Raw genomic sequence first — 110,800 nt, 5'->3', positions numbered from 1 at the left:
GCTGGGAATGCTGACCGGCGGCGGCTTTGCTTTGGCCAATGAGCTGAAGCAGGAGCAGGGCAAGCGGATTTTCCTCGACATGAAGTTGTTTGACATCGGCGCGACTGTGGAAGCGGCGGTGCGCGGCATTGCGCAATATGATCTGGATTTTCTAACCGTGCATGGCGATCCGCAGGTGGTGCGGGCGGCGGCAGAGGGGCGGGCCGGGACCGGATTGAAGATTTTGGCGGTGACGATTTTGACATCGCTGGACCGCAGCGATCTGGATGCGAATCTGATCCGGGCGGGAGATATTCGTGAGATCACGATTGAACGCGCGGCGCGGGCGTTGGAGGCTGGGGCGGATGGGGTGATTGCCTCGCCTCAGGAAGCCGCGGCGATCCGGGCCTTGCCGCAGGCTGTGGGCAAGTTGATCGTAACGCCGGGGGTGCGGCCTGCGGGGGCGTCTTTGGGCGATCAGAAGCGGGTGGCCACACCACGCCAAGCGATTGCGGATGGGGTGGATCATATCGTGGTCGGGCGTCCGGTGTGGCAGGCGGCGGACCCAGCAGCGGCGGCGCGGGCGATTGTGGCCGAGATGACGTCACTGTAGGCGCGGGGGCCTAATCGGTGAATTGTGCGGGTTAGAGCCTTTTGTGCTGCGATGCTTGATTGGGCGAGCGGGGTTTCACACCCTGCACTCCCGTCGAATATTTTCGCCAAGATGAAAGCAGATTTTATATAAGTTTTAGTGAGTGAACTCGGCACCAGAACCCCAAAGTTGTGCGACGCGTGCGTCACGACCACAGGACTCGCGATAGAATTTGTAAGCGTTGCGCTTTTCTTTCGGGCCGCGACGCGTCAGCACAAGATCGGTGCTTTTGTAGTAGTCTTGGTGGTACGCCTCGGCGGGCCAAAAGGTTTTTGCGGTAAGAACCGGGGTGACGATGATTTGGCCGAGAGCGATTTGCGCTTTGGCAATTTCAGCCTTGGCGATCTGCTTTTCGGCGGTGTTAGAGACGAAAATGGCGGACCTGTAGGCTTTGCCACGGTCACAGAATTGCCCCCCCGCATCGACCACGTCGGTGGAGTGCAGGAATTTGTCGATCACTTCGGAATAGCTGATTTTGGCGTCGTCAAAGGTGATCTTCACCGCCTCGTAATGGCCTTCGTGGGCGTCATAAGTTGGGTTTTGCGAGTTGCCGCCAGTGTAGCCAGAGATGACATCTTTCACGCCCGGCACGCTTTCAAAGTTCGATTCGACGCACCAAAAGCAACCGCCTGCCAAAATGGCGGTTTGCGTCTTGGCTTGGGCGGCACTGGCCAACAGGATCAGGACGAGGGCGAGGCGGATCATTTGGGGCTCCAATTCTTTGCGTCAGGTTGAGGCTTGCCTACGATCCAAGCAATTCACCCATCCGTGAGCTCACGCCATGGTGATGGCCCCCTTGGCCTTTCAGCAGCGGCGCAATAGCTTAGCGCGCAAACAGGAGATCGCCATGACCGACCACGTTTCCACCCATCAGGCCGAGGAAGACGCCCGCAACGAGGATATTCTGATCTATGTGAACGGGCGCATCGTGCCGAAAGCACAGGCGATGGTGTCAGTTTATGACTCGGGCTTCATGTTGGGCGATGGTGTTTGGGAGGGCATCCGGCTGTATAGCGGGCGCTGGACCTTTTTGGACGAGCATGTCGAACGGCTGTTTGAGGCGGCGAAGGCAATCGATCTGGATATCGGCATGACCCCGGAACAGGTGATTTCTGCCGTGTTAGAGACGCAAAGGGCCAATGGTATGGTCACTGACGCCCACGCGCGGTTGATGCTGACGCGGGGGGTGAAGACACGACCGTTCCAGCACCCGAAGCTAAGCCAGCGCGGGCCGACGATGGTGATTATCATGGAACATTCGCGGCAGAAATTACCCCGTCCGATCCGGCTGGCGACGGTGCCGCACATGCGGGGCTTGCCGATGACGCAAGACCCGAAGCTGAACTCTCATTCCAAGCTGAACTGCATTCTCGCCTGCATTGCGGCGGAAAAAGCCGGAGCAGATGAGGCGCTGATGCTGGATGTGCATGGCTTTGTGAACACCACCAACGCTTGCAACTTTTTTATCGTAAGGAAGGGGGCGGTTTGGACTTCGACCGGGGATTATTGCATGAATGGCATTACCCGCCAGAAGGTGATTGATCTGTGCCGGGCCAACGACATTCCGGTATTTGAGCGCAATTTCAGCCTTGTAGACACGTATTCGGCGGATGAGTCATTTCTGACCGGGACGTTTGGCGCGCAAACTCCGGTCGGGTCTATTGACGGGCGGGTGATCGGATCTGGGCAAATCGGGCCGATGACGGAACGGCTTCGCGGGCTTTACACGGCGATGGTGGGGGCATGACCGGGGCCGCAAAACGCATTGCGATGTGGTCTGGGCCGCGCAATCTATCGACCGCGATGATGTACAGCTTTGCGGCGCGCGGCGATTGCACGGTTTGGGACGAGCCGTTCTACTCGGCCTATTTGGAATACACTGGGATTGAACATCCGATGCGCGACGAGATCATTGCGGCGCATGAGCCTGACCCTGACGTGGTGGCCTCGATCTGCAAAGGCCCGGTGCCGGGGGGAAATGCGGTGTTTTACCAAAAGCAGATGACCCTGCACATGATCCCACAGTTTGATCGGCGCTGGATGCGGTCTTGCACGAATGTGTTTCTGATCCGGCATCCGGCGCGGGTCGTGGCGAGTTACGCCAAAAAACGCGAGGGCACGACGCAGGCGGATATCGGCTTTGTGCAGCAGGCGGAGTTGTTTGACGAGGTGGCTGCCTGGTCGAACAGCACTCCGGTGGTGATCGACAGCGACGATATTCGCGCCAAGCCCGAGGTGATGCTGCGCAAGCTGTGTGCGGCGATTGAGGTGCCGTTTACCCGCAAAATGCTGCACTGGCCTGCGGGGGGAAATGAGGCCGATGGCGCTTGGGCACCGCATTGGTATGCTGCGGTGCATCGCAGCACCGGGTTCGAAGGGGCCGAAGGGCCGCTACCAAATTTGGGCGGCGCCTATGCCGATTTGGCCGCCGAGGCACTGCCGTATTACAAGAGGTTGGCGGCGCATCGGATTTGACGCGCCGCATTTGGCTTTACTTCGCAACCCGTGCATTGCGGCTGGCGATCAGACGCAGGCGCAGGGCGTTCAGACGGATGAAGCCTTCGGCGTCTTTCTGATCATAGGCGCCTGCATCTTCTTCAAAGGTCACATGTTTTTCGGAATACAGGCTGTAATCTGACCAGCGCGCGACGGTGCGGGCCGAGCCTTTGTACAGCTTCACCCGGACGGTGCCAGTGACGTATTCTTGGGTCTTGTCGATCAGCGCCTGCATGGCTTCGCGCTCGGGCGAGAACCAGAAGCCATTGTAGATCAGCTCTGCATAGCGCGGCATAATACTGTCTTTCAGATGGCCCGCGCCGGAATCCAGGGTGATCTGTTCGATGCCACGGTGGGCTTCCAGCAGGATGGTGCCGCCAGGGGTCTCGTAAAGACCACGTGATTTCATCCCGACGAAACGGTTTTCCACCAGATCGAGCAGCCCGACGCCATGCTTGCCGCCGATGTCGTTCAGGCGCGCGAGGATGGTGGCGGGGGAGAGCGTTTCGCCGTTGATCGAGACGGCGTCGCCCGCTTCAAAGCCGATTTCAACATATTCTGGGGTGTCAGGAGCTTTTTCCACCGGGGTCACGCGCTGATAGACAAACTCGGGGGCTTCTACGGCTGGGTCCTCCAGCACTTTGCCTTCGGACGAGGTGTGCAGCAGGTTGGCATCAACCGAGAACGGCGCTTCGCCACGCTTGTCTTTGGCGATTGGAATTTGGTTGGCTTCGGCGAATTCCAGCAGTTTGGTGCGGCTGGTCAGATCCCACAGACGCCACGGCGCGATGACCTTGATGGCGGGGTCGAGGGCAGCGGCGGAAAGTTCAAACCGCACTTGGTCGTTGCCCTTACCTGTGGCGCCATGTGCGACGGCATCGGCGCCGGTTTCATGCGCGATGCGGACAAGGTGCTGCGAGATCAGCGGGCGGGCGATAGAGGTGCCAAGCAGATAGAGGCCCTCATACAAAGCGTTGGCCCGGAACATCGGGAAGACGAAATCGCGCACGAATTCTTCGCGCACGTCGACGACATGAATATTCTCGGGCTTGATGCCCATCAGAATGGCCTTTTGCCGCGCTGGTTCCAACTCTTCGCCCTGCCCCAGATCGGCGGTGAAGGTGATCACCTCGCAACCATACTCGGTTTGCAGCCATTTCAGGATGATCGAGGTATCCAGACCGCCGGAATAGGCGAGGACGACTTTCTTCGGGGCAAGCTTGGCTGTCATTGGGGAACTCCGCTGCGGGTTTCGCCCGCGATTATCGGGAAATGACGGGGAGGGCAAGGCAGGGCGGTTGACAGGGCGGGATTGGGGTGAATCATGGCGGCATTGGTTTAATGTCTGGAGGGCAATATGAAAGGCGTGCAGATTTTTTCGCATTCGCTGCGGCAAGTGATGGATAACCTTGGCCCGGCCTTGAAGATTTCAGGGGCTTTGTATCTGGTGCAGGTGGGGATCACGATGGCGCTGGGCGCGGCTATGGCCTCGACAGGTATGGGGATGATGGGCGGCGGTATGGGGCTGGGCGTGGTTCTGGTGCTGGTTGTGTCGCTGATCACGGGGATCTGGATTGCGGTGGCTTGGCATCGCTATGTCCTGCTGGGCGAGGTTCCCGCGGGTTATGTGCCCCCGTTTATGGGTGAGCGGATGGGGCAATACTTCATCAAATCGCTGCTGATCGGGCTGCTGCTGCTGGTGCTTGGGATGATCTTGGGCATGGTGGTTGGGACGCTGTTTGGACGTTTGATGATGGGCGGGCCGCTTGTCGCCATGCTGCTGATCGCCGTGATGGTGCAGGTGCCGATGATTTTCCTTGGCCTGCGGCTGGCGGCGGCGCTGCCGGGCACGGCATTAGGGCAAAACCCACCATTGATGGCGGGTTGGGAAGCGACGAAAGGCGAATGGCGGCCCTTGCTGCAACTGGCAGTGATCATGGCGCTGGCGATTTGGGTGGTGAACCTGATCAGTTGGTCGGTGTTTGGCGGCTATGGGGTGATGGCGCAGTTGTGGCAACTGATCGCGGGCTGGCCTGTCACCATGGTCGGGTTGTCAATTTTGACCACGCTATACGGCCATTACATTGAAAAGCGCCCACTGGTCTGACTTGCTTTTCGACCTCCAGCGGGCGTAATCGGGGATATGAGTGATTTTTCTGATGCCGCCCGCCAATCCACCCGCGCCCTGCGCGAGCTGTTTCCGCGCACGCCGTTGCAGCGCAATGACTATCTGTCACGGCGCTATGGAGCCGAGATTTGGCTGAAACGCGAAGATCTATCCCCGGTGCGCAGCTATAAATTGCGCGGGGCGTTCACCGCGATGCGCAAAGTGCGGGCAAACAATCCGGGGCAGACGGCGTTTGTTTGTGCAAGCGCAGGCAATCATGCGCAGGGCGTGGCGTTTGCCTGCAAACATTTCGGCGTGAAGGGCACGATTTTCATGCCGGTGACAACACCGCAGCAAAAGATCGACAAAACCCGGACGTTTGGCGGTGACGCGGTGCGGATCGTGCTGACCGGGGATTATTTTGACCAGACTCTGACTGCGAGCCAGAAGTTCTGCGCCGAACAGGGCGCGCATTTCCTGTCGCCGTTTGATGATGAGGACGTGATCGAAGGCCAAGCTTCGGTCGCAGTGGAAATGCTGGAACAATTGGGCCGCGCGCCCGATCTGGTTATTCTGCCAGTGGGTGGCGGCGGTCTGGCCTCGGGCGTGACGCGGTTTTTGCGGGTGGAGGCGCCGCAAAGCCAGTTTCGTTTTGTTGAGCCTGTTGGCGGTGCCAGCCTGACGGCGGCGCTGGCTGCGGCAGAGCCTGTGAAACTGAAGTCGATCAACAGTTTTGTTGATGGCGCGGCGGTGGCGCGGTTGGGCGATAAGACCTTTGCGGCGTTGGCTTGGGTGAAACCGTCCGAGGTGCTGCTGGCCCCCGAGGACCGGATTTGCGTCACTATGTTAGAGATGCTGAACGTCGAGGGCATCGTGTTGGAACCTGCAGGCGCGCTTTCGGTGGATGTGTTGCAGGATTTGAGCGCAGAGATTGCCGGGAAATGCGTGGTTTGCGTCACCTCAGGCGGGAATTTTGACTTTGAGCGGCTGCCGGAAGTCAAAGAACGGGCGCAACGCTATTCCGGCGTGAAGAAATATTTCATCCTGCGGATGCCGCAGCGCCCCGGTGCGTTGAAAGAGTTCCTCGGCATGCTTGGGCCAGAGGATGACATCGCGCGGTTTGAATATCTGAAGAAATCGGCGCGCAACTTTGGCTCGGTTCTGATCGGGATTGAAACCAGCCAAGCCTCGAACTTCAAATCCCTATTCGATCAGTTGGACGCCGCCGCCTTCACCTACCGCGACATCACCAATGATGAAATTCTCGCCGAGTTTCTGATCTAAGCGGCATTCGCCTTTTGCCCCGCGACAAGCGCCTTTTTAGATGCTTGATAGCTGCTGCACACCTGCGTCAGATCCATGCCCGCATCACCAGCTGCCGCGCGCCGCTCGCCATCCTGACAAAACGCGGCGAATTGCGCGAAGCCTAGGTTCAGCGCGGCACCTTTCAAAAAATGCAGATCAGCCTCCAGCGCCTTGGTGCCGACGGTCGCGGAAAGCCGCCCGATCACCTCATCGGCTTCTTCCAGAAACATCACGACCACTTCGGCGAAATCATCTTTGCCGATCTCTGACCGAAGCTCATTCACCCTATCCCATGCAATCACCGCACACCTGCCTTTCACCACCCCATAGCGGCAGATTGCACGCGATCTCTTAACAATGGGTAAGTGCTTACGCCCCAGATAGGCACAGTTTTAAGTTTCACTTGCCGTTAAGAGCTTGCGTGCAGACAGGGGAAAACCTGTGATGAGGCCCGTGTTGTGAAATCCGCCTATTTTCCGCAAACCAACCCCGTCCGCAGGCCCAGCGCCTTTGCGCAGCGCCCGGTTTTGGTGGTGGATGACAGCAAGGCGCAGCGCAAAATCCTGCAAGTGCAGCTGACGCGCTGGGGCTATCAGGTGACCGAAGCGGCTTCGGGGGATGAAGCTTTGACTTTGTGCAGGGCGCAGGATTTCGACATCGTGCTGTCGGATTGGATGATGCCGGGCATGACGGGTCTGGAGTTTTGCAAGGCTTTCCGGACCCTTCCGCGCGAAGGCTATGGCTATTTCATCCTGCTGACCTCAAAATCCGAAAAGACCGAAATCGCCGATGGGTTGGAGAATGGTGCCGATGATTTCCTGACCAAACCTGTCAGCGCGGATGAGTTGCGCGCCCGGTTGCGGGCGGGCGAGCGGATTTTGGGGATGCAGGATGAGCTGGTGAAAAAAAACCGGCTGATTGGCAGCACCCTGCAGGAATTACAAAAGCTATATGATTCGCTTGACCGTGACCTGATCGAAGCGCGCAAGCTGCAACAGACTTTGGTGCGCGACCGTTTGCGGGATTTTGGTGCGGGGCGGGCGGCGCTGATGCTGCATCCCTCGGGGCATGTTGGTGGCGATCTGGTGGGCAGCTTTGCCGTCGATGCCGCCAGAATCGTAGTGTATTCGGTGGATGTATCGGGGCATGGCGTCGCCTCGGCGATGATGACGGCGCGGCTGGCGGGGCTTTTGTCAGGCGCGTCGCCAGATCAGAATATCGCGCTGAAGGTGGAGGCGGATGGTAGGCGTGATGCTTGGCCGCCAGCGATTGTGGCTGCCAGGCTGAACCGGATGATGCTGGAGGAGTTGCAGGTCGATCAGTATTTTACGCTGGGTTATGCCGAGATCAATTTGGAAACTGGACTGGCGACGCTGGTGCAGGCGGGCCATCCGCATCCATTGTTGCTACGTGCGGGTGGCGAGATTGAGACGCTGGGCGATGGCGGCCTGCCGATTGGTTTGATTGAGGGCGCAGAGTATCCGCAGACCCGCTTTGCCTTGGCGCCGGGGGACCGGCTGTTTCTGGTCTCGGATGGCGTCACCGAATGTCCGAACCCAGCAGGAGAGGAGTTGGGCAATGACGGTCTGATCAAAATGCTACTTCATAACAGCAGGTTGCACAGCCAAGATCTATTGGAAGCCTTGCTGTGGGACCTGAACACTTTCGCCGGGGGCGCCGTGTTTCCCGATGATGTGTCCGGATTGATTTTTGATTATCTTGGCCCCCAGCCAGATTCCATCTGACGCAAAGCCCTCGCCAACATCGCGCGATCCCCCGGATTGCCCAACAGGCGCAAACCCGCTTCAGGCTGCATCCAGATCGCCTGATGACCGGGTTCCGTCGGTGGGCCGATGCGCAACACCGGGCGCGCCAAATAGACAGTGCAGATCTTTTCTGCCCAGAGATCGTATTCCGGCATGAAGGTGAAGCGGCGAAAAGCACCCAGCCGCCGGATACCCGCGATATGATAGCCGGTTTCCTCCATCACCTCGCGATGCAAGGCGGCAATCGGATGCTCGCCCTTGTCGATACCGCCGCCGGGCAGTTGATACTCCGGCTCTGGCTCGGCCTGAAACGTGGTTAAGATCGCGCCCCGATCCCACAGAACCGCGTAAACCCCCGGTCTACGAGTGTAGCTGCGGCCCGCTTGCGGGCTTGCTCCATAGCGTTTGATCATGCTTGCCCCTTGGGTGTGCGGTTGCTCTGCCTATATAGGCGCGGTATGCCAAGCTTGGCACGTTTAGGAAACCCCATGACCTCCCCTTTGCAAATCGCTTGGGACGACACCGTCCTGCCCTTTCAACTTGACCGCTCGGATATCCGGGGCCGCGTCGCGCGGCTGGATGGTGCGCTCGACAATGTGCTGAAGCAGCACAATTATCCCCCGGTGATCGAGGCTTTGGTCGCCGAAGCCGCCGTGCTGACCGCGCTGATCGGACAATCCGTGAAGCTGCGCTGGAAGCTCAGCCTGCAAATTCGCGGCAAAGGCCCGGCGCGGTTGATCGCGACCGATTACTATGGCCCGAGCGCCGAAGGCGAGCCCGCGCGCATCCGCGCTTACGCAAGCTATGATACGGAACGGCTGGATCTGGAGGCCGAACCGTTCAGCCAGATCGGCGAGGGCTATTTCGCGGTGATGATTGATCAGGGCCAAGATATGCAACCCTATCAAGGCTTTACCCCGATTGCGGGCAAGTCTTTGTCGGATTGTGCGCAGACCTATTTCGCGCAGTCTGAACAAATTCCCACCCGATTCGCGCTGACCTTCGGCAAAAATCAAGTGCCCGGCGAGTCCGCACGTTGGCGGGCGGGCGGCGTGATGCTGCAGCACATGCCGCCTGTGGGTGGTTCGATTGCGGCAGAAGCGGGTTCGGGTGAGGGCGGTTTGCTCAGCCATGTCGATATTTTGGCCGGGGACGAAGCTGAAAATTGGATCCGCGCCAATGCGCTACTGGATACGGTCGAGGAAATCGAACTGATCGGTCCGACTGTCGCTCCAACTGACTTGCTGGTGCGGCTGTTCCACGAGGAAGAGCCGCGGGTGTTTGACGCGCAGGTGGTGCATTTCGGTTGTTCTTGCGCGCCCGATAAGGTGGTGCAAGCGATGTCGATCTATTCGGCGAAAGACATCAAACACATGACCACGCCCGAGGGTGTGGTGACCGCAGATTGCCAGTTTTGCGGCAAGCATTACGAGTTCGACCCGAAAACCCTTGGGTTTGACGCAGTGAAAGCGCCGGGTGATGCGGGATGAGATTGCCCGCCTGAAAGATGCGCTCGCCCGTCCTGCGGGCGAGTCTTCCGACTTTGACCTGAACCCGGTGTTGCTGCCCGACAGCCGAGTTTTGCGTGCGGCGGCAGTGCTGGTTGCGGTTTGGTTGCGGCCAGAGGGGGCGCGGCTGATCCTGACCAAGCGGTCTTCGCATCTGAAACACCATCCGGGGCAGATCGCGTTTCCGGGCGGCAAGGTGGATGCGGGCGATAGCGGGCCCGAGGCGGCAGCTTTGCGCGAGGCTTGGGAGGAGATCGGTCTGCCATCGGATCGAGTCGAGGTTTTGGGCCGCCTGCCCAGCCATGAAACTGTGACCAATTACATGATCACGCCGATTTTGGGTCTTGTTAGAGACGATTTTATCTCTGTGCCCCAGGCGGGTGAGGTGGATGAGGTGTTCACCGTGCCGCTGTGGCATGTGCTCGACCGCGGCCAGTTTGTCATTGAGGGTCGGGTGTGGAACGGCCAGCCGCGCCGCTATTTTACGGTGCCCTACGGACCCTATTACATCTGGGGTGCCACAGCGCGGATTTTGCGCAATCTGGCCGAGATGGCGTCATGAAAATTTCCGACGATTGGATCGGCCATCCCGGTACGCAGGCGCTTTGCAAAGTATTGGCGCAGGCGGGATGTCAGGCGCTGTTTGTCGGTGGTTGCGTCCGCAATTCTTTGCTGGGCGTTCCCGTCGCCGATATTGATATTGCGACGAATGCGCGACCTGAAATCGTCTCTAACCTTGCTGAAACTGCTGGATTTCGGGTTGTACCGACAGGGATTGAACACGGCACCGTAACGGTGATCGCGCAGGGACTTGCGCATGAGGTCACGACGTTTCGCCGCGATGTGGAAACCGACGGGCGACGTGCGGTGGTGGCGTTCTCTTCCGATGTCGTCGAGGATGCGGCGCGGCGCGATTTCACCATGAATGCGCTTTATGCGCGGGCGGATGGCTCGGTTTTGGACCCTTTGGGCGGTCTGCCTGATCTGATCGCGCGGCGGGTGCGCTTTGTTGGTGAACCGCAAGCGCGGATTCGCGAAGATTACCTGCGCATCCTGCGGTTTTTCCGGTTTTACGCAGTTTATGGCGACCCGGAGGGCGGTATTGATGCAGAGGGACTCGCCGCTTGTGCGGGAAATGCTGATGGTATTAACGGCCTCTCGCGCGAACGGGTTGGGGCCGAGATGCGCAAACTGCTCGGCGCGCGTGACCCTGCGCCTGCGATAGCGGCGATGGCGCAGACCGGGATCTTGGCGAAGGTATTGCCCGGCTCGGATGCCAAAGCGCTCTGCATTTTGGTGCATCTGGAGGGCGATGAGCCCCCGCGTTGGCAGCGACGCTTGGCGATTTTGGGTGGGGCTGATCCGGGAAGGGCTTTGCGGTTATCTCGGACAGAAATAGGCTCTAATGCTGCTGTTAGGGCCGAAATTGGCTCACCGCTGACCTCGGCGGCTTTGGGGTGGAAACTTGGGGCTGAGGCCGCCAGCGATGTGCTTCTGTGCCGCGCGGCTTTGTTTGAAACGCATCTCCCAAGAAACTGGCAAGCCGAGATCGCGCGGGGGGTAGCAAGCACCATCCCCGTGACTGCCGCTGACCTGATGCCCGCGCTGCGGGGCCGCGCTTTGGGCAAAAAGCTGCATGAAATACAGGCGCGCTGGCTTGCCTCTGACCTTTATCTGCGCAAGTCTGACCTGCTGGCGTAAGGTTTCCTTCGCCCCCCTGAGGCGCTATATGCCAAGGGCAACGCGCGAGATCATCATGTTTAAGTTCTTTGAGGGTCTTGTTGACCCCTATGCTGCCTACGACCAAACCGACACGCCTCCGCGCAAGCTGTGGCCGTTTCTGCGCGACTATGTGCGGCCATTTAAGGGGGTTTTCGCGGTAACGGCGTTGGTGGCGACGGCAAATTCGGCGTTTGACGTGGGGCTGATTTGGTATGTCGGGCGACTGGTGGATATGCTCGCCAATGGAAATCCTGTTCAGGTCTGGGCGGATCATGGTAACGAGATTATCCTTGTTGCGCTTGCAGTTCTGATCTTGCGACCCCTGATTGGCGGCACCGGAGTGGCGCTGCTGCACAATACGATTCTGCCGAATTTTGGCACGATGATGCGCTGGCGGGCGCATCGGCATGTGCTGCGGCAACCCGTGGGCTGGTTTGAAAGCGATTTTGCGGGCCGGATCGCCAACCGGATCATGCAGGCACCTCCGGCGGCGGGCGAGGCGGTGTTTCAGACCTTTGACGCTGTGGCTTTTGCTTCGACGACACTGGTGGGGGCTGCGATCATGCTTGCCGGGGCGGACGTGCGGTTGCTGTTGCCGTTGGTGCTTTGGTTTGTAGGTTATGTCGCGCTGATGCGGTGGACAATTCGGCGGGCGGGGCCAGCCTCGACGGCGTCGAGCGAGGCGCGCTCGGCGGTGACCGGGCGGGTGGTGGATGCCTATGCCAACATCCATTCAGTGAAGCTATTCGCCCATCACAATCTGGAGGAAAACTACGGACGCGAGGCGATTGAGCGCGCGCGGCAGACGTTTTTCACCGAAATGCGCGTGGTCACCAAGATGGATATTATCCTGACCGGGTTGAACGGCTTGCTGATTGTGGCTGTGACGGCTTGGGCAATGTGGCTTTGGTATCATAGCCTTGCGAGCGTCGGTACGGTGGCGGCTGCGGTGACTTTGGTGCTGCGATTGAACAACATGACCTATTGGATCATGTGGGCGACGACCAATCTGGTGCAGAACCTTGGCACCGTGCAAGAGGGGATGCAGACCATCACGCAGCCGATCGCTTTGGTGGATCAACCGGGGGCGGCTGCCTTGCAGTTCATACAGGGCCGCGTGCAAATTGAAGGCGTTTCGCATCATTACGGGCGCGGTTCGGGTGGATTGCAGTCGATTTCGCTGGATGTGGCGCCGGGGGAAAAGATTGGCGTTGTCGGGCGCTCGGGTGCGGGAAAATCGACCCTAGTTAAGCTGATGCTGCGGTTTTATGATGCCGAAGCGGGTCGGATTTTGATTGATGGACAGGATATCGCGCGGGTCACCCAAGATTCGGTGCGCAAGCGAATTGGAATGGTTAGTCAGGACAGCAGTTTGCTGCACCGCTCGGTGCGTGAAAATATCCTATATGGGCGGCCAGAGGCCACTGAGGCGCAGATGGTTGCGGCGGCACGCCAAGCCGATGCGCATCAGTTTATTCTAACGTTGCAAGATCCTGAGGGACGCGTGGGTTATGACGCCCATGTCGGCGAGCGCGGCGTGAAGCTGTCCGGTGGGCAGCGGCAACGGGTGGCTTTGGCGCGGGTGATCCTGAAGGATGCGCCGATTCTGATCTTGGATGAGGCGACGAGCGCCTTGGATTCAGAGGCGGAGGCGGCGATTCAAGAGGCACTGTTTGGCGTGATGCAGGGCAAAACCGTGATCGCGATTGCGCATAGGCTGTCAACGATTGCGGCGATGGACCGGATTGTGGTGCTGGAAGACGGCCGCATCGCCGAACAGGGCAGCCATGCGGAACTTTTAAAGGCGAACCGGCTTTACGCTCGGTTCTGGGCGCGTCAATCGGGCGGGTTCATTGGGCTGGAGACGGATACATGAGACTTTTCCCCACAATCAAACCGTTCCGCCCGGCCTCCACCAACCCGCCCGCGACGACTTGGAAATTCTTCCTGTGGGCTGTGCAGGGCGCTTGGCCGGGGATCATTTGGGCAACGTTTTGGTCGGCCTGTTCAGGGTCGATGGAAGCGATTTCAGCGACGCTTTTGGGCGATGTGATTGATGTGGCCAATACCGCCAATCCGGCAACGGTGTTTAGCGATCATATGTGGCTGTTCGTGGGATTTGCGGGGCTTTACCTGATCGCGCGCCCGATGATTTTCGGCCTAACCACGCATGCGGCTTCGATCATCGTCGAACCTAACCTGTTTCCGCTGATCCTGTCGCGGATGCATCGCTGGACTTTGGGGCAGGCCGTTACGTTTTTCGACAATGATTTCGCCGGGCGGATCGCACAAAAGCAGATGCAGGTGGCGCGGGCGGCGACAGATGTGGTGTCGGGCAGTATCGAAACCATGGCGTTCTCGCTGGCCTCGGTGGTGGGCTCGGTGGCGCTGCTGAGCACGATCAACGGTTGGGTTGCCCTGCTGCTGGTCGGATGGATCGCCGCTTATATCCTGTTTATCAAGGGATTCTTGAAGAAAGTGCGAGGGGCTTCGGCCTCGCGAGCGGCGGCGCGGGCGATGGTGACCGGGCAGATTGTCGACACCGTCACAAATATGAAAACCGTTAAGTTGTTCGCACATTCGCGGCATGAAGATGGCGTCGCGTTGGAGGCGATGAACGCGTTCCGCGACAAGGCGATTGAGTATGGCATTATTTCCAGCTGGTTCCGGCTTTCTCTGATGGCTTTGGCAGGTGTGCTTCCGGTGCTGCTGGTGGGCGCGACAGTTTATCTGTGGACTTTGGGTGGTGCCACGGCGGGCGATATTGCGGCGGCGGGGGCGATTGCGTTTCGTTTGGCGCAGATGACGGGCTGGGTGTCATTCAGTTTGATGTCGGTGTTTGGCAATTTGGGTGAGGTCGAAGATGGCGTGAAGACGCTGACGCCGCCCTATACTTTGAACGATGCGCCGGGCGCTGCCGAGATGCCGCGTGTACGGGGCGAAGTGCGGTTGGAGCATGTGACCTTCGCCTATGGGCGCAAAACCGAGGATGGCCGCGGGGGCGTCGATGATCTAAACCTGACGATCAAGGCGGGGGAAAAGATCGGCATTGTTGGGGCTTCAGGTGCGGGGAAATCGACCCTCGTAGCGCTGCTTTTGCGGCTTTATGATGCCGAAAAAGGCCGGGTTTTGATTGATGGCATTGATGTGCGGAGCGTGACACAGGAAAGCTTGCGCCGTCAGATCGGCATGGTTACGCAGGAAACCGCGATGTTCAACCGCACGGCGCGCGAGAACATCATGTATGGCAACCCGGACGCGACGGAAGAAATGATGATCGCTGCCGCCAAGCAGGCAGAAGCGCATGACTTTATCCTGAACCTGCGCGATTTTGCCGGGCGTAAGGGATATGACGCCTATTTGGGTGAGCGCGGGGTGAAGCTTTCCGGCGGGCAGCGGCAGCGGATTGCGCTGGCGCGCGCGTTCCTGAAAGACGCGCCGATTCTGGTGCTGGACGAAGCGACCAGCGCCTTGGATTCCGAAGTTGAGGCCAGCATCCAGACCGCCTTGACTCAAGTGATGCGTGGCAAAACCGTGCTGGCGATTGCCCACCGCTTGTCGACGATTGCCGAGATGGACCGGATTGTGGTGCTTGACGCGGGCCGCGTTGTGGAACAGGGCAGCCATGCGGAACTGCTGGCGCAAGGCGGGTTATACGCGCGCTATTGGAATCGCCAATCTGGCGGCTTCATCGGCATCGAAGAAAAGGAAGCGGCAGAGTGAAAGTAACCATCGACCGGCTGGGCCACCTTGGCGACGGGATCGCGCAGGGGCCATTGGGCGCTATTTTTGTGCCCGGAATGTTGCCGGGCGAAGAAGTCGAAGGCGAGTTGCAAGGCGATCAGCTGGCGGATTTCCGCATCGTGACGCCTTCCGTCAACCGGGTGAAACCGCCGTGTTCACACGCGAAAACCTGTGGTGGATGCATGATGCAGCATGCCTCGGATGCGTTTGTTGCCGACTGGAAGTTGGGCATTGTGAAGGGCGCTTTGGCTGGGCAAGGTCTGGAGGCCGAGTTCAGGCCGATCATCACCTCACCGCCGAAATCGCGGCGTCGCGCGACGATTGCGGCGCGGCGCACCAAGACCGGTGCACTGATGGGGTTTCATGCCCGCGCCTCTGACATGGTGGTCGAAGTGCCAAACTGCCAATTGCTGCATCCCGATTTGATCGCGACGTTTCCGGGGTTGCAGGCGCTGGTGAAGCTGGGCGGTAGTCGCACGGCTGAGGTTTCATTAACGGTCACGCGCTCGCTGTCGGGCGCCGATGTGATGGTGGTGGGCGGCAAGCCTTTGGACGGGCAGTTGCAGTTGGAACTGGCGCGAGTGACCGAGACCTACGGCTTTGCGCGGCTGACGTGGAATGGCGATACGGTGGCGCTGCGCACAGCACCCATGCAGCGGTTTGGCCGCGCTTTGGTATCCCCACCGCCGGGTGCGTTCTTGCAGGCAACCGTTGAGGGCGAGCAAGCATTGCTGCGCACAGTGGCTTTGGCGATTGGCTCGGCGAAGAAGGTCGTTGATCTGTTTGCAGGGGTCGGCACCTTCGCTTTGCCACTGGCCGAACGCGCCGAGGTGCATGCGGTAGAGGGTGAGGCTGCGATGACAGCGGCGCTGGCAAAGGCCGCCAATAACACCGAGGGTCTGAAGCGCGTCACGGTGGAAACCCGCGATCTGTTCCGCCGCCCGCTGGAAGATGATGAGTTTAAGGGCGTTGAGGCGGTGGTGATTGACCCGCCGCGTGCGGGGGCCGACGCGCAGATGGCGGTGCTGGCGCGCAGCAAGGTTCCGGTGATCGCATCCGTGTCCTGCAACCCGATCAGTTTTGCCCGTGACGCTAAGGTCTTGATTGCAGGCGGTTATGATCTGGATTGGGTGCAAGTGGTTGATCAATTCCGCTGGTCTGCGCATGTGGAACTGGTGGCAAAGTTCAGCCGCCCCTAGATCCTTGCCGCTTTCGTTGAAACAACTGTGATCGGCTGTGCCGTTTCGCAGACTAGGCAACCTGCGGTTTTTTCGCTATCTCGCAGGAAAATATAATAACGGACGGGCAGTCGATGCGGGTTTTGCGGATTCTACTGGTGGTTTTGGCTGGCCTGGCGTTGACCGCGTGCTCGTCAAAGTTCAAGACATATAACGGGCCAGAGATCACCTCGGTGCAGGTGCAAAAAGCCAATCGTAAGATGTATTTGCTTCATAACAGCAAGGTCATCAAGGCCTATGACATCGGTTTGGGTGGGGTTCCTGTCGGTGCGAAGGAATATGAGGGTGATCTCAAAACGCCCGAGGGCATCTATTACATCACCCATCGCAACCCTAACTCGACCTACCACCTGTCGCTGGGCATCAGCTATCCCAACAATGAGGACCGCGCCAATGCCGTGTTGCTGGGCAAGCCGCCGGGTGGCGATATTATGATCCACGGTGGGCCGCCGCGCAAAGCCAATGGCAAGCCACGCAAGGTGTCCAGCCGGGATTGGACGGCAGGTTGCATCGCGCTGACCGACGAGGAAATTGAGCGTGTTTACGCTATGATCAATCCGGGCACGCCGATTGTGATCCTACCGTAATCGATAAAACGACGGCCGCGCTTGCCGCCGTTTTGGTCCGATTTGGTGTGGATCAGCCGCCTATAACCAGAGTCCACCAGATCTTGCCCGATTGCTCTTGGAACCAAGCAAAGCCAATTTCGCGCGCTTTGGGGTTCAGGATAACATCGCGGGTATCGGCTTCGCCCATCCAAGCGGAGAGCGTTTCCAACTCGGTCTGATAGGTCTCGGAAATCGTCTCGCCCAAGAACTGCCCGGTGTAACCAACCCGTTGCACCCGCAGCAGCGGCGACGAGCCGTCCGAGCCGAAATGCCACGGCCGATTCTGCACCGCCATATCGCGGGAATGGGTCAGGGCAGCGGCATTCAGCGCAGCATTGAACGCCAGTGGTTGTGCGCCTTTCGCCGAGCGTAAAGCATTCACCGAATCAAGCAAATGAAACGGGATTTTCACGGCCTCAGCGTTGTTGATGCGATAGACCCGTGGAGCGGCGGCACCGCTGGCATCCACTGGGGGGGCCGAACTCATGCCGCACGAAGCGACCAGCAAGGCTGCACCGCCTGCGACTAGGGCTGTCCGTCTGTTCATCTGTATTTCACCTGATACGGGCTGCTTCTGGCCCTTTGTTTGCTTGTGCTTAGCGAAGTCCGTGCCGGGTTTCAAATCCAACGCGGCGAATTTGTGTTAAACTTGGCGTTAGTCCGCCAACTGACGTGTGTTTGATTTGCGGCGCAGGCTGCAAAGCAGTAAAAGCCGCTTAAAGTAGCCCGATTTGCAGATTTCCGAGCAGATGACCAATGGAGAAGAGCGCATGACCGCCGAACGCCCCAAGACGCTGAACCGTCGCCTGTTTGTGGGCAGTGCTGCAGCGCTGATGTCAGCCGCGGCTTTGCCCGCTGCGGCACAGTTGGCCAATTCCACCGAACCAGACACGGCGCTGGCCGGCCCCGTACGCAACAACATTTCGGCCTTCCGCATGTTGGATTGGCGCGACCACTTCGACAACACCCGTAATGGCGTGATCCTTGCGGACTTGAACTCGCGCGCGCTGCATTACTGGTCGGAAGATCAAAGCGTCTACAAACTTTACCCGACCTCGGTGCCTCTGAACGATGAGTTGACACGGCGCGGTCGCACGGATGTCATTCAAAAGGTTGAGAATCCTCGATGGATTCCGACTCAGTCGATGCTGGCTGCGCATCCCGATTGGCCGAAAGTGATCGAGGGCGGTTCGCCAGACAACCCGCTTGGCGTGCGCGCGCTGTATCTTGGCTGGCCTGCCTATCGCATCCACGGCACACATGACACACGCAAGATCGGGCGCAGGTCGTCGAGCGGCTGCGTTGGTCTGTACAACGAGCATATTCTGGAGCTGTACGCTCTGGTGAAGGTCGGCACACAGGTTCTGTTGCTTTAACATCACGCGAACATCATTAGGCCGATTTCAAACCGCTGCACTGGCCTTTCAGCCAGAGCGGCGGCTTTCGTTGCCTTTGAAACCAAAGTGTTTTCGGTCCGACTGCCTGTATGCACTGTCAACGTTGCAAGGTGTTGCTAAATTGACGACAACCTGACGCGCTTTGGCGCTGATTTTGGAGCAACATTGCAATTTCGATGAGAGCCGGGTTAGAGAGCAGGTACGAGGAATATTCTTGGGTGCGTGCCGTCGCCTCTGCGAATTGGCGGTATGCAGAAAACTGGAGATAGACATGAAAAAAATCGCTCTCGCTGCCGCTTTGTCGGTTGCTGCTACCACCGCTTTCGCTGGCGGCGTTGTTGAACCCGTAATGGAACCAGAAGTTGTTGCAGCTGCAACCACTTCTTCCTCGGGCGGCATCCTGATCCCGCTGCTGCTGCTCGTTATTGTGGCTGCTGCAGTTTCGTCCAACTAATCCTTGGATCGAATTTAGGAAGGGCGGCAGAGCAATCTGCCGTCCTTTTCTGTTTTGCGGTCTGAATCGAGCGGGACCCGCTGTGACCTACATTAATTTTTAGAATTTCTCGCTTGAAATGAACATTCACCAAGAACTGATTGATTGCTAAGGCGCTCGTCGTTAGAGTTTTAGTACGGATGCACAGATTTTGTTCAGGCCATGCAAAGCGCTGCGGTTTTGTAGCGAAGGTGTTGTGACCAGGATCGGCGGAGCAACCGTGTGGTGCCTTTAGTTAGTGGTTTTTTAAGAATGCTCTGGTCGCGCAAACCCGCGCGGATTTGACGTTTATTGGAGATACCGATGAAAAAGATTGCTCTGGCTGCCGCTTTGTCGCTGGCCACCACCTCGGCCTATGCCGGCGGTGTGGTCGAACCGGTGATGGAGCCGGAAGTTGTTGCCGCACAAACCACGTCCTCGTCCGGCGGGGTCATCATTCCGCTGTTGTTGCTGGTGCTGGTCATCGCGGCTGTGGCGTCGAGTAGCGGTAGCGACGCATTACCGCCAGTATAGTAATAGCTTAGCTTGTCGACCAGCGGTACCGCAGCAACCAGCGTCTGCAAGACGCTGGTTGCTCTGTTCTAGTGGAAATAGCAAACAACCTAAATCCAGCCGGCGAGGTTTTCCTCAATCACCTGCACCAGTGCGCTGATGTGGGCGGCTTCGTCGTTTAGGCATGGGATATAGGTGAACACCTCACCGCCCGCATGTTCGAAAGACTCGCGGATCTCGCCATTGATTTCCTCAAGCGTCTCGATGCAATCGGCTGAGAATGCCGGGGCCATCACCGCGATGCGCTTTTTGCCCTGTTTGGCCAGTTCGGCGACATGCTTGACGGTGTAGGGCTTCAGCCATTCCTCGCGGCCAAACACCGATTGGAACGTCACATCAATCGTGCCCTTGTCCCAACCCAAACGCTCGCGCAGCAGGCGTGAAGTTTTGGCGCATTGGCAATGGTAGGGGTCGCCCTCCATCAGATAGCGGATCGGCATGCCGTGGTAGCTGGTGACCAGCACATCGGGCTTGTGATCAAGCCCTGCATATGCCCGCTCCACCGACTGCGCCAGCGCCTCGATATAGGCGGAGTGGTCGAAGTATTCCGGCACCGTGCGCGCGGCAGGCTGGCGTTTTTCGCGCATCAAAGCCGCAAAAAACGCGTCGTTGGCGGTGGCTGAAGTGGCCCCGGCATAGTGCGGGTACAGCGGAAAGAACAAAATCTTCTCGCAGCCCGCTGCAACCATCGCCTTGACCTTTGATTCGGTCGATGGATTGCCGTAACGCATTGCGAAATCCACCACGATACTGCTGCCATGCTTGGCCACCACAGCCGCAGCAATCGCCGCCGTCTGCGCCTTGGTAATGGTCAGCAGCGGGCTTTCATTCTTCTCGTGGTTCCAGATCAGCTTGTAATTCGCCCCTGATGTGAAGGGCCGCTTGGTCAGGATGATCAGTTGCAGCAGGGGCTGCCACTTCCAATCCGGGATATCGACGACGCGCTTATCCGATAGAAATTCCGACAGATAGCGCCGCATTGACCAGTAGTCATAGCCGTCCGGCGTGCCCAGATTGGCCAGCAGGATCCCGATCTTGGCCTGTTTCACCGGGGGGTGATCGGTGGGGGCATGGGCAAGGCGTCCGGTTCCGGGGGCGATGTCGGTCATGTTGGCTCCTAAAGCTTATCCCGAAATAACGTGGCTGCGGGTGGCGTCAACCGTTCTTGACTGCGGCCTTTAGCGCGTCTTCCAACCGCGACGTGGCTGATCCGGGCCGCAGCGGCTTTTGCTGGCCGTCATGCGGGGCCCATCCGGTCAGGCAGATGATCTCAAACGTCGCCGGGATCAGGCCTTCGGGCGTCGCATAGGTCTGCGTGTAAATCTGCGCGGCGCGGGTCAGCACCGCGCGTCGGGTGGGGTGCTTCAGCCGTGCAGCCAGCGCGTTGCCCTCACCCATCGCGCGCAGGTCCCTCATCAGGTGAAAGGCGTCGCGGTAGAACACGGTCTTAGTGAAGCTGTCGGCCACCGGCAACGCAAAGCCCGCACGTTGTAGCAAGCCACCCAAATCGCGGATCTCGCCCATCGGCAGCACGCGGGGCGAAAGCCCGCCTGTGGTTTCCGCCTCAGCCTGCGCCAGACAAGCGCGGAGTTCATGCAGGGTTTGGCCGCCAAACAGCAGCCCAAGGAACAAGCCATCCGGGCGCAGGGCGCGGCGGCATTGCACCAGTTGCCCGACCGGATCGTTTGCCCAATGCAGGGTGAGGGCGTTGATCACCAGATCCTGCGCCTCGGTTTGCAGGTTTAGCACCTCATCATCGGCAATCGACGGAAAATCTGGCCACAAATGCGGAAAAGAGGTCACGACGAGCGGGTTTGTAAACGACCTGTTAACTTCGCTCAGACGATCCTGCACCTCAAGCACCGCTTCTTCCTGCAAGAAGAAAGCACTCGCGCGAGCGCGGTGCAGGGCAAGGGCTTTGCGGTCTGTCAAAGTCATGGGCAAGGTTGGGGTCATGGGGCGCGACCATAGGGGGAAGGCATGGGATTGCAAGCCGCGCTGCATCTGATCTACCCGCCGCAGTGCCTGACCTGCGATGCGCGGGTGACAACCGATTTCGGCCTCTGTGGGGCCTGCTGGCGCGAGACGCCGTTTATCACCGGGCTGGTATGCGATCTCTGTGGCGTGCCCTTGCCGGGCGAAGACACGGGCAAGCCCGAGCATTGCGACGATTGCCTGACAATCGCACGGCCATGGTCGCAGGGACGCGCGGCGATGCTGTACAAGGACAATGCGCGGCGGATCGTGCTGGCGCTGAAGCATGGCGATCGCTTGGATTTGGCGCGGCCTGCGTCAAACTGGCTGCACCGGGTGGCGGAACCGATGATCAAACCGGGAATGATCGTGGTCCCTATTCCGCTGCATTGGCTGCGGCTGATCAAGCGGCGCTACAATCAGGCGGCTTTGCTGTCGGCGGCAGTGGCCAAGCTGGCGGCGCTCGATCATTGCCCCGATCTGCTGATTCGCCGCCGATACACCGGCAGCCAAGAGGGCCGCAACCGCGATGGCCGTTTTGCCAATATGGCGGATGCTTTAACGCTGCATCCAAGGCGGGCGAACCGGGTTGAGGGCCGCCATGTGCTGCTGATTGACGATGTGATGACCTCGGGGGCGACCTTTGCCGCCGCCGCAGAGGCTTGCATTGTAGGTGGCGCAACAGGGATTTCTGTTCTGACCCTAGCCCGCGTTGCGAAGGATACCTAAATCCTTATAGTCACATCTGACTCTAAGGATTTGCTCATGAAAACCGTTGAGATTTATACCACCCAGACCTGCCCCTATTGCATCGCCGCAAAAGGCTTGCTGAAGAAAAAGGGCGTGGCTTACAAAGAAATCGACGTGGGCGCTGACCCTGCGTTGCGCCAAGCGATGACCGAACGCGCGGGCCGTCGGTCTGTGCCGCAGATTTTCATTGGCGGCAGCCATGTTGGCGGCTGCGATGATCTGCACGCGCTGGATCATGCCGGCAAACTAGATCTGATGTTGGCCTGATGCGCGCGGGCTTGGTGCAACTGACAGTCGGCGATGATCCGGTTGCCAATTTGGCGGTAACGCAGGTGCGGATTGCCGAGGCGGTGGCAGGCGGCGCTGGCTTTGTGCTGACGCCGGAATGTACCAATCTGTTGTCGTCCAACCGCACCCATCAGCGCAGCCTGATGCGGCATGAGGATCAGGATCAAACCCTCGCCGCCCTGCGCGATCAGGCGGCCAAGGCGGGGATTTGGCTGCTGATCGGGTCTTTGGGCGTGCTCACCCAAGATGCCGATGGGCGCTTTGCCAATCGGTCGTTTCTGATCGCGCCCACAGGTGACATCGCCGCGCGCTACGACAAAATCCACATGTTCGACGTGAACGTGTCGGAGACTGAGGTTTATCGCGAATCAGCGGGCTATCGCCCTGGCACCAAGGCAGTGGTGGCCGAGACACCTTTCGCCAAAATTGGCATGACCGTCTGCTATGATGTTCGGTTCCCGCATCTGTATCGGCGTCTGGCGCAGGCGGGCGCGCAGATCATAACGGTGCCTGCCGCGTTCAACCACATCACCGGGGCTGCACATTGGCACACTATACTAAGAGCCCGCGCTATTGAGACGGGATGCTTCATCCTTGCCCCAGCGCAAACAGGTTTCCATCCTGAAACCAACGGTAAAGGCCGCAACACCTACGGTCATTCACTGGCGGTTGCGCCTTGGGGCGAAATCCTTACCGATGCGGGCACCGAGCCCGGCGTCACTTTTGTTGACCTCGATTTAGACGCAGTGACAAAAGCCCGTGCCCGCGTCCCCTCCCTCTTCCATGACCGGGAGTTTACCGGGCCATGACCGACTCGCGCACCGACGAGATCGCCGTGGCGCTGTTTGGCGAGCTGTTCATGGCCGATCAACTGGCGCGCAACCGCATCTCGAAGGCGCTGCCGAAAGGCATGCAGCTGTCGCATTTCTCGGTGCTGAACCATCTCGCCCGGCTGAATGAGGAGCGTACCCCGGCGCAACTGGCGCGTGCCTTTCACGTTACGCGCGGGGCGATGACCAACACCCTCGCCAAGCTGGAATGGGCGGGGCATGTCCATATTCGCCCTGATTGGGATGATGCGCGGCAGAAGTTTGTCGCCATCAGCCCTTCGGGTCGGTCAGCCCGCGATGCCGCTGTCGCCTCGGTTTCACCGCTAATTGCAGAAGTTGTCACCGCCTTGGGAGCCGATAAGGTCCGTGCGGTGTTACCCGTATTGCGCGAATTGCGCGTGCGGCTAGAAGGCGAAGACTGATGCGGTTGCGACTGCTGCCCCCCAATGTCAACGCAGCGATTCTGCGGTATTATCGCCGCACCGAACAGGCCGAACTGGACCTGATCGCGGCAGGCGTGGCCTTTTACGCCTTTCTGGCGATCTTTCCGGCGGCGGCAGCGATCATCGCGATTTGGGGGTTTATTTCCAATCCTTCGGTGATCCGCGACGAGATCGAACTGCTGCGCGGCTTTCTTCCGCAGGATGCCTATTCGCTGATCTTCGGTCAGGTTGAGGCTTTGCTGGCGGTGCCTGCTGGCAATCTGGGCCTGACCACACTGATATCCACAGCACTTGCGCTGTGGTCGGCGCGGGCGGGGGTGGCGGCGCTGATCCGCGGCCTGAACGCGATCCATCATCTGCCAAACCGCTCGGGCCATTGGCACCAGTTGCGCGCGATTGTGCTGACCTTTGTGCTGGTCGGGCTGGTACTGTCTGCCTTGGTGATGGCGGTGATCCTGCCGGTGGTGGTGACCTATCTGCCCAGTGCCATTCCCAGCTCGATGCTGGCGGATTCCAACCTGCTGCTGGGCATTGTGGCCGCCGTGCTGGCCGTGGGGCTGGCTTACCGTTTGGGGCCAAACTACACCAGCACCAAGCCGCCGCTGCTGTCGTGGGGCCTGCTGGTGGCGGTGATCCTGTGGGTGATCGCGACGCGCGGCTTCACCCTGTATCTGGCGAATTTCGCGTCTTACAACCGGGTTTACGGCTCCATCGGTGCTGTGGTGGTGCTGCTGATGTGGCTGTACGTCAGCGCCTATGCGGTGCTGCTGGGGGCGGCGGTGGATGCCGAACGCAATCGCAACCGCCGCCCGTATCAGTAGTCTTTCTCCAGTACGATGCCCAAACCGGTATCACCGTCCGATCCTGACTTGGCCCGCAGCGTGACCGATTTGCTCACATCCAAGTTCAGGTTGATCTCAGACTGACCATTCTGATCTACGGTGACTTCGGAATAGATGTTCTTGGTCAGATACTTACCGGCAGTTACCGAGGCCCCACCCGCCGCATCGGTCTTCACATCCAGATTGTCCAACCCAAAACCCTCACGCAGTTTAGAGACAATTCCCTGCCCGCCGCGCCCTGCCAAAGTCGCCACCGCATTCGCCAGTTGCAGCGCCTGAAATGCCGAGAGGTTCTCCAGCCCCTGCCCGAACAGCAGTTGTGCCAAAACTTCTTCTTGCGGCAGTTCCGGGGTTGAGGTGAAGGTCACCACCGGATCGGTCGCCGGACCCTCAATCGTCACCCCGCTGATGATGCCGTCATTTTGGGTATCGGCGGTGATATAGATATAGGGCACCAGATCGCCCTGCATCTGCAACACCGCCTCGGACAGATCAAGACGCTTGCCCAAAAGCTCCAACCGCCCCCGGATCAGCTCGAACGCGCCCGAGGGCACCACGGCATTGGTGCTGCCAAGCAGGCGCAATTCGCCGCCCATCTCAACATCCAAACCCCGGCCCCGGATGAACAGGCTGGGGGCCGACACCGTGATGTCCAAGCCATAACCCGGGCCACTGCCGCCTGCGCCGCCGTCTTTGCCCGTCGCGATCAGCCCCGCCCGTGCGCGCGTGGCCCGCACGGGTCTCGGCTCGTTCTTATGCTCCAACCCTGGCAAACCGCCCGCGCCACCGAACCCTGTCGAGGGCACGCGCAACTCGGTTTCAGACAGCGCAATACGACCCGCGATCATCGCACCGCCCATCAGTGGGCCTTTCAGCGTGACACCACCGTTCAGCGTGGTCTCATAGAGGTCCGGGTCACGCAATGTCACCTGACGCAACTCCACCGCCAGATCGCCTGTGTACGGCGCGCTGAGGCCCGCAGTGCCGTTCACCGTCAAGCTGCCACCAGACGAGACAGCCGTGGTCACATCAATCGCAGCCTGCCCGCGCACCAAATTGGCCCGCGCGGTGATGTCTTGCAGGGCAAAGCCCAAGCTGGGGTCAGCCAGACGCCCGCCCGACAGCGTCACCGGGCCAGACAAAGACTGTAACCCCAACGGGCCATTCAGCCGCAGATCAAACCCCATCTGCCCCGAAATCGCCCTCGGCTGGATGAAGGCATTGACCAGCGCTGCCTGCGCCGTGCCCTTGATCGCAAGATCAGCCGAGCCGAACCCCGGCGCGATTTTACCCGTGACCGTTGCATCAATCTGCCCCGGTCCCATGCCTTGCAAGTTCAGCGTCACGCCTGAGGCATCCTGCACTGCGGTGCCTGTCACTGACAATGCACCCGGAAACTCGGGCACGATCAGCGCAAGGTTCTTCAACCGCGCCGTCAGATCAACCGTCTGCTTGTCGCCTGCCACACTGCCCGAGGCTTGCGCCTCCAGTTGCGGATTGGACAGCGTGGCGCTGTCCACCTGAAGGGTGCCGCCTTTCAGCGACAACACCAACCCCACAACAGAGTTGCCCGCGAGCAGTTTATCCGCCTGCGGATTGCCAATCGCCAAGCCGCGGCCATTGGCATCAAACGTCAGCTTCCCAGCTTCCAAAGTGCCAGTCAGACGCGCCTCACCGCCCAGCGCGCCGCGATATTGCCCGCCCAAACTGCCCAAGTCGCGGAACAACAGGTTGGCGGTGATGTCGCTACCCGCGCTTGCCAAACTGCCCGAAGCTTTCATCTTCAACGACGATGCCTGCACCGACAGATCGCGCAACGTGGTGCCCTCGGGGGTCCGCAGGACAGAGGCCGTCACTGTCGCCTGCCCGCGCAGCAGATTGTCCAACTCGGTCACACCCGCCTGCATATCTGTACCCGTGGCACTGCCCGTCAGATCGAAAGCGCCGGTGATCGGGCTGCCATTGCCGCTGACCGACACTTCTGCCGCGCCCGCCAGATTGCGCCCCGCCAAGCCCGACAGCCGTGAAAGGTCTTCCATCTTGGCGCTCGCCTTGCCGGTGCTCGCGAAAGCATCCCCCAGCCCCTCGATCTTGCCATTCAACAGCGCGGAGTAATCTTCTCCGGTCAGGCTCATCCGTTGCACGGTTACGCTGCCATCGCCTTCGCGCCAATAGGCCGAGGCATCGCCCCAGACCACCGAACCCAGCGCGCGGCCAAGGTTCAGATCGGTCGGCTCTAGGCCTTCGGCGGTGTACTTGAAATTGCCGCCGACCTGCCGCGCGCCCGCCAGCCTTGCAATACGGCCCGAGCCGGAAAGCGACAAGCTGCTGGTGCGAAAATCGGCTCTGTCAAAGCCCAAAATCGCGATAGTGGCGTTCCAACCTTCGTCTTGTGTGGCGTCGTAGCCCATGACGATATCGGCGGAAGTGACCTTTACTGGAAGATCCGTCGTTAGCGGCAACAGCACCGGGCTGCCATCCGGGGCGGCGATCTTTCCGGTCAGATCAAACTTCTGCGGCAAACCGTCTGAGGCCAACGACAGCGAGCCTTGCAGCGCCAGCGCTTTGGCCTTCACCGTCAGGCTATCCAGCGCCAAGCGACCATCCGGCCAACGTTTGCCAGCCGTGGTCAGGCGGACCGAATTTCCAAAGAACTCGGCGTAAGACGGCAGGAACAACGGGGCCAGGTCGCCCGCAAGACTGGTCGAAAATGCTGTCGCACCATCTTTTTGACCCGTCAGGGTGATCTTGCCCGCCAACCGATCGACGCCATCGGTGGTTAGCGCGACATCGGCGGCGAAATCGGAAACCGGGCCAGCACCCTTTACATTCAACGCCACCGAAGGCGCGCCGGGCAGCCGCAACTTGACCGAAGCAATGCCACCCGCCGCTTCTTGCGCCGCCAGATCAATCGACAACTGTTGCGTCGCATTGGTGTAAGATGCGGTCAGCGACACCTTACCCGCTGGCCCCGCATCGGTGCGTTCCAACACCAGACTGCCCTTACCCTCGCCGCCTGACAAAGACATCGAGGCGTCCAGCGTAGCCTCCAGCCCGGTGCCCAGCACACTCGGCCCCAGCACGATATGCTTGGCGGCGATCTGGCCAATCTCAATCGACACTGGAAGCTCGGGCAGCGCGAATGTCCCCGCTTCGGGCGATGGCGCGCCAGACCCGACGACAGGCAGCCGTTCCAGCACGATCTCTCCTGCGGTCAACTCATTCACCACCACTTCGCCCGACAACAGCGAAGATCGGCTCCAGTCCAACGTCACATCGCGCAAGGTCAGCCAGACGCCATTGTCGTCGGCAATGGTCAATTCGGTCAGGCTGGCTTGTGATGACAACGCCCCGGCAAAGCCCGTCACCACCACTTTGCGGCCCGCACCGGATAGGCTCTCTTCCAGAAACGCGGTCAGATAATCACGGTCATCGGTCTGCGCGTGACCCATAATCGGCAGCACAGCCAAGCAACTGGCAAGGAATAATTTACGCATCAGAACGCCTGCCCCAAACCAACGTAAATTTGTACCCCGCCGCCCGTATCGCCCCCAACTGGCCCAGCAATATCCAGCCGGATTGGCCCGACCGGAGTCGCATAGCGCACCCCGATGCCCGCGCCCGCGTGCCAATTGCCGAAATCGCTGAAAAACTCATTTGCGTCGATCCGGCCCATATCGACAAAGCCCACCACACCGATGGAATCCGTCACCTTCATCCGCGCCTCAAACGAGCCGCCGATAAAGGTCTTGCCACCGGTCTGAAACGTCGCCCCCAACCCGTCGCGCAGTAGATTGACACCCAGCGACTGATAGGGCTGGCCGCGCACCGTGCCACCGCCACCCGAGTAGAACAAATAATCTCGCGGCGTGCCCAACAGACTTGAGCCGAATACCGCCCCCGCCTGCACCCGCCCTGCCAGCACCAGCCGCTTTGCCTCGCCCAACGCCCGATAGCCACGCAGATCAAACGTCGCCCGCACGCCGCTGTCGGTATTGCCAAAGCCTAAGAATGGCTTCACCTCGCCCGTGACATAAAAGTTCCGCGTTGCATCGGTTTTGCTGTCACGCCGATCCCAAATCACACTTATGGGCAACGACACCGCGCGATAGGTGGATTGCCCCATTGGATCGGTGATACGGGCGTAGTCATACGACACCCCCGCTTTTCCCGACAGCTGTTCTGTCACCACCTGGCTCAGCGTCACGGTCGCGCTAAACAAATCCGCGTCGTAATCGGCCTCGTTCATCCGGCCATAGCTAAAAGCAACACCCGCCGTGGTATCAGGGCTAAACGTAGCCGGACGCTCCAACGAGACGCCGAGCCTGTAATCTGCCCCGCCCACTGCTGATCCGATATTGGTGACATCGCCGCTGATCTTCAGCCGCTCACCGCCGCCAAACAGGTTGCGATGCAGCCAAGCCGCGTTCAACGTCGCACCCTCATTGCTGCTTAACTCGGCGCCAAATGTGTAGCGGCGCTTCTTATCTTCGACCAAGGTTGCGGTGATCCCGAGCAAATCTGGCGAGGTGATCGCATCATCCTCGACCAGAGTTACCGATTTGAACACGCCAGTGCGGCGCAGTCGCGACGCAACACGCTCTAACTCAGCCGGCGAATAGGCACGGCCTTCTGGCAGACCCGCAATCGCCCGCACGCGTGCCAGCCGCATCCGGTCTGCACCTTTGATCGTCAGTCGCCCAAAGCGCAGGGCAGGGCCTGGATCAAGGACCACATCCGCCGCAAGCGTGGCCTTGGCATGATCCGCCGTCAGCTTTTGGCTGGAAACCTCGGCCTTGGCATAAGCGCGGTCGCGCCAGCCATTCACCCCTGCCGTCACCGCCTCAAGGATCACCCCACTTTCGGCGGTCTTTCCCACGGCAAAGCCCTGGGGCAGTTCGGTGCGTTTGGCCAAGGGAGCGATCCGCGCTTGGCTGAAAGCAAATTCCGGTCCCGGCTCGACCACAACCTTGATGGCCGAGATCGACCCCGGTGCGTCCAAGGGCGCGATATTCGCGGCCTCGGCCCCATCGACGTAAACGTGAATCACCGCCGAATAATACCCCCGCGCGTAAAGTGCGTTCAGCAGGCCGGCATATTCCGCCCGTGCATCGGTGAAAATATCCTGCGCCAGCGTGTCACCAGCCTTTTCCGAGGCGAGCAGAATCGACGCCGCACGCAGTTCTTTTTCCAAGGCTTTCGGCGCGCCCGGCACTGTAAACTCAAGCCGATCAAGCGCTTGCCCGGCCGACCCTGCCATCAAGCTCAGCGCCAAAGCCCCCGCGACGATGCGCGGCGTTTTCTTGAACTGAACGCTATACATGGCTACTCCAACCAAACGCATCCACACTATGCCGTGATCAACACCAAAGGGCAACGCTGCCCCCGATCACGTTTTCTACGCAAAGTCGCCGCGTCGCGCCCTTGACGCCAGAGCCGTTTCGCCCGAACTGTTAGCGCAAACCAAACAGAGGGCTCGCCATGTATACCGCCGCTGAAAACCGCTATGATTCCATGCCATACCGCCGTTGTGGCAAGTCTGGCCTGAAGCTGCCCGCGATCTCATTTGGGCTTTGGCACAACTTCGGCCATGACACCCCGCACGCCACCAAACGGGCGATGTGCCACACCGCGTTTGATCTGGGGATCACGCATTTCGATCTGGCCAACAACTACGGCCCACCAGCCGGCTCGGCTGAGGAAGCCTTCGGCGACATCCTGAAAACCGATTTCAAACCCTACCGCGATGAGATGATCATCTCGTCGAAAGCGGGCTATGACATGTGGGGCGGTCCTTACGGTGAATGGGGCTCGCGCAAATATCTGATCGCGTCTTGCGACCAAAGCCTGAAGCGGATGGGGCTGGATTACGTCGATATCTTTTATTCGCACCGCTTTGATCCAGACACGCCGCTGGAAGAAACCATGATGGCGCTGGATCATATCGTGCGTTCCGGTCGCGCGCTGTATGTCGGGATTTCCAGCTACAACACTCAGCGCACGCGTGAGGCTCACGCCATTTTGAAAGAATTGGGCACCCCCTGCCTGATCCATCAGCCCAGCTATAATATGCTGAACCGCTGGGTCGAAACCGATGGGCTGAAAGACGCGCTGCACGAACTTGGCATGGGATCGATCGCCTTCGTGCCGCTGGCGCAAGGCTTGCTGACCAACAAATACCTCAACGGCATCCCCGAAGGCAGCCGCGCCGCGCAGGACAAGTCTTTGCACCCCTCCGTGGTGGAAAAGGCGATTGAATCGGTGAAAAAGCTGAACGGAATGGCGCAAGCGCGAGGCCAGACCCTTGCGCAGATGGCGATTGCTTGGGTTCTGCGCGGTGACGGTATCACCTCGGCGTTGATCGGTGCCTCCAAACCCTCGCAGATCGTCGATTGCGTCGGGGCGATCAACAACCTTGATTTCACCTCCGCCGAGCTCGCGGCCATCGACGCGATTTCGGAGGAGAAGTCCATCAACCTCTGGGCAAAATCCTCCGAGTGATTTGAGTGTTCGAAAACATAAGCGGGCCGCAATCCAGCATTGCGGCCTCAAAACCGTGCACCCATACGACGCCACAACATGCTGAATTAAGGAAGGCCCCGCGCTGGGATCTTCCATTCTTCAACTTAAAGCTATGCGATAATTCAGAAAGTGGTGCCGCTGAAGAGACTCGAACTCCCGACCCCATCATTACGAATGACGTGCTCTACCAGCTGAGCTACAGCGGCACTTTCCAATGGCCTCTCGTATGGCGCGGCCAAAACGAAGTCAACCCCCACCACGCCGTTCAATTTGCACTCCGCGCCACGGCGGCAAGGTCGATGATCTCGGGCTCAGCCACCACATCTGGCTCCGCAGGCACCACCAGGGGGGCAGCCACCAGCAGCGGCAACAGCTCGGCCCCGGTGACGCTCGGCCCGTTCACCTCGACCGGCTCGCGCCAGCTGAGCGTGTCAAAGCCGCCGCAATTCTCACAGATCGGCTGCCACAGGCTGTGGATCGCTTGGCATTTATCGCAGCACCATTGCGGGCCGCGCGGCGCGGTCAGCGCCTTAGACAGCCAGCCCCGCACCACCGCATCATCGCTGCCCTCGCCACGCTCAATCGCGGCCATGATCGCCAAGGCGCGCTGCGTCGGGTGCCGGGTGATCAGATCGCCCAGCGCGCGGCGCGCTTCAGGAAATTCTTCGGCAGTGATATTCAACTCTGCCAACAGCAGCCGGGTTTCATCGCTTTCAGGATGGATCGCCGTCAGGGCGCGGAAGCGTTTCAAGCGTTGCTGCGGCACCTCATCCGGTTCAATTTCGGCAAAGGCGGCGGCGATTTCGGGATGCGGCAGCATTTCCCATGCTTTTTTCAGCACGCGAGTCGCGGATTTCTTGTCACCCTTGTCGGTCAAGCCCCGCCCCGCCATCACCGCCGCCGGGATCAGATCAGGCGACTTGCGGTTGGCCTCAATCGCTGCTTCGCGCGCCTCGACCGTCGCGGTTTCGTCCATCACCCCGCGCGCCTCTTGCAGGGCCAGCACGGCATCGCGACGGCGATAAACATCCTTCGGCAAAACTCCGCCTTTCAGCTTGGCCCCCAAAGTCACCCGCGCGCCCTTCCAATCTGCTTTCTCGGATTGCAATTTCAGCAAAATATCCTGCGTCTCGGCGTGTTTGGGCTTCAGCGCGAACGCCTTCTCGGCCAAAGCCAGCGCGGTATCGGTATCGCCTTCCGCCAGCTTTTGCTTCATCAGCCCGCGAATTCCGACAAAGCGCGAGGAATCACTGGCCAGCAGCGTCTTGTAGGCCTCTGTCGCGCGCTTGGTATCGCCCGCAGCTTCCGCAGCCTGTGCCACCAGCAGCGTGGTCAACTCTGGTCGTTCCAAAAACTTCGCTGCCCTTTGCGCCCGCATCAAAGCCAAGCGCCCCTCGCCCGCCGCCAGCGCCATCAAGCCATCGTTCAGAGCCTGATAGCCTTTGCGTTCGCGGTTGCGGTCGAAATAGCGCGAGATGGCAGTTTCATCGCCATTCAGAAACCGCAGGGTCGCCACGACGAAACCCACCAGCTTCATCAGCCCCCAAAGCGCCACCACCAACAGAAGCAACAAGATCGCGGTTTGCAGCGGGCCTAGGGTAAACTCCCAGCCGCCCATGGAAATCCGCACGCCTTCTTCGCTGTGCAGCAGCATATCCGCGCCGTAGGTCAGGCCCGCAATCGCGGCGATGAACAGCAGAACCTTGATCAATGACCAGATCATCGCGCGCTCCTATTGCATCGCTGCGGCAAGGCCCGCAACCGCCGCGACCGCCGCCTGCCGCTTCTGCGCCTTCGCCTGCCAATCGGTCAAAGCCGCCTGCGCTTCTGGCGGCAGCGCTGCAATTTCCGTCAGCGCAGCAGCGACATCGCCCGCAGCCAGCGCCGCCTCGGCTCGCGACAAGATCGCATCGGGATCGTTGCCCTCATGCGGCATCAAAGACCGCGCGCCCGTCTGGGTGCGCAGGAAATTCGCCACCCGGTCCGACCAGCTTTCGCCCATATTCGCCCGCAAGGCAGCCTCTAATGCCGCCCGCGAGGCAGCAGGGAAGGCATCTTGCAGCGCCGCCAAGGTCGGAACCCCTGTTTGCGCATTTTCCACCAATACCGCAGGCACATCGCCCAAGGCGGGCAAAGCCGAAGCATAGGCCGAGCCGCTGTCCAACGCCGCCTGCACCCGACCCAAAGCCGCGCGGGCCTCAGACGCTTTCGCCATGGCCTCTGCATCAGCTTTGATCTGTGCGGCGGTGTCTTCGGCCTGCTTCAACACCGCATCCGCCGCCGCTTTCTGCGCTGCAAGGGCTGCTGCCGAAGGTGCGGCGGCACTGACCGGCATGGCTTCAATACCGGTCAACCGCTGTTCCAAAGCCGCAATCTGCTGCTGAAGCGGTGCAATATCCGGCGCGGCATGATCCGCCAGCGCCGCCACCCGCGCCTCCAGATCAGCGTCAGGTCCAGCGACGGGCCGCGCCTCAAGTGCAGCAATCTGGGATTTCAAAGTCTCGGTTTCCACCTGCTGTGCCGTCAAAGCCGCCTGCAACGCCGAAGTATCCTGCACCGGCCAACCACCCGGTACATATTGCGCAAGGCCAAACCCCGCACCCGCAGCAATCACCCCGCCCAAAATCGGTGCGAACCAGCCGGCTTTGCGGACCGGCGCAGGCGCCTCCCGGATCGGCTCCGACGCGATCACTGGGGGGGCCTCAAGCTCGCTCATTTCTGTGTCAGGCATCGCAAACCTCGCTTTTGCGCTTTGGGCCATCGCGTTGCGGCCGCAGTTGGTGTGAAGTTAGGCCGAGGCCCGCAGTGGTTCAAGAAGTCATCCAAGCCCCGCGCAACGCTTGAACCGCCTGCAGCATGGCCGGACTGTCTGGGCGGGTGGCGATCTCGGTATAAACGGTGGGAAAATCAAAGGCTTCCGCCACCGCAGGGCTCAGCGCCGCCAGCCAGATCGGCGCTTTTGCCGCAACACGCCGCAGTTCCGCAGCCAACAGTCGGGCAGAGCGCGGCGAGAAAATCGGCAGGATTACTGGGCGCGGATCTTGCAGCACAGCGCGGGCTCCATCAGTTAGGCTTTGGGAAATCTGCCGGTAGATGATCTGCGAAACAGTCTCTATTCCTGCCAAAATCAGCCTTTGCTCCAGATCTCCCACGCTGTCCTGCCCCCGCAGCAACAGCAAACGCCCAACCGGAGCGGCAGCGAGAATATACGCCAGCAGATTATTGACAGCACCTGCAGCCGAGCTTGCGTCAAACCCCGCGGCCCGCGCCGCCTCTGCCGTGCGATTGCCCACACAGAACGCCCGATTCGGCAGCGCGGTCCCAGCAGCGGAAATCCGCCTGGCAGCTTCCACCCCAGTCTCAGAAGTCAGCACAATGGCGGTAAAATCACCCGATGGCAGCATAGGTGACAAAAACTCGGGTCGCATCAAAGGCGAAATCAGCGCACCTCCGATCTGATCCGCAAACCTTTGGCTCTGCGCCAAAGGCCGGGTCAGCAGGATGGTGGGGTGGGATTGTCTGGTCATGCCCTTGGTGTTACCTGCGATAGGGCAAGCAATCAACGGCGGACCATGACAGGACCTCTTACCTTTCTGGGCATCGAGTCCAGCTGCGACGACACCGCCGCAGCCGTGATCCGTCATGTGCCCGGGCAACTGCCGCAGATTTTATCCTCTGTCGTCGAAGGCCAAACCGCCCTGCACGCGGCGTTCGGCGGCGTTGTGCCCGAAATCGCTGCCCGCGCCCATGCCGAACGGTTGGATCATTGCGTCGAACAGGCCCTGGCCGAAAGTGGCATCGCTTTGGCGGGGCTGGATGGCATTGCGGTGACAGCAGGGCCGGGGTTGATCGGCGGCGTGCTGTCCGGGGTGATGCTGGCGAAGGGGCTTTCGCTGGCAACTGGCTTGCCGATGGTGGGGGTGAATCACCTCGCAGGTCATGCCTTGACGCCGCGACTGACCGATCAACTGGCGTTTCCCTATCTGATGCTGCTGGTGTCGGGCGGGCATTGCCAGTTCCTGATCGTACATTCTGCTGAACGCTTTCAACGGCTTGGCGGTACGATTGATGACGCACCCGGCGAGGCCTTTGACAAAACCGCCAAGCTTTTGGGCCTGCCGCAGCCGGGCGGCCCCGCCGTGCAAGCCGAAGCAGTTTTGGGGGACCCAAAGCGCTTCACCTTCCCGCGCCCGCTGCTGGATCGCCCCGGCTGTGATATGTCGTTCTCAGGCCTGAAAACCGCCTTACTGCGTGCCCGCGATGCGGTGATTGCTGAAAAGGGCGGGCTGACCGTACAAGACCGCCGTGATCTCTGCGCCGGGTTTCAGGTCGCCGTGGCAGAGGTTCTGGCCGAGAAAACCCGCCGCGCGTTGGCGATCTACGCCGAGCTTTCTCCCCTTGAGCCTGCGCTCGCCGTTGCCGGCGGTGTGGCGGCGAATACAGCTATTCGGGCACGGTTAGAGATTGTTTGTGCGCAAGCCGATACCCGTTTTCTCGCCCCACCCTTGCAGCTTTGCACCGACAATGCCGCGATGATTGCCTGGGCAGGGATAGAGCGGTTTCGTGCCGGGGCAGTAGACGGCATGGATCTGGTCGCCCGCCCGCGCTGGCCACTGGATGCTTCGGCGGCCCCAATGATTGGCTCGGGCAAGAAGGGTGCCAAAGCATGATCGGCATTGTCGGCGCGGGCGCGTTTGGCACCGCCTTGGCGGTGGCCTTGGGCCGCGAGGGTCGCGACGTGCGGCTCTGGGCGCGCGACACAAAGCATATTGCAGAAATCGCCCGTTCTGGCGCCAATGAGGCACGGCTGCCGGGGGTTAAGCTGCCCAAAACAGTTTCTGTAACTGCTGAAATAGCGGATATGACAGGTGCTGAGGTGATTCTTCTTTCGCTGCCGATGCAGGTCCTGCGCGCGTTTCTTCTGGCCAACCCCAACTTGAACGGCCTGCCCTTGGTGGCCTGCTGCAAGGGGATTGACCTGACCACCCTCAAAGGCCCCACAGCGCTGATCGAGGCGACTTGCCCTGACTCGCTTTTCGCCATTCTCACCGGCCCCAGCTTCGCCGCCGATATCGCGCGCGGTCTGCCGACAGCTTTGACGCTGGCCTGCGCTGAAGGTGAGGCGCTGCAACATCTGCTGTCTACGCCAAGCTTGCGGATTTATCGCACCACGGATGTGATCGGCGCGGAACTTGGTGGTGCTTTGAAAAACGTCATCGCCATTGCTGCCGGAATCGTGATGGGCGCAGGGCTTGGCGATTCCGCCCGCGCGGCCTTGATGACGCGCGGCTATGCCGAGATGACCCGACTTGCGCTGGCCTTGGGCGGTCGGGCGGAAACCCTGGCAGGGTTGTCAGGCTTTGGTGATCTGGTGCTGACCTGCACCTCGGCGCAATCGCGAAACTTCCGCTTCGGTCAGGCTTTGGGGGCGGGGCAGGCGTTCGATGTGGGCATCACCGTCGAAGGCGCTGCGACGGCAAAAGCTGTGGCTACCATGTCCAAAACCATGCAAATTGATATGCCGATCACCCATATGATCGCCGCCCTGATCGACCAACAGATCACCTTGCCGCAGGCCATCTCTGCCCTGCTGTCCCGCCCTTTGAAACAGGAGTAGCCCATGCGCGTCGCCCTTATCTGCACAGACAAACCCGGCCATCTGCAAACCCGTCTTGATAATCGCACTGCGCATCTGGCGCATATCGGAGCCTCGGGCGTGGTGGAAATGGCCGGGCCGTTTCTGAACGAAGGCGCGATGACGGGCAGCCTTGTGGTGCTGAATGTCGAAACCTTGGCCGAAGCGCAGGCGTGGGCTGCGGCTGACCCCTATGCGATTGCCGGGTTGTTTGAGAGCGTGATGATCAGCGAATGGAAGAAGGTCATCGGCTGATGGGCTACTGGCTGTTCAAATCTGAACCCGACACCTGGGGCTGGCCGGATCAGGTCGCGCGGGGTGCCGCTGGCGAGGAATGGCATGGCGTGCGCAATTATCAGGCGCGGAACAACATGCGGGCGATGAAGCTCGGCGATCAGGGCTTTTTCTACCATTCCAACATCGGCAAAGAGATTGTTGGGATCGTTGAAGTCAGCCGGGAATCACAGCCCGACAGTACCACCGATGACTTGCGCTGGGATTGTGTGTGTTTGCGGGCGGTGCGGCCCTTGCTGCGGCCTGTCACGCTGGAAGTCTGCAAGGTGCAGCTGGGGCTGGAGCAGATGGTGTTGATCCACAACTCGCGCCTATCGGTGCAGCCGGTCACGGCGCAAGAATGGCAGATCATCTGTGATCTGGGCGGTTTGGGCTGAAGCTGATTGGAAACGGGGGGTCCATTACCCCTAAAGGACCCCCCATCCACCCCACGTGCTCCCTCAGCACCACACGTGTTCTGTAAAGGTCCTAGGCTACTGCCTGTTCATCAAAGCTATGCAAAACAGCCAAGTCGCGCAATTGGCAAGTGCTTGGGAATTATCTCAAATCGGAATAATCAGGCCTTCGGCTCTGGCAAGAAGAACGCGGCCAGTCCAAGCAGCGGCAAATAGGCGCAAATCTTGTAAACGGCTACAATCCCCCACGCATCAGCCAACACGCCAAGCCCCGCCGCACCAAACGCTGCGATTCCGAACGCAAGACCGAACAGCAAGCCCGCCACCATGCCAGTGCTTTGCGGCATCAGATCTTGCGCATAGACCACCATCGCCGGGAACGCCGAAGCCAGCATCAACCCCGCCAGCGCCGCGACCAGCACGGTTGGCACCAAGGGCAACCACGGCATTGCCAAGGTCAACGGCAGAATTCCCAAGATCGACCACAGAATGACTTTGCGCCGCCCAATCTTGTCGCCCACCGGGCCGCCAATGATCGTGCCCGCCGCCACCGCCGCAAGGAAGATAAACAAGCAGATCTGCGACTGCCCGACGCTGAGGCCGAACCGCTCGATCAGATAGAAGGTGTAGTAGTTCGACAGCGACACCGAATAGAGGAATTTCGAGGTCATCAGCACGATCAGAATGAACATCCCCAGTCGCACGGTGGCTTTCGGCACCGCCACCGCCGCGCGCGCCCTGCTGCGCCGCGCCAAGGCACGTCCGGCGCCCACTTCCGTATACCAGCGCCCTACCAAACACAGCAGCACCATGCCCAAAATCGCAACCCCGGCGAACCATTCAATCGAGACCTGACCACGCTGCATCACCACAAAGGCCGCCGCCAGCGGACCCAAAGCAGAGCCTGCGTTACCGCCGACCTGAAACAGAGATTGTGCGAATCCGGGACGCATCCCCGCCGCCAACCTGGCAATCCGCGATGCCTCGGGGTGGAAGATCGACGAGCCCAGACCAATCATCGCCACCGATCCCAGCACCGCCGCAAAAGTCTGCGCATTGGCCAGCAGCACAAGACCTATCCCGGTCGAGGCCATGCCGGCCGCCAAGGCATAGGGCAAGGGCCGTTTGTCGGTGTAAAGCCCTATCAGCGGTTGCAGGATCGAAGCGGTGCCCTGAAACACCAAGGTGATCAAACCGATCTGCGCAAACGACAGCGCCAGATTCTCCTTCAGCAGTGGATAGGCTGCCGGAATCAAAGATTGCATCAGATCGTTGAGAAGATGCCCCAAGGCGACGGCCAGAATGATCGGCACGACCGTTGCATCAGCCGTTTGCGAAGCATGTGGTGCGGTCGACATTGGAAACCTTTCGCAGAAAGCCCCGCACCATCGCGCGGCGTTCTGGAAATGGCAATGTCTGGCGCAGGCCTATCGCGGCCCACAGATTATTTTGCGTAGACGCTTTCTTTGCCGAAATGCTTGGTCAGCATGTAATAGACCACGGCGCGATACTTGTTGCGCTCGGCGCGGCCATAGGTGTCGATCGCCGCGTTGATCGCTTCCATCAGGGCGGGGCTGTCGGCCAGACCCAGCTTTTTGACGAGGAAATTGTTTTTCACCGTCTCAAGCTCGGACTTGTCCGAACCCGCAACGGTCTCGCTGTCAGCATTGTAGATTGCCGGACCGCAACCGATGGTCACTTTGGTCAGCAGATCCATATCCGGGTTGATCTTGCACTTGGTTTTCAGATCTTCGGCATATTTGGCGATCAGATCGTCACGCTTGCTCATTCTTTTATCCCTCGTTTGTCAAACCGATAAAGCTGCCGTTTGGGGCAGGGTGGACTCACACTAAACGATGGAGGAATTCGCACAAAGGGAAATATAGCCGCAGGTTCCCCCCTTTTGGCGGGCATCATCTGAGGCCGTGCAGCAATCAGACAGACCCAAGGTTTGCCTTGGGTCTGTCTGATTTGAAGCCGTTTATGATTGCCTGAAACGTGTCCGCTGTACGCAACATTTTCTTCCCAGCTGGGAGTGCCTTGTGCCTTAGACGCGTTTCTTCGCAAATTTCCACAACATGTTGTGGTTAAGTGCTGATTAGTAGCGGTAATGCTCGGCCTTGAACGGGCCTTCCACTTTGACGCCAATGTAATCCGCCTGATCCTTGCGAAGTTCGGTCAGCTTGACGCCAATTTTCTTCAGGTGCAGGCGCGCGACTTTCTCATCCAGCTCTTTCGGCAGAATGTAGACGCCCGGCGCATAGTCAGCGCCCTTGGTCCAGAGTTCAATTTGCGCCAGAACCTGGTTGGTGAACGAAGCCGACATCACGAAAGACGGATGTCCCGTGGCATTGCCAAGGTTCAACAGACGGCCTTCGGACAGCAGGATGATGCGATTGCCCGAGGGCATTTCGATCATATCGACCTGCTCTTTGATGTTGGTCCACTTGTGGTTTTTCAGCGCAGCGACCTGAATTTCGTTGTCGAAATGGCCGATGTTGCCAACAATCGCCATGTCCTTCATCTCGCGGATATGCTCGATGCGGATCACGTCTTTATTGCCAGTGGTGGTGATGAAGATATCCGCGTTGGCGACTTCATCTTCCAACAGGGTCACTTCATAGCCATCCATCGCAGCTTGCAGCGCGCAAATCGGATCGACTTCGGTGACTTTGACGCGGGCGCCCGCACCACGCAGGGACGCCGCCGAGCCTTTACCCACATCGCCGTAACCACACACAACGGCCACCTTACCGGCCATCATGGTGTCGGTCGCACGACGGATGCCGTCTACCAGCGATTCCTTGCAGCCGTATTTGTTGTCGAATTTCGACTTGGTGACCGAGTCGTTGACGTTGATTGCCGGGAAGGGCAGCTGACCCTTTTTGTGCAGATCATACAGGCGATGCACGCCGGTGGTGGTTTCTTCGGAAACGCCTTTGATCGCGGCTTTGGTTTTGGCGAACCAACCCGGGCTTTGCTTCATCCGCTTCTGGATTTGTAGCTTGATGACTTCTTCTTCTTCGGACTGCGGCACGGACAGCACGTCTTCGCCTGCCTCCATCCGTGCGCCGAACAGCACATACAGCGTCGCATCGCCGCCATCGTCGAGGATCATGTTCGCGCCTTCGGGGAACATGAACGAGCGGTCAAGGTAATCCCAATGCTCGGTCAGGCTCTGGCCTTTGATCGCAAAAACCGGGACACCGGCCTCGGCGATGGCGGCAGCCGCGTGATCTTGGGTCGAGAAGATGTTGCACGAGGCCCAGCGCACATCAGCGCCAAGGACGGTCAGCGTTTCGATCAAGGCAGCGGTCTGGATCGTCATGTGCAACGAGCCCACAATCCGCGCGCCTTTCAGCGGCTTGGTGGTGCCGAATTCTTCACGGCAAGCCATCAGGCCCGGCATTTCGGTTTCGGCAATGACCAATTCTTTGCGGCCAAACGCTGCGAGGCCAATATCCTTAACGATGTAATCTTTCGCCATCTGGCGCACTCCTTGATCCTGTGGTTGTCGGGCAGATAGCATTTACAGGGCCTCTCGACAACTCGCACCGTGAATGGCAGGAAAAAGCCGACAAGGGGGCAGCATGAAACAACCACGCGCATGGCAACGGATGCTGTCTGGCCGCAGGCTTGACCTGCTGGACCCAACACCTGTGGATATCGAAATCGCCGATATCGCACATGGGCTGGCGTTTGTGGCGCGGTGGAACGGTCAGACGCGGGGGGATTTCGCCTATTCGGTGGCGGAACATTCGCTGCTGGTTGAGCAAATTTATGCGCGGCAGAACCCGGCCAATCCACGCTGGCAGTTGGCTGCGTTGCTGCATGATGCGCCGGAATATGTGATTGGCGATATGATCAGCCCGGTGAAATCTGCGGTAGGGCCAAGCTATACCGAGTTGGATTTGCGGCTGACAGCAGCGGTACATCTGCGCTTTGGCTTGCCAGCGGTGCTGCCGGTGGTGGTGAAAAAGGCGATCAAGGCGGCGGATAAAATCTCGGCCTGGCTAGAGGCGGTGCAGATCGCGGGGTTTTCGGAACCGGAGGCGGACAAGCTGTTTGGTCGGCCTGATACGGCTTTGTTGCGTGGGCTAGAGATAAAACTGCGTCCGCCCGCACAGGTGCGGGCGGATTATGTCGCGCGGCATTTGGATCTGCTGGCGGCCCTCAATATCTAGACCTGATCGCTGGTTTGCTTGATCCAACGGGTTTCCGCAAGACGGCTGGGAAAGCGATCGCGCGGCGTTGGCGTTGGGCTGGTGCGCAGGGCGATCAGCAGGGCATCTGCGAGAATGTTTAACATGACTTGCTCCTATTTTCTTGTCATCATAGCTTGTTTATAACGCGCTTAGGTGTCCTCACCGAGTCAGCGATTTTTCCAAATTGTTAGATTGGCTATCATGTCCGTTGACTGGAAAAGCTTCCCCTCCCTCACCGCTTTGCGGGCGTTTGAGGCTGCGGCGCGGCTGCAAAACTTCTCACGCGCTGCCCGCGATTTGAACGTCACCCATGCCGCCATCGCCCAGCAGGTGCGCGCGCTTGAGGCTGATCTGGGGCGAGAACTGATCTATCGTCAGGGCCGGGGGCTGGCGCTGACCGCCGAGGGCGCAAAGCTGGCGCAGGCCTTGACCGATGGCTTTCACGGTATCGAGGTGGCGGTGAATGATTTGCGCGGCGCCGATCCCAACGCGCCGCTGCGGGTGACGCTGACCCCGGCTTTCGCCGCGCAATGGCTGATACCGCGTCTAGGGGCGTTCTGGAAGGCGCATCCCGAAATCGGTTTGTCGCTACACCCTGAACAGCGTGTGGTAGATTTGCGCCGCGACGGCCTTGATCTGGCGATCCGCTTTGGTGATGGAAAATGGCCGGGTGTCGAGGCCGAGTTTCTGACTTCAGCGCAGTACATCATCGTCGCAGCGCCGTCGCTGTTACGGGGACGTGAAAATCTGACCACTGCAGAAATGTCGGCAATGCCTTGGGTGATTGAACCGGATTGGCCCGAAGCTTTGATTTGGCTGCGCAGTTTCGGGCTGCAACCCGATGCGATGAACATCACCTATATTCCAACCGAAGAATTGGCGCTTTCGGCCGCACGGCAAGGCTTGGGCCTGCATGTTGAGGCGGCGGCGTTGATGGAGAAAGATCTGGCAAGCGGTGATCTGATCGCGGTGGGAAAGATTAAAGACGAAAGCCTTGCTTATTATTTGGTCACAAGGCCGGGTCCAAAACGGGCGGAATTGAAAACCTTCATGAAATGGCTGAAGGCCGCCATTTAGGCGACCTTCAGTTTTAACCTAAAAATGATCAAATCGACATTTCGTCCGGCTGTTTGCCCGCAGCCAACGCCGCTGCAAACCACCGTGGCTTGCGGCCACGACCAGACCAAGTGTCAGACGAATCGGCCGGATTGGCGTATTTCGCAACAGCCGGAGAGCGTTTGCGGGTAACCGTCAGTCCGGTCAGTTCGGCCAGAGAAAAGCCCTTCGCACGTGCGAATTCTTCAATCTCTGCAAGAGCTTCTTTCTTTTTGCGGTCTTCAAACGACGCAATAGACTTAGCCACTTGCGATTGCAAATCTTTCAACTCTTTAAGCGACAGGCCGTTGATATCAATGATCACGTAAGCATCCTTTCAGGATATAGACGCCGCCTTTTAGGCTGAAAGGATTTTTATTTCAAGCATTCGCTTATTTTGGGCTGCGTTTGGCCAGAATTCGCTGCAAAGTCCGCCGATGCATCGAAAGCCTGCGCGCGGTTTCCGAGACATTGCGGTCGCACATCTCATAGACCCGCTGAATATGTTCCCAGCGCACCCGATCCGCCGACATTGGATTTTCCGGTGGCCCCGGCATTGCAGCGCCCTTGGCGAGCAGCGCCTGCATCACGTCGTTGGCGTCGGCGGGTTTCGAGAGATAATCCGTTGCACCAATTTTAACCGCAGCCACTGCGGTGGCAATCGCGCCATATCCGGTCAACACCACGATCCGGCAATCCGGGCGGCGCTCGCGCAGGGTTTCCACCACATCCAGCCCGTTGCCATCCTCAAGCCGCAGGTCGATCACCGCATAGGCCGGAGGCCGCGCCAGCGCAATCGCCCGCCCTGCCGCCACGCTGCCCGCAGTTTCTGGCACAAACCCGCGCTTTTCCATCGCTTTGGCGAGACGCTTGACGAAAACCTCATCATCATCGACCAGCAGCAAGCTGCGATCCGGTCCCAGTTCTGCGCCAAGATCATCTGCCATGAAATCCCCCGTTCATTCCTTTGCTAACTTAGGCCGCTATAGGCTTATCGTCAAACGCGGCCTAGCTTTTCTCAATGAAGCAAGCCGCACGGGTGGCGATTTGTTCAGCGGTATCATCACGGGTGAAGAAATCGGCAAAGCCGCTGCCGGGCAGCATCAGATAGGTGAAGGTCGAATGATCCATCATGTAATATTGATCGCCGGTGTCCTGCTTTTTGAAATAGGTCTTGTAGGCACGTGACGCCGCTTGCACTTGCTCAAGCGTGCCGGTCAGGCCGATCATGTCGGGATGCAGGTTTGCGGTGAAATCCTTCAACACCGCAGGCGTGTCACGTTCCGGGTCAATCGAGATGAAAACCGGGGTTACGTCCAGACCCTTGGCTTTCAGCAAATCCACCGCCTCGGCATTGCGCGCGCCATCCAGCGGGCAGACATCCGGGCAAAAGCTGTAACCAAAGTATACCAGCGCGGGTTTCGCCAGCACCTCTTTATCCGTCACTGTCTTGCCGTTTGCATCGACCAAAGTGAACGGTCCGCCAATCGCGCCACCGCCACCCGCCACGACCGAAGCGCGGCAATCGGCAAAAGGATCATTCGCATTCCGCTGCAACGCCACAAAATAGGTGCCGGCCAACAGCCCTGCCACCGCCACAACCGCCAATCCGGCATAGATTTTCAGCATCCCGCTCTCCTCATTGCGCATTGATCCGCGCCGAACCAGCCTTTATCAATCGCAAAGCCGCCGTAAAGGCCAGCCCCCACCAAGGCATCCGATGTCAAACCAACGTGACATAACCGCCCAATCCGCGCAGTTCCGGCCCGAGCGGGCGGATTGGTTGCGCTTGCGCACATTGATCTTGCAGCGCTGGATGGCCAGCTTTGGTCAGCTGACGGCGCTTTTGGTGGCAACGCGCTATTATGGCATGCAACTGCCATTGGGCTTGTGCTTTCTGGCGGTTGGGCTGGCGGTGATTGCCAATCTGATCGCGCTGTTTATTTTCCCGCAAAACAAGCGGCTGACCGAGCTTGAGGCGATGCTGACGCTGCTGTTCGACTTGGCCCAGCTGTGCTTTCTGCTGTTCCTGACGGGCGGGCTGACCAACCCGTTCGCGCTGCTGGTGCTGGCACCGGTGACAGTTTCCGCGAGCGCGTTGGAACTGCGCAGCACCTTGATCCTCGGCGTGCTCGCGGCGGCCTTTGTTACCTTTATCGGCCTGATCAACATACCCTTGCGGCTGGCCGATGGCACAATGTTCGCCACCCCCGGACTGTTCAGCTTTGGGTTCTGGCTGTCTTTGCTGATCGGCATCGCCTTTCTTGGTCTGTATTCGCGTCGGGTGGCGACCGAGATGCATTCGATGTCGGACGCGCTTTTGGCGACGCAAATGGCCTTGGCGCGGGAACAAAAGCTGACCGACCTTGGCGGTGTCGTCGCCGCTGCCGCGCATGAGTTGGGAACGCCCTTGGCCACCATCAAGCTGATCAGCTCTGAGATGATGGATGAGCTGAAGGATCAGCCTGATCTGGCCGAAGACGCCCGGTTGATCCACGAACAGGCCAACCGCTGCCGCGATATCCTGCGTTCGATGGGCAAGGCCGGAAAGGATGATTTGCTGCTGCGACAGGCCCCGCTGGAAGTCGTGCTGCAAGAGGCCGCCGAACCGCATATGGCGCGCGGCATTAAGGTGATGTTCACCATCGCAGGCACAGGCGCGCCGCCCGTGGTGCTGCGCCGCCCCGAATTGATCCACGGCCTGCGCAATCTGGTGCAGAATGCGGTGGATTTCGCCCGCAGTACGGTCTGGGTCGATGCGCAATACACCCCCGATCGCATCCTGCTGCGCATCATCGACGACGGAGAAGGCTTTCCGCCGCAAGTGCTGGGCCGGATCGGCGACCCCTTCGTGCGGGCGCGCCGCGACGAGCAAGATCTGGCGCGGCGCCCGGAATATGAGGGCATGGGGCTGGGCCTGTTCATTGCCAAGACCCTTCTGGAACGCACCGGGGCCGAATTGTCTTTCGCCAACGCAGCCGACCCATTCCTGTCGCCAGAAGAACGCCCGGCGCGATCAGGCGCGATTGTGGAAGTGACTTGGAAGGCGGCCGATATTCTCGCCGGAACAGTGGGGGCGTTGGGTGAAAACCAGCGCTTTGCGGGCTAGCCCCACAAAAGCCCGGTGCCTTACTACATCCTTAACCACCTGTTAACGATATACTCTTTAGGTTGATTGAGGCATGGCACCCTCCCATTAAGATGAGGCTTTCGGATGATATTTCCGCTTATTCTCGCCGTGGTTGCGGCTTCGCTGACAGCGGCCTGTATTGGGATGCTGGCGCTGTGGCTGCTGCCCGCCCGCGAGTTTCCGGTGCAAGCCAGCATCTTCGCAGATGCCGGCAGTGAGACGCTGTTTCTGTTTGATGGCGAGATCATGGTCGACAGCACCGCCAATGCCCGCGCGCTTTTGGCAACCAGCCCGATGAAGGGACCCCCTTGGGGCCGCCTGATGGCCTTCCTCACCGCGCGATTTGAGAATTTAGAGACGCAGTTGCAGGGGCTGCAAAACGACGGTGCGATTGAACTGCCTTCGGTGGGCAATGCCACGCCCTTGATCCTGAGGGCAGAACATGCGGGCGGCTTGACCAAGCTGACGCTGATTGATGCCAGCAAAGACGGTCATATTGCGGGCGGTGATGCGATTGCACAGCGCGCGATGTTGGATGAACTGGCGCTGCTGCGGGACACCGTTGCGACCGCGCCTGTGCTGTTGTGGCGCGAAAATGCGGCGGGGGATGTGGTCTGGGCCAACGGGCCCTATTTGTTGCAGGCCTGTGCGGTTTTGGATGAGGACAAAGAACTGGGCTGGCCGCTGCCGCGGCTGTTCAGCCGGGCGGCCGCAAAATCTGGCAAGGATCAGCGGCAAAGCCTGTTGGCTGTGGGTAAGCCCTTGCTCTGGTTCGATATCTCTAGCCGATCGGAAGCTGGTGGCGATCTGATGTTTGCGATTCCCGCAGATGCAGCGGTGCAGGCCGAAGCTGCTTTGCGCGATTTCATGCAAACCCTGACCAAGACCTTTGCGCAACTGCCGATCGGCCTTGCGATCTTTGACCGCCAGCGCAAATTGCAACTGTTCAATCCCGCCATGATGGATCTAACCCAACTGCCCGCGGATTTCCTGTCACTGCGCCCTTCGCTGCTGGCGGTGCTGGACGCGATGCGCGATCGCAAAATGCTGCCCGAGCCAAAAGACTACCGCGATTGGTGCCGGCAGATTGTCGAGATCGAAAAGGCTGCTGCCACCGGGCTTTATGAGGAAACCTGGAGCCTGCCAGATGGCCAAACCTATCGGGTGGTCGGGCGACCGCATCCGAACGGGGCTTTAGCGCTGCTGATCGAAGATATTTCGTCGGAAATGCTGCGTACCCGCCGCTACCGCGCCGATCTGGAGCTTGGGCAGTCGGTGATTGACCATATGGATGAAGCGATTGCGGTGTTTTCGCAATCGGGGCAGTTGGTGATGTCGAACAAAAGCTATACCGCGCTTTGGGGTCATGATCCGGCGGAAACTTTGGCAGACGACACCGTCCGCACCCTGTCGGCATATTGGCGCGTGCAATCAGCGCCTAGTGCCATCTGGGCCGAAGTCGAAGAATACGTCGCCACCGTCGGGGATCGTGACAGCTGGCGCGGCGAGGTGCGGCTGCTGGATGGCCGTCTGATCGGATGCCGATTCGCGCCCTTGGCAGGCGGCTCGACACTGGCAACCTTCAGGTCAATGCCGCCCGTCGAATCAGTCCAGACAAGGTTGGCCGAAGGTGCGGGCCTGCGGCGCGCCTGAACTTCGCGACTTGCAGCGGCGGGCGGGCAGGGTAGACTTGCGGCATGAGAAAGCCGCATTCCGTTACCGCCTTTCTGCCCTCCGAGGAGGACACCGCCGATCTTGGCGGCTGGCTGGCTGTGCGGCTGGTTGCGGGGGATGCTGTGCTGCTGGAAGGCCCGATTGGTGCTGGCAAAAGCCACTTCGCCCGCGCCTTGATCCGCGCACGCTTGGGGCGGATGGAGGACGTGCCCTCGCCGACCTTCACCCTCGTGCAGACCTACCTCGCCGATGTCGAAATCTGGCACGCCGACCTTTATCGGTTGTCGCATCCAGATGAGGCCGCCGAACTGGGGCTGGAAGACGCGTTTTCACAAGCGATTTGTCTGGTTGAATGGCCGGACCGTCTGGGTCGCCTGATGCCCGCCGATGCCATTCGGATTGCGCTGTCAGCCAGCGGCGAGGGCCGCAATGTCACGCTGGCCGCACCGAACCATCCCGATCTGCTGGCAGAGTTTGCGCGGCGTTGGCAGAAATGAACGACCGCGCCGCTTTATCGCAAGCCTTTCTCGCCAAAGCTGGCTGGGGCGCAGCCAGCCGCCAGTTTCTGGCCGGCGACGCTTCGGATCGCAGCTATGATCGGCTTCGGCAGGGCCTAAATACCGCCGTGCTGATGGATGCGCCGCCGGGCAAGGGCGACGATCCGGCGACATTTCTGGCGATTGCGCAGCATCTCTCGGCCATCGGCCTCTCTGCGCCAAGCTGCTACGCGCAGGATCTGAAAAACGGCTTTCTGCTGTTGGAAGATTTGGGCGACACCATCTATGCCACACTACTGAAAACTGCTCCGGTGCTTGAAAACAGTCTCTATACTGCGGCAACCAAGGTTCTTGCACATCTGCAATGCCATCCACCCGCCGCCAACCTCGCCAATCTGACCGCGCAGGACTGGGCCGAGGCAGCTTGCTTTGCCCTCGATTGGTATAGCTTCGCAATCACCGGCGACCGCACCGACCCTGCCGATTTCCGCAACGCCCTCACCGACGCCCTATCGCGCCACGCCGACGGCCCACGCGTGATGATCCTGCGCGATTATCACGCCGAAAATCTGCTTTGGCTGCCAGATCGGCCCGGCCTCGCCCGCGTCGGCGTGCTGGATTTCCAACTCGCCCAACTTGGCCAGCCCGGCTACGATCTCGTCTCATTGCTGCAAGATGCGCGCCGGAATGTTTCACGTGAAACCGAGGCCGGGATGATCTGCGCATTCTGCAATCAAACCGGCATTTCCACCACAAGTTTCCGCCCCGCCTATGCCACGCTTGGCGCACAGCGCGCTCTGCGCATCCTTGGCATTTTCGCCCGCCTCTGCCTGCACAGCGGCAAACCCAACTACCTGTCGCTGATCCCTCGGGTCTGGCACTACCTGCAACGCAACCTCTCCGTGCCTGAACTCGCCCCGCTCGCCAAAATCTGCGCCCAACTGCTGCCCGAGCCAACCCCCGAAGTCCTTGCCCGAATAGGTGCCCAATGCAGCCATTTCCGTTAATGCTTTTCGCCGCAGGCTTCGGTGCTCGCATGGGTGCCCTGACCGCCAATAAACCGAAACCGCTGATCGAGGCCGCTGGGAAGCCGCTGATCGACCACGCCTTGGCTGTTGCCGATGCCGCGGAGATCAAAAAAATCGTGGTAAACCTGCACTACCTTGGCGACCAGATTGCCGACCACCTGAAAAACCGCAACATCCTCTGGTCGTGGGAACAAGGTCAGATCCTCGAAACCGGCGGCGGTCTGAAGGCCGCTCTGCCGCTGTTGGGCGATGGCCCGGTGCTGACCCTGAACACCGATGCGGTGTGGAGCGGCCAAAACCCGCTCACCCAACTGCTGAATGCTTGGGACCCCGCTAAAATGGATGCGCTGCTGCTGCTGCTGCCCGCCGAAGCCGCCCTCGGCCACAGCGGCAAAGGCGACTTCCAGCTTGATCCCCATGGCCGCATCTCCCGCGCGAACGGCGTCAGCGCCCCGATCTATCTGGGTGCGCAAATCCTGAAGACCCAAGGGCTTTCCGCCATATCAGAACCTGTTTTTAGCCTGAATCGCCTCTGGGATATCGCCATCGGAAACGGCCGCGCCTACGGGCTGATCCATCACGGCGGCTGGTGCGACGTGGGCCGCCCCGAAGGCATCGCGCTGGCTGAGTCCTTGCATGTTTAGCCCAGACACAACCCGCATTTTCGCCCTGCCCCCCGGCACCGATTTCCCCGCCGAACTGGTCGCGGGCCTGATCGAACGCATGGCCGCCCAGCAGCCAGAAGCCATGGCGCGCGTCACGATCTACCTCAACACCGCCCGCATGGCGCGCCGCGTCCGCGACCTGTTCGCGACCCATGGCGCGCGCTTCTTGCCACGCCTGCTTCTACTCAGCGACATCGCAAGTGACCCCAGCCTCGACCTTTCCCCCGCCATTCCGCCGCTGCGCCGCCGCCTGCAAATGGCCAAACTCATCGCCAAACTGCTCGACGCGCAGCCTGACCTCGCTCCGCGCTCGGCACTCTACGATCTCGCCGACAGCCTCGCCAATCTGATGGATGAGATGCAGGGCGAAGGCGTTCCGGCCGAGGCCATCGCCGCCCTCGATGTCTCAACCCATTCCAAACACTGGGAAAGAACCCAAACCTTCCTGCGGATCATAGCCCCACTGTTCAGCGATGCCGCCGATGCCGAATCGCGCCAACGCCTTGCCGTGCAGCAACTTGCCCAGCGCTGGCAAAGCGCCCCGCCGCAAGACCCGGTGCTGATCGCGGGCTCCACTGGCTCGCGTGGCACCACCGCCCTGCTGATGCAAGAGGTCGCAGCCCTGCCACAAGGGGCGCTGATCCTGCCAGGCTTTGATTTTGATACGCCCGCCAGCGTCTGGCAGGTGATGGATGACGCCCTCACCGCCGAGGATCACCCGCAATATCGCTTCCGCCACCTGACAAACCTTTTGCACATCCTGCCCAGCAGTATCAAACCCTGGCGAGACACAATCCCGCCAGACCCCAACCGCAACCGTTTGATTTCGCTGTCCCTCCGCCCCGCGCCGGTCACCGATCAATGGCTGGTCGAGGGGCCAGCCCTGCCCGACCTCCCCCGCGCCACTGAAAACCTCACCCTGATCGAAGCCGCCTCGCCGCGCGCCGAGGCGCTGGCCATCGCGATGATCCTGCGCGAAGCCGCCGAAGCTGGCACCAAGGCCGCGCTGATCACCCCCGACCGCAACCTAAGCCGCCAAGTCACCGCAGCCCTCGACCGTTGGGCGATCCTGCCTGATGATTCTGCGGGCCGCCCCTTGGCGCTCTCGGCCCCCGGCCGTTTCCTGCGCCACACCGCCGCTTTGCTCGGCCAAAGGCTGACCGCCGACAGCCTGCTCACGATTCTGAAACACCCGCTGACTGCCTCCGGCACCGCACGCGGTCCACATTTGCTGCTGACCCGCTATCTCGAACTCAAACTGCGCAAAACTGGCCCCGCCTTCCCCACTGGCCCGGATCTTTTGGAATGGGCCGCCCCGCGGACCGATAACGCCCTACCTTGGGCGCAATTTCTCGCCGATACCCTGCAAAACCTCGACCAAGTCCCCCACCGCCCGCTGACCGATCACGTCACCCAACATCGCGCCCTGTCCGAAGCCTTGGCGCGCGGCCTTGATCCCTCCGGCAGCGGTGATCTCTGGAACAAAACCGCCGGCATCGAGGCCTTGGCCCTGATGGAAAATCTTTCCGCCGAAGCACCGCACGGCGGCACTTTCTCTGCCGCCGAATATCGCGATCTGCTCGAAGCCCTCATCAACAAAGGCGAAGTGCGCGAACCCGTGCAAGCCCATCCCAACATCATGATCTGGGGCACCCTAGAGGCCCGCGTCCAGGGTGCTGATCTGGTGATCCTGGGCGGTCTCAACGACGGCATCTGGCCAAAATTGCCCGAACCGGACCCCTGGCTCAACCGCTCAATGCGCAAAAAAGCGGCTCTACTTTTGCCAGAACGTCAAATCGGCCTCTCTGCCCACGATTACCAACAAGCCATCGCCGCCCCCCGCGTGATCCTGTCCCGCGCGGTCCGCAATGCCGAAGCTGAAACTGTGCCCAGCCGCTGGCTGAACCGCCTGATGAACCTGATGGACGGCCTGCCGCAGCAAAATGGCAAGCAGGCTCTGGCCGAAATGCGCGCGCGCGGCACCCAATGGCTTACGCTTGCCCGCGCCCTAGAACAGCCCACCGCCGCACAGCAAGCCGACCCCCGGCTACAGCCCGCCAAACGCCCCGCCCCGCAGCCACCCATCGCCGCGCGCCCGCCGAAACTGTCGCTCACCAATATCGAGCGCCTGATCCGCGACCCTTACGCGATCTACGCCCGCTACATCCTGCGCCTCAACCCGCTCGACCCGCTACACCAAACCCCCGACGCCCGCGATCGCGGCATCATCGTGCATGAGGTGCTGGAACGTTTCGTCAAGACTCGCCCCGCAACAGAAACCCGCGCCGAGGCCCGCGCCCGCCTGCTGACCCTCGCCCGCGATGTCCTTGCGCAAGAATCCCCCTTTCCGGCCGCCCGCGCTTTGTGGCTGGCCAAACTCGACCGCGCCGCCGACCATTTCCTGACCCAAGACGCCAAGCACAGCGGCACCCCGCTTGCGCTTGAAACCAAAGGGGCCCTCAAACTCGACCCGCTCGATTTCACCCTGTTCGGCACCCCCGACCGCATCGACCGCCTTCCCGACGGCACCCTGCATCTGATTGATTACAAAACCGGCACCGCCCCCAAAGCCGCCCAGCAAAAGCAATACGCCAAGCAACTTCTGCTCGCCGCGGTCATGGCCGACCGCGGCGGTTTCGCCGATCTCGGGCCGTCTGACGTGGCGAAAATCAGCTACATCGGTCTGGGCAGCAGCGAAGACGTGGTGGAAACCGACATCACCGAGGCCCTGCTGACCGAACATTGGGAAAAACTGCTGCACCTGATCTCGCGCTACCTGCGGCGCACAACCGGCTACACCGCCCGCCGTGCCCTGTTCGAAGTCCGCCACGCCGGCGATTACGACCACTTGTCGCGCTTTGGCGAATGGGAAATGTCCGACCGCGCCGCACCCGAACCGGTAGGAGAACCAGAATGACCCGCAACGACGCTTCCGAGCGCCAAGTTCAAGCCTCTAACCCCACCGATACCGTCTGGCTTTCCGCCAACGCTGGCTCCGGCAAAACGCGCGTGTTGACAGATCGCGTCGCCCGCCTGCTGCTGCGCGGCGTCGAGCCCCAGCACATCCTGTGCCTCACTTACACCAAAGCCGCCGCGACCGAGATGCAGAACCGGCTGTTCCGCCGCTTGGGTGAATGGGCGATGAAACCCGACGCCGACCTGCACCGCGCCCTTGCCGATCTGGGCGACGCCACCCGCCACGCCCCCGGCGCGCTGGCCAAAGCCCGGCAGTTGTTCGCCCGCGCGATTGAGACCCCGGGCGGGTTGCGGATCCAGACCATCCACAGCTTCTGCGCCACCCTGCTGCGCCGCTTCCCCCTTGAGGCTGGCGTTTCGCCGCAATTCACCGAACTGGATGACCGCGCCGCCCGGCTGCTGCGCGAAAACATCATCGAAGAAATGGCCGAGTTTCGCGCACCAGAATTGATGGCCGAAGTCGCGCGCGCCTACACAGGCGAAGACTTTACCGCGCTGATGGAGCAAGTCTCAGCCAAACGCGCAGGCTTCGCCAAAGCGCTAAGCGAAGCGCAATCCCGCGATTTGTTCAATGTTCCCAACGCGGAAACCACGCAAACCCTGCTCGCCGACGTGCTGCTCGGCATTGAATCCGACCTCATCGCTAACATCCTGCCCGCCCTGCAAAACGGCGGCCCCACCGACAGCAAAACCGCCGCCAAACTCGCGGCGCTCGACCTGTCCGCCCCCAGCCTCGCCACCCTTAGCACGCTTGAGAACACCCTGCTCTACGGTGGCACCGCCAAGGCCCCTTACGGTGCAAAAATCGGCGCGCTGCCCACCAAGCCCACGCAGAAACTGATCGGCAACCACCTGCCGCAACTCGACGCCTTGATGCTCCGCGTTGAAACCGCCCGCCCCCGCCGCATCGCCCTGCAAGCCGCCCAAAAGACCGCCATCCTGCACCGCTTTGCCGCCGCCTTCCTGCCGCTTTATGAGTCCGCCAAAGCGGCCAGAGGCTTCCTCGATTTCGACGATCTGATCACCCGCGCCAAGGCCCTGCTGACCGACCCCTCCGTCGCCGCATGGGTGCTGTTCCGTCTTGACGGCGGCATCGACCATATCCTTGTCGACGAAGCGCAAGACACCAGCCCCGATCAATGGCGCGTCATCGAACTCTTGTCCGCCGAATTTACCGCCGGGCTTGGAACCCGCGATGAAACCCGCACCCTGTTCGTCGTCGGCGATAAAAAGCAGTCGATCTACTCCTTCCAGGGCGCGGATGTCGCCGCCTTTGATGAAAAGCAGACCGATTTCCAAACCAAATTCCACGCCGCCCAAAAGAACTTCGTTCGCCTCGATCTCGAATATTCCTTCCGCTCGTCCACCGCGATCTTGCGTGTGGTGGATGAAACCTTCGCCGACCGCTTCCCAAAAGCCATGGGCTCATCTGTCCATCACCTCGCCTTCAAATCCGATTTGCCTGGCCGGGTAGACCTTTGGCCACTGCTGGAAAAATCCGAAGACCCCAAGGATGAAAATTGGGAAGACCCCGTCGATCTGATCACTGACACCCATCACACCGCCCGTCTGGCCGAGAAAATTGCCAGCTATATCAAAGCGCTGATCGACGCGGGCACGCAAATTCCCACCGATGACGGCCCGCGCCCGCTGCACGCAGGAGATGTGCTGATCCTCGTGCAGCGCCGCTCTGCCCTGTTCTCGGAAATCATCCGCGCCTGCAAAAAAGCCAATCTCCCCATCGCGGGCGCAGACCGCCTGAAACTCGGCGCCGAACTCGCGGTCAAAGACCTCGCCGCCCTGCTCTCCTTCCTCGCCACGCCCGAAGATGATCTGTCGCTTGCGGCCCTCCTCCGCTCCCCGCTTTGTGGTTGGACAGAGGCCGAACTTTACGCCCTCGCTCAGCCCCGCAAAGGCTATCTGTGGGAAACCCTGCGTGACACCACCACCCACCCCGAAAGCCTCGCCATGCTGCACGATCTGCGCAACAATGCCGACTTCCTGCGCCCCTACGATCTGATCGAGCGCGCCCTGACCCGCCACGATGGTCGCCGCCGCCTGCTGACCCGGCTTGGCCCCGAAGCGGAAGATGGCATTGACGAATTTCTGTCCCAGGCCCTCGCCTTTGAGCGCAACGAAATCCCAAGCCTGACTGGGTTTCTGATCTGGCTTGAAACCGATGACATCGAGGTCAAGCGCCAGATGGACAGCGAAGGCCACCGCATCCGTGTGATGACCGTCCACGGCGCGAAGGGTCTGGAAGCGCCCTTGGTTATCCTGCCCGACACTTGCGACCGCAATCCGCAAGACCGAGATGAGATTTATGCGTTGGAAAACGGCATCCCCGTCTGGAAAACCCCCTCTGACGAAAGCCCGCCGCCGATTGCGACCGCCCGAACCCTGCGCAAAGACAAAGGCGAGGAAGAAAGCCTGCGCCTGCTTTATGTTGCCCTCACCCGCGCCCGCACCTGGTTGATCGTCTGCGGCGCGGGCGAAGCGAAGAAGGACGGCGCATGGTATAAGCTAATCCAGCAAGGCATGCAGGCCGCAGGATTTGAGGCCATCGCCGACGGCGCGTTGCGTCATGGCTTCGGCAACTGGCCCGGTCCGGTTGAAAAACAGTCTCTAACTGTGCCGGAATCACGAGAACTCCCGATCTGGGCAACCGAACCCGCCGCCGCGCCCGACCGCCCTGCACAACCGCTCTCGCCGTCTGATCTCGGCGGCGCAAAGGTCATGCCGGGCGAGGTTGATGGGTCTGGCGAAGACGCCGCCAAAGCCCGAGGCACCGCTTTGCATCTGTTGCTTGAACACCTGCCCAATGCCCGCCGCGCCGATTGGCCAAATTTCAGCGCCGCGCTAATCCCCGACCCTGCCGAACGTGCAGCCCTTTTGGCCGAAGCCGCAGCCGTGCTCACCGCCCATCCCCAGATCTTCGCCGCTGAAGCCCTATCAGAAGTCACCTTCATCGCCAGTCTCAACGGCCAGCCCATGCTAGGCACCATCGACCGCCTGCTGATCGCCCGCGACCATATCCTCGCCGTCGATTTCAAATCCAACCACCGCACGCCCGCAACCGCTGCGCAAACTCCCGAAGGTATCCTGCGCCAAATGGCCGCCTATGCCGAAGCTTTACGCCAAATCTACCCCAACCACCGCATCGACACCGCGATCCTGTGGACCCGCACCGCCACCCTGATGCCGCTGCCCCCCGATATTGTGCGGGCAGCTCTGCAACGCACCACTATGCCTTGACGCGCGTGACCGCCGTGCCTAGGTTTGATGCCTGACATTTCCCCTAGGAGATCCCATCATGGGTGCCAATACCGTCGCTGTAACCGACGCCACTTTCGACGCCGAAGTTCGTAAATCCGCGATCCCGGTTGTCGTCGATTTCTGGGCCGAATGGTGCGGCCCGTGCCGTCAAATCGGCCCAGCTTTAGAAGAACTCGCCGCTGAATACGCGGGCCGCGTCAAGATCGTGAAGATCAACGTCGATGAGAACCCCGACAGCCCCGCCGCCCTCGGCGTGCGCGGTATTCCGGCGCTGTTCCTGTTCAAAAACGGCGAAATCTTCTCAAATAAAACTGGGGCAGCCCCGAAAGCCGCCCTTGCCAACTGGATCGCCACCGCGCTCTGAGCGCTGCAAAAATCGGATCAAAGGCTCCCCGCGGGGAGCCTTTTTTCACAGCGGCCAGCCATGCGCCCGCAGCCGCGCTGCGATCTGCATCTCGCGCCCGTCACCCGACGCAGCCAAGGCCTGCCGCTTAAAAAACCAGTGCAGATACGACGCATAGGGCTGCGGCCGATGCACCGCCGCAAACGCCCCCGCCACCCCCAACCGCGCCACCGACGCCGCGATATGGTGAAAATCAATCCGCGCAAACAGCACCGCTGGCTTGTCGGCAAAGAACCCGGTCAGCGCCATCGACGAATTCTGCGTCACCACATAATCGCAACCCACCAACACAGTCAGCGAGCCCTGAGACAGCTCAAACCGCTCAATCCCCCGCAGCGCGTCCAACTCCGCCTCGGAATAAACCTCGCGCGGATGCAGTGTCGCCACGATCCGCCGCTCTGGGTCCGCCGCCAAGGTCGCCCGGATCATCTCAATCGGCGACGCCGCTTGAAAATGCCGCCGCTGCAACAATTTCCCCTGCAACGGCATGAAAATGTAACCACCCCGCGCGAAGGTCAGACCGCCAAACAACCGCTCTCGCCAATAGCGTTGAAACCACGCCTGCCCCGGGGTCGCAAAAAAAGGCAGCCCCGCCACCTGCCAATCCCAGCGATCATTCGTCGCCTCAATCCGGTAGAATTTCTCAAGGTAACAGCGTCTTAGACTGAAACAAAATGGCCCCTCCACCGCGCGATTGTAGACAAGGTGATAGCCATCGCCCGCAATTTCGGCGTCTTGCCCAGCGTATCGAACCTCCCAGCCTGCCGACCTGACCACGCGCACCACAGCGCCAAAAATCCCGTCCCCCGCCTCGGCGCGGGCGCGCTTGTCGCCGTCCAGATAAAAACTCAGCATCCGTTCCATCGCACCAAACTAGGCACTTTTCCCCGGCCCCGCCAGCCACCCGCTTGCACGCAGCGCCGCGCCCTTCCATATAAAGCTGATCAGATGGAGCGCAAAATGGCCGAAGACAAATTCCCCGGTTGGCATGGCACCACCATTCTCGCCGTCCGTCGCGGCGGTGAGGTTGTGGTGGCGGGCGATGGCCAAGTCTCATTGGGCAATACCGTGATCAAGGGCACCGCCCGTAAGGTCCGCCGCCTGTCACCCGGCGGCCACGATGTGGTCGCAGGCTTTGCCGGATCGACCGCTGATGCCTTTACCCTGCTGGAACGGCTCGAGAAAAAGCTCGAATCCGCCCCCGGCCAGCTTGCCCGCGCTTGCGTTGATCTGGCGAAAGACTGGCGGATGGATAAATACCTGCGCAATCTTGAGGCCATGCTGATCGTCACCGACGGCCGCGATCTTTACGTCATCACCGGGGCTGGCGATGTGCTGGAACCCGAGCATGACGTTGCAGCCATTGGCTCCGGCGGCAACTTCGCCCTCGCCGCCGCACGGGGCTTGATGACCACCGATTTGCCCGCAGAAGATGTCGCCCGCCGGGCTATGGCGATTGCTGCCGAGATTTGTGTGTTCACCAACGGCAACTTGACCGTAGAACGGATTTCCAAATGACCAACCTGACCCCCCGTGAGATCGTCTCGGAGCTTGACCGCCACATCATCGGCCAAAGCGACGCCAAGCGCGCCGTGGCTGTGGCTTTGCGCAACCGTTGGCGTTGCCGCAATCTGCCGGATGACATTCGGGATGAGGTCTATCCGAAGAATATCCTGATGATCGGCCCAACCGGGGTGGGCAAAACCGAGATCGCCCGCCGTCTGGCCAAACTGGCAAAAGCCCCGTTTCTGAAGGTTGAGGCCACCAAGTTCACCGAGGTCGGTTATGTTGGGCGCGATGTCGAAAGCATCATCCGCGATCTGGTCGATGCCGCGATGATCGACACTCGGGCGCGGATGCGGGAGGATGTTGCCGCGAAGGCCAAGCAGGCGGCAGAAGAGCGGGTGGTTGAGGCTTTGGCGGGCAAAGACGCGCGCGAGCAAACCCGAGAGATGTTTCGCGGCAAGCTGCGGCGCGGGGAATTGGACGCCACAGTGATTGAGTTAGAGATCGCCTACACCGCCCCTGCGATGCCGATGATGGGCGGGCAGGGCATGGAAATGCAGATGCAGGGCCTGCAAGATCTGTTCAAATCGTTCGGCGGGCGGACCACGCGCAAGAAAGTCACGGTGGCCGAGAGCTATGATCTGCTGATCGGGCAAGAGGCCGATAAACTGCTGGATGATGAGGCCGTAAAGACGGCGGCGCTGGCGGCGGTGCAGGAAAACGGCATCGTGTTTCTGGATGAAATTGACAAAATCTGCGCGCGGGCGGATGCGCGGGGGGCGGATATTTCTCGGGAAGGCGTGCAACGCGATCTGTTGCCGCTGATTGAGGGCACCACGGTTTCCACCAAATATGGCCCGGTAAAAACCGATCATATCCTGTTCATCGCGAGCGGCGCGTTTCATGTCGCCAAGCCTTCAGATTTGCTGCCGGAACTACAGGGGCGGCTGCCGATCCGGGTGGAGTTGGCCCCACTGACCGAGGGCGACTTTGTCCGCATCTTAACCGAGACCGACAACGCGCTGACCCGGCAATATGCGGCGCTGATGGGGACCGAAGATGTCGCGGTTTCTTTCACCGTGGATGGGATCGCGGCGCTGGCGCGGATTGCGGCTGAGGTCAACAAATCCATCGAAAACATTGGCGCGCGCCGGCTTTATACGGTGATGGAGCGGGTGTTTGAGGAGTTGTCTTTCACCGCCCCGGACCGAGCTGGTGAGGCAGTTGTGGTGGATGCCGCTTTCGTCGAGAAAAACCTTGGCGCGCTGGCGCGGTCGGCTGACATCTCACGCTATGTTTTGTAACCGCCACGCGTGGACTGGGGTGTGACCTGTTTGACTTTAAAGGGTTAGGGGGGTGTCCTTCACCCTTTCTTCATTTTTGAAGTGGCTTCATCTTGACCTAAATGCTCAGATTGCAAAGTGCCAACAAATCATCGACGAAACTATCCAACACATTGAAAAGTTCAAGCATTGCCCGCGCGCCACGCGTGGACAGCTCGTATTCCGAGCCTGCAACATAACGTCACTTGACCCACGCCCCTAAACCCCGAAACTTGTTAGAAAAAGGCGTGCAATGACCCGATTTCTGCTAATGCTGTCCCTGACCCTCACTTTGGCCTGCTCTCCGCGCGGCCATGTCACGCTTGACGCGCAAGCAGCCTCTGTCGGGCAGGTCGAGAAGATTTTTATCGGCACGACCCGCAAGCAGGATCAGGATGGATCCTTCGGCACCTACCGATCCGAGCAACTTAACTTCGCCCGTTATGATGTCTCCGTCCCGCCAGATCGCAAGCTGGGCGAAATCAACTGGCCGCCCCGGCACGGCCGCGTCAACCCGGCGAAGCATTTCCTGACCACCGATCAGATTGTCTATCAAAATGACGTGCCCTTCCGCAAAGACCTGAAAGCACAGCTGGCGGCGCATGGCGGCGAGGCGGTGATTTTCGTGCACGGCTACAACAACAACTTCTCGGAAGGGGTCTACCGGGTCGCGCAGTTTGCGCATGATCTGAAGCTGCCGGGGGCGGTGGTACATTATGCGTGGCCTTCGGCGGCGGAGCCATTGGGCTATGCTTATGACCGCGATTCCGCGCTGTTTGCGCGGGATGGCTTGGAAAGCTTGATGCATGAGGTGGCGGCGGCCGGGGCGAAGCGGATCTTGATCGTGGCACATTCGATGGGGGCCGGGTTGACGATGGAGGCGCTGCGGCAGGCGGCGATCCGGGGCGATAAGAAGACGCTGGGGCTGATTGGCGGGGTGATCTTTATCTCGCCGGATATCGACGTCGATGTGTTCAAAATCAGCGCCAATGTGATGGGGACGCTGCCGCAGCCGTTCGTAATCTTTGGCTCGGACCGTGATAAATATCTGCGGTTGTCGGCGCTGCTGACCGGGCAGGATGAACGCTTGGGATCGCTGAAGGATGTGTCGCGGGTGGCGGATTTGAAGGTGACGTTCATGGATGTGGCAGCGTTCTCGAAAGGCTCGGGGCATTTTGTGGTTGGGGATTCGGCGGCTTTGATCGCGCTTTTGGATCGGTTGGGGGACGTTTCCAACGCGTTCGAAGCGGACCGGAGGGCGCGGGTTGGATTGCTGCCAGGGGTGGTTTTGTCAGTTCAAAATGCGACTCAGATTGTGCTGCGGCCTGTGGCGACTGTGGCTTCGGATTTGACGCGGTAGCGGCGGTCCCGCGTTGGGACCAATTCTACATGATTTAAAATCAATGCGTTACGAAGCTGATTTAACAGCTTGTTAACGTTTTAGCGCCTGCGCAGATAGATGTAATACGCGCCAGAGCCACCGTGTTTTAGGTGGGCTTCCGAGATTTGCAGCACCGCAGCACCTAAGGGTGGCAGACGCAGCCAGTGTGGGACTTGATGGCGCAGAGCGCCCATGCGTTGCGGGATGGGGCCCACGTCATGGCCGCGTTTGCCTTTTCCGGTGATCACCAGCACCAAGCGCATCCCGGCGGATTGGGCGTTGAGGATGAAACGGATCAGTTCGGGGTGGGCTTCAGAAAGCGTCATGCCGTGCAGGTCGATACGGGCCTCGGGCGACAGTTTGCCACGGGTCATTTTGCCGTGGGTTTTGGCATCCATCTGTAAGGGAGCTGCGGTGAGGCTTTCTGCGAGGGAGGGCAGAATGTCGTGACCGGGTTTGCTGCGCGATTTTTCGCCCAAGCGGAACAGGGGCAGGCGCGGCATCGCCGGGGCTGCGGTTTGCGTCGGTTTTGGTTTCGGCTCGGCGGGTTTCAGGAAAACGTGGCCCATCGGGTGCATCGGCTTGGCGGTGCGGGCGACGGCTTGCCAAATTTCTTGCTCATCGGGGTGCAGAGTGCGGCGGCGCATTAGAGCGTGTCGCGCTGAAGAGCATGCGATCGAAGCGCCGAACGCGTTTGAAGGTCAAACGCTGGCTCGGCGCTTGGATTGACTACGTGTTTGAATGTGAAACGCGACAAGTTCCTAGCCTTCCGGCAGCATGGCATAAGCACGGTCAATGGGCAGCAGCAGGATCATGCGGCCGCTGTCTTTGATCGTGCCAGCGGCATCGCCCGCGCCGTCGCCCGTGCCGAAGAAGATATCGGCGCGCTGGGGGCCTTTGATGGCACCGCCGGTGTCTTGGGCGATCATCAGGCTGTGAATGGGATTATCGCCGGATTTCTCAATCCAGACCGGGACGCCAAGCGGGGTAAAGGCAGGGTCGATGGCGACGGAGCGCATCGGGGTGATGCTGCGGCCCATGGCACCGATCGGGCCTTTGTCAGACGGTAGGTCGGCGATTTTGCGGAAAAAGATATAGGACGGGTTTACCGACAGCAGGGCGGTGCCTGCGGTGGGGTTGGAGCGGACATAGAGTTTAATGTCTTGCGCCGAAACCTGATCGGGGGTGCGCATGCCGCGCGCGATCATTTCCTTGCCGACCGAGCGATAGGCGTGGCCGTTGCGGCCTGCGTAGCCGACACGGATGACATGGCCGTTGGTCATTTTGATCCGGCCAGAGCCTTGGATTTGCAGGAAGAAAACCTCTACCGGGTCTTCGAGCCATGCGATCTCTAAGCCACGGCCCCGGAGTGCGCCGCTTTCAATGGTGGCCCGGTCGTAGTAAGCTTGACCGTCTTGCAACTCGGGCGGGCGGGCGTAAATCGGGTAGGCGAAGCGCGGGGTGCGGGTGTAGGAGCCGTTGAGTTCGGGCTCGTAATAGCCGGTGAACAGCGCAGGGGGTTGGCCGATCAGCACGGGTTTGAACATCAGCTCGAAAAACGCTTTGGCGGAGGCGTCGGAACTGCCCGCAACGGCGGCGAGGTGGCAAATCGGCCGCCAATCGGGGGCATCAAGTATATCGCAGGTCTCTTGGAACGCGGTGAGGGCGGCGAGGTGATTGTCCCCAGACCAGCCCTCAAGCGCCTCAAAGGCCAGCATTTGCGCCGGGGCGGGCGTGGCTGTCATCGTAAGGGAAAGAAGGCAGGAGGCGAGAACAGCACGCATCCGCCAAGAGCGCGTTGCGTCAATTTGACCTTGCTTGCGCAGCCGAACGCGCTTGCAGAGCAATCGCTGCCTCGGCTGCGCAAGCAAGGATTTGATTGAAATGGAACGCAACACGCTTCAATCGCTGGTGCCGACGAGTTGCCAGTTCGGGTCTTGCACGCCCATGCGGCGGGCGAAGGTCCAGCTGTCGCGCTGGCGTTTGACCTCGGTGGCAGAGCCCTCGATGATCTCGCCGGCTTTGTTGCGCACCAGTGAGGTCAGCTCGCCGGTATAGCGCAGGGTGATTTCGGCGGTGCGGGTGGTGGGATCGTATTCGGCGTCGGACAAAGTCATTTCGCGCAGGCCGAGGAAGTTGGCCTCTACCGTTTGGCCATCGCGTTCGCGGGCATTGATGGCTTGGGTGAAGGATGCCTCAACCTCATCAGCGAGGAAGGGGCGAACCGGGTCGATATCGCCACGCTCAAACGCCATCAGAATCATCTCGTATGCGCCGCGCGCGCCATGGAGAAATTCACCGACAGAGAAGTCTGGTTCGGCCACTTTCATCGCGGCAAGGGCGAGGGCGGCGGGGCTGCCTGCGGGCGCGTGATCGGTGATGTCGAGATCGGTGCCGTCTTCAGCGGCAGGCTGCACCAGTTTCGGCCGCGGACGATTGTCATCGGCGGGCAGCGCGGGCTTTTCAAAGCCTTCACGGCTGCCAAGCACCGAACGTAGTTTCAGGATCAGGAATACAGCGATCCCAGCCAGAACGAGCAGTTGAATCAAGGAGGAATTCATAAGCGCCTCAAAACGGGGCCCGAGGGGTTGGTGATCCGGGCGTTGGACCCTTATGTAGGGGCTGAGGGCGTCCAAGTCTATGGTTTGGCCGTCAGAATGCACGGAGGGTGCTTGAGATGTGGATTTTTGCGCTGATTTTGGCATGGCCAATGCTGGAAATTGGGCTGTTTGTGGTTGTTGGCGGCGGGTTGGGGCTGTGGACGACGCTGGCTTGGGTGGTTTTGAGCGCGACGCTGGGGGTCGGGTTGATCCGCTGGCAGGGCATGGGGGCGTTGCGCGAAGTGCGCGGCGGCGGCGGTATCGTTGCGTTGCAGCCGATGGCGCATAGTGCGCTGATCATGCTGAGCGGGATATTGCTGATCCTGCCGGGGTTTTTCACCGATTTTCTCGGGTTGGTGTTGTTGCTGCCGTTTGTGCGGACGGCGTTGATTGCGCTGCTGGCGTCGCGTGTGCAGGCGCATGGCTTTGCGCGGCACGGTCAGGCAGATTGGGTTGATGCGGAATATGAGGAAGTGGTGCCAGAGCGCGACAAGATTGGTGGGGTGACGCGACCTTCGAAGTGGCGTGAGGATTGAGGCCTTTGAGATGACCTGCTAGGGGTATGCAGGATTTTTCAGGGAGTGGGGCTTATGGCCGAGGAAAATGGCGGCACGCCGCAGATCAAGATGTCGGTTCTGGCGCAGTTTGTGCGGGATATGTCATTTGAAAACATGGTGGCGCAGAAGGGCCTGACGGCTTCGGAAGTTCAGCCGGATATTCAGGTTCAGGTGAGTTTGGATGCGCGGAAGCGCTCGCAAGACCACCAGTTTGACATTGTGACGAAGTTCAAGGTGACCTCGAAGAACAAGGTGAATGGCGACACGCTGTTCTTGTTGGAGGTCGATTACGGCGGGATTTTTCACGTTGAGGGCGTACCGGAAGAACAGTTGCATCCGTTCCTGATGATCGAATGTCCGCGGCTGCTGTTTCCGTTCGTGCGGCGGATCATCTCGGATGTGACGCGCGATGGCGGCTTCCCGCCGCTGAACATCGACACGGTGGATTTTCTGGCTTTGTATCGGCAGGAAATTGCACGGCGGGCGCAGCCTGCGCCGGTTGCGAACTGAGTTTAGGGCGGTAGCGTTCGGGGGGCCGACCTTGCGGGGTCGGCCTTTTGCGTTTCAGATCTGGTAGTAGTCGCGATACCAGGTGACGAAGTTTGCCATGCCATCGCGGACGTTGGTTTGCGGTTGATAGTTAGTGAGGGTTTTTAACAGGTTGGCGTCGGCCCAAGTGGCTACGATATCGCCGGTTTGCATCGGCATGTAGTTGCGGATGGCTTTGCAGCCGGTGGCGTCTTCGATGGCTTCGATGAAATCCAACAGTTTGACCTTGTCGGAATTGCCGATGTTGACGACTCGGTAGGCGGCGGCGGGGGAGAGGCTGTCGCCAAGCGGGATGTCTGCGGCGGTGGCCGGGCGTTGTGGGACGGCGTCGACCAGCAGACGGATGCCGCGCACAAGGTCGTCGACATATGTGAAGTCGCGCCACATCTCGCCGTTGTTGTAGATATCGATCGGCGTGCCTTCAAGGATGCCTTTGGTGAATTTATAGGGCGCCATGTCGGGGCGGCCCCAAGGCCCATAGACGGTGAAAAAGCGGAACATCGTGACGGGCAGGCCGTAGATATGGGCGTAGGAATGTGCCATCGCCTCATTGGCTTTTTTGGTCGCGGCGTAGAAGGTGAGTGGGGTTTCCGTCTTGTGGGTCTCAAGGAACGGCATTTCGGTGTTGGCGCCGTAGACCGAGGAGGTGGAGGCCATCAGCAGATGCTCAACGTTGAGTTCACGGGCGAGATCGAGGACGTTGAAGCCGCCGACGAGGTTGGCATTCAGATACGCGCGTGGGTTTTCAAGCGAGTAGCGCACCCCGGCTTGGGCGGCGAGGTGGATGATGACTTGCGGACCCGCGGCGCGCATCGCGGCTTCGAGGGCAGTTTGGTCTTCCAGAAGCGCCTCGGAATTGGTGAAGTTGGGGTTTTGCAGCAGCATGGCGAGGCGGCGCTGTTTCAGGGTCACATCGTAGTAATCGGTCATGCCATCGTAGCCTGCGACACGAAAGCCCTCGGCCAAGAGGTGTTTGCAGAGGTGATAGCCAATGAAGCCTGCGGAGCCAGTGACAAAGATGGTTTTCATGGGGGCCTTTTTGGGATGGGCGGTGTCGGTTGCGTACGCCGATTTGCGAGTGATGCGGTGTTAGAGCCGCTTTTTCCAGATCGCACCCGCGCCCATTTTATCGACGAAGGCGGTATGCGCGGCGGATTCTGGCTCGGTCAAGCGCGGCGGCAGCGGATTCGGACGTGGGCGTGGGCGCCAATCCGAGAGGGTTTTCGCGGGGCCAGAGGCGGTCTGCGTCGCAGGATTGAGCCCGAAATCCGGTTGCCTGCCGCCGACAAGTTCAAGGTAGACCTCGGCCAAGATTTCGGAATCGAGCAGAGCGCCGTGCTTTTCGCGGGCCGAATTGTCGACCCCGAAGCGGCGGCACAGCGCGTCTAGCGTGGCGGGAGAGCCGGGAAATTTACGGCGGGCCATCATCAGAGTGTCGGTGGCGCGGGTCATCGGCAGGATTGGCCGTTTGACAGCTGTTAATTCGGCGTTGAGAAATTTCATGTCAAAACTGGCGTTGTGGATGATCAGTTGGGCGTCGCCGATGAAATCGAGAAAGTCTTGCGCGATAAGTTTGAACACGGGTTTGTCGCGCAGAAAATCGTCGCCGAGGCCGTGGACGTCGAAGGCGGCTTTCGGCATCAGGCGTTCGGGGTTGATATATTGGTGGTAGGTTTTGCCCGTGGGCAGGTGGTTGAACAGTTCGACTGCACCGATTTCGACGATTCGATCGCCTTCGGAGGGTTCAAAACCAGTGGTTTCGGTGTCGAGGACGATCTCACGCATGGCGGGCTCGGATATGGGCGATCAAGGATTTAACATAGGCCTCGGTGGCGAAAAGATCCAGCGTTTCAACGATATGGGTGGCTAAGCTGCGTTTTTGAGCGTCGGGCATTTGGCGGCTGAGCAGAGTTTGGAAGTGCTGTTCAGTCATACCGGGTCGTTGCAAAACACGTTGACGTTGCAGGTCAGGCGGAGCGGTGACGAGGAGGGTGGCGTGGAATTCGTGTTGGCTGGATTTCTCGAACAGCAGCGGGATGTCGAGGACGGCAATGTCGGTGCTGGTTTGCGCGAGGAAGGCAGCGCGATCGGCGGCGACAAGCGGGTGGGTGATGGCTTCGAGTTTGGCCAGCAGGCTGGGATCGTCTGCAATCGAGCGTTTCAATGTTTCACGTGAAACATTTCCACTTGCCGTAGCTTCAGGGCAGATTTCGCGGATTGGAGTGACGGCGAGGCCGCCGGCTGCGTAGAGGCGGTGGACGGCCGTATCGGCATCCCAAACCGGCAGGCCCGCTGCGGCGAACATTGCGGCTGTGGTGGACTTACCCATGCCGATTGAGCCGGTGAGGCCAAGGCGGTAGGTCATGCTGATAGCACGGCTTGGCGGGTGGCTTCGTCCACTTCGGGCCGTTGGTCGAACCAGCGTTCAAAGCCAGGGGCGGCTTGGTGGAGCAACATGCCGAGGCCATCGACCGCCGTGCAGCCCCTGGCTTCTGCTTCGAGAAGGAAGTGCGTCTTCAATGGGTTGTAGACAAGATCAGTAACAAGCGCATCGCGTTCAAGCCCATCCAGCGGCACCCGAAAATCCGATTTTCCAGCCATGCCGAGCGAGGTCGTATTTATGACGGTGGCAGCACCTTCCAACATATTTGGGGCCTGCACCCAATCGTAGATCTGCAGTTTTGCACCAAAATCTGCGCGCAGAGCCTGAGCCCGAGGCTGAGTGCGGTTGGCGATGCGAATCTCTGGCACACCGACCTCGATCAACGCGGCGACTATGGCGCGGGCGGCGCCCCCGGCCCCAAACACGGCGGCGGGGCCAGCGGCGGGGTTCCAGTGCGGCGCGTTTTGCCGCAGGTTAGCGATGAAGCCCGCGCCATCGGTGTTATCGGCGTGAATCCGACCATCCTTGCGAAATATCAGCGTGTTGGCAGCACCAATAAGGGCGGCACGGTCGGTCACAACATCGACAATTTTCAGGACCGCTTCCTTGTGGGGAATGGTCACATTGACGCCGACGAAGCCAAGTTTTGGCAAGATTTCAAGCACTTGCCGCAGATCCTGTGGCGCCACATCCATCGGGATATAATGGCCTTTGATGCCATAGCGCTTCAACCAGAAGCCGTGCAGCGTGGGCGAGCGGCTGTGCGCAATCGGGTGGCCGATGACGCCGGCAAGTGGGATGCGGGGTAGGTCGGTCATGTTGGGATGAAGCCTCTGGTGCCTAAATAGCCAAGTAAGGGGAGAATGGGCAGGCCGAGAATGCTGAAGTAATCGCCCTCGATGGTGAAGAACAGCCGGATGCCTTCTTCTTCGAGTTTGTAGCCGCCAACGGATTCGCGCAAGGACTGCCAGTTGCGGGAGATGTAATCGTCAAGATAGCTGTCGGAGAGCGGACGCATCGTAAGTTTTGCCTCAGACATATGCCGCCAAATCGGCTTTCCACCGTCATAAAGCACCAAAGCTGAGATCAGTTGGTGGGTTTGGCCGCGAAATTCGCTCAGTTGACTGCGGGCCTCGTCCGGGGTTTCGGGCTTGCCAAAGACCCGGCCTTTGAAGGCGAGGATCTGATCGCAGCCTAGGACAAGCGCGTCGATATTCTTCTCGGCCAGTTTGCGGGCTTTCATTTCAGCAAGCGCATCGGCGATATCGCGGGGTGAGGCGGCATCGGCTTGAAGGCCTTGGCGGATGGCGTCTTCGTCAATCCGGGCAGGTTGCGCTGTGACCTCAAGCCCAGCGTTGCGTAAAAGCTGCAAGCGGATCGGCGATGCAGAGGCTAAAAGCAACGGGCGCATGATGGGGGCGGCCTTGTGGATAAGCTGGGTTTGTTCCGGCAGGTGGATTTGGGGGTAAGCCCGATTTAGCGCCGAAAAGGCGGGATGGGAGGAGTTTTGTCAAGCGCAGAGGCAAGGCTCGGCGGGTTTGCCCACATGGGGATGACATAAGAGCTAGGCTGTGTGCGAGGCATGTATCCAGAGGCTGTGGAGCACTCTGTGCCGCAAGAATATCGTGTAAATTATTGATTTTAAAAGTTTAAATTTAAATCCAAAAAATCGTACTTAAGTTATGCACAGCCCGCACCTTGGGGATATCTGACGGGAGAACGCGTGAAATTCTGTTATCCACTCCCCCTACAACAACATCTTTCTTTCTAGAATCTATACTTTAAGAAGAAGCTAAGAAACGAGGTGGACCTGTGGGCGACTTTCTGGCGACGTATTATCCTTGGATCAAGGCATTGCATGTGATGGCGGTGATCGCTTGGATGGCGGGGTTGTTCTACCTGCCAAGGCTGTTTGTGTATCATGTGGAGCAAGTTGAGGCAGGATCTGCCACCGACGCGATGTTTCAGGTGATGGAGCGGCGGTTGCTGAAGGCGATCATCAATCCGGCGTCTGTGGCGACTTGGGTATTTGGTCTGGCGTTGGTGTGCACACCGGGGATTGTCGATTGGACGGAAGTTTGGCCTTGGACCAAGGCGTTTTGCGTGATTGCCATGTCGCTGTTTCACCATTGGCTGGGGCAGCAGCGGAAAGATTTTGTCGGAGGCACCAACAGCGTCACGGGTCGACAGTACCGCATGATGAATGAGGTGCCGACGCTGCTTATGATTATTATCGTGATCTCGGTGATCGTGAAGTTCTGAAATCCCCAATCTGAAATCCTTGACTTGGGCGCAGGCTGGTCTTAGGTGGAACTTAGCGCGGCCATTCGGCTATTCCGCTTTCCATTGACATTGCTGCTGCTGGCCTAAGCGTGGGGCCGCGCGCCTAAGGTGAATTCCACATGACTGTTGAGCATTTGAATCTTGCTGATCTGAAAGCCAAGACCCCGGCAGAGCTGCTGGCGATGGCGGAGGAATGGGAGATTGAAAACGCGCCCTCCATGCGCAAGGGCGAGATGATGTTCTCGATCCTGAAAGAACATGCGGAAGAAGGTTGGGAAATTGGCGGGGATGGCGTGTTGGAAGTGTTGCAGGATGGCTTTGGCTTTCTGCGCTCGCCATCTGCGAATTATCTGCCTGGTCCGGATGATATCTATGTCTCGCCGGATATTCTGCGGCAGTTCAGCCTACGAACGGGTGATACGATCGAAGGAACCATGGCGGCGCCGAAGGAAAATGAGAAATATTTTTGTCTGACCAAGGTCACCCGGATCAATTTTGACGATCCCGAAAAGGCGCGTCACAAGGTTCACTTCGACAACCTGACGCCGCTTTACCCGGATGAGCGGTTAAAGATGGAAGTTGAAGATCCGACGATCAAAGATCGTTCGGCGCGGATTATTGACCTGGTTTGCCCGATCGGTAAGGGCCAGCGTGCGCTGATCGTGGCGCCGCCGCGGACTGGTAAGACGGTGTTGCTGCAGAATATTGCCCATTCGATCGCCACCAATCATCCGGAATGTTATCTGATCGTGCTGCTGATTGATGAGCGGCCCGAGGAAGTCACCGATATGCAGCGTTCGGTGAAGGGCGAGGTGGTGTCCTCGACCTTCGACGAACCGGCGACGCGGCATGTGGCGGTGGCGGAGATGGTGATCGAGAAGGCCAAGCGGCTGGTTGAGCATAAGCGCGATGTGGTGATTTTGCTTGATTCGATCACGCGATTGGGTCGGGCGTTCAACACTGTGGTGCCGTCCTCGGGTAAGGTGTTGACCGGTGGTGTGGATGCCAATGCGCTGCAGCGGCCAAAGCGGTTCTTTGGTGCTGCGCGCAATATCGAAGAAGGCGGGTCACTGACCATCATTGCAACCGCCTTGATTGATACCGGCAGCCGGATGGATGAGGTGATCTTTGAAGAATTCAAAGGCACCGGCAACAGCGAGATTGTGTTGGACCGTAAGGTTGCCGACAAGCGGGTGTTCCCGGCGATTGATATTCTGAAATCCGGCACGCGGAAGGAAGAACTGCTGGTCGAGAAGATCGATCTGCAGAAAACCTATGTGTTGCGGCGGATTCTGAACCCAATGGGCACCACGGACGCCATCGAATTCTTAATCTCGAAGCTGAAACAAACCAAGAGCAACGGTGAGTTTTTCGAGTCGATGAACGCATAACTTGCGCATCTAGAGCGCGTCGGGTTCGGATTGAATCGAAAATCGCTGTCTCTTGCATGCGCTCGAACGCGTTTTTCGATAAGAACATCTCTATAAAGACCTGACACGCTTTAATCAAAGGCTTGGCTATGGATACGATTTTTGCCCTCGCCTCTGCGCGGGGTAAGGCAGGCGTTGCGGTAATTCGGATCTCTGGGCCTGCGGCGCACGATGCGGTGGCCGAGTTCTGTGCGTTGCCGCCGCTCCGCCAAGCCGGATTGCGGCGTCTGATCTGGCAGGGCGAGGTATTGGACGAAGCCTTGGTGCTGTTGTTTGCGGCGGGGGCAAGTTTTACGGGTGAAGCCAGCGCCGAGTTGCAACTGCATGGCAGCACCGCGGTGGTGGCGCGGGTGTTGCAGGCACTGGCGGCGACAGACGGGTTGCGGATGGCCGAGGCGGGGGAGTTTACGCGCCGGGCGCTGGAGAATGGGCGGCTTGATCTGACGCAGGTGGAGGGGCTTGCCGATCTGATTGATGCCGAGACCGAAGCACAGCGCAAGCAAGCGTTGCGGGTGTTGTCGGGAGCTTTGGGGCGCCGGGTGGAGGCTTGGCGGCTGGATCTGGTGCGGGCGGCGGCTTTGATCGAGGCGACGATTGATTTTGCTGATGAAGATGTGCCGCTGGATGTCAGCCCTGAGGTTCAGGCTCTGATTGAGGGTCTGTTGGTCCAGTTGCGCGGTGAGCTGGATGGTGCGCGGGCTGCGGAGCGGATCAGGCACGGTTTTGAGGTGGCAATTGTTGGGGCACCGAATGCCGGGAAATCGACGCTGCTCAATGCGCTGGCGGGGCGGGAGGCGGCGATCACCTCGGAAGTTGCGGGGACGACTCGGGATGTGATTGAGGTTCGCATGGATATTTCGGGGCTGTCGGTGACATTGCTGGACACTGCCGGCTTGCGTGATTCGGTGGATGTGGTTGAGCGGATTGGCGTGAAGCGGGCGCTGGAGCGCGCACGTCAGGCTGATTTGAGGATTTTCTTGCAAGCGGACCCTGATGAGGTGCTGATGTTGTTGCCCGAGGTCGATGATCTTGTGTTTTTGGGCAAGGCAGACACGCGCGATGGCGCGGCATTGGCGGATTCTTGGGCGGTTTCAGGCAAGACGGGGGCCGGGATGGACAGGCTTATAGCTGAGATTGCAACGTGTTTGTCAGGGCGCGCGGCGTCAGCGGGCTTGCTGATCCGTGAGCGGCAGCGTATCGCGATGCAGGTTGCGGTGACTGGACTGGAATCAGCACGCGACAGGATGGGGCAAGCACAGAATTTGCCAGAGTTGGTTGCGGCGGATTTGCGCGCGTCGATGCGTTCTTTGGAAGTCATGGTGGGAAGAATTGATGTTGAGAATCTGCTCGATGAGATATTCTCTAGCTTCTGCATCGGAAAATGAGGTTGTTTCACGTGAAACATTTTGAGGTGATTGTTATTGGCGGGGGCCATGCTGGCGCGGAAGCTGCGGCGGCTTCGGCACGGATGGGCGCGCGGACGGCGTTGATATCTTTGCGCCGGGATGCCATTGGAGTGATGTCATGTAATCCGGCGATCGGAGGCTTGGGCAAGGGCCATCTGGTGCGAGAAATCGACGCGATGGACGGCATCATGGGCCTGGCAGCGGATCGTGCGGCGATTCAGTATCGCTTGCTTAATCGGCGTAAGGGTCCGGCGGTGCAGGGCCCACGGGCGCAGGCCGATCGAAAGCTGTATCGGACCGCTGTTCTGGATTTGCTGAGCGCTGAGGAAAACCTGACGATCCTGCAAGCTGAAGTCATTGCGCTGAAACAGGAAAATGGCAGGGTGACTGGAGTTACCTTGGCGGATTTGGTTGATTTATCGGCTGATGCCGTGGTGTTGACGGTGGGTACATTCCTGAATGGCGTTATTCATATTGGCGATCAGCGGCGGCCCGGTGGTCGGGTCGGTGATCGGCCTTCTGTGTTGTTGGCCGAACAACTGGCAGAGCTTGGGCTGGCGCGCGGGCGCTTGAAAACCGGCACCCCGCCGCGTCTGGACGGCAGCACGATAAACTGGGATATGTTGGAAACCCAACCCGGCGACGAAGATCCGGTTGTATTTTCTTTCCTGAACAAGTTGCCGCAGGTGCGGCAGATTTCTTGCGGAATAACCCATACCAATGAGAAAACCCATGCGATTGTGCGGCAAAATCTGAGCCGCTCTGCGATGTATGGTGGCCATATCGAAGGGATTGGGCCGCGCTATTGTCCGTCGATCGAGGATAAGATCGTGCGATTCGCCGATAAGACCTCGCATCAGGTGTTTTTGGAACCTGAGGGGCTGGACGATACCACTGTCTACCCAAACGGAATTTCGACCTCATTGCCACAAGAGGTGCAAGAGGCTTATGTTCGCTCTATCCTTGGGCTTGAGAACGTGCGGATCACGCAACCGGGCTATGCCATTGAATATGATTACTTTGATCCCCGTGCGCTTGACTTGTCGCTGCAGTTGAAAGCAATGCAGGGGTTGTTTCTGGCGGGTCAGATCAATGGGACGACTGGATATGAGGAGGCTGCGGCGCAGGGCTTATTGGCTGGCTTGAACGCGGCGGCCTTGGCGCAAGAAAAAGCTCCGGTGCATTTCAGCCGTTCGGAAAGCTATATCGGGGTTATGGTTGATGATTTAACCACGCGGGGCGTAACGGAGCCTTATCGTATGTTTACCTCGCGGGCAGAGTATCGCTTGACGTTACGGGCGGACAATGCGGACCAGCGGCTGACACCGATAGGGCTTGCGTTAGGCTGTGTTCGGGATGAGCGCAAAGCGATATTTTTACGCAAGTGCGACAGTCTCACGGCGGCGGCGGATGTGTTGCAACAAAGAGCATTCTCACCCACTGAGCTTAACAAGGCAGGGATTTCTGTAAGTCAGGACGGCACCCGACGCACTGCGCAGGCGCTGATGGCATTGCCGGATGTGACTGTGGCGCAAATCGCCGCGTTGGTGCCAGAGTTTGCCGAGTTTGCCCTGGAGATTCAGCAACAGACCGCGACGGACGCGCTATATGCGCAGTATGTCGAGCGGCAAAAGCATGAGATTTCCGCGCTGAAGCGCGAAGAATCGGCCGAAATTCCAAATGGGTTCGTGTTCATTGGCCTGCCCGGTCTCTCAACTGAATTGGGCGCAAAACTGTCGCATGTGCGACCGGCCAACTTGGCGCAAGCGGCGCGAATTGAGGGAATGACCCCGGCCGCGTTGACGCTTATCTTGGCGCACATCCGCAAGGCCCGTCGAGAGGTCGCCTCGTAATGAACCGTGATGAGGTTGAGGTCCCTGCTTGGCTGAATGTTTCACGTGAAACATTGGAGCGGCTTTTTGCCTACTGCGCGTTGGTAGAAAAATGGAATCCAGCCATAAATCTAATCTCAAAATCAGGAATTTCTGAAATTTGGGACAGACATATTATTGATTCTGCACAGATTATTCGAAAAATGCCATCTGCAGCTGGCCTCTGGTGCGATCTGGGCAGCGGCGGCGGGTTTCCGGGCATTGTGCTGGCCATACTTGCGAAGGAATTGCAGCCAGAGACGCGGATGATTCTGGTGGAATCAGATCGTCGGAAATCAGTGTTTCTGTCCGAAGCCTCACGTCTCTTGGATATTTCTGTTAGCGTTAAAACGCTGCGTATCGAAGATCTTGCGCCACAGAATGTTGATGTCCTTACTGCGCGGGCATTGGCACCATTGTCTACTTTGTGTGGTTACGCATATCGGCATTTGAAACCGCAAGGCGTCGCCATTTTTCCAAAGGGTGCCGCTGCAACGCGCGAAATCGAGGCTGCGCAGAAGCTGTGGCGGTTCAACTGTGATGCTATGCAAAGCCATACCGACTCTGAAGCGGTTGTTCTTGCAGTGAGGGGCATTCAGCGTGCATGACCTCATCGGTGCGGAAGGACCACGCATCCTCTCGATCGCCAATCAAAAAGGTGGAGTGGGAAAGACGACCACCGCGATCAACCTTGCGGCTGCTTTAGTCGAGCGGGGCGCGCGTGTGCTATTGGTGGATTTGGATCCGCAGGGCAATGCTTCGACCGGCCTTGGCTTCGCACCGACAGAGCGCAAAAAGACCACCTATGACTTACTGTTGGATGAGACCCCGCTTGTTGAGGCGGTGGTTGGCACCGAATTCGCGGGCTTGTTGCTTTGCCCGTCAAGTGCAGACCTGTCTTCCGCCGATATTCAACTTGTCTCCAATGAAAAGCGCAGCTTTTTGCTGCACGATTCACTGCGCGAACCACGGGTTGAAACGCTGGATCTTGACTTCATTTTGATTGATTGCCCCCCTTCTTTGAGTCTACTGACCATCAATGCAATGGTGGCGAGTCATGCTGTACTGGTGCCGCTACAGGCCGAGTTTTTCGCGCTTGAGGGCCTATCGCAACTGATGCTGACGATTCGCGAAGTACGGCGCAGCGCCAATCCGGGGCTGCGCATTGAAGGCGTGGTGCTGACGATGGTCGATGGCCGAAACCGACTTTCACAGCAGGTTGAACAGGATGCGCGCTCGACCCTAGGGGATTTGGTGTTCAAAACCATGATTCCACGCAATGTGCGGCTTAGCGAAGCGCCGTCTTATGCGCAGCCTGTTCTGAGCTATGACAGTGCGTCGAAAGGCTCAGAAGCTTATCGTGCTCTTGCAACTGAGATTTTGTTGCGGCATCCGACGCGTAATCGGTTCAAAGAGGAGATCGTCTGATGGAAAAGAAGTTCGACCGGCGCGGCCTGGGCCGCGGACTTTCGGCGCTGATGGCGGACGTGAACCTTGAGGCGCCCTCTGCTGTGTCCGAAACTCGGCGCTCCGAGTTGATGTTGCCTGTCGAAAAAATTGTGCCGAACCCTGATCAGCCACGGCGCGATTTTCAGCCAGAGGCCTTGAGGGATCTCGCGGATTCTCTGCGTCAAAAGGGCGTGATTCAGCCACTGATCGTACGCAAGAAGCCCAATCAGGATCTTTACGAAATCGTAGCGGGCGAACGACGGTGGCGGGCGGCGCAGATCGCGCAACTGCATGAACTGCCGGTGATTGTGCGCGAGTTCAGTGATTCGGAAGTGCTTGAGATCGCAATCATTGAAAACATCCAACGCGCCGAGCTGAATTCGATCGAAGAGGCGCTCGCCTATCGTCAGTTGATGGATCGGTTTGGCCATACCCAAGAAAAGATCGCCGAAGCTCTGTCGCGCAGCCGCAGTCATATCGCTAATTTGCTGCGTTTGCTGGCGTTGCCGGACGATGTGCAACAGATGGTCAAATCTGGCACCTTGTCGGCCGGACACGCACGGGCGTTAATCACCACGGGCAATGCAACGGAGCTTGCGCTGCAGGTGGTTGGGCGCGGTCTTTCGGTGCGCGATACCGAGGAACTGGTGCGAAAATCCGCTATCGACCCGGCCAAGAGGCGCTCGCTGCGGCCGCGCAGGGAGAAAGATGCGGATACGCGCGCACTGGAATCTGATCTTTCGGCAAATCTGCATATGTCGGTCCAAATCGACCATTTTCCGGGCGGCGAAGGCGGCAAGCTGACGATCAGCTACCGCTCGCTTGACCAGCTTGATCTGCTGTGCAGGGTGCTGTCGGTGATTCCGCGCGATGCGGAGTTTTAGCGCTTCTTTCGCTTAGGCGGTTGCCAGATCGCGCAGGACGGCGTTCAACACCATGCGACCATTTGGCGTTGTGCGCAGTCGGTCACCTCTAATTTCAACCATCCCAATATTGGACAATTCGCGGATTTTCTGAGCGTTTAGTGCTGTGCCAGAAACAGTCTGGTAGCGTGCCAGATCTAGCCCTTCGCTAAGACGCAAAGACATCAGCAGATATTCCAAGCTGTGTTCTTCTGCCGTCAGGGCGCTGCGTGGCAGTTCGGGGACCTTGCCGGATTGAACCATACCCAACCAAAGTACCGGAGATTTCAGTGCCTCCGTTGCCCATCTTGTCCCCAGCAGCGTGAGGCGCCCATGCGCGCCGGGGCCAATGCCAACATAGTCACCACCACGCCAATAAATCAGGTTGTGGCGCGATTCGCAGCCGCTTTTGGCGTGGTTTGACACTTCATATGCAGGCAACCCGGCCTTGTCGCAGAGCTCTTGCGTCAGCTCAAACATATCAGCCGCAAGATCCTCGCTTGGCAAGCCGCGCAGGCCTCCTTTAGCAAAGCGGTCCGCAAAGGCGGTGCCATCTTCAATGGTCAGCTGGTACAGCGACAGGTGGTCAATCGCAAGTTCCAGCGCCTTGCCCAACTCATCTCGCCAGGTAGCAAGGCTTTGATCCTGCCGCGCATAGATCAGATCGAAGCTGACGCGATCAAAGCAATTTCGTGCGATTTCAAAGGCTTTTCGCGCTTCCTCTGCACTGTGCTTGCGTCCCAGACGGCGCAAATCCTCATCGTTCATCGCCTGCATCCCCATCGAAACCCGCGTCACCCCAGCCTGCTGAAAGCCGTGAAAACGTCCGGCCTCGACAGAACCAGGGTTGGCTTCCAGGGTGATTTCTGGATCGTTGGACATTGGCCAGGTTGCCCGGATGCGCTCAATGATTGCGGCAACCAGCTCTGGCTCCATCAGGGACGGCGTGCCACCTCCGAAGAACACCGAATTTAGAATCCGGCCGTGGGTTTCTTGCCCCAGCCGATCAATCTCTGACAGATACGCGTGTTGCCATTGCTTCTGGTCAATATGACTGGCGACATGGCTGTTGAAATCGCAATAGGGGCATTTTGACTCGCAATAGGGCCAATGTAGATACAGGCCAAAACCGCCATGCTGCCAGTCTTCCATCGCTAGCCCTTAAATGCCGTGACTTCGATTTCGACCTTCATCTCGGGCCGGATCAACCCGGCAATCACCATGGTCGCGGCGGGCCGGATCTGCCCCAAAGTCGCACCCAGCACCGGCACCAGGGCTTCCACCAGTTCAGGGGCAACCACGGTATACTGCACCCGCACAATATCAGACATCTCGAACCCAGCCTCGGTCAAAACCCCAGCGATGGTGGCAAAACAATTTCGCGCCTGATCGGCAATCTCATCCGGCATCTGCATCGTCGCATAATCATAGCCCGTGACGCCTGATACGAAACACCAGCCGCCTTTGACGATGGCGCGGCTATAGCCCATTGTCGCCTCAAACGGCGATCCGGTGGAAATTTGTTTCACGTGAAACATCCTTCTACAAGTTTGCGGAACGCATCAGCGCGGTGACTGATCCGGTTTTTCTGCCAGCGATCCATCTCACCAAAGGTCAAATCACTGCCCAAAGGTTGGAAAATCGGATCATAGCCATGGCCCTGATCGCCGCGCATCGGCCAAACAATCTGCCCCGCCATCACCCCTTCAAACACCTCATCATGGCCATCCGGCCAAGCCAAGACCAAAGTGCAGCGAAACTGCGCCAGCCGAGGCTCTGGCGCCGCAATCGCCTCCAGCTTGTCCCAGGTTTTCGTCATCGCCATCACAAAGTCTCGCCCGGTCGGCGTCTCTGCCCAGTCCGCAGTATAGACTCCCGGAGCGCCATCCAAAGCCTCAATCGTGATGCCAGAGTCATCGGAAAGCGCGGGTAATCCGGTGGCCTGCGCCGCCGCATGCGCCTTGATCCGGGCATTGCCGACAAAGCTGTCCTCGGTCTCAACCGGCTCCGGCAGACCCAGATCACCGGCTGAGACCACAGAAATCTCAAAATCCTCCAACAGCTTAGCGATTTCTTCCAGCTTGCCGCGATTGTGCGTCGCAACCAGCAGCCGATTGCCCGAAAACTTCCGCATCACGCGATCCCCAAAGCCGCCCTCTGCGCGGCAACCAGCCTGGCAACCCCGGCTTCAGCCAGATCCAGCAACTCGCCCATCTCGTCGCGCGAGAACGTCGCGCCCTCCGCCGACATCTGCACCTCGATCATCCGGCCACGCCCGGTCAGGATGAAATTGCCATCTGTACCCGCTGCAGAATCCTCAGGATAATCCAGATCCAACACAGGCTGTCCAGCATAAATCCCGCAAGACACCGCCGCGACATGATCCATCATCGGATCGCTGACTATCACCCCGGTCTTCAGCAACCTATTCATCGCCAACCGCAACGCCACCCAACCACCGGTGATTGACGCGCAACGCGTGCCGCCATCGGCTTGAATAACATCGCAATCAATCACAATCTGCCGTTCGCCCAAAGCCGAGCGATCCACCCCGGCCCGCAATGCCCGCCCGATAAGACGCTGAATTTCCTGTGTTCTTCCGGATTGCTTGCCCGTCGCTGCTTCCCGCCGCATCCGCGAATTGGTCGCACGCGGCAACATGCCGTATTCTGCCGTCACCCAGCCCAAACCGGTGTTCTTCAAAAACGGCGGCGCCTTATCCTCGATGGTAGCCGAACACAAAACATGCGTCTCGCCCATCTTGATCAGGCAAGAGCCTTCCGCATGCTTCATCACGCCAATTTCCATCGAAACAGGGCGCATTTCGTTTAATTTCCGACCAGAGGGGCGCATCGCATCATCCTTTTTCGCTTTGCTCCAGATAGTCCCGCGCCCCCTCCCGATGCAACCCTCATTGACGTTCGTGCCAGAGCCTCCTTAATGGATGGGCCTCCCTATTGAACGGGCCCTCGTGATGGCCCCATTGAGAACCGCAAGATGACCGACGGCAACAAAATCCTTACCGAGATGAACGAGCGCTCGCGCGAGGTGTTTCGCCGCGTCGTCGAAGGCTACCTCGCCTCCGGCGATCCGGTCGGCTCGCGCACCCTGACCCGCAGCATGACCGAGCGGCTGTCTGCCGCCACGATCCGCAACGTCATGCAGGATCTTGAGTTCCTCGGCCTGCTCGACAGCCCGCATATTTCGGCAGGCCGCATCCCGACCCAGCTGGGCTTACGGATGTTCGTCGATGGACTGTTGGAAGTCGGCACGCTGGCTGCGGAAGACCGCCAACTGATCGACACCGCCTCCGCCAGCAACGAGCCTGACATCACTAGCCTGCTTGACCATATCGGCGGCACGCTGTCCGGGATCACCAAGGGGGCCTCGGTGGTGCTGGCCCCGAAAGCCGAGGCGCCAATCCGCCATATCGAATTCGTCAGCCTTGCCGCCGAACGCGCCCTGGTGGTGCTGGTCTTCGCCAACGGCCATGTCGAAAACCGCGTCTTCACTCCGCCCCCCGGCCAAACTCCGTCGTCAATGCGTGAGGCCGCGAATTTTCTCAACGCGTTGGCCGAGGGCAAAACCCTCTCGGAACTCCGCCGCAGCATTGGCCAAGATATCGCCAAACGCCGACAGGAAATTGATTCGCTCGCCCGCGCCCTGGTGGAAAGCGGCATTGCCCTTTGGGATAATTCCGACGAGCATTCCGAGCGCCTGATCGTCCGTGGCCGTTCCAACTTGATCGAAAGCTCTGCCGAATCCCAAGACATCGACCGCATCCGCGTGCTGTTCGATGACCTAGAGCGTAAGCGCGATATCGCCGATTTCCTTGAATTGGCCGAAACTGGTGAAGGTGTGCGCATTTTTATTGGCTCCGAGAACAAACTCTTTTCACTTTCGGGTTCCTCTCTGGTGGTCTCTCCCTATATGAACGCTGATCGCAAGATCATTGGCGCGGTGGGCGTGATCGGACCGACCCGGCTAAATTATGGCCGGATTGTTCCGATTGTCGATTACACCGCCCAACTGGTCGGCAGGCTTTTGTCCGAACGCGGTTCGGGTTAAGGCGTGCTCAAAGACGAAACGCATGTAAGGAAGACGATGATGGCGCAGGAAAACACCGCACCAGAGACTGGCGATCTTGAAGGGCTCGAAGATTTCGTTGCAGCCGAAGAACTCGATGCGCTGCGCGCCGAGCGCGACGACATGCGCGACCGCTTTATGCGCGCGCTGGCGGACGCCGAAAATGCCCGCAAACGCGGTGAGCGGGATCGCCGTGAGGCCGAGCAATACGGCGGCTCGAAACTCGCTCGCGACATGTTGCCGGTCTACGACAACCTGAAGCGCGCGCTTGACGCGGCATCCGAGGAAACCCGCACGCAGGCGCCCGCCCTGATCGAAGGGCTAGAACTTACAATGCGCGAGTTGACCAATGTGCTGAAAAAGCACGGCGTTGATGAGATCAATCCGGAAATTGGCGCAGTTTTCGATCCCCAGCAGCACCAAGCGATGTTTGAAGCCCCGCTGCCCGGCACCAAAGCTGGCCAAATCATTCAAGTGCTCGGTGTCGGTTTCATGCTGCATGACCGCCTGCTGCGTCCGGCGCAGGTCGGCGTTTCTTCAAATACCCAAGGCTGATTGCGTGGCATATCCCGGAGGGCTCCTCACCCTCCGGACCTCCCTCGGGGATATTTCACAGGACGCGGCGCGCTATCCTTAAGTTGTCAGCATCTCTTTCAACGCATAAACCAGCCGCAACGCCTGAATTGGCGTCAACTCATCCGGCAGCACGTCTTTCAGCGCAGTCTCTACCTTTGAAGCCTTCGCCGCCGCTTTGGGCGCAGGTGCGGGCATCGCGCGGAACAGCGGCAGATCATCTATCAGCGTCTTTTGCCGTGACCCACCTTCGCGCTCGCCCGACTCCAGCGCCTCCAGCACCACCTTTGCTCGCTCAATCACCGTGGCAGGCAGCCCTGCCAACCGTGCCACTTGCACCCCGTAAGAGCGATCCGCCGCACCTTTCTTGACCTCGTGCAGAAAAATCACCTCGCCGTCCCATTCCTTCACGGTGACAGTGGCATTCTCCACCCCGGCGAGTTTGCCGGAAAGCGCCGTCATCTCATGATAATGTGTGGCGAACAAAGCGCGGCAGCGGTTGGTTTCGTGCAGATGCTCCATCGTCGCCCAAGCGATCGACAGCCCGTCATAGGTTGCCGTGCCGCGTCCGATTTCATCCAAAATAACCAAAGCCCGATCATCGGCTTGGTTCAAAATCGCTGCGGTTTCGACCATTTCGACCATGAAGGTTGATCGTCCACGCGCCAGATCGTCCGAAGCCCCCACCCGGCTGAACAACTGGCTGACCAGCCCAATATGCGCCGCCGTCGCAGGCACAAAGCTGCCCGCCTGTGCAAGCAAAGCGATCAAAGCGTTCTGCCGCAGGAAGGTCGATTTACCCGCCATATTCGGCCCAGTCAAAAGCCAAATAGCCGGCGTTGCGGCTTCCGTCAAAGCGCAGTCATTGGCGACAAACGCCCCGCCGTTTTGCCTGCGCAGGGCGCGTTCGACCACAGGGTGCCGCCCGCCTGTCACTGTGAAGGCATGGCTATCGTCGACACGCGGTTCGGCCCAGTTTTCGGCGGCGGCGAGATCGGCAAAAGCGCCGCTGAGATCAATCTCGGCCAGCCCGCGCGCTGTCGCGCCAATCGGGCCAGATTGATCCAGAATTGCGGCTCTAAGCGCCTCGTAGTGACGCTTTTCGATCTCCAGAGCGCGATTGCCGGCGTTGAGAATCTTCGTCTCGATCTCATTCAGCGGCAGGGTGGTGAAGCGCACCTGATTGGCGGTGGTTTGGCGGTGGATAAAGGTTTCCGACAGTGGCGCTGCGAACATCTTTTCAGCATGCAGAGCAGTCGTCTCAATAAAATAACCCAGCACGTTGTTGTGCTTGATCTTCAAGCTTTGCACGCCAGACAACGCGATATACGCGGCCTGCATCTGCGCAATCACGCCGCGTCCCTCATCGCGCAGACGGCGGGTTTCATCGAGATCAGCATTAAACCCTGCCGCGATATAACCGCCATCGCGCGCCATCAATGGCGGCTCTGCGACCAGAGCTTCGTCCAGCAGGTCGATCAGCGCGCCATGCCCGACCAAAGCTTTTGCGGCCTGCGTTAGCAACAGCGGCCCCTCAACCATCCGGGCCGCGATGCTTTCCGCTTGCGTCAATCCAGCGCGGATCGCGGCCAGATCCCGTGGCCCACCACGCTCCAGTGCCAGTCGTGACAGCGCGCGGTCGATATCGGGCACCCGGCGCAGATCGGTGCGCAGGTCTTCGCGCAAACGGCTCTGGTCCAGCAGAAACCGCACCGATTCCAGCCGTTGATGGATCACGCCCAAGTCGCGCGAGGGGCTGGAAATGCGGCGCTCCAACAGCCGCCCGCCCGCGGCCGTGGCGGTGCGATCCACAGCGGCGAGCAACGAGCCGCCGCGCCCACCCGACAAGGCTTGGGTGAGTTCCAGATTGCGCCGGGTCGAGGCATCGATTTGCATCGCGCCATTGGCATTTTCGCGCACGGGCGGGCGCAGCAGCGGCAGTTTGCCACGTTGGGTAAGGTCGAGGTAATCGACCAGCGCGCCGATTGCGGAAACCTCGGCCCGTCCGAACGCGCCGAACGCATCGAGGGATCCGACGTTCCACAGTTTGCACAGCCGTTGTTCCGAGCTGGTGGAATCGAAGCTGCCACGTGACAAAGCAGTAAGCGCCGCCCCTGATTCAGTTACTATTAAGGCCAGATCGCGCTCGCGCGCTTCAGACACCAGTACCTCACGCGGGGCCAACCGCGCCAGTTCCGGGCCAAGCCGCACTTCTGGGCAGGGCATCACGCGCAATTCGCCGGTTGAGATATCGACCCAAGCCAGCGCGCTTTCCTCGCGCACCTCGGCGAAGGCGACCAGATAATTGTGCCGACGGGCTTCCAGCAGCGAATCTTCCGTTAACGTGCCCGGCGTTACCAGCCGCACCACGTCGCGCTTCACCACCGATTTTGCGCCGCGCTTTTTTGCCTCGGCTGGGTCTTCCATCTGCTCGGCAATCGCCACCCGAAAACCCTTGCGGATCAGCGTCAGCAGATAGCCCTCGGCGGCATGATAGGGCACGCCGCACAACGCAATCGGTTTGCCATTGTGAAAGCCGCGTTGGGTCAAAGTGATGTCCAGGGCCTCGGCAGCAGCCACGGCATCCTCAAAGAACATCTCGTAGAAATCGCCCAGACGGTAGAACAGCAAAGCGCCGGGGTTTTGCGCTTTGATCTCTAGATATTGCGCCATCATCGGCGTTACGGTGTCGTCGGCCACATTCATCCCCCTGATCGCACTTCATCCTACAAAACCCGGGGGGTGACGGAAAGGCTCTAAGCGTGCGGGTGTCGCCTCGTCATCACCGACAGACTTGCAGACAAATTGCACGGCCCCCTGATGACCAGAGAGAAAAATCACGCCGAAAGACGCGGTTGCGTACGATTAGAGCCGCGCCCCGGCAGATGTGAGGTCATCGCCGCGACTCCGATTGCGACGCTGCGCGACCTCAGCCTCGCCTATTCGCCCGGCGTAGCGGTGCCGGGCAGGCGATCGGCGTTAATCCGGTAATCTTTGTTATAGAGAATCCGGACCCGGAAATCACCCCGGAAGTAGCCCACGCGATGCGGTGCGCGCGTTGGAAATCGTCTTCGCTGCCCATTCCCGGTATCTCGAAGCTCGTACGGATTTTCTGCACACCCGCCCGCAGTGCGAAGGCTTTGACCGCCATGAAGTGCCCCGTTTGGCCAGCCGGGATCGGCATGTGTTCTCGGCCTTGATGCTGCAAAACGGCCATGGCGATGTGCAGAGCCTGTTCAATCCGGTGTTTGACGCCAAAGCCTCGGATGGTGCGGTGGGGGTGATGGCGCAATGTCCGTTCTGCTGCTTGTCAGGCTCGGCGAATATTCTGGTGGTGCCCGCGCGACATTCGGCGTCGATCTCGGTCAAGCTGATGCACGAAATGGCCGGGGCGATGGTGATCGGGCCTATTCTGAACATGGCGGTGATGGCGGCCTGCAAGGTCGGCTATAGATCGCACAGCGCCACGGCGACGCGGCGCTGCAATTCCGGGATGGCTTTTGGGTGGTTCAGGTAGTCGGCCACCGGCATCATCTGCCAATATTGGCCTTCGTTGCCAAAACAGATGGCACCGATTTCATCCGGCGTGATCCGGCCTGCGAAGAATACCGAGGCACGGCTGGCGTCCATCATGCTGGGCCAAATCCTGCGCCAGATCAGCCGTTCGGGCGGCAGCATAAGCCCGAACTCCTCGTGCAACTCACGCAGCAGGCAGGTCTCAGCCGTCTCATCCCCCTCACGTCCGCCACCGGGAAGATCCCACGTTGCAGGCCACGGCAGGCCGAGCTTGTCATCGCGCAGATAGGTCAGCAAGGCGTCACCGCACAGCAGCGCCACCTTTGCGCCGACAAAATCCATCAGCGCGCGTCAGTTGTCATTGATGTCTTTGTCCCACAGTTTGACCTGACCCTTCTTCACTCCAACCGTCGCGCGCAGGGCGATCCAAGACGCCAGCGAGAGCAGGGCGAAGATCAGCAATGTCAGCGGCAGGCTGACCGACAGGCCGATGCCCAACAGTACCCCGGTCAGCACCGCGCCTGCCGCGAAGCCGAGGAAGATAAAGCCCGGCAGCAGCACCTCGGCCACGCCCAAAGCAAAGCCACCTGCGATCCAAACCCACCAGACTGTCCACATTTATAAACGCCCTTTCAACATCTTGAACGCATCGCCAAAGGCATCCAATGCCTGGGCGGGTACGATGATCATCTGCTTGCCCGCACCTTGGCCCACGGTTGTCAGCGCCTCAACCTGCTTCAAAGCCACCTGATATTGCGCGGCCTCGATGCCGTTTTCCTTGATCGCGCCCGCGATCACTTCGGTTGCATAGGCTTCGGCATCGGCCAAAACGCGGCGGGCCTTGGCACCTTGTTCGGCTGCGTAAAGTTCGGCATCGGCGTTCAGTTCTACCGCGCGCTTTTTGCCCTCTGCCTCGGTCACTTGCGCCCGACGTGCGCGCTCGGCGTTCAACTGTTGCATCATGGCGTGGCGGGTGGCTTCATCCAGTGACACGTCGAGGATCTCGGCGCGGGTCACTTCGATACCCCAGTCTTCCACCATCGCACGCACATGCTCTCGGATGTTTGCGGTCAACTCGTTGCGGTTGGATTGCACCTGATCCAGCTCCATCTTGCCGATTTCCGAACGCACGATCCCGGCTACGGTGGTGGCAATGGCGCTATCCACATCCTTAATGCGGTAGACGGTTTTTTCTGGCGAGATCACCCGGTAGAACACGCTGGTTTCGACCTTGACCAGCACGTTATCGGTGGTGATGGCGTCTTGATGCGCGGTGGGCAACTGACGTTCTAGGATCGAAACCTTATGCGCCACCCGGTCGAGAAACGGGACGGTAAAGTTGATGCCTGGCCCCAGAACCGAGCGCAAGCGGCCCAGCCGTTCGACGACGTATTTATCGCTTTGTGGCACGATCCGAACGGCTTTGAACAGGGCGACGATGATAAACAGCGCGATGGCGGCAAACACCGCACCGCTGCCAAGGAATTGGTCGAAGTTCATGAAAAGCTCCTGTGTCACATCAAAAGGGGGCTGTAGGGCCTGCCTCAAGGTGCCCCTTTTCGCAGCGTTTCGCAACGGGCCGCTGTTTTGGCGGTATACGGCGGGATACCTTTCGGTTTGACCTTGCGCTATGTTATCGCTCACATTGCGCGGGGAGGCGGCTTCATGTCATGCTTTGAAACCAACGACCCAGCATTTGGCCGCTTTGCGATGGGTTGGGGCCGCCCCACGGCTGGCGATGGTGTGCATTGCATCGCAGCTGACGGCCATCCTATGGGCCAGATTCTGGTGCCGCCAACCGTTTCTAATCTGTGCTTTGGCGGGCGGGCCAAGCGTCAGTTGTATATCGCCGCCACCACCAGCCTATACGCTATCACCTTGAACCGCGTCGGAGCACAGAGACCATGACCCAATCGCAAATCGGCCTGATCGGCCTTGGCACCATGGGGGCGATGCTGGCCCTGAACATCGCTGAAAAAGGCTTTCCGATTGCGGTGTGGAACCGCACCGTGGCGGTGACGCATGGCTTTAAGGCCGAGGCGGGCGCTTTGGCCGAGAAGATCACACCTTGTGAAACTCTGGCCGATCTGGTGGCCGCGATCAAACCGCCGCGCGCGATCATTCTGATGGTTCCGGCGGGGCAGGCGGTGGATGATATGATTGCCGCCCTGCGCCCGTTGATGGCGGCGGATGATCTGATCATTGATGCCGGCAACGCGTTGTTCCACGACACCGATCGCCGCTCGGCAGAGGCTGCGGTGCAGGGGCCGCATTTCATGGGCATCGGCGTGTCGGGCGGCGAAGAAGGCGCGCGGCATGGTCCGGCGATCATGGGCGGCGGCTTGCGGTCGGATTGGGATCTTGTAGCTCCGGTGCTGAATGCGATTGCGGCGAAGTATAAGGGCGCGCCTTGTGCCGATTATATGGGGCCAGCGGGGGCAGGGCATTTTGTCAAGGCGGTGCATAACGGCATCGAATACGCCGATATGCAAATGATCGCCGAGGGTTATGGCGTGATGCGCGATGGTTTGGGCATGGCTGCGGCAGAGATTGCCGAGACGTTCAACGTGTGGAACCAAGGCCCGCTGCAATCTTATCTGATTGAGATTTCGGGCGAAGTGGCAGCGGCTATAGACACCCATTCCGGCAAACCGATGCTGGATATGATCCTCGACCGCGCGGGCCAAAAAGGCACCGGGCGTTGGACGGTGATTGAGGCGCAGCATCTGGCCGCCACGATTCCGGCGATTGAAGCCGCCGTGATGGCGCGGAATTTGTCGTCGCGGTTGGAGGAACGGCTGGCGGGCGAGGCGGTGTTTGGCGCGGCCCCGCAAGTGGGGGCCAATGTGACGTTGACGCAGTTGGAACAGGCGATGATCGCGGGCAAAATCCTGTGCTATGCGCAGGGTTTCGCGCTGATCTCGGCGGCATCGAAGGCGTTCGATTGGCCGATGCCTCTGCCCGAAATCGCGCGGGTTTGGCGGGAAGGTTGCATCATCCGCTCGTCGATGCTGAACGATATGGCGACGGCGTTGACCGATGATCCGGCGCGCAATCTGATGCTGGCGCCGTTCTTTGCCGATCATCTGAAAGCCACCCATGGCGGGCTGCGGCAGGTGATCGCGGCGGGGGCACTCAGTGGCTTACCGCTGCCCGCTTTGGCCTCGGGTCTGGCGTGGTTTGACATGATGCGCACCGGGCGTTCGACCGCCAACATGATCCAGGCCCAGCGCGATTTCTTTGGCGCACACGGGTTTGAGCGGATTGACGGGCTGGCAGACAAGCACGGGCCTTGGTCTGGTCACGGCATTTAAGCGCGGCGGAGCCGATCTTCAAACGCGGCAAAGCGGATGGCGTTTTGCCGCGTGATCGCGATGGCTTGCGCGGGCGTGATGGCTTGGAACATCGCCGCATCGCGCGGGCGGCATTGTACGAAAGCATCCAGATCATCGGCCAAAACGGTGGCGATTTTCGGATAACCTCCGGTGGTCTGGTGATCTGACAACAGCACCGTGGCTGTGCCATCGCCCGAAACCTGCACCGAACCGCGCAGGATCGGCTCGGACGGGATCGACAGCGCCGCGGTGGGTGCGATGGACGGCCCGCGCAGGCGCAGACCCATCCGGTCGAAAGCGTCGGACATCTCGAACCGCGCCGAAGTGAACGTGTTCAGCGTTTCGGTATTAAAAAAGCGATCTTGCGGGCCAAGCGTGCAGCGCAACAAGTGGCGCGGGCGGGCCCAGATCGGGCAGGGGATTGGGCCTTCGCGGTTCGGGAGAGCTTGTGCATTGGTGATCGTCAGCGTCTGCCCCATTGCCAGTTTGCCACCACCAAAGCCGGATGAGCCATGTGTGGCGCGGCTGCCAAGCCAGCTTTCGGCTTGCAGATTGCCCGCGAAGGCAAGGTAGCTCCAACTGCCCCAAGGACCGGGGCGGATGGTCAGGGTTTCGCCGGCGCGCAGAGTCAGCACGTTCCACGCGCCAAGCTTGCGGTCAGGGGTTTCGGCGATGAAGCCACCGCCTGCAAGGGCCAGGGTGACGGCTCCGCTCTTGCAGCGCAGCGATAGCCCGCCGAGCGATATTTCGATGCCAGGATGACCCGGCGGATTGCCCAAGACGGCATTGGCCAGCTTGAAACTTTGGCGGTCCATTGGGCCAGAAGCCGAGACACCGTACCGCATCAGGCCGGGGCGGCCTGCGTCTTGGATGGTCACATGCGGGCCAGAGAATGCGACGCGAAGGATGGCTTCGGTCATTGTGCCGCCTCGTATTCCGCCCGGCTGATGCGGCGGAAGTGCACTTTGTCGCCGACGTCGAACAGGAAGGGGCGGGCGGGGTCACGGGTCAGGATCGCGGTGGGCGATCTGCCAATGATCCACCACCCGGTTGGCATCAGCAGCGTGGTGATCAGGCATTGCGCCCCGGCGATAATCACTGATCCCGCCGCGACGCCGCGCACAGGGCTGGGCTTGCGGTCCAGCCGGATCGCTTTCGGCACGCCACCGAGATAGGCGTAGCCGGGGGCGAAGCCATACATGAACACGGCGTAATTGCCGAAGAGATGAGCGTTGATCACCGCCTCGGGTGTCAGGCCGCTTTGTTGGGCGACAGCGGCCAGATCGGGGGCGAGGTCAGTGTCGTAGCAGATCAGTACCTCGCGCTGGGCGGGTTGCGGGCAGGCAATCGTTTGCGCAGTGAGTAAGCCGCGCAGATGTGCGATGACGGTGGGGTGATCGGTGGCCAGCGTGTCAAATTCGACCAGCAGGTTGACCAAGGCGGGTACGGATTCGCGAAACCCCACGAAGCGCTGCGCAGCCAGCGCCTGATCCAGCCGTAACACGGCCTGATGAGCAGCTTGACCCAGCACCGTGCCAAACTCCACCAGCACCGCGCGTTCGGCGATGGGGCGGAAGATCGGGGCGTTTGGGGTGGGCTGCATGGCTCAGGCGGGCAGAAAGGCGGCGATGGTGACCCCTGCCGTGCCCAGACCGCTGCGGATCTGGCGGGCCATCTCGACCGCGCCAGGGCTGTCGCCATGCACACAGATCGACTGCGCTGCGAGCGGGATCGGATCGCCACCGACCACGGGCATCAGGCCGGACGCAAAAAACCAGAGCAGCCGGGTGACCGCCGCTTCCGGGTCATGGATCATCGCGCCGGGCTGGCTGCGTGGCACGAGGCGACCGTTGGGCAGATAGCCGCGGTCGGCGAAAATCTCGGAGAACACGTTGATACCAGCAGCGCGGGCGGCATGTTCCAATTCGGTGCCCGAAATCGCCAGCAGCGCCAGATCGGGCGAGATCGCCTTCACGGCCGCCGCAATCGCATCCGCCACAGCGCGGTCATCGGCGGCGAGGTTTGCCAGTGCGCCATGCGGCTTGACATAAGCCACCCGGGTTCCCGCCAGCGCGGCCACCCCTTGCAAGCTGCCGATCTGTGCGGCGACCATGCGGCCAACCTCTGCCGCAGCCATCGGGAGTACGCGGCGGCCAAAGCCCAGCGTGTCATTATAGCCGGGATGCGCCCCCACGGTGACGCCGTTCTGAGCGGCCAATCGTAGGGTGTGGAACATCGTCTCAGGATCGCTCGCATGACCGCCGCAGGCAATATTGGCGCTGGTCACAAGCCCCAGCATCGCCGCATCGTCGCCCATCGCCCAAGGGCCGTAGCCCTCGCCAAGATCAGAGTTCAGGTCGATGCGCATTGTGTCGCCTTCCTTTTCGCTACGCGGGCAGCATAGCCGCGAAAGCAGCGCGGTTCCAAGCCGGGTTAGAAAACGATGCTATACCGCATTTTGGCGCGGCCTTCGCGCAATGCCCGCAACGCGTCCGAGGCATCTTGCAGCCGGATCACCTCGACGGCGCTTTCCAGCGGGTCAGCTTGGTGCAAGGCCATCAGCGCCGCCATCTGCGCGCGGGTGCCAACGCTGGTTCCTGTCAAGGTGATGCCTGTCCATGTCAGCCATTCCTGGCTGAGCGGTACGGGCTCTGCCACCATTGCCGCTGCAATGATCCGCCCCAAGGGTCGCGTGGCGGCCTGCATCGCGGGCCAAGTGCGGGTTGTGGGGGCAAAGTTGATCGTGACATGGGCACGCAAGGCGCTGGGCCAAGTGTCGGGCAGGGTGGCGGTCGCCAGTTCGGTGGCGCTTGCCCCCAATCGCCGCGCCATGTCGAGTTTGGCCGGGTCGGTATCGACGGCAATCACCGTCGCGCCCCGCCTTGCTGCGAGTTGCACCGCGAACAGGCCCAGCCCGCCGCAGCCAAAGATCGCACAGGTTTCGCCATGTGCCAGCTTTGCCCGCTCAATCGCGCCAAAAGCTGTCAAGCCAGCGCACATCAAAGGGGCCAAAGCAGGCCCGTCGCCCGCCGGAACCTTCACCGCGAAAGCTGCTTTCGCCACGACATATTCGGCGAACGTCCCCGGCACGTTGAAGCCGTGCGCGCGCTGGGCGGCGCAGAAGCTTTCCTCGCCCGCCAAGCACAGATCGCAGACGCCACAGGTGTCATGCAGCCAAGCCGCTCCGGCACGTTCACCCAGCACCCAGCCTTCAACTCCGGCGCCGATGGCGGCAACCTCGCCGACACCCTCATGCCCGAGGATAAACGGATCGGGGGCCGTGGCGGGCTGGGTGTCGCCGGTCCAGATATGCACGTCGGAATGGCAAACCCCGCTGGCCTCTAGTCGGATCAGGATTTCACCAGGACCTGGGGTAGGTACGGGCAGATCGACCAGCCGCAAGGGCTGGCCAAAGCCGTGCATCACGGCAGCACGCATCAAGGCCATTTACAGACCCAAAGCGGATTTCACCACAGGCAGGGCTGGCTGGCCGTCAAAGGTGGTGACGTCCTTAAGCCAAGCTTCAACCATCTCGGGATGCTTGGCCATCATCGCACTGGCGGCAGCCGGAAACTCGATCCCCTTGCCCATCACCATCTGCATCCCGGTGTTTTCGTAGTCGATGTTGAACGCAAGCTGGCTGAAGAACTTCGTCACATTCGGGCAGGTCTGCGCATAGCCCTTGCGCGCGATGGTGTAGACCGAAGCACCACCGAAATTCGGGCCAAACTCGGCATCGCCATCTGCCAGATAATCCATCTGATAGACCACATTCATCGGATGCGGCTGCCAGCCGAGGAACACAATCCAATCCTTACGCGTGACCGAACGTTCAACCTCAGCCAGCATCCCGGCTTCCGAGCTTTCCACAATCGTCCAATCGCCCAAGCCATGCGCATTCGCGGCGACCATATCCAGCAGAGGTTGGTTCGAGCCCGGCTCGATCGCGTAGATCTTCTTCTCAAACTGATCGCCATGCGCCGCCAGATCGTTGAAACTATGCACGCCGGCGTCCGCGACATATTTCGGTACTGCGAGGGTGTATTTCGCGCCCTCAAGGTTCATCCCCAAGCGCTCGACCGAGCCATCGTCAAAGAACTGCGCGTATTGCACGTCTTGGAACGGCCGCCAGTTGCCCTGAAACACATCAATATCGCCGCGCTGCATCGACACGAAAGTCACATCAAGGCTGAGCAGGGTTTGCGTGGCCTGATAGCCCAGCGTGTTCAGAATGGTTTCGGCTGTGGCATTGGTCAGCCCGATATCGGTCCAACCCAAGTCCGACATCCGCACCGCTTTACAAGCCTCGGGCTCGCCCGCTTGCGCGGCCCCCGTGGCCATCATTGTCATCACCAATCCTGCCAGAACCTTGCGCATGGTTATCTCCCCGATTGCTGATCCAACCCTGCGCGGGCAAATTTTATACGTCAATATAAATTTTTGTATGTGCGTTCAGTTTTTTGATCTGCTACAAAAACCCATGACCAAAATTGCCTTCCGCACCCGTATCGAAGACCTCCGCCGCCGCGAACTTATACAAGCCGCGCATCGCGTGTTCATGCAGCATGGCTTGGGCGGCATGACCACCAAGCGCATCTGCGAGGAAGCCGGCATGTCTGCGGGCATCCTGTCGTATTACTTCAAAGGCAAGGAAGACGTGCTGTTCGCGATGGTGCGGCTGAACAATCGCCTGCTGATGGAGGCGGTGGCGTCGGGGCTGGCGCAGGCGAAGACGCGTTGGGGCAGGCTTCAGGCGATCATCGCGGGCAACTTCCCTGAAGGTCTGTTCGAGCCGAACATCGCCAACGCGTGGCTGTCGGTCTGCGCGGCCTCGGCCACCAACGCCCGCTATGCCCGCCTGCAACGGATTTTCTACGCCCGCCTGCAATCGAACCTTGCCTCGGTGTTCCGCGACGTGCTGCCCGACGCGCGCTTTAAGCAGATCGCCCTCGCGCTGGGCACGATGATTGATGGGCTGTGGCTGCGGCGTGCCACGGGTGAGGCGCTGTCACCACACGACTCCATCGCGCTGGTGCTGGCTGTGGCAGCCGCGTTGCTGACCGAAGCCGAGCGGGCGCAGTTGCAGGCTTAAGGCTTCGGCGGAAATGCCCTGCATCGGTTTGCCCTTCGCGGAGAATGCTTTAAGCTTGGCCAAAAGCAGGGTGCTGGAGGTTTACATGCAGGTCACGCGGCGCAATTTCTCATTCGGTATCGCCGCACTTGGGCTGTCTGCCTGCGTTGGAGGCGGCGGTGCATCCAGCCGTGCGCAGGCCCCAGCCGTCATGCCGATGGTGCCCGACGCAGGCTTTGACGCTTGGGTGCAGGCGTTCCGTCCACGGGCCTTGTCGAAAGGCATCTCGGACGCGACCTTTAGCACCGCCTTCCGCGCCTCGGGTTTCATCCCCGGCGTAATCGAGAAAGACCGCAACCAGACCGAATTCACCCGCACCACCGAAGACTATTTGGCGATTGCCGCCAGCGATGAACGCCTGATCATGGGCCGTCAGGTTCTGGCGCAACAGATGGGCACTCTGCGCGCGATTGAGGCGCGCTATGGCGTGGAACCTCATGTCGTTGCCGCCTTCTGGGGGCTGGAAAGCTTTTTTGGTACAAGGCGCGGCAATGTTCCGACCATCTCGGCGCTGGCGACCTTGGCCTATGAAGGCCGTCGCGCCACGTTCTTTGAACAGCAGTTGGTGGCCGCGCTGAAGATTCTGCAAAACGGCGACACTACTGCGCAAAACATGCAGGGCAGTTGGGCAGGGGCGATGGGCCACACCCAATTCATCCCGACCAGCTATCAAGCCTTCGCAGTGGATTTCAACGGCGATGGCCGCCGCGATATCTGGAGCGATGATCCAACCGATGCCCTCGCATCGACCGCCGCCTATCTGTCCAAAAACGGTTGGACGCATGGTCAGCCTTGGGGGCAAGAGGTGACGCTGCCAAGCGGTTTCAACACCGGGCTTGTGGGGCGCGGCAAGGGGCGGTCGGATTGGGCTGATCTGGGGGTGCGCGGGGTGAATGGTGGTTTGGGCGGGCATGGTGCGGCGTCTTTGCTGCTGCCCGCTGGCCCCAGTGGCCCGGCTTTCCTGCTGTATCAGAACTTCAACGTCATCCTGCGCTATAACAACGCCGAGAATTATGCGCTGGGCGTCGGCTATCTGTCAGACCGTCTGAACGGCGCAGGGCCGTTGCGGGCGGCGTTTGGCCCGGATGCGCAGGGCATGACTCTGCAAGATCGGCAGGAACTGCAGCGTAAACTGACGGCGGCAGGGTTCGACACCCAAGGTGCAGATGGCGTGATCGGCGCGAAAACCATCGCCGCGATCAGTGATTTCCAACGTGCGCGGGGGCTGTCGGTGACGGGCCAGCCCAGCATGGAATTGCTGCGGATGCTTTAAGGCCGTTAACGATTCCTTCACCAGTTTCATGGCAGCCTAGCCGCCATGAGCAAACCCCGCGCCTTTCACGAAGCCGCCTTGCCCTTATTCGCCTCTGATGGCGATGAGGCTGTGGGTCAGGCTTTGCCGGAAAGGTTGCCGTCCTATATCGCCGACCACCGCAAACGCCTGCGTACCCGGTTCATGGAAGGCGGTGCCACGGCGATCCCCGATTACGAACTGCTGGAGTTGCTGCTGTTCCGCGCCATTCCCCGGCAGGATGTGAAACCGCTTGCCCGCGCCCTGCTGGATGAATTCGGCGACTTCAATCGCGTCGTTGCCGCCGTGCCCGCCCGTCTGATGATGGTGAAAGGTGTCGGGGATGCTGTGGTGCAAGAGCTGAAGATCATCGAGGCCGCCGCCCAACGTATGATGCGGGCGCGGGTGATGAACCGGCCCTTGCTGTCGTCTTGGGATGCGCTGCTGGATTACTGCCACACCGCGATGGCGCACCGCGAAACCGAACAATTCCGCATCCTTTTTCTGGATCGCAAAAATGTGCTGATCGCAGATGAGGAGCAGGCCAAGGGCACCGTTGATCATGTTCCTGTGTATCCGCGGGAGGTGGTCAAGCGCGGGCTGGAACTGAACGCCTCGGCGCTGATCCTGGTGCATTTTGTGGCACGCCACATAATGGACCAGGATCAGCGCGGAGGCATTGAGTGCCAATGCGCGTTTCAGGATCTCGCGGGGATAGACCGGAACGTGGTCGACGGTGCCGACAGACAGCCGCTCGTCCGCGATCAGCCGGTTTTTCCGGTCGAGGTAAAGCACGTGGAAGCACTCAACTTCGCCGCGCACCGAAAGGGCACAGTAATCCATGACCGCTTGCCAACTGCCAAGGACGGGGTTTCGGTTCAGGTAGCGCCCGAGAATCTCGCGTGCCTCCAGGATCACGGTCTGCTCTTGCTCATTCAGCATCGGCGATCCCCTGATCGATTGCGGCACCGGCCGGATCCTCGCCGTCATCATCAGTCACGACGAACTGGAACTCCTGCGTGATGAAGTCGTTGAGCCGATAGGCCAGCTCGATATGGTTCGCGACCGCAAGTCCGAGAGCCATGAAAGCGGCGTGAACTGCATTGTCCACTTTGTAGTCAAAGGTCTGCATGTCATCCTCGATATGAAAGGCCGCCATGCCCCCTCCCCGATCAAACGGTCGAAGTGGATGGGAGGCTTGGCGGAGATGTTGGGTTCGCGAGCAGGAGCGGCTTTCTGCCGACCTCGACGTGCCCAAGCAGCCCGCAGCGCTTTGCGCTGCGGAGCAGAATACGGATCTCAGAAACCGATGCGGTCAGCCGACGCGGTCGAGGAGCTTCTTGGCACGGCCTTCCATATCGAGCCGGGCATCCTGCTGGGTCTTGTCCCGTGCAAGCCGCGTGATGCCCTGCACGAAATCGAAGATGCTCTCGGGTGGACGGCCCTCCTCCATCAGCACCTTTTCGATGATCTTGCCGGACTCGGCCTTCGAGAACCCGCGCTTGCGCAGAAATGTCTCCCGCTCCTCGTCGTCGCGCGCGACGATCTGCTGGCGCGCCGCCGTGATGCCGTTCACGAAGCCCATGGGCGAGGAATTGGCAAAGCGGGTCAGTGCTGGTGCCGCCTCCTGGGCGAAGCGAGAGGCGGCGTATTTCGAGTGGCGGATCGTAATCTCCTGGAAATCCTCGACGCCCCAGAGGTTGCGGTTCTGACAGACGGCGCGCAGATAGAAGCTGGCCATTCCAAGGGTCTTTGCCCCGACCTCGGAGTTCCAGCAATAAAATCCCCGGAAATAGAGATCGGGAGAGCCATCTGGCAACCGGCCCGCTTCGATCGGATTGCGGTCGTCGACCAGGAAGACGAAGACATCCCGGTCCGAGGCATAGAGCGTGGTCGTGTCGCGGCTGATCTCGACATCGGGATTGTAGACCCCGGTCGACCAGTCAAGCACGCCCGGCACTTTCCAGCGCGTATCGCCGGTACCGTTGCCAGCGATGCGCTGTACGGCTTCGACCAGTTCGTGGTCGTGGATACGGCCATAATCTGGCCCGGTGACCGCGCGCAGTTCGGTTCGGCCATCCTCAAACTCGAAGGTCTTCACCTGCTCGGCGCGATGCGACGAGAGGCCATATTGCAGATTGACGCCGGCGAGCGTTGCGGGCAGCTGGCGTAGATAGGCTGCGGGCGCTCCGACGATGCTGGCAAGCTGGCCGAAGGCCCAATGGGTCGGAGCAACGGGTACGTCCGATTTGGGCAGTATCAGGTGCAGCTTCTCCGCATTGTCCCGGCTCGCCTCGACATGGATCTTCGCCGTCTCGACAATCCGGGTCCGGCTGCGCTCGGACCGCGCCTTGACCGAAGACCAGAGGTCATCGAGCGAGAGGAACCGCTCGTCATCGGGGCGACCCCACCATTCGGACGACACCCGCCCGTTCCGCTCCCCGCGGGTGACATCCACCTTGTAGCCGCCGCGCACCGGCCGGGCGGGTTCCAGGATTTCCATGCTGTTCATGACAATAACTCCGCGACGGGGGCCGGAGGCCTCTCCCCCAACTCATCAACCCGTCACAGACGAAACAGCCCCTCTCTGACTCTGATGTGGACCAGCAAAGCAACGATCAGACGTCCGCTGGGAACCGAGGCCCTTCAAGGCAGCTCTTCCAACACAGCCTGCGTTCTGGCAATGTTCCAGATTACCCGCCCTGCCCCCGATTCCGGATCAGCCCATGTGCAACCTCTATTCCCAGACCAAAAGCCAGGACGCGATGCGGCATGTCTTTGACGACATGGCCGGTGAAGACGAGGTCTATGAGGATCTGGTGGGCAACCTGCCACCGATGGCTGGAATTTTCCCCGACTATGCCGCACCAATCATCCGGCATGGGGTGAATGGTGGCTGGCAGTTGACCAAGGCTCGTTGGGGGATGCCAACACCGCAGGTGTTTCTGGAAGGCAAACGCACCGATCCCGGCGTCACCAATATCCGCAACGTGGCCTCCTCGCATTGGAAGCGCTGGCTCGGGGTTTCCAACCGCTGCCTTGTGCCCTTCACCAGCTTTTCCGAGATCGACAGCCGTCCCGGCGCACCCCGCAACCATCCGGTCTGGTTTGCCCTCGGCGCTGATCGGCCGCTGGCGTTTTTTGCAGGCATCCGCACCGAATGGACCTCGGTGCGCAAGCTGAAGGAGGGCGCGGTCACGGCGGAGTTGTTCGCATTCCTGACCTGTCCGCCCAACCGTGAGGTGGCACCGATTCATCCCAAGGCCATGCCAGTCATCCTGACGACGCCCGAAGACTGGCGGCGCTGGCTGACTGCACCCGTAGCCGAGGCACCGCAGTTACAACGGCCCCTGCCGGACGGGATGCTGCAGATCGTCGCGGAAGGGATGCGCGAGGACGCGGCCTGAACCCGCCCCTCAGTCAATCGGGTCCGCCGGATAAACAACGACCTTTACATGATACGGCGCGTCTTCAGCAGCCGCGCGGGCATAGCTGAGGGCTTCTTCTTCATCGTCAAACATCCAATCAGGGACGCCTTGGCGATTGGTCTCTGACCCGGACTCATAAAAGGGCCCGACGACCAACCAGTTCGTAACAGGCTGGCCCGTGTTGGGCATAACCTCAATGACCCAGCCGTCAGCTGCGGGCCGCGGCACCTCTATGGTGTTGACCATTGGCTAGTCCCTCCCTTATTGCATGAACATAGCATGAACAAATGGATTCGAAAAGCTTGGGGCTGCTCTCCCGCAGGTCAACAGCAGGTCATGGCGGAAGGAATGCGTGCAGATGCGGTCTGATCTTGGCATTGCCACCAACCCCGCCGATCCCTTCGATCTGCGCGCGCGGCGCGTGCACGAAGCTGAAGGCCGCGGCCGCCGGGCCTTCGCGCTGTTTCAGGCGGCGCGGCACCCGGGGCCGCTGGTCTGGATTCTGCCTTCCCATGCGCCGGAACTGCCGATGCTGCGCGGCTTGCCGCGCGGTGTGGGCGAGCGGCTGCATCTCTTTCGCCCCATGGGTGAGACCGACCTGCTCTGGTGCATCGAGGAAGCCCTGCGCGCGGTGCCGGTCAGTCTGGTGATCGCCGAGCCGGAAAAACCCCTCTCGCTGACCGCAGGCCGCCGGTTGCAACTCGCTGCCGAGGCCGGGCGCACCACCGGTTTGATGTTGATCCGGCAAGAGGCGGGCAGCAATGCCACCGAGACACGCTGGGCCTGCGAGCCTCTGGCCAGCCAGCCTGCGGACTCGACTCTGCATCAATGGGCCCTTAACAAGAACAAAAAGGGAACTCTTGGAAGGTGGGTTTTGAACTGGAATGGCACGTCGGCTGCTTTCCATATGGTTTCCGAGGCTCGCCAGCGACACGAGCCTGCGGAAACGGCCCCTTGAGGGGCCCTTTGCCCTGACCCATCGGTCGGGCAATTCCGATCATTTGCATTGCCTGAACCAGGCGGCCTCGGCACGGGGCCTCAGGCGCGGCATGGCGCTGGCCGATGCCCGTGCCATGTGTCCCGATCTCGCCACGCGCCCTGCCGATCTGGCGCGCGAGGCGGCGGCGCTGGCCAGCTTGCGCCGCTGGGCCAGCCGCTATGCGCCCATGGTGGCAACCGACGGTGTTGACGGGCTGATGGCAGATATCTCAGGTGTGCCGCATCTCTTTGGCGGTGAGGAGGATTTGCGCGAGGATCTGCAAGCCCGGCTGGAGCGCGCTGGCCTGCATGCCGCCAGTGCCATTGCCGGCACGCGCGGAGCAGCCCATGCCCTCGCCCGCCATGGCGGTGGGATCGTGCCCGATGGACGGCTGGCCGAAGAAATCGGACACCTGCCCGTCACGGCCCTCCGAGTGGATCATGACACTGCGGAAGGCTTGTCGCGCATGGGGCTGCTGCGCATCGCTGATCTGATTCCGCTGCCCCGCGCACCACTGGCGCGGCGTTTTGGTCAGGGGCTGGTGCTGCGGCTGGATCAGGCACTTGGCGCGCAATCCGAGCCGGTGGCAGCGGAGCCCGATGCCCCACATTTCGGGGTGCGGATGACCTTGCCGGAACCGATCGGTCTGCAATCAGATGTCATGGCGGGCCTCGCGCGCCTGCTGGACCGTCTATGCGCAAAACTCGCCCAGCATCACATGGGCGCACGACGGGTGCGGCTGGAGTTGCGGCGCGTGGATCGCGGCTCCGCACAGGTCGAGATCGGCCTCGCCCGCCCGATGCGCGACCCTGCCCGTATTGCGGCGCTGTTCGCCAAAGGCGTCGACGAGATCGATTCCGGCTTTGGCATCGACGCGATGCGTCTGACAGCCCCCGTGACCGAAGCTCTTGCCCCAGAGCAGGTATCGGGGCAGATCGGCGGCGGCACGTCCATCCGAACGGAAGATGCCTTGGCAGACCTGATGTCCTCGGTCGGCAACCGGATCGGCTTTGAGCGTGTCCTGCGCCTTCTGCCCGCGACCAGCCTGATCCCAGAGCGCAGCTTTCTCATGGCCCCTGCGGCCTATTCGGCACCCGAGCCAACCCCTCATCGCGCAGGCTCGAACCGCCCGATCACCCTTTTCCCGCCAGAACCTGTGACGGATGCCTCCGGCACCCCTCCCGCCAGTTTCCGCTGGCGTCGGATGCGCTTCACCACCCTGCGCGCAGCGGGACCGGAGCGGATAGCACCCGAATGGTGGTTCGATGACCCGGCCTGGCGTTCGGGCCTGCGCGATTACTGGCGGGTCGAGACGCAGGAAGGTCCGCGCCTTTGGCTGTTCGTGACCCCACAAGCGCAGAGCTGGACCGGCCCGCAAGATGCGAACTGGCCCGCGACCGCAGGGGCGCAAAATTGGTATGTGCAGGGGGAGTTTGCATGACCGCACCCCGCTTTCAGCCCTATGCCGAGTTGTGCGTCACCTCGAACTTCACGTTCCTGACCGGTGCGTCGCATCCTGAGGAACTGGTCACGCGGGCGGCAGAATTGGGACTGACCGCCATCGCCATCACTGACCGCAATTCTGTGGCTGGTGTCGTGCGGGCCTTCTCCGCGCTGAAGGAACTGGCGCGGTTGCGGGACGAGGCAAAGGCCACGACTGCGGAGACTGTGCAAGAGGGCCCGACCATCCGGTCACAGCGCGTGACCGATCATTCCAGTCGCCTACCCATATCTCATACAAACCCACCGCATTTCACCGGCCACACGGACCCCCCTGCCCTATCCGAGGTGCCGCTGCCAAAGCTGATCGCGGGCGCAAGGTTGGTGTTGACCGATTCTGCGGTCGAGTGGCTGGCCCTGCCGACCGATCTGACCGCCTGGTCGCGCCTGACGCGGCTCTTGTCCTTGGGCAAGCGCCGCGCGCCAAAGGGTAAATGCCACCTGCAACGCGTCGATCTGATCGCATGGGGGACAGGCATGATCCTGATCGCCCTGCCCCCCGATCCGATGGAAGATCAGAACCCCAAAACCACCCGCAGCGATCTGCTGGCCATCGCCCGCGGCTTTCCCGGCCGATGTTTCCTTGGGGCAGCACCCCGGTACGACGGCCGTGATCAAGCCCTCGTCGATAAACTCGGCATCTTGGCGCAAGGCGTGAACCTGCCCTTGGTTGCGGTGGGAGATGTGCTGATGCACCGATCTGCCCGCCGCCCCCTGGCCGATGTGCTGACTTGCATGCGGGAAGGCGTCACCATCGACAATATCGGCGAGCGGCGGCTGGCCAACGGTGAACGCCGCCTGAAATCCGGGGCCGAAATGGCCCGGCTGTTCCATCGCCACCCCGCCGCTCTGCGCCGCACCGTCGAGATTGCAGATCGCTGCGCCTTCAGGCTGAGCGATCTGCGCTACCAATACCCCGATGAGGCGCAGGGTGGCGAACCCGCGCAAGCCCGGTTGGAGCGCCTGACCCGCGAAGGGTTGCACTGGCGCTATCCCGCAGGCCCGCCGCCCAAGATCGTCCATCGTGTCGAGAAGGAACTGACCCTGATCCACGAAGTGGACTACGCGCCCTATTTCCTAACCGTGCATGACATCGTCCAGTTCGCCCGCTCCAAAGGTATCCTCTGCCAAGGGCGCGGCTCGGCGGCCAATTCGGTCGTGTGCTACCTGTTGGGCGTCACCGAGGTGCCACCAGAGAGCATCACTCTGATTTTTGAGCGGTTCATCTCGAAAGAACGCGGCGAGCCGCCGGATATCGACGTCGATTTCGAGCATGAACGCCGCGAAGAGGTGATCCAGTGGATTTACGAGCGCTATGGCCGCGAGCGCGCCGGCCTGACAGCCGTGGTGATCCATTTCCGCAGCCGCGCCGCGATTCGCGAGGTCGGCAAGGTCATGGGCCTAAGCCAGGACGTGATTGCGCGCCTGTCGGGCCAAATATGGGGCTGGTCCTCTGCCGCGCCCGGCGATGACCGGATGCGCGATGCCGGCCTCGATCCGAGCGACGGTCGCATGGTGCTGGCCGCCAGACTGATCGGCGAAATCATCGGCTTCCCCCGCCACCTGTCGCAGCATGTCGGCGGGTTCGTGATCACCCATGGGCGGCTGGATGAACTCTGCCCCATCGAAAACGCCGCGATGGAGGATCGCACCATCCTCGAATGGGACAAGGATGATATTGATGCCCTTGGCCTTTTGAAGGTCGATATCCTCGCCCTTGGCATGCTGACCGCGATCCGCAAGGCCTTCACCTTGCTGGCCGATCATCGCGGCCAAAAGCTGACGCTGGCCAACGTCCCGCCAGAGAATGTCCCGGTCTATGACATGCTCTGCCGCGCTGATGCCATCGGAGTGTTTCAGGTGGAAAGCCGGGCGCAGTTGAACTTCCTGCCCCGGATGCGGCCCCGCAAGTTCTATGATCTGGTTTGCGAGGTGGCCATCGTCCGCCCCGGCCCGATTCAGGGTGGCATGGTGCATCCGTTCATCAACCGCCGCATGGGGCGCGAGAAGGTCGAAGACCTTGGCCCCGCCTTGATGGAGGTGCTGGCGCGCACCTATGGCGTGCCACTGTTTCAGGAACAGGCGATGCAAATAGCTGTGGTGGCCGCAGGGTTCACGCCGTCGGAAGCAGATCGTTTGCGCCGTAGCCTCGCAACCTTCAAGCGCATGGGCACCATCGGCTCGTTTCGCGACCGTTTCGTCTCCGGCATGCTGGCGCGGGGTTATGACGCGGATTTCGCGGCACGCTGTTTTGCGCAGATCGAAGGCTTCGGGTCTTACGGCTTTCCCGAAAGCCATGCCGCCAGTTTCGCGCGGCTGGTCTATATCTCGGCCTGGCTAAAGTGCCATCACCAGGCGGTCTTTACCTGCGCCCTGCTGAACAGCCAGCCGATGGGCTTTTATGCCCCGGCCCAACTGGTGCGCGATGCCCGCGATCATGGCGTCGAGATACGCCCGATCTCGGTCAACCATTCGGTTTGGGATTGCACGCTGGAACTGCGCGCCGATGGTGGCCTGGCCTTGCGGCTGGGATTCCGTCAAATCAAGGGGATGCGGGAAGAGGATGCCTCTTGGATCGTGGCCTCGCGCGGCAACGGCTATCCCGATGTTGAAAGCCTCTGGCGCCGGGCGGGCATGCATCCAGATACGCTGGAGCGACTTGCCGAAGCCGATGCCTTTGCGGCCCTCGGCCTGATGCGTCGAGATGCCCTGTGGGCCGCCAAAGCGCTGAAGGCCCCTGCCCCGCTGCCGCTGTTTGGCCCGGATGGCGAAGGCGGCATTGAACCAACTGTCACCCTGCCCCAGATGACTTTGGGCCAAGAGGTGATCGAAGATTACTTGTCACTGCGTCTCAGCTTGCGCGCCCATCCGATGGAGCTCCTGCGCGCGCGCCTGCCCGAAAGCCTGCCGCATGACCGCCTGGGCCAAGCCAAGGGCCGCGCCACCATTACTGGCCTCGTTATCACCCGCCAGAGGCCCGGCACTGCCGCAGGCGTGATTTTCCTGACGCTGGAAGATGAAACCGGCACCGCAAATGTGATTGTCTGGAAACAGGTCTACGAGGCGTTCCGCAAGGCCGTCATCGCCGGGCGACTGGTCCGCGTCACCGGGCGCATCCAGCGCGACGGCCCAACCACCCATTTGATTGCCGAACGGGTCGAGGATGTCTCGCCCTTGCTGGCGACTTTGGGTCGCCCCGTGATCATCGACGCCAATGATGGCCGAGCGGACGAGACCAAGCGGCCTGCCGGGGGCAGCGTCAGGTCCTCCGCCCACCATCCACGCGAGCAGGCCAAGAAGCTGTTCCCAAGTCGGGATTTTCATTGAAGGTCAGATGGTTAAGAGAAAAGCAGCGCACGACTGATCGCATCAATCACCGTGTTCGTCCGGGTTATACTTGATCGCGCCCAGAAACTTGCGGTCCAGCTCGGGCTCATCCCATTTCCCGGCGACGGTCATCCATTTCTCCGCCAGCTTCAGAAACTCAGGATCGTCGCAACCGATGTGGAACGTATAGAGCCGATTGACGATTTCGCGCATAAGGGTCCGCATCTGATCATCGTCGATATGTGAAGTATCGGCCCATGGGATTTTTCGACCCTCTGCATCGAGCACAAACACGTCGGAATAGTCACCGACTTCGGTGACCGGGACCACGCCCGCATGCAGGGCCTCCAACCCGGTATTGCGCACGCACATCATGGCCATGACCTTGGCCAGACTGGCAGCGATCCGCTCTTTGTCCTCTTGTTTCATGTCCATGAGGGTAGTTTTCCTTTTGAGCCAAGACCAGATCATTCTTGTCCCTGATCTCTCTGCCAGATCGCCCGAGCGCGAAGACGACAGAGCGCAAATTCACTACATAACATATTGTTTATAATGTATAATATTGAGTAATTGCCAACAGGCAACTTCAAATAGGATTGCTTTCAGCATACTTACGAAAAAATGCAAGAAATGCTCGATCTGGGTCGTCTGCAGGTGGCTTACCGGATGCCCATGCCCGCCACTCCCCTTCGACAAAATAGATATCGTAACCGGCGTGCCTTAGGCGGGCGGTCTCATAGGTCTCTGTCCTAAGCGGAGCGCCGCGTGATAGAAGCCACGCAGGCCGCGGCCTCAATTCTGGCGCTCTGGGCTGTGCGGCCACGCCTCGCTCGGCGCCGTCTCCAGGAACAACTTGGTCCTCCTTGCCTGCTGCCTTCACGCGCCTACCGACCTTCGAAAACTGGAGCGCGCGACCAGCTGCGCCAGTTGCTTCTTCGTCTTTCCGCCACCACTTAAGCTCAACATGGCTGACACTGCGGCCAGACTTTATCGGCTCAAAAGCGACCATGAAATCAGAGAGGTCATTCACCTCGGCGACAGCAGGATCCAGTGCCCGCAGCTTTAGGTTTGACCATGAGGTGAGCTTGCCCTTTGGCACGCCAAGAATTCCACGCAAAGCATCAAGCGAAAACCGCTCCGAGGATCGCCACCGCAGATTGCCCCGCTTTTGTACCATCTCGTACAAGGTCAGCGAGTATTTGGAGGACAGGGCAAACATTACCTCCCGCTGAAGTCGGGCAAAAACGGTCGAGTTCCCAATAATCTTCCGGAGACGCGCTGGTATCTCGTACTCGATGAGCCCATCTGACCGCAGTGCTTCGATGTTCCCGCCTAACAGTTGAACCCGCTCGATCGCCGGTCCGCCATCCCAGATGACGGAGACTTTCACAACGGCGGACATCAAACGTTCGAGGCTCTCGCCGACTCGGTCGTTGGAGTTGTGCTTTCCGCGCAATGCCGCCTTCGAGATGACATGGCTGACGGGCTTGTCGATGGCATCCCAGGCATTCTCAAGAAGCAGGTTATAGATCCGACGGTCGTTGAGGCTGAGAGGCGTAACCTCGATCAGATCAACCAGTTCACCTGGTTTGATCAGACTGTCGGTGCTTGGCCGAGCGTCGAGGGTGCGATAGGATTTTTCAGCCATGGAGCCCATACATAGTTATCCTTACTTTTGTATCGCGAACAACGTAAGCGATCAAGGCCTTTGGGGCAGGGGTGAATGGCAAAGGAGCGCGGACCACCCAATTTGTAAGTCTAGCGTGTGAGGCTCGTAGGCAGGTGATTCGCAGGTATCTGAATACAAAGAGAAATCTCGAGCAGGTTCGGTCGTCCTGCTGGTTCACCCCAAATGTAAGTCTTCCTAGAACAACAAAACGTAAGTCTTCCCGCCCCGATTCGTAAGTTCTTTCATCCCAAGACGTAAGCGGATGCACCCAGGAGGTAAGTTATCTTGGGCTTTTCATAGCAAATACAGATATTTACTCCGTATGAACCATAGAACTAGAAAGAATCTGAACCAGAGAGGTTCTCTTTGTGGATAACTTTTTGGAAGAAGTGAAGTAAGCGATACGCAGTTCCCTTCACGACATACTTTTTGGGATGCTGTCATAGCCCACAGACCCCCCAACTATCGCCTTTCAAGGAATCACAAGGAAAAGATCGGAAGTTGATGGCGCAACCACCCATTTCCGAAGTATCTGGCTACACCGAGCAAATTACGAACTTTACGGCAAGTCGAAGTTGTCGCATGATTCGCAAATAATAGCATGAGAGAGCAGTTGATGGACGATACCGTACTGCCACCAGTTACACTGAATGAACTTTCCCTCCTGACACGCAGAGCCGCCACGGTCATCGAACGGCTGCGAGAAAGGGTCTTCTCGCCAAATGCGGAAAAACGCCTCGACATTCGCTTCAACGTGCGGACAGCGGCGGAGATGGTGGGCCGAACGGAAAAGGCTATCCGAGATGCCGAATCTGACGGACGCTTGACCGAGCCAGATAAAGACACTGAAACGGGTCGGCGCACGGGCTATACTCTCTCACAAGTCAACAAAATGCGGGAAGTTTTTGGGACATTGCCGCATCGCAGCCCGGACGATCCGCCGCTGGTGCTGGCTGTCCAGAACTTCAAAGGCGGTGTCGGAAAGTCGACCATCGTCAGCCATCTTGCGCAATACTTCGCTCTGAAGGGCTACCGGGTCTGTGTCATTGACTGCGACAGCCAGGCGTCCACGACTGCAATCTTCGGCATGAATCCGGATGTCGATGTCGATGAAGAAGAAGACACACTCTACCCCTTCCTACGTCACGGCGGCCCGAAGTCACTGCACTACGCTTTACGTGCGACATACTGGCCGGGGATCGCCTTGATCCCGGCAAACCTTGGTCTCTACGACGCAGAATACGAATTCGCTGCCCGGATGGCGCGAGAGCCCACTTTCATCCTAGATCGATTGCGCGATGGAATCGCGACCATTTCCGACCAGTTCGATGTCATCCTTTTGGATCCACCTCCGGCCCTAGGAATGATCTCCCTATCAGTTCTGAGGGCGGCCAGTGCGCTTTTGATCCCGGCACCACCCAGCAATATCGACTTCGCCTCAACCGCTCATTTTTTGAAGATGATGGAAGCGACGCTGACCGAACTCGCGAAGTACGGTGGTGAGCGATCATACAGCTTCGTCAAGATTCTTGCGTCGAAGATGAACGACCAAAAGTCCGCGCATGTGGCAATCAAACGCATGATGGATGCGGTTTTCCCGCAGGACATGCTTCAATCGGTCCTGAAAGACAGTGCCGAAATAGATAATGCTACAGCTAACCTGTCGACCGTGTACGAATTGACCGGGCCGACCACGCGGACAGAAACCCATAAACGGTGCCGCGTCTATCTCGATGCGGTTGGGCGTGAGATCGAGACATTGGCGCGCAAGACTTGGCCCAGTCATCACCGCGCACTTCGTAAGGAGGGGGTCCTGTGAGCAAACGTCATGACGCGATTTTTGAAGACGTCCTGAAGGACATGAACAGGGAGGCTGCGCCCGCGGAGGAAGATCGCGGTGCGACGCGTTTTCTGCGCAGGTCAAATGCCTTAGCGGACGTCGGTGAGCGGGAAGAGAAGGTGCTGCGCTGGGTAGACCCGTCTCACTGCGCGATGTGGGCACGCCACAACCGTGCCTATGAACTGCTTAATGAAGACAACTGTCGTGATCTAATCGACTCGATCAAGTCTCAGGGGCAACAAGAGTTCCCAGCCATCGTCCGCCGTCTGCAGGCGCCTGGTGGTGTAGAGTACGAAGTCATCTGTGGGGCACGACGGCATTTCGCGGTATCATGGCTCCGCTCCCACAATTATCCGCAATTCCGCTACCTAGTTGAAGTGCGCGACATGACCGACGAAGAAGCCTTCCGTCTGGCTGACGTGGAAAACCGCGATCGGGAAGACATCTCCGATTTCGAGCGCGCCCGGGACTACGCAGTGGCTCTAGAGCAGTATTATGGCGGTAGACAGAAGGCGATGGCGGCGAGACTCGAGGTCTCGGAAGGTTGGCTATCTCGCTACCTCGCCTTGGCACGGCTACCAGAAGTGGTGATTGCCGCTTATCCGTCGATCCGGGACATCAAAGAGTTACATGCGCGAGTCCTAAAGCCACTTTTGGCGGACCCGAACGTTGCGCCATCCATCCTTGATGCTGCCCGCAAACTTGCTGAAAATCAGGTTGCCGCCCGAGCGGGGCAGGGGGCTTTAATTGACGCGGCTCATGTGCTCGTCACACTCAAGACTGCCGCAAGTGGGCCGAAGCGTTCGCGTCCTCCGGAGCACATTTTCCGAGGGGATGCCGAGGCCATTGGAGTGACGTTTCGGAAGCGTGGGATTAAGGTAACGCTGGAATTTAGCGAAAAGCTCTCTGACACTGCGTTGCGCGCGGCCTTCGAAGCGTATCTGACCCATAGGGCCAAACGGAAACCATGAGTTGCCACATGGCAAGAGTGTTGAGTAAGTACGCTAAAACAATGTCTTACGCTATTTTTCGGTAGGAAAGAGTCCTAGCCTTTCGGCCCGCTCAAGTAACATCTTCACAGACGATGGTTGCCAACTGGCCCGACCACGCGGCGTGCGTTCTCGCATGGCCTCTAGTCGGTTGCAGATGGCCTGCAACGTGATCGTCGGATCTGCGCCTTTGATGGCCGCGACAATAGCAGGTAAGCGATCGTCCTTTTCTCGTTGCCCGGCCCGCCCCAGCACCATCGTGGGCAAGAAGCCATCGCGAACATAGGACTTCACGGCGCGAAGGAGCCGGCTTTGCGTCCAGAGGCGATCCGAGGGCAGGGATCCATTGATGATCCGCAGAACATCTTCCCAAGCCATGCCCGGGCGCAGGCGGCGGACGTGTGGAACCCATTCTCCCGCCGTCACGTTCAACCGGTTGAAATAAGTCTCATCCCGTGCCGCGGCGACTTTGCGCAAGGCAGCCGGATCGCGTGCCCGCAGGCCGGGATTGCCGCCGATCCGCCCTTGGGCCTTGGCCGAACGCAGGCCTGCTACTGTCCGCTCCCGAATCAACGCTCGTTCTAGCTCCGCAGCTGCGCCAAGCACCTGAAGCGTGAACTTGCCTTGTGGACTCGTGGTGTCGATCGGGTCACGCAGAGAGCGGAAATGCGCACCTTTGGCCTCAAGAAGCTCAATTACCTCGAGCAAATGGCTCAACGACCGTGCTAGCCGATCAATCCGGACGACCAGCAGCACATCACCTGTGCTGATGCGGTCCAGCACACGGGCTAGGATCGGACGTGATCTGCTGGCGCCGGACGCTTGTTCTTCGTGGATTTCGCGGCAACCTGCTGCACGCAGCTCGTCGACTTGGGGCAGGGGGGTCTGATCCTCGGTCGAAACGCGAGCGTAGCCGATCAGCGCCATCAAAAGCACCCGTTTGCAATTTAGGTGGCCGCTATTAAACGACCGATTGGCGAAGATGGTGGCGGATGAGTCTTCCCACCCGAACTCAACCATCTGAAGTTTGCGACTTGGGCGCGCCTTGACTTAATCAAACCAAGATGCCACTTATCTAGCCAGATAGCTAGCTAGGAGATGCGCCATGTGGACTGTTCAGGATGCAAAAAACAAGTTCAGCGCGGTTGTCGATGCCGCGCTGGCGGGGACGCCGCAAGAGGTGACCCGTCGTGGCAAGCCCGCGGTGGTCATCCTTTCGGCTGATGAGTACCACCGGCTGGTCGAGGGGGCTGTGAAAACGCGCGAAAGCTTTGCGGAGCACCTGTTGGCATTTCCCGGCGGGGAGTTTCCGCGCGCCGCGGCCGCACCGCGTGACGTGAGTTTCTGATGTACATCCTCGATACCAACGTGATCTCGGCTGTACGCCGCCCAGACCGCGCACCCCAAGTGGCAGTCTGGTTGCGCGGAAAGGCTGAGCAGGACCTTTTTCTAAGTGCCATCACTCTGGGCGAAATCGAGCGAGGCATTCGTCAGCAGGAGTTCCGCGACCCTGCGTTTGCCAGCGATCTCCGCATATGGCTCGATCGGACGGTCTTGCTGTTCTCGGACCGGCTGCTTGCCTTTGAGGCCGAGGACGCACGCATCTGGGGGCGGCTTTCGGCCGAGATTGGCCACAGCGGCGCTGATCTCATGATCGCTGCAACAGCGTTGCGCTATGGCGCCATCATCGTGACGGGGAACGTCAGTGACTTTGCGCCGACCGGGGCTGCGGTCGAGAACCCCTTCTAGGCGCGATGCCCCGCGATGGGGCAGGGGGGGCATCAAAGCCCCGCCGCCTTTGTCAGGTTGACGCGGAATCTGTCGCGGCGGCGCTGGTAGCGGCGGGTCATTTCGGCGCTGGCATGGCCGAGCTGCTTTTGCACATAGCGCTCATCCACCTCGGCGCTGCTGGCCAGCCCGGCCCGCAACGAGTGGCCCGAGTAGAGCCTCACCCGTTCGGCCTCGGGCAGGTCGGGGCGAATACCTGCCTCGCGGACGCATGTCTTGATCAGTCGCGCGACGTGTTTGTCGGACAGGCGTTCGGTGGTAGCCTTCAGCCCATTGCGCGACACGGCGACGAAGACGGGCCCAAAGTCGATGCGGGCATAGTGCAGCCACTGCGTCAGGGCATGAACGGGGCAGGTCTGCTCGGCTGAGCCGCGGGCAATTTCCACCTCACGCCAGCCGGTCTTGCCGCGCAGGGTGATCAGAACACCGCCCTCCAGCATCTCTACCCAGCCGCCACTGTCTGGCGTGTCATCCTTGCCGTGATCGAGGCTGACGATTTCGGATCGACGCAGGCCACCAGCAAAGCCGATCAGCAGGATGGCGCGGTCGCGCAAACCCCGCAGATCATGGGGCAGGGTGGCCAGCATGTCTCGCAGGTCTCCCGGCAGGATGGCCTCTTTCTGTGCCGGTGGCCGTGCGTGCTTTCGGCGGATGCCAGCCAGCACGCTGGCAATGTGGCGGTCCTTGCGGTCCATGCGCTGGCCGCGCTGCGCATAGCCCCAGGTCAGGCCGGACAGCCGCCGCTCTATTGAGGAGACCGAGAGGGGTCGGGACGCCGACAGCGAAAGGGCCTTGCCGCCCGGCGCTGCCAGATCGGCGATGTAGAGGCCGATCAACTGGGGCGACGGGGGCAGGGGGTCCGCGCCGCGCATCCGGCACCAACGCGCGAAATGGGCCCAGTCCTTGGCATAGGCCTTCAGCGTGTTCTCAGACGCCGCCTGCCGCGCATAGTCTCGCGCGGTTTCGACCAGGCGGTCGAGCGTGCCCGAGCCAGCGACATGGGAGGGCAGGGCGATCGTGTCGCGCGCCAGATCAGCGCTGTCGTCCCCTTCATGGCGATCGGGACGTTCCAGCGGCTCTGTCGGATGGTCGAGGTTTCTGAGGCTGGGGTCCATTTGTTTTCAATAGGTTGCCTATGTCGCATTTCTGAGACTGATTCAGGGTATGTGAGACTGGACGTCGATTGAGTCACCATTGGTGAGACTATCCAGCATCCGTGC

Annotated in this window: 110 protein-coding genes, 1 tRNA gene and 3 pseudogenes (1 of these 114 cut by a window edge); 64 read left to right on the top strand and 50 right to left on the bottom strand. The window is 60.1% G+C overall.

What is annotated here, in order from left to right:
* Positions 1-592 carry the 3' portion of an orotidine-5'-phosphate decarboxylase gene (gene pyrF, locus Q7V03_RS15375; protein ID WP_304926475.1) on the top strand. Its footprint begins 134 nt before the window's first position, so only the last 592 of its 726 coding nucleotides appear in the window; its start codon lies beyond the left edge, outside the window; it ends in the stop codon at positions 590-592.
* Between the two features lie 135 nt (positions 593-727).
* On the opposite strand, the gene msrA is transcribed toward pyrF, so the two are convergent.
* Complete coding sequence (gene msrA / locus Q7V03_RS15370; protein WP_304926474.1) at positions 728-1,336, bottom strand: peptide-methionine (S)-S-oxide reductase MsrA; 609 nt, start codon at positions 1,334-1,336, stop codon at positions 728-730.
* Positions 1,337-1,478: 142 nt separating this feature from the next.
* Here msrA and Q7V03_RS15365 point away from each other — a divergent pair, with 142 nt between their 5' ends.
* Positions 1,479-2,378 (top strand): D-amino acid aminotransferase, encoded by a 900-nt coding sequence (locus tag Q7V03_RS15365; protein ID WP_304926473.1) that lies wholly within the window; start codon positions 1,479-1,481, stop codon positions 2,376-2,378.
* 23 nt (positions 2,379-2,401) lie between these two features.
* Positions 2,402-3,106 carry an HAD family hydrolase gene (locus Q7V03_RS15360; protein WP_304926489.1) on the top strand — a complete coding sequence of 235 codons (705 nt, stop codon included), beginning with the start codon at positions 2,402-2,404 and terminating at the stop codon, positions 3,104-3,106.
* Between the two features lie 16 nt (positions 3,107-3,122).
* On the opposite strand, the gene Q7V03_RS15355 is transcribed toward Q7V03_RS15360, so the two are convergent.
* Entirely contained in the window at positions 3,123-4,358 is a 1,236-nt protein-coding gene (locus tag Q7V03_RS15355; RefSeq protein ID WP_304926472.1) for an argininosuccinate synthase, read from the bottom strand.
* 126 nt (positions 4,359-4,484) lie between these two features.
* Between Q7V03_RS15355 and Q7V03_RS15350 the strand changes: the two genes are divergently transcribed.
* Positions 4,485-5,234 (top strand): hypothetical protein, encoded by a 750-nt coding sequence (locus tag Q7V03_RS15350; protein ID WP_304926471.1) that lies wholly within the window; start codon positions 4,485-4,487, stop codon positions 5,232-5,234.
* Between the two features lie 36 nt (positions 5,235-5,270).
* Complete coding sequence (gene ilvA / locus Q7V03_RS15345) at positions 5,271-6,518, top strand: threonine ammonia-lyase IlvA (RefSeq protein WP_304926470.1); 1,248 nt, start codon at positions 5,271-5,273, stop codon at positions 6,516-6,518.
* On the opposite strand, the gene Q7V03_RS15340 is transcribed toward ilvA, so the two are convergent.
* Positions 6,515-6,823 carry an Hpt domain-containing protein gene (locus Q7V03_RS15340; protein WP_370651139.1) on the bottom strand — a complete coding sequence of 103 codons (309 nt, stop codon included), beginning with the start codon at positions 6,821-6,823 and terminating at the stop codon, positions 6,515-6,517. The two genes, ilvA and Q7V03_RS15340, sit on opposite strands and share 4 nt — an antisense overlap.
* A 174-nt stretch (positions 6,824-6,997) precedes the next feature.
* Here Q7V03_RS15340 and Q7V03_RS15335 point away from each other — a divergent pair, with 174 nt between their 5' ends.
* Entirely contained in the window at positions 6,998-8,284 is a 1,287-nt protein-coding gene (locus Q7V03_RS15335; RefSeq protein WP_370651138.1) for a PP2C family protein-serine/threonine phosphatase, read from the top strand.
* Here the strand turns inward: Q7V03_RS15335 and Q7V03_RS15330 are convergent.
* Complete coding sequence (locus tag Q7V03_RS15330) at positions 8,254-8,718, bottom strand: NUDIX hydrolase (protein WP_304926468.1); 465 nt, start codon at positions 8,716-8,718, stop codon at positions 8,254-8,256. The two genes, Q7V03_RS15335 and Q7V03_RS15330, sit on opposite strands and share 31 nt — an antisense overlap.
* Before the next feature lie 75 nt (positions 8,719-8,793).
* Between Q7V03_RS15330 and Q7V03_RS15325 the strand changes: the two genes are divergently transcribed.
* The 7 genes from Q7V03_RS15325 (at position 8,794) to Q7V03_RS15295 (ending at position 17,104) form a co-directional block, all read left to right on the top strand.
* Complete coding sequence (locus tag Q7V03_RS15325; protein WP_304926467.1) at positions 8,794-9,795, top strand: Hsp33 family molecular chaperone HslO; 1,002 nt, start codon at positions 8,794-8,796, stop codon at positions 9,793-9,795.
* Positions 9,785-10,375: a CoA pyrophosphatase gene (locus Q7V03_RS15320; protein ID WP_304926466.1), complete on the top strand. Its 591-nt coding sequence runs from the start codon at positions 9,785-9,787 to the stop codon at positions 10,373-10,375. The genes Q7V03_RS15325 and Q7V03_RS15320 overlap by 11 nt, the downstream gene beginning before the upstream one ends.
* On the top strand, positions 10,372-11,514 hold the full coding sequence (locus Q7V03_RS15315; RefSeq protein WP_304926465.1) for a CCA tRNA nucleotidyltransferase: 1,143 nt from the start codon (positions 10,372-10,374) through the stop codon (positions 11,512-11,514). Before Q7V03_RS15320 ends, Q7V03_RS15315 begins: the two co-directional genes overlap by 4 nt.
* Positions 11,515-11,569: 55 nt before the next feature.
* The gene (locus Q7V03_RS15310) at positions 11,570-13,411 is read left to right on the top strand and encodes an ABC transporter ATP-binding protein (protein WP_304926464.1); all 1,842 of its coding nucleotides are present in this window, start codon (positions 11,570-11,572) and stop codon (positions 13,409-13,411) included.
* Positions 13,408-15,258, top strand: coding sequence for an ABC transporter ATP-binding protein (locus Q7V03_RS15305; protein ID WP_304926463.1), 1,851 nt, complete (start codon positions 13,408-13,410; stop codon positions 15,256-15,258). Before Q7V03_RS15310 ends, Q7V03_RS15305 begins: the two co-directional genes overlap by 4 nt.
* Positions 15,255-16,478 (top strand): class I SAM-dependent RNA methyltransferase, encoded by a 1,224-nt coding sequence (locus Q7V03_RS15300; protein WP_304926462.1) that lies wholly within the window; start codon positions 15,255-15,257, stop codon positions 16,476-16,478. The genes Q7V03_RS15305 and Q7V03_RS15300 overlap by 4 nt, the downstream gene beginning before the upstream one ends.
* A gap of 113 nt (positions 16,479-16,591) precedes the next feature.
* Positions 16,592-17,104: a murein L,D-transpeptidase family protein gene (locus Q7V03_RS15295; RefSeq protein WP_304926461.1), complete on the top strand. Its 513-nt coding sequence runs from the start codon at positions 16,592-16,594 to the stop codon at positions 17,102-17,104.
* 52 nt (positions 17,105-17,156) lie between these two features.
* On the opposite strand, the gene Q7V03_RS15290 is transcribed toward Q7V03_RS15295, so the two are convergent.
* A complete protein-coding gene (locus tag Q7V03_RS15290) occupies positions 17,157-17,672 on the bottom strand; it encodes a CAP domain-containing protein (protein ID WP_304926460.1) in 516 nt (171 codons plus the stop codon).
* Between the two features lie 223 nt (positions 17,673-17,895).
* Here Q7V03_RS15290 and Q7V03_RS15285 point away from each other — a divergent pair, with 223 nt between their 5' ends.
* The 3 genes from Q7V03_RS15285 (at position 17,896) to Q7V03_RS15275 (ending at position 19,528) form a co-directional block, all read left to right on the top strand.
* Entirely contained in the window at positions 17,896-18,501 is a 606-nt protein-coding gene (locus Q7V03_RS15285; RefSeq protein ID WP_304926459.1) for a L,D-transpeptidase, read from the top strand.
* A gap of 292 nt (positions 18,502-18,793) precedes the next feature.
* Entirely contained in the window at positions 18,794-18,976 is a 183-nt protein-coding gene (locus Q7V03_RS15280; RefSeq protein WP_304926458.1) for a hypothetical protein, read from the top strand.
* A gap of 342 nt (positions 18,977-19,318) precedes the next feature.
* Positions 19,319-19,528, top strand: a complete 210-nt coding sequence (locus tag Q7V03_RS15275; RefSeq protein WP_304926457.1) for a hypothetical protein — start codon at positions 19,319-19,321, stop codon at positions 19,526-19,528.
* Positions 19,529-19,617: 89 nt separating this feature from the next.
* Here the strand turns inward: Q7V03_RS15275 and hemH are convergent, their stop codons facing one another.
* Together hemH and Q7V03_RS15265 are read right to left on the bottom strand one after the other, a co-directional pair.
* Entirely contained in the window at positions 19,618-20,676 is a 1,059-nt protein-coding gene (gene hemH, locus Q7V03_RS15270; RefSeq protein ID WP_304926456.1) for a ferrochelatase, read from the bottom strand.
* A gap of 46 nt (positions 20,677-20,722) precedes the next feature.
* Positions 20,723-21,523 (bottom strand): methyltransferase domain-containing protein, encoded by an 801-nt coding sequence (locus Q7V03_RS15265; protein WP_304926455.1) that lies wholly within the window; start codon positions 21,521-21,523, stop codon positions 20,723-20,725.
* A 24-nt stretch (positions 21,524-21,547) separates the two neighbouring features.
* On the opposite strand from Q7V03_RS15265, the gene Q7V03_RS15260 reads away from it, so the two are divergent.
* Genes Q7V03_RS15260 through Q7V03_RS15240 form a run of 5 tightly spaced genes read left to right on the top strand, consistent with a single transcriptional unit; the run spans position 21,548 to position 24,673 of the window.
* Complete coding sequence (locus Q7V03_RS15260) at positions 21,548-22,270, top strand: double zinc ribbon domain-containing protein (protein WP_304926454.1); 723 nt, start codon at positions 21,548-21,550, stop codon at positions 22,268-22,270.
* 36 nt (positions 22,271-22,306) lie between these two features.
* Positions 22,307-22,558 (top strand): glutaredoxin 3, encoded by a 252-nt coding sequence (gene grxC, locus Q7V03_RS15255; protein ID WP_304926453.1) that lies wholly within the window; start codon positions 22,307-22,309, stop codon positions 22,556-22,558.
* The gene (locus Q7V03_RS15250) at positions 22,558-23,388 is read left to right on the top strand and encodes a carbon-nitrogen hydrolase family protein (RefSeq protein ID WP_304926452.1); all 831 of its coding nucleotides are present in this window, start codon (positions 22,558-22,560) and stop codon (positions 23,386-23,388) included. The genes grxC and Q7V03_RS15250 overlap by 1 nt, the downstream gene beginning before the upstream one ends.
* Positions 23,385-23,831, top strand: a complete 447-nt coding sequence (locus tag Q7V03_RS15245) for a MarR family winged helix-turn-helix transcriptional regulator (RefSeq protein WP_304926451.1) — start codon at positions 23,385-23,387, stop codon at positions 23,829-23,831. The genes Q7V03_RS15250 and Q7V03_RS15245 overlap by 4 nt, the downstream gene beginning before the upstream one ends.
* Complete coding sequence (locus tag Q7V03_RS15240) at positions 23,831-24,673, top strand: YihY/virulence factor BrkB family protein (RefSeq protein WP_304926450.1); 843 nt, start codon at positions 23,831-23,833, stop codon at positions 24,671-24,673. Before Q7V03_RS15245 ends, Q7V03_RS15240 begins: the two co-directional genes overlap by 1 nt.
* Here Q7V03_RS15240 and Q7V03_RS15235 read toward each other — a convergent pair.
* Both Q7V03_RS15235 and Q7V03_RS15230 read right to left on the bottom strand, forming a co-directional pair.
* A complete protein-coding gene (locus Q7V03_RS15235; RefSeq protein WP_304926449.1) occupies positions 24,667-28,191 on the bottom strand; it encodes a translocation/assembly module TamB domain-containing protein in 3,525 nt (1,174 codons plus the stop codon). The genes Q7V03_RS15240 and Q7V03_RS15235 overlap by 7 nt on opposite strands.
* Positions 28,191-30,017, bottom strand: coding sequence for an autotransporter assembly complex family protein (locus Q7V03_RS15230; RefSeq protein ID WP_304926448.1), 1,827 nt, complete (start codon positions 30,015-30,017; stop codon positions 28,191-28,193). Before Q7V03_RS15230 ends, Q7V03_RS15235 begins: the two co-directional genes overlap by 1 nt.
* Before the next feature lie 158 nt (positions 30,018-30,175).
* Here Q7V03_RS15230 and mgrA point away from each other — a divergent pair, with 158 nt between their 5' ends.
* A complete protein-coding gene (mgrA, locus tag Q7V03_RS15225; RefSeq protein ID WP_304926447.1) occupies positions 30,176-31,195 on the top strand; it encodes an L-glyceraldehyde 3-phosphate reductase in 1,020 nt (339 codons plus the stop codon).
* A gap of 151 nt (positions 31,196-31,346) precedes the next feature.
* Here the strand turns inward: mgrA and Q7V03_RS15220 are convergent.
* The 4 genes from Q7V03_RS15220 to Q7V03_RS15205 all read right to left on the bottom strand — a co-directional run bounded on the left by Q7V03_RS15220 (position 31,347) and on the right by Q7V03_RS15205 (position 34,743).
* A tRNA-Thr gene (locus tag Q7V03_RS15220) sits at positions 31,347-31,422 on the bottom strand.
* Between the two features lie 59 nt (positions 31,423-31,481).
* A complete protein-coding gene (locus Q7V03_RS15215) occupies positions 31,482-32,939 on the bottom strand; it encodes a heme biosynthesis protein HemY (protein ID WP_304926446.1) in 1,458 nt (485 codons plus the stop codon).
* A gap of 9 nt (positions 32,940-32,948) precedes the next feature.
* On the bottom strand, positions 32,949-33,947 hold the full coding sequence (locus Q7V03_RS15210; RefSeq protein ID WP_304926445.1) for a COG4223 family protein: 999 nt from the start codon (positions 33,945-33,947) through the stop codon (positions 32,949-32,951).
* 79 nt (positions 33,948-34,026) lie between these two features.
* Positions 34,027-34,743 carry a uroporphyrinogen-III synthase gene (locus Q7V03_RS15205; RefSeq protein WP_304926444.1) on the bottom strand — a complete coding sequence of 239 codons (717 nt, stop codon included), beginning with the start codon at positions 34,741-34,743 and terminating at the stop codon, positions 34,027-34,029.
* Positions 34,744-34,788: 45 nt separating this feature from the next.
* On the opposite strand from Q7V03_RS15205, the gene tsaD reads away from it, so the two are divergent.
* From tsaD to Q7V03_RS15185, 4 genes are read left to right on the top strand one after another with little or no spacing between them, the layout of a single operon-like run.
* Positions 34,789-35,886, top strand: a complete 1,098-nt coding sequence (tsaD, locus tag Q7V03_RS15200) for a tRNA (adenosine(37)-N6)-threonylcarbamoyltransferase complex transferase subunit TsaD (protein ID WP_304926443.1) — start codon at positions 34,789-34,791, stop codon at positions 35,884-35,886.
* On the top strand, positions 35,883-36,833 hold the full coding sequence (locus tag Q7V03_RS15195) for an NAD(P)H-dependent glycerol-3-phosphate dehydrogenase (protein WP_304926442.1): 951 nt from the start codon (positions 35,883-35,885) through the stop codon (positions 36,831-36,833). The genes tsaD and Q7V03_RS15195 overlap by 4 nt, the downstream gene beginning before the upstream one ends.
* Positions 36,834-36,836: 3 nt before the next feature.
* The gene (locus tag Q7V03_RS15190; protein ID WP_304926441.1) at positions 36,837-37,106 is read left to right on the top strand and encodes a YciI family protein; all 270 of its coding nucleotides are present in this window, start codon (positions 36,837-36,839) and stop codon (positions 37,104-37,106) included.
* Positions 37,106-37,522 carry an EVE domain-containing protein gene (locus tag Q7V03_RS15185; RefSeq protein WP_304926487.1) on the top strand — a complete coding sequence of 139 codons (417 nt, stop codon included), beginning with the start codon at positions 37,106-37,108 and terminating at the stop codon, positions 37,520-37,522. Before Q7V03_RS15190 ends, Q7V03_RS15185 begins: the two co-directional genes overlap by 1 nt.
* 179 nt (positions 37,523-37,701) lie before the next feature.
* Here the strand turns inward: Q7V03_RS15185 and Q7V03_RS15180 are convergent, their stop codons facing one another.
* The 3 genes from Q7V03_RS15180 to ahcY form a co-directional block, all read right to left on the bottom strand.
* The gene (locus tag Q7V03_RS15180; protein ID WP_304926440.1) at positions 37,702-38,898 is read right to left on the bottom strand and encodes an MFS transporter; all 1,197 of its coding nucleotides are present in this window, start codon (positions 38,896-38,898) and stop codon (positions 37,702-37,704) included.
* 86 nt (positions 38,899-38,984) lie between these two features.
* Positions 38,985-39,329 (bottom strand): DUF2853 family protein, encoded by a 345-nt coding sequence (locus Q7V03_RS15175; RefSeq protein ID WP_304926439.1) that lies wholly within the window; start codon positions 39,327-39,329, stop codon positions 38,985-38,987.
* A 309-nt stretch (positions 39,330-39,638) separates the two neighbouring features.
* Positions 39,639-41,027, bottom strand: coding sequence for an adenosylhomocysteinase (ahcY, locus tag Q7V03_RS15170; protein ID WP_304926438.1), 1,389 nt, complete (start codon positions 41,025-41,027; stop codon positions 39,639-39,641).
* A gap of 103 nt (positions 41,028-41,130) precedes the next feature.
* On the opposite strand from ahcY, the gene Q7V03_RS15165 reads away from it, so the two are divergent.
* Positions 41,131-41,724: an HD family hydrolase gene (locus tag Q7V03_RS15165; RefSeq protein ID WP_304926437.1), complete on the top strand. Its 594-nt coding sequence runs from the start codon at positions 41,131-41,133 to the stop codon at positions 41,722-41,724.
* On the opposite strand, the gene Q7V03_RS15160 is transcribed toward Q7V03_RS15165, so the two are convergent.
* Positions 41,721-41,849 (bottom strand): hypothetical protein, encoded by a 129-nt coding sequence (locus Q7V03_RS15160; RefSeq protein ID WP_304926436.1) that lies wholly within the window; start codon positions 41,847-41,849, stop codon positions 41,721-41,723. The genes Q7V03_RS15165 and Q7V03_RS15160 overlap by 4 nt on opposite strands.
* 97 nt (positions 41,850-41,946) lie before the next feature.
* Between Q7V03_RS15160 and Q7V03_RS15155 the strand changes: the two genes are divergently transcribed.
* Complete coding sequence (locus Q7V03_RS15155) at positions 41,947-42,822, top strand: LysR family transcriptional regulator (RefSeq protein WP_304926435.1); 876 nt, start codon at positions 41,947-41,949, stop codon at positions 42,820-42,822.
* 28 nt (positions 42,823-42,850) lie between these two features.
* Here Q7V03_RS15155 and Q7V03_RS15150 read toward each other — a convergent pair whose 3' ends face one another.
* The 3 genes from Q7V03_RS15150 to Q7V03_RS15140 form a co-directional block, all read right to left on the bottom strand.
* On the bottom strand, positions 42,851-43,165 hold the full coding sequence (locus Q7V03_RS15150) for an H-NS histone family protein (protein WP_304926434.1): 315 nt from the start codon (positions 43,163-43,165) through the stop codon (positions 42,851-42,853).
* A gap of 67 nt (positions 43,166-43,232) precedes the next feature.
* Complete coding sequence (locus tag Q7V03_RS15145; protein WP_304926433.1) at positions 43,233-43,787, bottom strand: ActR/PrrA/RegA family redox response regulator transcription factor; 555 nt, start codon at positions 43,785-43,787, stop codon at positions 43,233-43,235.
* Between the two features lie 61 nt (positions 43,788-43,848).
* Positions 43,849-44,469: an SCO family protein gene (locus Q7V03_RS15140; RefSeq protein ID WP_304926432.1), complete on the bottom strand. Its 621-nt coding sequence runs from the start codon at positions 44,467-44,469 to the stop codon at positions 43,849-43,851.
* A 91-nt stretch (positions 44,470-44,560) separates the two neighbouring features.
* Here Q7V03_RS15140 and regB point away from each other — a divergent pair, with 91 nt between their 5' ends.
* The 8 genes from regB (at position 44,561) to trxA (ending at position 56,450) form a co-directional block, all read left to right on the top strand.
* Positions 44,561-45,949 (top strand): sensor histidine kinase RegB, encoded by a 1,389-nt coding sequence (regB, locus tag Q7V03_RS15135; protein WP_304926431.1) that lies wholly within the window; start codon positions 44,561-44,563, stop codon positions 45,947-45,949.
* Between the two features lie 105 nt (positions 45,950-46,054).
* Positions 46,055-47,623 carry a PAS-domain containing protein gene (locus Q7V03_RS15130; protein ID WP_304926430.1) on the top strand — a complete coding sequence of 523 codons (1,569 nt, stop codon included), beginning with the start codon at positions 46,055-46,057 and terminating at the stop codon, positions 47,621-47,623.
* A 44-nt stretch (positions 47,624-47,667) separates the two neighbouring features.
* Positions 47,668-48,141, top strand: coding sequence for a tRNA (adenosine(37)-N6)-threonylcarbamoyltransferase complex ATPase subunit type 1 TsaE (tsaE, locus tag Q7V03_RS15125; protein WP_304926429.1), 474 nt, complete (start codon positions 47,668-47,670; stop codon positions 48,139-48,141).
* Positions 48,138-49,148, top strand: coding sequence for an aminoglycoside phosphotransferase family protein (locus Q7V03_RS15120; RefSeq protein ID WP_304926428.1), 1,011 nt, complete (start codon positions 48,138-48,140; stop codon positions 49,146-49,148). The genes tsaE and Q7V03_RS15120 overlap by 4 nt, the downstream gene beginning before the upstream one ends.
* On the top strand, positions 49,130-49,813 hold the full coding sequence (locus Q7V03_RS15115; protein WP_304926427.1) for a nucleotidyltransferase family protein: 684 nt from the start codon (positions 49,130-49,132) through the stop codon (positions 49,811-49,813). The genes Q7V03_RS15120 and Q7V03_RS15115 overlap by 19 nt, the downstream gene beginning before the upstream one ends.
* On the top strand, positions 49,806-52,751 hold the full coding sequence (gene addB / locus Q7V03_RS15110) for a double-strand break repair protein AddB (protein ID WP_304926426.1): 2,946 nt from the start codon (positions 49,806-49,808) through the stop codon (positions 52,749-52,751). The genes Q7V03_RS15115 and addB overlap by 8 nt, the downstream gene beginning before the upstream one ends.
* Complete coding sequence (addA, locus tag Q7V03_RS15105; protein ID WP_304926425.1) at positions 52,748-56,065, top strand: double-strand break repair helicase AddA; 3,318 nt, start codon at positions 52,748-52,750, stop codon at positions 56,063-56,065. The genes addB and addA overlap by 4 nt, the downstream gene beginning before the upstream one ends.
* Before the next feature lie 58 nt (positions 56,066-56,123).
* A complete protein-coding gene (gene trxA / locus Q7V03_RS15100) occupies positions 56,124-56,450 on the top strand; it encodes a thioredoxin (protein ID WP_304926424.1) in 327 nt (108 codons plus the stop codon).
* Positions 56,451-56,495: 45 nt separating this feature from the next.
* Here trxA and Q7V03_RS15095 read toward each other — a convergent pair whose 3' ends face one another.
* Positions 56,496-57,344 (bottom strand): hypothetical protein, encoded by an 849-nt coding sequence (locus Q7V03_RS15095; protein ID WP_304926423.1) that lies wholly within the window; start codon positions 57,342-57,344, stop codon positions 56,496-56,498.
* Between the two features lie 105 nt (positions 57,345-57,449).
* Between Q7V03_RS15095 and hslV the strand changes: the two genes are divergently transcribed.
* The 3 genes from hslV to Q7V03_RS15080 all read left to right on the top strand — a co-directional run bounded on the left by hslV (position 57,450) and on the right by Q7V03_RS15080 (position 60,677).
* Complete coding sequence (hslV, locus tag Q7V03_RS15090) at positions 57,450-58,007, top strand: ATP-dependent protease subunit HslV (RefSeq protein ID WP_304926422.1); 558 nt, start codon at positions 57,450-57,452, stop codon at positions 58,005-58,007.
* Entirely contained in the window at positions 58,004-59,299 is a 1,296-nt protein-coding gene (hslU, locus tag Q7V03_RS15085) for an ATP-dependent protease ATPase subunit HslU (RefSeq protein ID WP_304926421.1), read from the top strand. The genes hslV and hslU overlap by 4 nt, the downstream gene beginning before the upstream one ends.
* 271 nt (positions 59,300-59,570) lie before the next feature.
* A complete protein-coding gene (locus Q7V03_RS15080; protein ID WP_304926420.1) occupies positions 59,571-60,677 on the top strand; it encodes an alpha/beta hydrolase in 1,107 nt (368 codons plus the stop codon).
* An 80-nt stretch (positions 60,678-60,757) separates the two neighbouring features.
* Here the strand turns inward: Q7V03_RS15080 and Q7V03_RS15075 are convergent, their stop codons facing one another.
* The 3 genes from Q7V03_RS15075 to Q7V03_RS15065 form a co-directional block, all read right to left on the bottom strand.
* Complete coding sequence (locus tag Q7V03_RS15075) at positions 60,758-61,345, bottom strand: Smr/MutS family protein (RefSeq protein ID WP_304926419.1); 588 nt, start codon at positions 61,343-61,345, stop codon at positions 60,758-60,760.
* A gap of 114 nt (positions 61,346-61,459) precedes the next feature.
* Positions 61,460-62,482 (bottom strand): murein transglycosylase A, encoded by a 1,023-nt coding sequence (locus Q7V03_RS15070; protein ID WP_304926418.1) that lies wholly within the window; start codon positions 62,480-62,482, stop codon positions 61,460-61,462.
* 117 nt (positions 62,483-62,599) lie between these two features.
* Complete coding sequence (locus tag Q7V03_RS15065) at positions 62,600-63,259, bottom strand: Tim44/TimA family putative adaptor protein (protein ID WP_304926417.1); 660 nt, start codon at positions 63,257-63,259, stop codon at positions 62,600-62,602.
* A gap of 116 nt (positions 63,260-63,375) precedes the next feature.
* Between Q7V03_RS15065 and Q7V03_RS15060 the strand changes: the two genes are divergently transcribed.
* Together Q7V03_RS15060 and secB are read left to right on the top strand one after the other, a co-directional pair.
* Complete coding sequence (locus Q7V03_RS15060; RefSeq protein WP_304926416.1) at positions 63,376-63,834, top strand: FxsA family protein; 459 nt, start codon at positions 63,376-63,378, stop codon at positions 63,832-63,834.
* A gap of 54 nt (positions 63,835-63,888) precedes the next feature.
* Complete coding sequence (gene secB / locus Q7V03_RS15055; RefSeq protein ID WP_304926415.1) at positions 63,889-64,365, top strand: protein-export chaperone SecB; 477 nt, start codon at positions 63,889-63,891, stop codon at positions 64,363-64,365.
* 54 nt (positions 64,366-64,419) lie between these two features.
* On the opposite strand, the gene Q7V03_RS15050 is transcribed toward secB, so the two are convergent.
* From Q7V03_RS15050 to Q7V03_RS15030, 5 genes are read right to left on the bottom strand one after another with little or no spacing between them, the layout of a single operon-like run.
* Positions 64,420-65,433, bottom strand: coding sequence for an NAD-dependent epimerase/dehydratase family protein (locus Q7V03_RS15050; RefSeq protein ID WP_304926414.1), 1,014 nt, complete (start codon positions 65,431-65,433; stop codon positions 64,420-64,422).
* Positions 65,434-65,493: 60 nt separating this feature from the next.
* The gene (gene dnaQ, locus Q7V03_RS15045; protein ID WP_304926413.1) at positions 65,494-66,189 is read right to left on the bottom strand and encodes a DNA polymerase III subunit epsilon; all 696 of its coding nucleotides are present in this window, start codon (positions 66,187-66,189) and stop codon (positions 65,494-65,496) included.
* Entirely contained in the window at positions 66,182-66,769 is a 588-nt protein-coding gene (gene coaE / locus Q7V03_RS15040) for a dephospho-CoA kinase (protein WP_304926412.1), read from the bottom strand. Before coaE ends, dnaQ begins: the two co-directional genes overlap by 8 nt.
* Positions 66,766-67,605: a shikimate dehydrogenase gene (locus Q7V03_RS15035; RefSeq protein WP_304926411.1), complete on the bottom strand. Its 840-nt coding sequence runs from the start codon at positions 67,603-67,605 to the stop codon at positions 66,766-66,768. The genes coaE and Q7V03_RS15035 overlap by 4 nt, the downstream gene beginning before the upstream one ends.
* Positions 67,602-68,198 carry a nucleoside triphosphate pyrophosphatase gene (locus tag Q7V03_RS15030; RefSeq protein WP_304926410.1) on the bottom strand — a complete coding sequence of 199 codons (597 nt, stop codon included), beginning with the start codon at positions 68,196-68,198 and terminating at the stop codon, positions 67,602-67,604. The genes Q7V03_RS15035 and Q7V03_RS15030 overlap by 4 nt, the downstream gene beginning before the upstream one ends.
* A 401-nt stretch (positions 68,199-68,599) precedes the next feature.
* Here Q7V03_RS15030 and hemJ point away from each other — a divergent pair, with 401 nt between their 5' ends.
* From hemJ to Q7V03_RS14995, 7 genes are all read left to right on the top strand, one after another.
* On the top strand, positions 68,600-69,049 hold the full coding sequence (gene hemJ / locus Q7V03_RS15025) for a protoporphyrinogen oxidase HemJ (RefSeq protein WP_304926409.1): 450 nt from the start codon (positions 68,600-68,602) through the stop codon (positions 69,047-69,049).
* A gap of 140 nt (positions 69,050-69,189) precedes the next feature.
* On the top strand, positions 69,190-70,461 hold the full coding sequence (gene rho, locus Q7V03_RS15020; RefSeq protein ID WP_304926408.1) for a transcription termination factor Rho: 1,272 nt from the start codon (positions 69,190-69,192) through the stop codon (positions 70,459-70,461).
* A 128-nt stretch (positions 70,462-70,589) separates the two neighbouring features.
* A complete protein-coding gene (gene mnmE / locus Q7V03_RS15015) occupies positions 70,590-71,885 on the top strand; it encodes a tRNA uridine-5-carboxymethylaminomethyl(34) synthesis GTPase MnmE (protein ID WP_304926407.1) in 1,296 nt (431 codons plus the stop codon).
* Between the two features lie 11 nt (positions 71,886-71,896).
* The gene (gene mnmG, locus Q7V03_RS15010) at positions 71,897-73,759 is read left to right on the top strand and encodes a tRNA uridine-5-carboxymethylaminomethyl(34) synthesis enzyme MnmG (RefSeq protein ID WP_304926406.1); all 1,863 of its coding nucleotides are present in this window, start codon (positions 71,897-71,899) and stop codon (positions 73,757-73,759) included.
* On the top strand, positions 73,759-74,385 hold the full coding sequence (gene rsmG / locus Q7V03_RS15005) for a 16S rRNA (guanine(527)-N(7))-methyltransferase RsmG (RefSeq protein ID WP_304926405.1): 627 nt from the start codon (positions 73,759-73,761) through the stop codon (positions 74,383-74,385). The genes mnmG and rsmG overlap by 1 nt, the downstream gene beginning before the upstream one ends.
* Positions 74,378-75,205, top strand: coding sequence for a ParA family protein (locus tag Q7V03_RS15000; RefSeq protein WP_304926404.1), 828 nt, complete (start codon positions 74,378-74,380; stop codon positions 75,203-75,205). The genes rsmG and Q7V03_RS15000 overlap by 8 nt, the downstream gene beginning before the upstream one ends.
* On the top strand, positions 75,205-76,110 hold the full coding sequence (locus Q7V03_RS14995) for a ParB/RepB/Spo0J family partition protein (protein ID WP_304926403.1): 906 nt from the start codon (positions 75,205-75,207) through the stop codon (positions 76,108-76,110). Before Q7V03_RS15000 ends, Q7V03_RS14995 begins: the two co-directional genes overlap by 1 nt.
* 12 nt (positions 76,111-76,122) lie before the next feature.
* Here the strand turns inward: Q7V03_RS14995 and hemW are convergent, their stop codons facing one another.
* The 4 genes from hemW to rph are packed head-to-tail and all read right to left on the bottom strand — an operon-like array spanning position 76,123 to position 78,981.
* Positions 76,123-77,280, bottom strand: a complete 1,158-nt coding sequence (gene hemW, locus Q7V03_RS14990) for a radical SAM family heme chaperone HemW (RefSeq protein ID WP_304926402.1) — start codon at positions 77,278-77,280, stop codon at positions 76,123-76,125.
* Between the two features lie 2 nt (positions 77,281-77,282).
* On the bottom strand, positions 77,283-77,657 hold the full coding sequence (locus tag Q7V03_RS14985) for a RidA family protein (protein WP_304926401.1): 375 nt from the start codon (positions 77,655-77,657) through the stop codon (positions 77,283-77,285).
* Positions 77,654-78,265 (bottom strand): RdgB/HAM1 family non-canonical purine NTP pyrophosphatase, encoded by a 612-nt coding sequence (rdgB, locus tag Q7V03_RS14980; protein WP_304926400.1) that lies wholly within the window; start codon positions 78,263-78,265, stop codon positions 77,654-77,656. The genes Q7V03_RS14985 and rdgB overlap by 4 nt, the downstream gene beginning before the upstream one ends.
* Positions 78,262-78,981 carry a ribonuclease PH gene (gene rph / locus Q7V03_RS14975; RefSeq protein WP_304926399.1) on the bottom strand — a complete coding sequence of 240 codons (720 nt, stop codon included), beginning with the start codon at positions 78,979-78,981 and terminating at the stop codon, positions 78,262-78,264. The genes rdgB and rph overlap by 4 nt, the downstream gene beginning before the upstream one ends.
* 144 nt (positions 78,982-79,125) lie before the next feature.
* Between rph and hrcA the strand changes: the two genes are divergently transcribed.
* Together hrcA and Q7V03_RS14965 are read left to right on the top strand one after the other, a co-directional pair.
* Positions 79,126-80,196 (top strand): heat-inducible transcriptional repressor HrcA, encoded by a 1,071-nt coding sequence (hrcA, locus tag Q7V03_RS14970; RefSeq protein WP_304926398.1) that lies wholly within the window; start codon positions 79,126-79,128, stop codon positions 80,194-80,196.
* A gap of 39 nt (positions 80,197-80,235) precedes the next feature.
* Positions 80,236-80,769, top strand: coding sequence for a nucleotide exchange factor GrpE (locus tag Q7V03_RS14965; protein ID WP_304926397.1), 534 nt, complete (start codon positions 80,236-80,238; stop codon positions 80,767-80,769).
* Positions 80,770-80,847: 78 nt separating this feature from the next.
* Here Q7V03_RS14965 and mutS read toward each other — a convergent pair whose 3' ends face one another.
* Complete coding sequence (gene mutS, locus Q7V03_RS14960; protein WP_304926396.1) at positions 80,848-83,493, bottom strand: DNA mismatch repair protein MutS; 2,646 nt, start codon at positions 83,491-83,493, stop codon at positions 80,848-80,850.
* A gap of 337 nt (positions 83,494-83,830) precedes the next feature.
* On the opposite strand from mutS, the pseudogene Q7V03_RS14955 reads away from it, so the two are divergent.
* Positions 83,831-84,304: pseudogene (locus Q7V03_RS14955) on the top strand (phosphate acyltransferase); the annotation flags it as partial.
* Here Q7V03_RS14955 and Q7V03_RS14950 read toward each other — a convergent pair.
* From Q7V03_RS14950 to Q7V03_RS14940, 3 genes are read right to left on the bottom strand one after another with little or no spacing between them, the layout of a single operon-like run.
* On the bottom strand, positions 84,235-84,645 hold the full coding sequence (locus Q7V03_RS14950) for an NUDIX hydrolase (protein ID WP_304926395.1): 411 nt from the start codon (positions 84,643-84,645) through the stop codon (positions 84,235-84,237). The pseudogene Q7V03_RS14955 and the gene Q7V03_RS14950 sit on opposite strands and share 70 nt — an antisense overlap.
* A 9-nt stretch (positions 84,646-84,654) precedes the next feature.
* The gene (locus Q7V03_RS14945) at positions 84,655-84,921 is read right to left on the bottom strand and encodes an NfeD family protein (protein ID WP_304926394.1); all 267 of its coding nucleotides are present in this window, start codon (positions 84,919-84,921) and stop codon (positions 84,655-84,657) included.
* A complete protein-coding gene (locus tag Q7V03_RS14940; protein ID WP_304926393.1) occupies positions 84,922-85,803 on the bottom strand; it encodes an SPFH domain-containing protein in 882 nt (293 codons plus the stop codon).
* A 165-nt stretch (positions 85,804-85,968) separates the two neighbouring features.
* Between Q7V03_RS14940 and Q7V03_RS14935 the strand changes: the two genes are divergently transcribed.
* Both Q7V03_RS14935 and gndA read left to right on the top strand, forming a co-directional pair.
* Entirely contained in the window at positions 85,969-86,211 is a 243-nt protein-coding gene (locus tag Q7V03_RS14935; protein ID WP_304926392.1) for a hypothetical protein, read from the top strand.
* A complete protein-coding gene (gene gndA / locus Q7V03_RS14930; protein WP_304926391.1) occupies positions 86,208-87,617 on the top strand; it encodes an NADP-dependent phosphogluconate dehydrogenase in 1,410 nt (469 codons plus the stop codon). The genes Q7V03_RS14935 and gndA overlap by 4 nt, the downstream gene beginning before the upstream one ends.
* On the opposite strand, the gene Q7V03_RS14925 is transcribed toward gndA, so the two are convergent.
* The 5 genes from Q7V03_RS14925 to choX form a co-directional block, all read right to left on the bottom strand.
* Positions 87,614-88,558, bottom strand: a complete 945-nt coding sequence (locus tag Q7V03_RS14925; protein ID WP_304926390.1) for a biotin-dependent carboxyltransferase family protein — start codon at positions 88,556-88,558, stop codon at positions 87,614-87,616. The two genes, gndA and Q7V03_RS14925, sit on opposite strands and share 4 nt — an antisense overlap.
* Positions 88,555-89,241 carry an allophanate hydrolase subunit 1 gene (locus Q7V03_RS14920; RefSeq protein WP_304926389.1) on the bottom strand — a complete coding sequence of 229 codons (687 nt, stop codon included), beginning with the start codon at positions 89,239-89,241 and terminating at the stop codon, positions 88,555-88,557. Before Q7V03_RS14920 ends, Q7V03_RS14925 begins: the two co-directional genes overlap by 4 nt.
* A gap of 3 nt (positions 89,242-89,244) precedes the next feature.
* Positions 89,245-90,006, bottom strand: a complete 762-nt coding sequence (locus tag Q7V03_RS14915; RefSeq protein WP_304926388.1) for a LamB/YcsF family protein — start codon at positions 90,004-90,006, stop codon at positions 89,245-89,247.
* A gap of 65 nt (positions 90,007-90,071) precedes the next feature.
* On the bottom strand, positions 90,072-91,085 hold the full coding sequence (locus tag Q7V03_RS14910; RefSeq protein ID WP_304926387.1) for an alcohol dehydrogenase catalytic domain-containing protein: 1,014 nt from the start codon (positions 91,083-91,085) through the stop codon (positions 90,072-90,074).
* Entirely contained in the window at positions 91,086-92,015 is a 930-nt protein-coding gene (choX, locus tag Q7V03_RS14905) for a choline ABC transporter substrate-binding protein (protein WP_304926386.1), read from the bottom strand.
* Between the two features lie 103 nt (positions 92,016-92,118).
* Here choX and betI point away from each other — a divergent pair, with 103 nt between their 5' ends.
* The 3 genes and pseudogenes from betI to Q7V03_RS14890 all read left to right on the top strand — a co-directional run.
* Positions 92,119-92,730: a transcriptional regulator BetI gene (gene betI / locus Q7V03_RS14900; protein ID WP_304926385.1), complete on the top strand. Its 612-nt coding sequence runs from the start codon at positions 92,119-92,121 to the stop codon at positions 92,728-92,730.
* An 85-nt stretch (positions 92,731-92,815) separates the two neighbouring features.
* A complete protein-coding gene (locus Q7V03_RS14895; RefSeq protein WP_304926384.1) occupies positions 92,816-94,042 on the top strand; it encodes a lytic murein transglycosylase in 1,227 nt (408 codons plus the stop codon).
* A 45-nt stretch (positions 94,043-94,087) separates the two neighbouring features.
* A pseudogene (locus Q7V03_RS14890) lies at positions 94,088-94,696 on the top strand (RadC family protein); the annotation flags it as partial.
* An 18-nt stretch (positions 94,697-94,714) separates the two neighbouring features.
* On the opposite strand, the pseudogene Q7V03_RS14885 reads toward Q7V03_RS14890, so the two are convergent.
* The 3 genes and pseudogenes from Q7V03_RS14885 to Q7V03_RS14875 all read right to left on the bottom strand — a co-directional run.
* Positions 94,715-94,975, bottom strand: a pseudogene (locus Q7V03_RS14885) (JAB domain-containing protein); the annotation flags it as partial.
* Between the two features lie 16 nt (positions 94,976-94,991).
* Positions 94,992-95,219: a hypothetical protein gene (locus Q7V03_RS14880; protein ID WP_304926383.1), complete on the bottom strand. Its 228-nt coding sequence runs from the start codon at positions 95,217-95,219 to the stop codon at positions 94,992-94,994.
* A gap of 156 nt (positions 95,220-95,375) precedes the next feature.
* Positions 95,376-96,563, bottom strand: a complete 1,188-nt coding sequence (locus Q7V03_RS14875) for a DUF932 domain-containing protein (protein ID WP_370651140.1) — start codon at positions 96,561-96,563, stop codon at positions 95,376-95,378.
* Between the two features lie 223 nt (positions 96,564-96,786).
* On the opposite strand from Q7V03_RS14875, the gene Q7V03_RS14870 reads away from it, so the two are divergent.
* Positions 96,787-97,467 carry an SOS response-associated peptidase gene (locus Q7V03_RS14870; protein ID WP_304926381.1) on the top strand — a complete coding sequence of 227 codons (681 nt, stop codon included), beginning with the start codon at positions 96,787-96,789 and terminating at the stop codon, positions 97,465-97,467.
* A gap of 9 nt (positions 97,468-97,476) precedes the next feature.
* Here the strand turns inward: Q7V03_RS14870 and Q7V03_RS14865 are convergent, their stop codons facing one another.
* On the bottom strand, positions 97,477-97,734 hold the full coding sequence (locus Q7V03_RS14865; protein ID WP_304926380.1) for a hypothetical protein: 258 nt from the start codon (positions 97,732-97,734) through the stop codon (positions 97,477-97,479).
* A 112-nt stretch (positions 97,735-97,846) separates the two neighbouring features.
* Between Q7V03_RS14865 and Q7V03_RS14860 the strand changes: the two genes are divergently transcribed.
* From Q7V03_RS14860 to Q7V03_RS14850, 3 genes are read left to right on the top strand one after another with little or no spacing between them, the layout of a single operon-like run.
* The gene (locus Q7V03_RS14860) at positions 97,847-98,446 is read left to right on the top strand and encodes an ImuA family protein (protein WP_304926379.1); all 600 of its coding nucleotides are present in this window, start codon (positions 97,847-97,849) and stop codon (positions 98,444-98,446) included.
* Complete coding sequence (locus tag Q7V03_RS14855; protein WP_304926378.1) at positions 98,373-99,908, top strand: DNA polymerase Y family protein; 1,536 nt, start codon at positions 98,373-98,375, stop codon at positions 99,906-99,908. Before Q7V03_RS14860 ends, Q7V03_RS14855 begins: the two co-directional genes overlap by 74 nt.
* Positions 99,905-103,294 carry an error-prone DNA polymerase gene (locus Q7V03_RS14850; RefSeq protein WP_304926377.1) on the top strand — a complete coding sequence of 1,130 codons (3,390 nt, stop codon included), beginning with the start codon at positions 99,905-99,907 and terminating at the stop codon, positions 103,292-103,294. The genes Q7V03_RS14855 and Q7V03_RS14850 overlap by 4 nt, the downstream gene beginning before the upstream one ends.
* A gap of 42 nt (positions 103,295-103,336) precedes the next feature.
* On the opposite strand, the gene Q7V03_RS14845 is transcribed toward Q7V03_RS14850, so the two are convergent.
* Both Q7V03_RS14845 and Q7V03_RS14840 read right to left on the bottom strand, forming a co-directional pair.
* Entirely contained in the window at positions 103,337-103,729 is a 393-nt protein-coding gene (locus tag Q7V03_RS14845; protein WP_304926376.1) for a hypothetical protein, read from the bottom strand.
* Between the two features lie 151 nt (positions 103,730-103,880).
* Complete coding sequence (locus Q7V03_RS14840; protein WP_304926375.1) at positions 103,881-104,942, bottom strand: replication initiation protein; 1,062 nt, start codon at positions 104,940-104,942, stop codon at positions 103,881-103,883.
* Between the two features lie 637 nt (positions 104,943-105,579).
* Here Q7V03_RS14840 and Q7V03_RS14835 point away from each other — a divergent pair.
* Together Q7V03_RS14835 and Q7V03_RS14830 are read left to right on the top strand one after the other, a co-directional pair.
* On the top strand, positions 105,580-106,782 hold the full coding sequence (locus Q7V03_RS14835; RefSeq protein WP_304926374.1) for an AAA family ATPase: 1,203 nt from the start codon (positions 105,580-105,582) through the stop codon (positions 106,780-106,782).
* The gene (locus Q7V03_RS14830) at positions 106,779-107,774 is read left to right on the top strand and encodes a ParB/RepB/Spo0J family partition protein (protein ID WP_304926373.1); all 996 of its coding nucleotides are present in this window, start codon (positions 106,779-106,781) and stop codon (positions 107,772-107,774) included. The genes Q7V03_RS14835 and Q7V03_RS14830 overlap by 4 nt, the downstream gene beginning before the upstream one ends.
* Positions 107,775-107,825: 51 nt before the next feature.
* On the opposite strand, the gene Q7V03_RS14825 is transcribed toward Q7V03_RS14830, so the two are convergent.
* Positions 107,826-108,719, bottom strand: coding sequence for a recombinase family protein (locus tag Q7V03_RS14825; RefSeq protein ID WP_304926486.1), 894 nt, complete (start codon positions 108,717-108,719; stop codon positions 107,826-107,828).
* Between the two features lie 178 nt (positions 108,720-108,897).
* On the opposite strand from Q7V03_RS14825, the gene Q7V03_RS14820 reads away from it, so the two are divergent.
* Entirely contained in the window at positions 108,898-109,140 is a 243-nt protein-coding gene (locus Q7V03_RS14820) for a type II toxin-antitoxin system Phd/YefM family antitoxin (RefSeq protein ID WP_304926372.1), read from the top strand.
* Complete coding sequence (locus Q7V03_RS14815) at positions 109,140-109,541, top strand: type II toxin-antitoxin system VapC family toxin (protein WP_304926371.1); 402 nt, start codon at positions 109,140-109,142, stop codon at positions 109,539-109,541. The genes Q7V03_RS14820 and Q7V03_RS14815 overlap by 1 nt, the downstream gene beginning before the upstream one ends.
* A 32-nt stretch (positions 109,542-109,573) precedes the next feature.
* Here the strand turns inward: Q7V03_RS14815 and Q7V03_RS14810 are convergent, their stop codons facing one another.
* A complete protein-coding gene (locus Q7V03_RS14810; protein ID WP_304926370.1) occupies positions 109,574-110,695 on the bottom strand; it encodes a tyrosine-type recombinase/integrase in 1,122 nt (373 codons plus the stop codon).
* Between the last annotated feature and the right edge of the window lie 105 nt (positions 110,696-110,800).

Origin of the sequence: Cypionkella sp., from assembly GCF_030652235.1 — a bacterium.
Taxonomy (GTDB): domain Bacteria; phylum Pseudomonadota; class Alphaproteobacteria; order Rhodobacterales; family Rhodobacteraceae; genus Cypionkella.
This window is presented reverse-complemented; position numbering and strand designations above follow the sequence as displayed.

Bases quoted from the DNA above. Each gene is read 5' to 3' on its own strand.
- Q7V03_RS15050 (WP_304926414.1), bottom strand. From the start codon at position 65,433: ATGAAAACCATCTTTGTCACTGGCTCCGCAGGCTTCATTGGCTATCAC.
- Q7V03_RS15210 (WP_304926445.1), bottom strand. From the start codon at position 33,947: ATGCCTGACACAGAAATGAGCGAGCTTGAGGCCCCCCCAGTGATCGCG.
- Q7V03_RS15355 (WP_304926472.1), bottom strand. From the start codon at position 4,358: ATGACAGCCAAGCTTGCCCCGAAGAAAGTCGTCCTCGCCTATTCCGGC.
- Q7V03_RS14860 (WP_304926379.1), top strand. From the start codon at position 97,847: ATGCGGTCTGATCTTGGCATTGCCACCAACCCCGCCGATCCCTTCGAT.
- Q7V03_RS14920 (WP_304926389.1), bottom strand. From the start codon at position 89,241: ATGCAGCCCACCCCAAACGCCCCGATCTTCCGCCCCATCGCCGAACGC.
- rph (WP_304926399.1), bottom strand. From the start codon at position 78,981: ATGCGCCCCTCTGGTCGGAAATTAAACGAAATGCGCCCTGTTTCGATG.
- Q7V03_RS14940 (WP_304926393.1), bottom strand. From the start codon at position 85,803: ATGAACTTCGACCAATTCCTTGGCAGCGGTGCGGTGTTTGCCGCCATC.
- Q7V03_RS14815 (WP_304926371.1), top strand. From the start codon at position 109,140: ATGTACATCCTCGATACCAACGTGATCTCGGCTGTACGCCGCCCAGAC.
- Q7V03_RS14895 (WP_304926384.1), top strand. From the start codon at position 92,816: ATGCAGGTCACGCGGCGCAATTTCTCATTCGGTATCGCCGCACTTGGG.
- Q7V03_RS15165 (WP_304926437.1), top strand. From the start codon at position 41,131: ATGAAACAACCACGCGCATGGCAACGGATGCTGTCTGGCCGCAGGCTT.
- grxC (WP_304926453.1), top strand. From the start codon at position 22,307: ATGAAAACCGTTGAGATTTATACCACCCAGACCTGCCCCTATTGCATC.
- Q7V03_RS15280 (WP_304926458.1), top strand. From the start codon at position 18,794: ATGAAAAAAATCGCTCTCGCTGCCGCTTTGTCGGTTGCTGCTACCACC.
- Q7V03_RS15120 (WP_304926428.1), top strand. From the start codon at position 48,138: ATGAACGACCGCGCCGCTTTATCGCAAGCCTTTCTCGCCAAAGCTGGC.
- hemH (WP_304926456.1), bottom strand. From the start codon at position 20,676: ATGACCGACATCGCCCCCGGAACCGGACGCCTTGCCCATGCCCCCACC.
- Q7V03_RS15205 (WP_304926444.1), bottom strand. From the start codon at position 34,743: ATGACCAGACAATCCCACCCCACCATCCTGCTGACCCGGCCTTTGGCG.
- gndA (WP_304926391.1), top strand. From the start codon at position 86,208: ATGACCCAATCGCAAATCGGCCTGATCGGCCTTGGCACCATGGGGGCG.
- Q7V03_RS14850 (WP_304926377.1), top strand. From the start codon at position 99,905: ATGACCGCACCCCGCTTTCAGCCCTATGCCGAGTTGTGCGTCACCTCG.
- Q7V03_RS15325 (WP_304926467.1), top strand. From the start codon at position 8,794: ATGACCTCCCCTTTGCAAATCGCTTGGGACGACACCGTCCTGCCCTTT.
- Q7V03_RS14820 (WP_304926372.1), top strand. From the start codon at position 108,898: ATGTGGACTGTTCAGGATGCAAAAAACAAGTTCAGCGCGGTTGTCGAT.
- Q7V03_RS15240 (WP_304926450.1), top strand. From the start codon at position 23,831: ATGCGGTTGCGACTGCTGCCCCCCAATGTCAACGCAGCGATTCTGCGG.
- secB (WP_304926415.1), top strand. From the start codon at position 63,889: ATGGCCGAGGAAAATGGCGGCACGCCGCAGATCAAGATGTCGGTTCTG.
- Q7V03_RS14950 (WP_304926395.1), bottom strand. From the start codon at position 84,645: ATGGATTTTGTCGGCGCAAAGGTGGCGCTGCTGTGCGGTGACGCCTTG.
- Q7V03_RS14910 (WP_304926387.1), bottom strand. From the start codon at position 91,085: ATGGCCTTGATGCGTGCTGCCGTGATGCACGGCTTTGGCCAGCCCTTG.
- Q7V03_RS15305 (WP_304926463.1), top strand. From the start codon at position 13,408: ATGAGACTTTTCCCCACAATCAAACCGTTCCGCCCGGCCTCCACCAAC.
- Q7V03_RS15095 (WP_304926423.1), bottom strand. From the start codon at position 57,344: ATGCTGAGTTTTTATCTGGACGGCGACAAGCGCGCCCGCGCCGAGGCG.
- Q7V03_RS15195 (WP_304926442.1), top strand. From the start codon at position 35,883: ATGATCGGCATTGTCGGCGCGGGCGCGTTTGGCACCGCCTTGGCGGTG.
- Q7V03_RS15175 (WP_304926439.1), bottom strand. From the start codon at position 39,329: ATGAGCAAGCGTGACGATCTGATCGCCAAATATGCCGAAGATCTGAAA.
- dnaQ (WP_304926413.1), bottom strand. From the start codon at position 66,189: ATGCGTGAGATCGTCCTCGACACCGAAACCACTGGTTTTGAACCCTCC.
- Q7V03_RS15160 (WP_304926436.1), bottom strand. From the start codon at position 41,849: ATGTTAAACATTCTCGCAGATGCCCTGCTGATCGCCCTGCGCACCAGC.
- Q7V03_RS15145 (WP_304926433.1), bottom strand. From the start codon at position 43,787: ATGGCAGATGATCTTGGCGCAGAACTGGGACCGGATCGCAGCTTGCTG.
- Q7V03_RS15115 (WP_304926427.1), top strand. From the start codon at position 49,130: ATGCAGCCATTTCCGTTAATGCTTTTCGCCGCAGGCTTCGGTGCTCGC.
- trxA (WP_304926424.1), top strand. From the start codon at position 56,124: ATGGGTGCCAATACCGTCGCTGTAACCGACGCCACTTTCGACGCCGAA.
- tsaD (WP_304926443.1), top strand. From the start codon at position 34,789: ATGACAGGACCTCTTACCTTTCTGGGCATCGAGTCCAGCTGCGACGAC.
- Q7V03_RS15140 (WP_304926432.1), bottom strand. From the start codon at position 44,469: ATGCTGAAAATCTATGCCGGATTGGCGGTTGTGGCGGTGGCAGGGCTG.
- Q7V03_RS14925 (WP_304926390.1), bottom strand. From the start codon at position 88,558: ATGACCGAAGCCATCCTTCGCGTCGCATTCTCTGGCCCGCATGTGACC.
- Q7V03_RS15080 (WP_304926420.1), top strand. From the start codon at position 59,571: ATGACCCGATTTCTGCTAATGCTGTCCCTGACCCTCACTTTGGCCTGC.
- Q7V03_RS15315 (WP_304926465.1), top strand. From the start codon at position 10,372: ATGAAAATTTCCGACGATTGGATCGGCCATCCCGGTACGCAGGCGCTT.
- Q7V03_RS15250 (WP_304926452.1), top strand. From the start codon at position 22,558: ATGCGCGCGGGCTTGGTGCAACTGACAGTCGGCGATGATCCGGTTGCC.
- Q7V03_RS15285 (WP_304926459.1), top strand. From the start codon at position 17,896: ATGACCGCCGAACGCCCCAAGACGCTGAACCGTCGCCTGTTTGTGGGC.
- Q7V03_RS15190 (WP_304926441.1), top strand. From the start codon at position 36,837: ATGCGCGTCGCCCTTATCTGCACAGACAAACCCGGCCATCTGCAAACC.
- Q7V03_RS15330 (WP_304926468.1), bottom strand. From the start codon at position 8,718: ATGATCAAACGCTATGGAGCAAGCCCGCAAGCGGGCCGCAGCTACACT.
- Q7V03_RS15360 (WP_304926489.1), top strand. From the start codon at position 2,402: ATGTGGTCTGGGCCGCGCAATCTATCGACCGCGATGATGTACAGCTTT.
- Q7V03_RS14855 (WP_304926378.1), top strand. From the start codon at position 98,373: ATGGCACGTCGGCTGCTTTCCATATGGTTTCCGAGGCTCGCCAGCGAC.
- tsaE (WP_304926429.1), top strand. From the start codon at position 47,668: ATGAGAAAGCCGCATTCCGTTACCGCCTTTCTGCCCTCCGAGGAGGAC.
- Q7V03_RS15185 (WP_304926487.1), top strand. From the start codon at position 37,106: ATGGGCTACTGGCTGTTCAAATCTGAACCCGACACCTGGGGCTGGCCG.
- Q7V03_RS15235 (WP_304926449.1), bottom strand. From the start codon at position 28,191: ATGCGTAAATTATTCCTTGCCAGTTGCTTGGCTGTGCTGCCGATTATG.
- Q7V03_RS14825 (WP_304926486.1), bottom strand. From the start codon at position 108,719: ATGGCGCTGATCGGCTACGCTCGCGTTTCGACCGAGGATCAGACCCCC.
- Q7V03_RS15215 (WP_304926446.1), bottom strand. From the start codon at position 32,939: ATGATCTGGTCATTGATCAAGGTTCTGCTGTTCATCGCCGCGATTGCG.
- Q7V03_RS15295 (WP_304926461.1), top strand. From the start codon at position 16,592: ATGCGGGTTTTGCGGATTCTACTGGTGGTTTTGGCTGGCCTGGCGTTG.
- Q7V03_RS15060 (WP_304926416.1), top strand. From the start codon at position 63,376: ATGTGGATTTTTGCGCTGATTTTGGCATGGCCAATGCTGGAAATTGGG.
- Q7V03_RS14840 (WP_304926375.1), bottom strand. From the start codon at position 104,942: ATGGCTGAAAAATCCTATCGCACCCTCGACGCTCGGCCAAGCACCGAC.
- Q7V03_RS14945 (WP_304926394.1), bottom strand. From the start codon at position 84,921: ATGTGGACAGTCTGGTGGGTTTGGATCGCAGGTGGCTTTGCTTTGGGC.
- Q7V03_RS14870 (WP_304926381.1), top strand. From the start codon at position 96,787: ATGTGCAACCTCTATTCCCAGACCAAAAGCCAGGACGCGATGCGGCAT.
- mgrA (WP_304926447.1), top strand. From the start codon at position 30,176: ATGTATACCGCCGCTGAAAACCGCTATGATTCCATGCCATACCGCCGT.
- rho (WP_304926408.1), top strand. From the start codon at position 69,190: ATGACTGTTGAGCATTTGAATCTTGCTGATCTGAAAGCCAAGACCCCG.
- mutS (WP_304926396.1), bottom strand. From the start codon at position 83,493: ATGAATGTGGCCGACGACACCGTAACGCCGATGATGGCGCAATATCTA.
- Q7V03_RS15350 (WP_304926471.1), top strand. From the start codon at position 4,485: ATGAAAGGCGTGCAGATTTTTTCGCATTCGCTGCGGCAAGTGATGGAT.
- rsmG (WP_304926405.1), top strand. From the start codon at position 73,759: ATGAACCGTGATGAGGTTGAGGTCCCTGCTTGGCTGAATGTTTCACGT.
- Q7V03_RS15265 (WP_304926455.1), bottom strand. From the start codon at position 21,523: ATGACCCCAACCTTGCCCATGACTTTGACAGACCGCAAAGCCCTTGCC.
- Q7V03_RS15035 (WP_304926411.1), bottom strand. From the start codon at position 67,605: ATGACCGACCTACCCCGCATCCCACTTGCCGGCGTCATCGGCCACCCG.
- Q7V03_RS14915 (WP_304926388.1), bottom strand. From the start codon at position 90,006: ATGCGCATCGACCTGAACTCTGATCTTGGCGAGGGCTACGGCCCTTGG.
- hslV (WP_304926422.1), top strand. From the start codon at position 57,450: ATGGCCGAAGACAAATTCCCCGGTTGGCATGGCACCACCATTCTCGCC.
- Q7V03_RS14835 (WP_304926374.1), top strand. From the start codon at position 105,580: ATGGACGATACCGTACTGCCACCAGTTACACTGAATGAACTTTCCCTC.
- Q7V03_RS15230 (WP_304926448.1), bottom strand. From the start codon at position 30,017: ATGTATAGCGTTCAGTTCAAGAAAACGCCGCGCATCGTCGCGGGGGCT.
- msrA (WP_304926474.1), bottom strand. From the start codon at position 1,336: ATGATCCGCCTCGCCCTCGTCCTGATCCTGTTGGCCAGTGCCGCCCAA.
- Q7V03_RS15030 (WP_304926410.1), bottom strand. From the start codon at position 68,198: ATGCGCCCGTTGCTTTTAGCCTCTGCATCGCCGATCCGCTTGCAGCTT.
- Q7V03_RS14880 (WP_304926383.1), bottom strand. From the start codon at position 95,219: ATGGCGGCCTTTCATATCGAGGATGACATGCAGACCTTTGACTACAAA.
- ilvA (WP_304926470.1), top strand. From the start codon at position 5,271: ATGAGTGATTTTTCTGATGCCGCCCGCCAATCCACCCGCGCCCTGCGC.
- hemW (WP_304926402.1), bottom strand. From the start codon at position 77,280: ATGGAAGACTGGCAGCATGGCGGTTTTGGCCTGTATCTACATTGGCCC.
- Q7V03_RS15365 (WP_304926473.1), top strand. From the start codon at position 1,479: ATGACCGACCACGTTTCCACCCATCAGGCCGAGGAAGACGCCCGCAAC.
- Q7V03_RS14865 (WP_304926380.1), bottom strand. From the start codon at position 97,734: ATGGTCAACACCATAGAGGTGCCGCGGCCCGCAGCTGACGGCTGGGTC.
- Q7V03_RS14995 (WP_304926403.1), top strand. From the start codon at position 75,205: ATGGAAAAGAAGTTCGACCGGCGCGGCCTGGGCCGCGGACTTTCGGCG.
- Q7V03_RS15320 (WP_304926466.1), top strand. From the start codon at position 9,785: ATGCGGGATGAGATTGCCCGCCTGAAAGATGCGCTCGCCCGTCCTGCG.
- Q7V03_RS15075 (WP_304926419.1), bottom strand. From the start codon at position 61,345: ATGCGCCGCCGCACTCTGCACCCCGATGAGCAAGAAATTTGGCAAGCC.
- Q7V03_RS15130 (WP_304926430.1), top strand. From the start codon at position 46,055: ATGATATTTCCGCTTATTCTCGCCGTGGTTGCGGCTTCGCTGACAGCG.
- Q7V03_RS15180 (WP_304926440.1), bottom strand. From the start codon at position 38,898: ATGTCGACCGCACCACATGCTTCGCAAACGGCTGATGCAACGGTCGTG.
- Q7V03_RS14965 (WP_304926397.1), top strand. From the start codon at position 80,236: ATGGCGCAGGAAAACACCGCACCAGAGACTGGCGATCTTGAAGGGCTC.
- hslU (WP_304926421.1), top strand. From the start codon at position 58,004: ATGACCAACCTGACCCCCCGTGAGATCGTCTCGGAGCTTGACCGCCAC.
- hrcA (WP_304926398.1), top strand. From the start codon at position 79,126: ATGACCGACGGCAACAAAATCCTTACCGAGATGAACGAGCGCTCGCGC.
- choX (WP_304926386.1), bottom strand. From the start codon at position 92,015: ATGCGCAAGGTTCTGGCAGGATTGGTGATGACAATGATGGCCACGGGG.
- Q7V03_RS15155 (WP_304926435.1), top strand. From the start codon at position 41,947: ATGTCCGTTGACTGGAAAAGCTTCCCCTCCCTCACCGCTTTGCGGGCG.
- mnmE (WP_304926407.1), top strand. From the start codon at position 70,590: ATGGATACGATTTTTGCCCTCGCCTCTGCGCGGGGTAAGGCAGGCGTT.
- regB (WP_304926431.1), top strand. From the start codon at position 44,561: ATGTCAAACCAACGTGACATAACCGCCCAATCCGCGCAGTTCCGGCCC.
- coaE (WP_304926412.1), bottom strand. From the start codon at position 66,769: ATGACCTACCGCCTTGGCCTCACCGGCTCAATCGGCATGGGTAAGTCC.
- Q7V03_RS15065 (WP_304926417.1), bottom strand. From the start codon at position 63,259: ATGAATTCCTCCTTGATTCAACTGCTCGTTCTGGCTGGGATCGCTGTA.
- betI (WP_304926385.1), top strand. From the start codon at position 92,119: ATGACCAAAATTGCCTTCCGCACCCGTATCGAAGACCTCCGCCGCCGC.
- Q7V03_RS15260 (WP_304926454.1), top strand. From the start codon at position 21,548: ATGGGATTGCAAGCCGCGCTGCATCTGATCTACCCGCCGCAGTGCCTG.
- Q7V03_RS15245 (WP_304926451.1), top strand. From the start codon at position 23,385: ATGACCGACTCGCGCACCGACGAGATCGCCGTGGCGCTGTTTGGCGAG.
- addA (WP_304926425.1), top strand. From the start codon at position 52,748: ATGACCCGCAACGACGCTTCCGAGCGCCAAGTTCAAGCCTCTAACCCC.
- Q7V03_RS14810 (WP_304926370.1), bottom strand. From the start codon at position 110,695: ATGGACCCCAGCCTCAGAAACCTCGACCATCCGACAGAGCCGCTGGAA.
- Q7V03_RS15310 (WP_304926464.1), top strand. From the start codon at position 11,570: ATGTTTAAGTTCTTTGAGGGTCTTGTTGACCCCTATGCTGCCTACGAC.
- ahcY (WP_304926438.1), bottom strand. From the start codon at position 41,027: ATGGCGAAAGATTACATCGTTAAGGATATTGGCCTCGCAGCGTTTGGC.
- Q7V03_RS14845 (WP_304926376.1), bottom strand. From the start codon at position 103,729: ATGGACATGAAACAAGAGGACAAAGAGCGGATCGCTGCCAGTCTGGCC.
- Q7V03_RS14875 (WP_370651140.1), bottom strand. From the start codon at position 96,563: ATGGAAATCCTGGAACCCGCCCGGCCGGTGCGCGGCGGCTACAAGGTG.
- addB (WP_304926426.1), top strand. From the start codon at position 49,806: ATGTTTAGCCCAGACACAACCCGCATTTTCGCCCTGCCCCCCGGCACC.
- Q7V03_RS15290 (WP_304926460.1), bottom strand. From the start codon at position 17,672: ATGAACAGACGGACAGCCCTAGTCGCAGGCGGTGCAGCCTTGCTGGTC.
- Q7V03_RS14935 (WP_304926392.1), top strand. From the start codon at position 85,969: ATGTCATGCTTTGAAACCAACGACCCAGCATTTGGCCGCTTTGCGATG.
- Q7V03_RS15275 (WP_304926457.1), top strand. From the start codon at position 19,319: ATGAAAAAGATTGCTCTGGCTGCCGCTTTGTCGCTGGCCACCACCTCG.
- Q7V03_RS15070 (WP_304926418.1), bottom strand. From the start codon at position 62,482: ATGCGTGCTGTTCTCGCCTCCTGCCTTCTTTCCCTTACGATGACAGCC.